This window comes from Bradyrhizobium sp. SZCCHNS3052 (assembly GCF_032484495.1).
Classification (GTDB): Bacteria; Pseudomonadota; Alphaproteobacteria; order Rhizobiales; family Xanthobacteraceae; genus Bradyrhizobium.
In genome coordinates this window covers 225,805-341,147 of the sequence record NZ_JAUETB010000004.1, presented here as the reverse complement: position 1 = coordinate 341,147, position 115,343 = coordinate 225,805, and the positions used below count along the sequence as shown (strand labels likewise).

The 115,343-nt window shown below is 66.6% G+C and carries 100 protein-coding genes (2 of these 100 only partly in view); 62 read left to right on the top strand and 38 right to left on the bottom strand.

Features of this window, described 5'->3' with window-relative positions; genetic code table 11:
- From rbbA to QX073_RS16475, 8 genes are all read right to left on the bottom strand, one after another.
- Positions 1-2,104, bottom strand: partial view of a ribosome-associated ATPase/putative transporter RbbA gene (gene rbbA / locus QX073_RS16510; RefSeq protein WP_316226116.1) — the 5' portion only. 644 nt of this gene lie to the left of the window's left edge; only the first 2,104 of its 2,748 coding nucleotides appear in the window; its start codon is at positions 2,102-2,104; the stop codon falls past the left edge of the window.
- An 8-nt stretch (positions 2,105-2,112) separates the two neighbouring features.
- The gene (locus QX073_RS16505) at positions 2,113-3,213 is read right to left on the bottom strand and encodes an HlyD family secretion protein (protein ID WP_315825621.1); all 1,101 of its coding nucleotides are present in this window, start codon (positions 3,211-3,213) and stop codon (positions 2,113-2,115) included.
- A 152-nt stretch (positions 3,214-3,365) separates the two neighbouring features.
- Positions 3,366-5,312 (bottom strand): tetratricopeptide repeat protein, encoded by a 1,947-nt coding sequence (locus QX073_RS16500; protein ID WP_316203472.1) that lies wholly within the window; start codon positions 5,310-5,312, stop codon positions 3,366-3,368.
- Positions 5,313-5,381: 69 nt separating this feature from the next.
- Positions 5,382-6,125, bottom strand: coding sequence for a di-trans,poly-cis-decaprenylcistransferase (locus tag QX073_RS16495; protein WP_316226036.1), 744 nt, complete (start codon positions 6,123-6,125; stop codon positions 5,382-5,384).
- A 35-nt stretch (positions 6,126-6,160) separates the two neighbouring features.
- Positions 6,161-6,541, bottom strand: coding sequence for a transcriptional regulator (locus QX073_RS16490; protein WP_315715043.1), 381 nt, complete (start codon positions 6,539-6,541; stop codon positions 6,161-6,163).
- Positions 6,528-7,145: a hypothetical protein gene (locus QX073_RS16485; protein ID WP_315715042.1), complete on the bottom strand. Its 618-nt coding sequence runs from the start codon at positions 7,143-7,145 to the stop codon at positions 6,528-6,530. The genes QX073_RS16490 and QX073_RS16485 overlap by 14 nt, the downstream gene beginning before the upstream one ends.
- Positions 7,146-7,289: 144 nt before the next feature.
- Positions 7,290-7,583 carry a DUF3551 domain-containing protein gene (locus QX073_RS16480; RefSeq protein WP_315825624.1) on the bottom strand — a complete coding sequence of 98 codons (294 nt, stop codon included), beginning with the start codon at positions 7,581-7,583 and terminating at the stop codon, positions 7,290-7,292.
- 208 nt (positions 7,584-7,791) lie between these two features.
- A complete protein-coding gene (locus tag QX073_RS16475; RefSeq protein WP_316166327.1) occupies positions 7,792-8,766 on the bottom strand; it encodes a tripartite tricarboxylate transporter substrate binding protein in 975 nt (324 codons plus the stop codon).
- A gap of 111 nt (positions 8,767-8,877) precedes the next feature.
- Here QX073_RS16475 and QX073_RS16470 point away from each other — a divergent pair, with 111 nt between their 5' ends.
- Positions 8,878-9,288 (top strand): VOC family protein, encoded by a 411-nt coding sequence (locus tag QX073_RS16470; RefSeq protein WP_316166328.1) that lies wholly within the window; start codon positions 8,878-8,880, stop codon positions 9,286-9,288.
- Between the two features lie 18 nt (positions 9,289-9,306).
- Here the strand turns inward: QX073_RS16470 and QX073_RS16465 are convergent, their stop codons facing one another.
- Complete coding sequence (locus QX073_RS16465; protein WP_315715038.1) at positions 9,307-10,635, bottom strand: DUF2330 domain-containing protein; 1,329 nt, start codon at positions 10,633-10,635, stop codon at positions 9,307-9,309.
- Entirely contained in the window at positions 10,632-11,456 is an 825-nt protein-coding gene (locus tag QX073_RS16460; RefSeq protein WP_316226035.1) for an RnfABCDGE type electron transport complex subunit D, read from the bottom strand. The genes QX073_RS16465 and QX073_RS16460 overlap by 4 nt, the downstream gene beginning before the upstream one ends.
- A 155-nt stretch (positions 11,457-11,611) precedes the next feature.
- On the opposite strand from QX073_RS16460, the gene QX073_RS16455 reads away from it, so the two are divergent.
- Entirely contained in the window at positions 11,612-13,186 is a 1,575-nt protein-coding gene (locus tag QX073_RS16455) for an AMP-binding protein (RefSeq protein WP_316166330.1), read from the top strand.
- A gap of 8 nt (positions 13,187-13,194) precedes the next feature.
- Here QX073_RS16455 and QX073_RS16450 read toward each other — a convergent pair whose 3' ends face one another.
- The 4 genes from QX073_RS16450 to QX073_RS16435 form a co-directional block, all read right to left on the bottom strand.
- Positions 13,195-14,496 (bottom strand): cytochrome P450, encoded by a 1,302-nt coding sequence (locus QX073_RS16450; RefSeq protein WP_316166331.1) that lies wholly within the window; start codon positions 14,494-14,496, stop codon positions 13,195-13,197.
- A gap of 112 nt (positions 14,497-14,608) precedes the next feature.
- Positions 14,609-15,718 (bottom strand): HD-GYP domain-containing protein, encoded by a 1,110-nt coding sequence (locus tag QX073_RS16445; RefSeq protein WP_315715034.1) that lies wholly within the window; start codon positions 15,716-15,718, stop codon positions 14,609-14,611.
- Positions 15,719-15,936: 218 nt separating this feature from the next.
- Positions 15,937-18,219, bottom strand: a complete 2,283-nt coding sequence (locus QX073_RS16440) for a xanthine dehydrogenase family protein molybdopterin-binding subunit (protein ID WP_316226034.1) — start codon at positions 18,217-18,219, stop codon at positions 15,937-15,939.
- Positions 18,216-18,704, bottom strand: a complete 489-nt coding sequence (locus tag QX073_RS16435) for a (2Fe-2S)-binding protein (RefSeq protein WP_315715032.1) — start codon at positions 18,702-18,704, stop codon at positions 18,216-18,218. Before QX073_RS16435 ends, QX073_RS16440 begins: the two co-directional genes overlap by 4 nt.
- A gap of 298 nt (positions 18,705-19,002) precedes the next feature.
- On the opposite strand from QX073_RS16435, the gene QX073_RS16430 reads away from it, so the two are divergent.
- Positions 19,003-19,317: a hypothetical protein gene (locus QX073_RS16430; RefSeq protein ID WP_409977940.1), complete on the top strand. Its 315-nt coding sequence runs from the start codon at positions 19,003-19,005 to the stop codon at positions 19,315-19,317.
- Between the two features lie 32 nt (positions 19,318-19,349).
- Positions 19,350-20,021, top strand: coding sequence for a dienelactone hydrolase family protein (locus QX073_RS16425; RefSeq protein ID WP_316226033.1), 672 nt, complete (start codon positions 19,350-19,352; stop codon positions 20,019-20,021).
- Between the two features lie 99 nt (positions 20,022-20,120).
- Here QX073_RS16425 and QX073_RS16420 read toward each other — a convergent pair whose 3' ends face one another.
- From QX073_RS16420 to QX073_RS16410, 3 genes are all read right to left on the bottom strand, one after another.
- Positions 20,121-20,837, bottom strand: coding sequence for a polysaccharide biosynthesis/export family protein (locus QX073_RS16420; protein ID WP_315715029.1), 717 nt, complete (start codon positions 20,835-20,837; stop codon positions 20,121-20,123).
- Positions 20,838-21,014: 177 nt separating this feature from the next.
- Positions 21,015-21,671 (bottom strand): peptide-methionine (S)-S-oxide reductase MsrA, encoded by a 657-nt coding sequence (msrA, locus tag QX073_RS16415; RefSeq protein ID WP_315751818.1) that lies wholly within the window; start codon positions 21,669-21,671, stop codon positions 21,015-21,017.
- A gap of 184 nt (positions 21,672-21,855) precedes the next feature.
- Positions 21,856-22,173, bottom strand: a complete 318-nt coding sequence (locus tag QX073_RS16410; protein WP_315715027.1) for a hypothetical protein — start codon at positions 22,171-22,173, stop codon at positions 21,856-21,858.
- Between the two features lie 358 nt (positions 22,174-22,531).
- Between QX073_RS16410 and rpsT the strand changes: the two genes are divergently transcribed.
- Positions 22,532-22,798, top strand: a complete 267-nt coding sequence (rpsT, locus tag QX073_RS16405; protein ID WP_315715026.1) for a 30S ribosomal protein S20 — start codon at positions 22,532-22,534, stop codon at positions 22,796-22,798.
- Between the two features lie 539 nt (positions 22,799-23,337).
- Here rpsT and QX073_RS16400 read toward each other — a convergent pair.
- Entirely contained in the window at positions 23,338-23,658 is a 321-nt protein-coding gene (locus tag QX073_RS16400) for a hypothetical protein (protein WP_315715025.1), read from the bottom strand.
- Positions 23,659-24,148: 490 nt separating this feature from the next.
- On the opposite strand from QX073_RS16400, the gene dnaA reads away from it, so the two are divergent.
- From dnaA to QX073_RS16345, 11 genes are all read left to right on the top strand, one after another.
- A complete protein-coding gene (dnaA, locus tag QX073_RS16395; RefSeq protein WP_315715023.1) occupies positions 24,149-25,588 on the top strand; it encodes a chromosomal replication initiator protein DnaA in 1,440 nt (479 codons plus the stop codon).
- A gap of 311 nt (positions 25,589-25,899) precedes the next feature.
- A complete protein-coding gene (gene dnaN / locus QX073_RS16390) occupies positions 25,900-27,018 on the top strand; it encodes a DNA polymerase III subunit beta (RefSeq protein WP_315715022.1) in 1,119 nt (372 codons plus the stop codon).
- A 35-nt stretch (positions 27,019-27,053) separates the two neighbouring features.
- Positions 27,054-27,281 carry a GIY-YIG nuclease family protein gene (locus QX073_RS16385; RefSeq protein ID WP_315715021.1) on the top strand — a complete coding sequence of 76 codons (228 nt, stop codon included), beginning with the start codon at positions 27,054-27,056 and terminating at the stop codon, positions 27,279-27,281.
- A gap of 63 nt (positions 27,282-27,344) precedes the next feature.
- Positions 27,345-28,481, top strand: a complete 1,137-nt coding sequence (recF, locus tag QX073_RS16380) for a DNA replication/repair protein RecF (protein WP_316226032.1) — start codon at positions 27,345-27,347, stop codon at positions 28,479-28,481.
- 131 nt (positions 28,482-28,612) lie between these two features.
- A complete protein-coding gene (locus tag QX073_RS16375; RefSeq protein ID WP_316226031.1) occupies positions 28,613-30,754 on the top strand; it encodes a hypothetical protein in 2,142 nt (713 codons plus the stop codon).
- A 282-nt stretch (positions 30,755-31,036) separates the two neighbouring features.
- Complete coding sequence (gyrB, locus tag QX073_RS16370; RefSeq protein WP_315751813.1) at positions 31,037-33,472, top strand: DNA topoisomerase (ATP-hydrolyzing) subunit B; 2,436 nt, start codon at positions 31,037-31,039, stop codon at positions 33,470-33,472.
- Between the two features lie 173 nt (positions 33,473-33,645).
- Positions 33,646-34,941, top strand: a complete 1,296-nt coding sequence (murA, locus tag QX073_RS16365; RefSeq protein ID WP_315715017.1) for a UDP-N-acetylglucosamine 1-carboxyvinyltransferase — start codon at positions 33,646-33,648, stop codon at positions 34,939-34,941.
- Positions 34,942-35,120: 179 nt separating this feature from the next.
- Positions 35,121-35,612 carry a DUF2867 domain-containing protein gene (locus tag QX073_RS16360; RefSeq protein WP_315715016.1) on the top strand — a complete coding sequence of 164 codons (492 nt, stop codon included), beginning with the start codon at positions 35,121-35,123 and terminating at the stop codon, positions 35,610-35,612.
- Positions 35,613-35,826: 214 nt separating this feature from the next.
- Entirely contained in the window at positions 35,827-36,222 is a 396-nt protein-coding gene (locus tag QX073_RS16355) for a DUF5071 domain-containing protein (protein ID WP_315715015.1), read from the top strand.
- Positions 36,223-36,263: 41 nt separating this feature from the next.
- Entirely contained in the window at positions 36,264-36,722 is a 459-nt protein-coding gene (locus tag QX073_RS16350; RefSeq protein ID WP_316226030.1) for a hypothetical protein, read from the top strand.
- 735 nt (positions 36,723-37,457) lie between these two features.
- On the top strand, positions 37,458-38,843 hold the full coding sequence (locus tag QX073_RS16345; RefSeq protein ID WP_316226029.1) for an MATE family efflux transporter: 1,386 nt from the start codon (positions 37,458-37,460) through the stop codon (positions 38,841-38,843).
- Between the two features lie 5 nt (positions 38,844-38,848).
- On the opposite strand, the gene QX073_RS16340 is transcribed toward QX073_RS16345, so the two are convergent.
- A complete protein-coding gene (locus tag QX073_RS16340; RefSeq protein ID WP_315751809.1) occupies positions 38,849-39,991 on the bottom strand; it encodes an FUSC family protein in 1,143 nt (380 codons plus the stop codon).
- Positions 39,992-40,112: 121 nt separating this feature from the next.
- Between QX073_RS16340 and QX073_RS16335 the strand changes: the two genes are divergently transcribed.
- The gene (locus QX073_RS16335) at positions 40,113-41,483 is read left to right on the top strand and encodes an MmgE/PrpD family protein (protein ID WP_316226028.1); all 1,371 of its coding nucleotides are present in this window, start codon (positions 40,113-40,115) and stop codon (positions 41,481-41,483) included.
- A gap of 8 nt (positions 41,484-41,491) precedes the next feature.
- On the opposite strand, the gene QX073_RS16330 is transcribed toward QX073_RS16335, so the two are convergent.
- On the bottom strand, positions 41,492-42,898 hold the full coding sequence (locus QX073_RS16330; protein WP_316226027.1) for a serine hydrolase: 1,407 nt from the start codon (positions 42,896-42,898) through the stop codon (positions 41,492-41,494).
- Positions 42,899-43,039: 141 nt separating this feature from the next.
- Complete coding sequence (locus QX073_RS16325) at positions 43,040-44,092, bottom strand: helix-turn-helix domain-containing protein (protein ID WP_316170047.1); 1,053 nt, start codon at positions 44,090-44,092, stop codon at positions 43,040-43,042.
- 140 nt (positions 44,093-44,232) lie between these two features.
- On the opposite strand from QX073_RS16325, the gene QX073_RS16320 reads away from it, so the two are divergent.
- Positions 44,233-45,150 (top strand): pirin family protein, encoded by a 918-nt coding sequence (locus QX073_RS16320; protein WP_316226026.1) that lies wholly within the window; start codon positions 44,233-44,235, stop codon positions 45,148-45,150.
- A 42-nt stretch (positions 45,151-45,192) separates the two neighbouring features.
- Positions 45,193-46,107, top strand: coding sequence for a phosphoribosylaminoimidazolesuccinocarboxamide synthase (locus tag QX073_RS16315; RefSeq protein ID WP_315715007.1), 915 nt, complete (start codon positions 45,193-45,195; stop codon positions 46,105-46,107).
- A gap of 1,177 nt (positions 46,108-47,284) precedes the next feature.
- Here QX073_RS16315 and QX073_RS16310 read toward each other — a convergent pair.
- The 4 genes from QX073_RS16310 to QX073_RS16295 form a co-directional block, all read right to left on the bottom strand.
- Positions 47,285-47,962, bottom strand: a complete 678-nt coding sequence (locus QX073_RS16310; RefSeq protein ID WP_315751798.1) for a nitroreductase — start codon at positions 47,960-47,962, stop codon at positions 47,285-47,287.
- A gap of 121 nt (positions 47,963-48,083) precedes the next feature.
- Positions 48,084-48,752 carry an HAD hydrolase-like protein gene (locus QX073_RS16305; protein WP_316226025.1) on the bottom strand — a complete coding sequence of 223 codons (669 nt, stop codon included), beginning with the start codon at positions 48,750-48,752 and terminating at the stop codon, positions 48,084-48,086.
- 4 nt (positions 48,753-48,756) lie between these two features.
- Positions 48,757-49,386 carry a glutathione S-transferase gene (locus QX073_RS16300; protein ID WP_316170046.1) on the bottom strand — a complete coding sequence of 210 codons (630 nt, stop codon included), beginning with the start codon at positions 49,384-49,386 and terminating at the stop codon, positions 48,757-48,759.
- Positions 49,387-49,444: 58 nt separating this feature from the next.
- Positions 49,445-50,128, bottom strand: a complete 684-nt coding sequence (locus QX073_RS16295; RefSeq protein ID WP_315825642.1) for a phytanoyl-CoA dioxygenase family protein — start codon at positions 50,126-50,128, stop codon at positions 49,445-49,447.
- Between the two features lie 299 nt (positions 50,129-50,427).
- Here QX073_RS16295 and QX073_RS16290 point away from each other — a divergent pair, with 299 nt between their 5' ends.
- Positions 50,428-51,030, top strand: a complete 603-nt coding sequence (locus QX073_RS16290; RefSeq protein WP_315825643.1) for a hypothetical protein — start codon at positions 50,428-50,430, stop codon at positions 51,028-51,030.
- Positions 51,031-51,058: 28 nt separating this feature from the next.
- On the opposite strand, the gene QX073_RS16285 is transcribed toward QX073_RS16290, so the two are convergent.
- Entirely contained in the window at positions 51,059-52,552 is a 1,494-nt protein-coding gene (locus QX073_RS16285; protein WP_315825644.1) for an NAD-dependent succinate-semialdehyde dehydrogenase, read from the bottom strand.
- A 152-nt stretch (positions 52,553-52,704) separates the two neighbouring features.
- The gene (locus QX073_RS16280) at positions 52,705-53,025 is read right to left on the bottom strand and encodes a hypothetical protein (RefSeq protein ID WP_011942561.1); all 321 of its coding nucleotides are present in this window, start codon (positions 53,023-53,025) and stop codon (positions 52,705-52,707) included.
- A gap of 342 nt (positions 53,026-53,367) precedes the next feature.
- Between QX073_RS16280 and QX073_RS16275 the strand changes: the two genes are divergently transcribed.
- Positions 53,368-54,561 (top strand): serine hydrolase domain-containing protein, encoded by a 1,194-nt coding sequence (locus QX073_RS16275; RefSeq protein WP_315716945.1) that lies wholly within the window; start codon positions 53,368-53,370, stop codon positions 54,559-54,561.
- Positions 54,562-54,747: 186 nt separating this feature from the next.
- On the opposite strand, the gene QX073_RS16270 is transcribed toward QX073_RS16275, so the two are convergent.
- Positions 54,748-55,749 carry an adenosine kinase gene (locus QX073_RS16270; RefSeq protein WP_315751792.1) on the bottom strand — a complete coding sequence of 334 codons (1,002 nt, stop codon included), beginning with the start codon at positions 55,747-55,749 and terminating at the stop codon, positions 54,748-54,750.
- Positions 55,750-55,819: 70 nt separating this feature from the next.
- Between QX073_RS16270 and murJ the strand changes: the two genes are divergently transcribed.
- The 16 genes from murJ to QX073_RS16190 all read left to right on the top strand — a co-directional run bounded on the left by murJ (position 55,820) and on the right by QX073_RS16190 (position 71,489).
- The gene (murJ, locus tag QX073_RS16265) at positions 55,820-57,379 is read left to right on the top strand and encodes a murein biosynthesis integral membrane protein MurJ (RefSeq protein ID WP_315716943.1); all 1,560 of its coding nucleotides are present in this window, start codon (positions 55,820-55,822) and stop codon (positions 57,377-57,379) included.
- Between the two features lie 48 nt (positions 57,380-57,427).
- Positions 57,428-58,480, top strand: a complete 1,053-nt coding sequence (gene trpS / locus QX073_RS16260; RefSeq protein WP_315716942.1) for a tryptophan--tRNA ligase — start codon at positions 57,428-57,430, stop codon at positions 58,478-58,480.
- Between the two features lie 190 nt (positions 58,481-58,670).
- A complete protein-coding gene (locus QX073_RS16255; RefSeq protein WP_315716941.1) occupies positions 58,671-59,165 on the top strand; it encodes a universal stress protein in 495 nt (164 codons plus the stop codon).
- Between the two features lie 108 nt (positions 59,166-59,273).
- A complete protein-coding gene (locus tag QX073_RS16250; RefSeq protein ID WP_315716940.1) occupies positions 59,274-59,843 on the top strand; it encodes a NifU family protein in 570 nt (189 codons plus the stop codon).
- Between the two features lie 575 nt (positions 59,844-60,418).
- Positions 60,419-61,120 carry a tRNA (adenosine(37)-N6)-threonylcarbamoyltransferase complex dimerization subunit type 1 TsaB gene (gene tsaB, locus QX073_RS16245; protein WP_315716939.1) on the top strand — a complete coding sequence of 234 codons (702 nt, stop codon included), beginning with the start codon at positions 60,419-60,421 and terminating at the stop codon, positions 61,118-61,120.
- Positions 61,117-61,599, top strand: coding sequence for a ribosomal protein S18-alanine N-acetyltransferase (gene rimI, locus QX073_RS16240; RefSeq protein WP_316166350.1), 483 nt, complete (start codon positions 61,117-61,119; stop codon positions 61,597-61,599). Before tsaB ends, rimI begins: the two co-directional genes overlap by 4 nt.
- A 43-nt stretch (positions 61,600-61,642) precedes the next feature.
- Positions 61,643-62,095 carry a Fur family transcriptional regulator gene (locus tag QX073_RS16235; RefSeq protein ID WP_315716937.1) on the top strand — a complete coding sequence of 151 codons (453 nt, stop codon included), beginning with the start codon at positions 61,643-61,645 and terminating at the stop codon, positions 62,093-62,095.
- Positions 62,088-62,807, top strand: a complete 720-nt coding sequence (locus tag QX073_RS16230; RefSeq protein WP_315716936.1) for an HAD family hydrolase — start codon at positions 62,088-62,090, stop codon at positions 62,805-62,807. Before QX073_RS16235 ends, QX073_RS16230 begins: the two co-directional genes overlap by 8 nt.
- Positions 62,808-62,863: 56 nt before the next feature.
- The gene (miaB, locus tag QX073_RS16225) at positions 62,864-64,261 is read left to right on the top strand and encodes a tRNA (N6-isopentenyl adenosine(37)-C2)-methylthiotransferase MiaB (protein ID WP_316226024.1); all 1,398 of its coding nucleotides are present in this window, start codon (positions 62,864-62,866) and stop codon (positions 64,259-64,261) included.
- A 64-nt stretch (positions 64,262-64,325) separates the two neighbouring features.
- Positions 64,326-65,303: a PhoH family protein gene (locus tag QX073_RS16220; protein WP_315716934.1), complete on the top strand. Its 978-nt coding sequence runs from the start codon at positions 64,326-64,328 to the stop codon at positions 65,301-65,303.
- A 63-nt stretch (positions 65,304-65,366) separates the two neighbouring features.
- Entirely contained in the window at positions 65,367-65,876 is a 510-nt protein-coding gene (gene ybeY, locus QX073_RS16215; RefSeq protein ID WP_315716933.1) for an rRNA maturation RNase YbeY, read from the top strand.
- Positions 65,877-65,878: 2 nt separating this feature from the next.
- Positions 65,879-67,048 (top strand): hemolysin family protein, encoded by a 1,170-nt coding sequence (locus tag QX073_RS16210; protein WP_315716932.1) that lies wholly within the window; start codon positions 65,879-65,881, stop codon positions 67,046-67,048.
- On the top strand, positions 67,045-68,655 hold the full coding sequence (gene lnt, locus QX073_RS16205; RefSeq protein ID WP_315751784.1) for an apolipoprotein N-acyltransferase: 1,611 nt from the start codon (positions 67,045-67,047) through the stop codon (positions 68,653-68,655). The genes QX073_RS16210 and lnt overlap by 4 nt, the downstream gene beginning before the upstream one ends.
- Before the next feature lie 232 nt (positions 68,656-68,887).
- Positions 68,888-69,304 carry a helix-turn-helix domain-containing protein gene (locus QX073_RS16200; RefSeq protein ID WP_006615449.1) on the top strand — a complete coding sequence of 139 codons (417 nt, stop codon included), beginning with the start codon at positions 68,888-68,890 and terminating at the stop codon, positions 69,302-69,304.
- Between the two features lie 323 nt (positions 69,305-69,627).
- Positions 69,628-70,758, top strand: coding sequence for a M20 family metallopeptidase (locus QX073_RS16195; RefSeq protein ID WP_315716930.1), 1,131 nt, complete (start codon positions 69,628-69,630; stop codon positions 70,756-70,758).
- On the top strand, positions 70,755-71,489 hold the full coding sequence (locus QX073_RS16190) for a tRNA (guanine(46)-N(7))-methyltransferase TrmB (RefSeq protein WP_315751783.1): 735 nt from the start codon (positions 70,755-70,757) through the stop codon (positions 71,487-71,489). The genes QX073_RS16195 and QX073_RS16190 overlap by 4 nt, the downstream gene beginning before the upstream one ends.
- Positions 71,490-71,510: 21 nt before the next feature.
- Here the strand turns inward: QX073_RS16190 and QX073_RS16185 are convergent, their stop codons facing one another.
- A complete protein-coding gene (locus QX073_RS16185; protein ID WP_316170041.1) occupies positions 71,511-72,587 on the bottom strand; it encodes a DUF2336 domain-containing protein in 1,077 nt (358 codons plus the stop codon).
- A 425-nt stretch (positions 72,588-73,012) separates the two neighbouring features.
- On the opposite strand from QX073_RS16185, the gene rimP reads away from it, so the two are divergent.
- The 11 genes from rimP to QX073_RS16130 all read left to right on the top strand — a co-directional run bounded on the left by rimP (position 73,013) and on the right by QX073_RS16130 (position 85,993).
- Positions 73,013-73,780: a ribosome maturation factor RimP gene (rimP, locus tag QX073_RS16180; RefSeq protein ID WP_315716927.1), complete on the top strand. Its 768-nt coding sequence runs from the start codon at positions 73,013-73,015 to the stop codon at positions 73,778-73,780.
- A 14-nt stretch (positions 73,781-73,794) separates the two neighbouring features.
- The gene (gene nusA, locus QX073_RS16175; protein ID WP_315716926.1) at positions 73,795-75,417 is read left to right on the top strand and encodes a transcription termination factor NusA; all 1,623 of its coding nucleotides are present in this window, start codon (positions 73,795-73,797) and stop codon (positions 75,415-75,417) included.
- 80 nt (positions 75,418-75,497) lie between these two features.
- Positions 75,498-76,211: an RNA-binding protein gene (locus QX073_RS16170; protein WP_316194645.1), complete on the top strand. Its 714-nt coding sequence runs from the start codon at positions 75,498-75,500 to the stop codon at positions 76,209-76,211.
- 94 nt (positions 76,212-76,305) lie between these two features.
- Positions 76,306-79,065 carry a translation initiation factor IF-2 gene (infB, locus tag QX073_RS16165; protein ID WP_315716924.1) on the top strand — a complete coding sequence of 920 codons (2,760 nt, stop codon included), beginning with the start codon at positions 76,306-76,308 and terminating at the stop codon, positions 79,063-79,065.
- 160 nt (positions 79,066-79,225) lie between these two features.
- Positions 79,226-79,642 (top strand): 30S ribosome-binding factor RbfA, encoded by a 417-nt coding sequence (gene rbfA / locus QX073_RS16160; RefSeq protein ID WP_315716923.1) that lies wholly within the window; start codon positions 79,226-79,228, stop codon positions 79,640-79,642.
- Positions 79,642-80,748: a tRNA pseudouridine(55) synthase TruB gene (truB, locus tag QX073_RS16155; protein WP_316226023.1), complete on the top strand. Its 1,107-nt coding sequence runs from the start codon at positions 79,642-79,644 to the stop codon at positions 80,746-80,748. Before rbfA ends, truB begins: the two co-directional genes overlap by 1 nt.
- A gap of 2 nt (positions 80,749-80,750) precedes the next feature.
- Entirely contained in the window at positions 80,751-81,020 is a 270-nt protein-coding gene (rpsO, locus tag QX073_RS16150; RefSeq protein ID WP_009025947.1) for a 30S ribosomal protein S15, read from the top strand.
- Positions 81,021-81,382: 362 nt separating this feature from the next.
- Entirely contained in the window at positions 81,383-83,539 is a 2,157-nt protein-coding gene (gene pnp / locus QX073_RS16145; protein WP_316226022.1) for a polyribonucleotide nucleotidyltransferase, read from the top strand.
- A gap of 140 nt (positions 83,540-83,679) precedes the next feature.
- Positions 83,680-84,150: a GNAT family N-acetyltransferase gene (locus QX073_RS16140; protein WP_316173531.1), complete on the top strand. Its 471-nt coding sequence runs from the start codon at positions 83,680-83,682 to the stop codon at positions 84,148-84,150.
- 114 nt (positions 84,151-84,264) lie between these two features.
- Positions 84,265-85,101 (top strand): hypothetical protein, encoded by an 837-nt coding sequence (locus QX073_RS16135; protein WP_316173529.1) that lies wholly within the window; start codon positions 84,265-84,267, stop codon positions 85,099-85,101.
- A gap of 109 nt (positions 85,102-85,210) precedes the next feature.
- Positions 85,211-85,993: a hypothetical protein gene (locus QX073_RS16130; protein ID WP_315751775.1), complete on the top strand. Its 783-nt coding sequence runs from the start codon at positions 85,211-85,213 to the stop codon at positions 85,991-85,993.
- An 18-nt stretch (positions 85,994-86,011) separates the two neighbouring features.
- Here the strand turns inward: QX073_RS16130 and QX073_RS16125 are convergent, their stop codons facing one another.
- The 4 genes from QX073_RS16125 to fabA all read right to left on the bottom strand — a co-directional run bounded on the left by QX073_RS16125 (position 86,012) and on the right by fabA (position 90,991).
- The gene (locus tag QX073_RS16125; protein WP_316226021.1) at positions 86,012-87,997 is read right to left on the bottom strand and encodes an autotransporter domain-containing protein; all 1,986 of its coding nucleotides are present in this window, start codon (positions 87,995-87,997) and stop codon (positions 86,012-86,014) included.
- A 224-nt stretch (positions 87,998-88,221) separates the two neighbouring features.
- On the bottom strand, positions 88,222-89,022 hold the full coding sequence (gene fabI / locus QX073_RS16120; RefSeq protein ID WP_316226020.1) for an enoyl-ACP reductase FabI: 801 nt from the start codon (positions 89,020-89,022) through the stop codon (positions 88,222-88,224).
- 147 nt (positions 89,023-89,169) lie between these two features.
- On the bottom strand, positions 89,170-90,393 hold the full coding sequence (gene fabB, locus QX073_RS16115; RefSeq protein WP_315716915.1) for a beta-ketoacyl-ACP synthase I: 1,224 nt from the start codon (positions 90,391-90,393) through the stop codon (positions 89,170-89,172).
- A gap of 76 nt (positions 90,394-90,469) precedes the next feature.
- Entirely contained in the window at positions 90,470-90,991 is a 522-nt protein-coding gene (gene fabA / locus QX073_RS16110; protein WP_315716914.1) for a 3-hydroxyacyl-[acyl-carrier-protein] dehydratase FabA, read from the bottom strand.
- Between the two features lie 456 nt (positions 90,992-91,447).
- Between fabA and irrA the strand changes: the two genes are divergently transcribed.
- Entirely contained in the window at positions 91,448-91,918 is a 471-nt protein-coding gene (gene irrA, locus QX073_RS16105; RefSeq protein ID WP_315716966.1) for an iron response transcriptional regulator IrrA, read from the top strand.
- A 107-nt stretch (positions 91,919-92,025) separates the two neighbouring features.
- Here irrA and QX073_RS16100 read toward each other — a convergent pair whose 3' ends face one another.
- Complete coding sequence (locus tag QX073_RS16100; protein WP_409977910.1) at positions 92,026-92,511, bottom strand: SH3 domain-containing protein; 486 nt, start codon at positions 92,509-92,511, stop codon at positions 92,026-92,028.
- Between the two features lie 413 nt (positions 92,512-92,924).
- Here QX073_RS16100 and QX073_RS16095 point away from each other — a divergent pair, with 413 nt between their 5' ends.
- On the top strand, positions 92,925-93,926 hold the full coding sequence (locus QX073_RS16095) for a D-glycerate dehydrogenase (protein ID WP_315716913.1): 1,002 nt from the start codon (positions 92,925-92,927) through the stop codon (positions 93,924-93,926).
- A 125-nt stretch (positions 93,927-94,051) separates the two neighbouring features.
- Here QX073_RS16095 and QX073_RS16090 read toward each other — a convergent pair whose 3' ends face one another.
- Positions 94,052-94,981, bottom strand: a complete 930-nt coding sequence (locus QX073_RS16090) for a LysR family transcriptional regulator (protein WP_316226019.1) — start codon at positions 94,979-94,981, stop codon at positions 94,052-94,054.
- 122 nt (positions 94,982-95,103) lie between these two features.
- Here QX073_RS16090 and QX073_RS16085 point away from each other — a divergent pair, with 122 nt between their 5' ends.
- Positions 95,104-96,108 carry an aldo/keto reductase gene (locus tag QX073_RS16085; protein ID WP_316226018.1) on the top strand — a complete coding sequence of 335 codons (1,005 nt, stop codon included), beginning with the start codon at positions 95,104-95,106 and terminating at the stop codon, positions 96,106-96,108.
- Positions 96,109-96,327: 219 nt separating this feature from the next.
- Here the strand turns inward: QX073_RS16085 and QX073_RS16080 are convergent, their stop codons facing one another.
- On the bottom strand, positions 96,328-97,131 hold the full coding sequence (locus QX073_RS16080; protein ID WP_315716910.1) for a molybdopterin-synthase adenylyltransferase MoeB: 804 nt from the start codon (positions 97,129-97,131) through the stop codon (positions 96,328-96,330).
- Positions 97,132-97,282: 151 nt separating this feature from the next.
- On the opposite strand from QX073_RS16080, the gene QX073_RS16075 reads away from it, so the two are divergent.
- Both QX073_RS16075 and QX073_RS16070 read left to right on the top strand, forming a co-directional pair.
- Complete coding sequence (locus tag QX073_RS16075; RefSeq protein ID WP_315751769.1) at positions 97,283-98,641, top strand: peptidoglycan-binding protein; 1,359 nt, start codon at positions 97,283-97,285, stop codon at positions 98,639-98,641.
- Positions 98,642-99,092: 451 nt separating this feature from the next.
- Positions 99,093-99,896 carry a ParA family protein gene (locus tag QX073_RS16070; protein ID WP_315751768.1) on the top strand — a complete coding sequence of 268 codons (804 nt, stop codon included), beginning with the start codon at positions 99,093-99,095 and terminating at the stop codon, positions 99,894-99,896.
- A 122-nt stretch (positions 99,897-100,018) separates the two neighbouring features.
- On the opposite strand, the gene QX073_RS16065 is transcribed toward QX073_RS16070, so the two are convergent.
- Together QX073_RS16065 and mutM are read right to left on the bottom strand one after the other, a co-directional pair.
- Entirely contained in the window at positions 100,019-100,501 is a 483-nt protein-coding gene (locus QX073_RS16065) for a cyclic nucleotide-binding domain-containing protein (RefSeq protein WP_315716907.1), read from the bottom strand.
- Positions 100,502-100,579: 78 nt separating this feature from the next.
- Positions 100,580-101,461 (bottom strand): bifunctional DNA-formamidopyrimidine glycosylase/DNA-(apurinic or apyrimidinic site) lyase, encoded by an 882-nt coding sequence (mutM, locus tag QX073_RS16060; protein ID WP_316170033.1) that lies wholly within the window; start codon positions 101,459-101,461, stop codon positions 100,580-100,582.
- Between the two features lie 105 nt (positions 101,462-101,566).
- Here mutM and ubiE point away from each other — a divergent pair, with 105 nt between their 5' ends.
- The 9 genes from ubiE to addB form a co-directional block, all read left to right on the top strand.
- Complete coding sequence (ubiE, locus tag QX073_RS16055) at positions 101,567-102,328, top strand: bifunctional demethylmenaquinone methyltransferase/2-methoxy-6-polyprenyl-1,4-benzoquinol methylase UbiE (protein WP_316203444.1); 762 nt, start codon at positions 101,567-101,569, stop codon at positions 102,326-102,328.
- Complete coding sequence (ubiB, locus tag QX073_RS16050; RefSeq protein WP_315716904.1) at positions 102,325-103,899, top strand: 2-polyprenylphenol 6-hydroxylase; 1,575 nt, start codon at positions 102,325-102,327, stop codon at positions 103,897-103,899. Before ubiE ends, ubiB begins: the two co-directional genes overlap by 4 nt.
- Before the next feature lie 168 nt (positions 103,900-104,067).
- Positions 104,068-105,495, top strand: a complete 1,428-nt coding sequence (gene coaBC, locus QX073_RS16045) for a bifunctional phosphopantothenoylcysteine decarboxylase/phosphopantothenate--cysteine ligase CoaBC (RefSeq protein ID WP_316226017.1) — start codon at positions 104,068-104,070, stop codon at positions 105,493-105,495.
- A complete protein-coding gene (gene dut / locus QX073_RS16040) occupies positions 105,492-105,950 on the top strand; it encodes a dUTP diphosphatase (protein ID WP_315751765.1) in 459 nt (152 codons plus the stop codon). Before coaBC ends, dut begins: the two co-directional genes overlap by 4 nt.
- Before the next feature lie 186 nt (positions 105,951-106,136).
- Complete coding sequence (locus QX073_RS16035) at positions 106,137-108,644, top strand: sensor histidine kinase (protein WP_315751764.1); 2,508 nt, start codon at positions 106,137-106,139, stop codon at positions 108,642-108,644.
- Positions 108,641-110,194 (top strand): tRNA (adenosine(37)-N6)-threonylcarbamoyltransferase complex ATPase subunit type 1 TsaE, encoded by a 1,554-nt coding sequence (gene tsaE / locus QX073_RS16030; protein WP_315751763.1) that lies wholly within the window; start codon positions 108,641-108,643, stop codon positions 110,192-110,194. The genes QX073_RS16035 and tsaE overlap by 4 nt, the downstream gene beginning before the upstream one ends.
- Before the next feature lie 184 nt (positions 110,195-110,378).
- Positions 110,379-110,684: a PilZ domain-containing protein gene (locus QX073_RS16025; protein WP_315751762.1), complete on the top strand. Its 306-nt coding sequence runs from the start codon at positions 110,379-110,381 to the stop codon at positions 110,682-110,684.
- 150 nt (positions 110,685-110,834) lie between these two features.
- Positions 110,835-111,557 carry a nucleotidyltransferase family protein gene (locus tag QX073_RS16020; protein ID WP_315751761.1) on the top strand — a complete coding sequence of 241 codons (723 nt, stop codon included), beginning with the start codon at positions 110,835-110,837 and terminating at the stop codon, positions 111,555-111,557.
- A gap of 898 nt (positions 111,558-112,455) precedes the next feature.
- Positions 112,456-115,343: the 5' portion of a double-strand break repair protein AddB gene (gene addB / locus QX073_RS16015; protein WP_316226016.1), read on the top strand. The gene runs 259 nt beyond the window's last position; only the first 2,888 of its 3,147 coding nucleotides appear in the window; its start codon is at positions 112,456-112,458; the stop codon falls past the right edge of the window.

The following is a 115,343-nucleotide window of genomic DNA, read 5'->3' as shown; positions in this document are numbered from 1 at the left end:
GCGAGGCCGGCAACGGCTGCGTCGTCTTGACGGCGGGATCGGAGAGATAGAGCTGATGCGTGCCTTCGAGGTAGCCTCGGATGGTCTCGGCGCGGAACGGCATCGCGCCGTCGATCCAGGCCGACACGAAGGCCGGCCGGCCGCGCTTGATGTCGACACCGAAGTTCGGCGGGATCTCGATCGAGGCCTTGATGTCGCCGCTCTTCATCCGCCGTTCGAGCTCGGCATAGTTGGCGAGCGGTGGCCTTTCGACGAAATAGCGCGAGCCTCTGAGCTCCGACAGATAGGCGCGACTCTCCGGCGACTGATCGCGGTCGAGCGCGGCGAAGGTCAGGTTGTTGACGTCCGTGGAGATGCCGAAGCCGATCACGATCATCAGGAACGCCGTTCCGAACAGCGCGAACATCAGCCGGATCGGGTCACGGATCAGCTCGAGACCTTCGCGGATCGTATAGGCGAGCAGCCGCCGCAGGCTGACGGCGGCCTGCCGTTGCTCGTCCCGCGGCCGATCGGCGGGGCGTGGATCGGGTCTCGCCTGAGTCAGCGTGACCGGCGGATCGGCGACGCCGGCATCCTGCTCGAGGAAGGCGATGAAGGCCTGCTCCAGCGTCTGCGCGCCCTTGGCGCGGATCAGGCCGTCCGGCGTGTCGGTCGCCAGCACCCGCCCCTCATGCATCAGCGACAGCCGGTCGCAGCGCGCCGCCTCGTTCATGAAATGCGTGGAAACGAAGATCGTCATCTCATCCTGACGCGAAAGTTCGATCAGCAGGCGCCAGAACTGATTGCGCGCGACCGGATCGACGCCCGACGTCGGCTCGTCCAGGATCAGCAGATCGGGTCCGTGGACGATCGCCACCGCGAGCGACAGGCGCTGGCGGATGCCGAGGGGAAGATCGGCCGCGAGGCTGTCGATATGGTCGGTGAGGTCGCAGCGCTCGACCAGTTCGGCAATCCGCTTCCCGGCAGCGGCCAGCGGCAGATGGAACAGCCGCGCATGCAGCACCAGGTTCTGCCGCACGGTGAGCTCGCCATACAGCGAGAACGCCTGCGACATGTAGCCGACGCGGCTGCGCGATTCATGATTGCCGGCCTCCATGGAGCGGCCGAAGATCAGCGCCTCGCCGGCGCTGGGAGGCAGCAGCCCCGTCAGCATCTTCATCGTCGTGGTCTTGCCGCAGCCGTTGGAGCCGACGAAGCCAAAGATCTCGCCCTTGCGGATCTGGAAGTTCACGCCGTCGACCGCGGTGAAATCGCCGAAGCGGCAGGTCAGGTCGCGCGCGACGATCACGGTCTCGTGGCTGCCGTCGAGCTCGGACTTGGCCGGCATCTCGGCGCGGTCGCGCGCCGGCCGGTCGGGCAGCAGCGCGACGAACGCGTCCTCGATCGACGCCGCGTGGGTCTGCGCCTTGAGCTCCGTCGGCGTGCCGGTCGCGAGGATGCGCCCGTCGTTCATCGCGATCAGCCAGTCGAAACGCTCCGCCTCCTCCATATAGGCGGTGGCGACGATGACGCTCATGCCCGCCGCGCTGCGCGCGCGCAGACGGTCGATCAGGTCCCAGAACTGCCGGCGCGACAGCGGATCGACGCCGGTGGTCGGCTCGTCGAGGATGAGCAGATCGGGATCATGGATCAGCGAGCAGCACAGGCCGAGCTTCTGCTTCATGCCGCCGGACAGCTTTTTTGCCGGCCGGTCGGCGAAATCGGACAGCGCCGTCGCCTCCATCAGCTCGGCGATGCGCCAGTCGCGCTCGGACCTCGACTGGCCGAACAGCCGGGCAAAGAACGCGATGTTCTCGCGCACGCTGAGATCGGGATAGAGATTCTTGCCGAGACCCTGCGGCATGTAGGCGATCCGCGGACACACCTGCGTGCGGGCGCGCCGGTCCGCCATGTCGGCCCCGAGCACGCGCGCCTGCCCGTCCTGGATCGCGCGCGCGCCGGCCAGGATCGACAGCAGCGACGACTTGCCGACGCCATCGGGACCGATGAGCCCGACCACGCGGCCGGCGGGAATGTCGATCGAGACGTTGTCGAGCGCGATCACGCCGCGATAGCGCTGCGAGACGTTCCTGACCATCGCGACCGGAGACGCATCGCCGATCATGTCGGCCATCATGGCGAGACTTGCAGACGCGCCGGCCATGCGACGTCGGGATTCCACCTGACATACGCCACGCCCGGCAATCCGCTCCTGACGGCATCGGCATGCGCAGCCAGTCTGTCCGGATCGACGCGTACACGGATGCGAAACATCAGCTTGTCACGCTCGCTGCGGGTCTCGACCGTCTTCGGCGTGAACTGCGCCTGGCTCGCCACGAACGCAACTTTCGCCGGGATCGGACGATCCGGATAGGCATCGAGCACGATCCGCGCTTCGGTGCCGATCTTGACCTTGCCGACCTCCTCGGTCGGCAGGAACACGTCCATGTAGACATAGCCGATGTCCAGCATGGTGAAGACCTTGCCGCCGGCGGCGAGAACTTCGCCGACATTGGCGAGACGATATTGAATGCGGCCGGGCTTCGGCGCGATCAAGGAATTGTCGGCGATCTGAACGGTGTAGAGCGCGACGTCGTGACGAACCGCTTCGAGCCCGCGTTCGGCTTCGAAAATCCGCGCCTGCGCGCCGGCAAGGCCGGCGGTCGCATTGTCGAGCGCCTGCTGGCGCTGATCGGCGAGCTCGCGTGTGGTCCAGCCGCTCTGCAGCAGGCTGCGGGTGCGCTCCATCTCCTGCTCGGCGAGCGTCTTCTGCGCCTGCAGTTGCGCGAGATTGGCACGGGCCTGGTCGACGACGTGCTGCGCCTGCTCGGCCTGGGCTTGCGCCTTCGACAGCGATTGCTGCAGCTCCTTCGTGTCCATCCGCGCCACGATCTGCCCGGCCTCGACGCGATCGCCGATATCGGCGCGCAGCTCGGCAACGCGCCCGGCATATTTGGTCGCGATGTCGATCTCGTCAGCCTCGATGCGGCCGTTGCTGACGCTGATGCCCACCGGCAGCGGCGGATGCAGGCGCTGCCACCAGACGTAGCCGCCACCACCGGCAGCCCCGACGGCGAGCACGAGCAGCAGAAACGGCCACAACGCCCACCTGCGCCGCGGCTGATGGGACACGGGAACAGACACCGCCGACGAGGGAACGACAGCGCCGGGCGCAGCATGCGTATCCCGAACAGGCCGGATGTCACTGACAAGCTCGGATTCCTGCTGATTCATTCCAAAAACGCCTTCGTCGCTGAAGCAGGCGTACCGTGTGCCATACGCACGCAGAAATCCGTTGACGCAGCTCAATCGCCATCGGGCGGCACGTGCCGGCGGCTCAGCCAGCCGATCACGTTTCAGTTATGGCGTCGTTGGTGCTCAAACGTTCAGCACACGCTGACCGTCGCGAGCTGTGCGGCGAGCGCCTCGCGCACGCGCGCGACGACGTCGGCATAGTCACGTCGCGTGTCCTGGCGGAACAGCCGCACGCTCGGATACCAGGGACTGTCGTCACGGCCGAGCAGCCAGCGATAGTCCGGCGTGAAGGGCAGCATGATCCAGGTCGGCTTGCCCAGCGCGCCGGCCAGATGCGCCACGCTGGTATCGACGGTGATGACCAGGTCGAGATTGTCGATCAGCGCCGCCGTATCGACGAAGTCACGGATGTCGGCGGTGAGATCGAGAATGTCGTCGCGCGCGGCGAGCGCGGCCTTGTCGGACGGCCGAGGCTCCTTCTGCAGACTAACGAACCGCGCGCCGGTCTCAAGCAGCGGCGCGAGCGTCGGCAACGAAATCGAACGGTTGTGATCATTGAGATGCGCGGGGTTGCCCGACCAGACCAGGCCCACCCGCAAGCGGTCATGCGGACCGAGTCGCTGTTCCCAGATCGCCCGGCGCGCCTCGGGAGGGCGCGGCAGATAGCACGGCGCAGCAGGGATGGTGTCGAGCCGGGTGGCGAAGGCGAGCGGCAGGCTCGACAGCGGGCAGTGATAGTCGATGGCAGGCAGCGCATCGATGCCGCGGGCAAGGCACTGCGCCACGCCATCCAGGCCGGACAGAAGCGGCTGCAGCGGCGCGTCCACCTCGAGCACGACGCGCGCGCCCTGCGCGGCCACCAGGGTGGCGTAGCGCGAAAACTGGATCGTGTCGCCGAGCCCCTCGTCGCTATGGAGCAGGATCGTCTTGCCGGCGAGGGGCGCGTCCGCAAGCCACAGCGGCGCCTCGAAGCTGCGCTCGACGAAGCCGACGGCGCGACATTTTCGTCCCCATTCGCGCGCCGCCCAGCCGCGGGCGAAGTCGCCGGTCAGCAGCCGGAACAGCGCCGCGTTCCAATGCGCATCGGCCAGATCAGGCTTCAGCGCGACGGCGCGATCGAAGCTTTCGAACGCCTCTGCAAAGCGATGCAGCTCGGCCAGCGACGTGCCGCGATGATTGTGGAAATCCGCGGTCTGCGGCCGGAGCGCGATCGCCTTGTCGAACATGGCGACGGCGTCATCGTGACGGCCGAGATTCTGCAGGATGCATCCATAGCCATTGGCGAAGTCGGGATTGTCAGGCGCCAGCACCTGCGCGCGATGGCCGAGAGTCTCGGCTTCCTGGTAGCGGCGCAGCCGCCGCAGCGCGATGCCGTTCAGGTACAGCACACCCGCCTGATCCGGCATCACTGCCAGCGACTGCCCGAAGCGCGAGATGGCCTGCTCGTAATGGCCAGCATCGAAATGAAGCGCTCCGGCCTTGTTGGCCGCCTCGAGGTGATCGGGCCTGAGCTGCGCCACCTGATCGAAGGCCAGCGCCGCCTCGTCGCGCCGGCCCTGGGCTTCCAGCACCTCGCCGAGACGAAACCAGGTCGCAGCACGATCGGGCGCGAGCTGCAGCAGCCGGTCACAGGCCAGCGCCGCCTCGGCGTGTCGCTGCCTTAGTTGCAGCAGTTCGCCAAGCGCATCCCAGCTCTCGATCGCGTCCGGCTGCAGCTGCAGCGCGCGATCATAGGCCTTGATCGCTTCATCGGTGCGGCCAGCGAGCCGCAGCGCCTGCGCCAGGCCGACGAAGGACTCCGCTGCGGACATGTCCTGCCGAACGGCGCGGGCAAACCACTCGATCGCATCATCGGCGCGCTTGAGCGCCAGGCAGACCTGCCCCATCGCACGCAGCGCGTCGAGCGAGGCCCCGTCCAGCGTCAACGCGCGGCGGCACGCATCCTCGGCCTGCGCGAGCTGGCCGGCGCGCAGCAGCCGCAGGGCGGCGGCGCACAGCGCATCGGGCGTATCGGTGTGGCCCATCGATCCGGATCTGACCGGAGGCTTGCCGGCAGGCCGGCGCTGCTTGTGCTTCATCAGGGGATCTCTGCGCTCGTGCTGCAAGCGGTAGATGATTCCCCGATGTGCGGAAAGATTGGGCCGTCGTCAGGCGACCGGTGCCGGCGCCAGCGGCACCGCCTCGAGTCCTCCGAAGCGGCGCTCGCGGCCGCGGAACGAGGCGAGCGCCTGCGCCAGATCTGCGGCATCGAAATCGGGCCACATCCGCTGGGTGAAATGCAGCTCGGCATAGGCGCCCTCCCAGAGCAGGAAATCGGACAGGCGCTGCTCGCCGGAGGTGCGGATGATCAGATCGACGTCGCGCAAGCCGGCTTCGCCCGTCACGAGGTCGGAGAACGCCGAACGCGTCAGGCCGTCGATTTCGCGGGCCTTCGCCGCGGCCTCGAGGATCGCGTCGCGCGCCGAGTAGTCGACGGCGATGCGCAGGTGCAAGGTGCTGCCGTCGCGGGTTGCCGCTTCGGCCCGGCCGATCGCGTCGGCGATGCCGCCGGGCAACCGGTCGCGACGGCCGATCACGGTGAGGCGGACGCCGTTGCGTACCAGCGACTCCACCTCGCTGGCGAGATAGACCCGCAACAGCGCCATCAAGGCGGCGACCTCGGCACGCGGGCGTCGCCAATTGTCGCTGGAGAACGCATACAGCGTCAGCGTCCCAATGCCCTGGTCGGGCGCGGCTTCGACGACGCGCCGGATCGCCTCGACGCCCGCCTCGTGCCCGCGCAGCCGCGACAGGCCCTTGCGCGTCGCCCAGCGGCCGTTCCCGTCCATGATGATGCCGACATGCAGGCCATCCACCACAGCAGGCGATTTAGGTTGCAGACTACTTTGCATTGCAAAGCTCCAGGTCAAAAAGTGCGATGCGCGATTCAGATGCGGCCCGGGATCAGGCCGACCGACGATGGCGTATGTTCCTTGCCGGCAGCCGCCGCGGCGTCGCGGACGAGGCGCTCGAGCACGGCGAGGTAATCGAGGAAGCGGCGGCGTCCCGCCTTGGTCAGCCGGCAGGTGGTATGTGGGCGATTGCCCTCATAGCCCTTGGTGACCTCGACGAGACCGGCTTCCTGCAACACCTGCAGATGGCGCGACAGATTGCCGTCCGTCAGCCCGCAGAGCTGCTTGAGGTCAGCAAAAGCCAGACCCTTCGGGTGCGCCATCAGCGAGGTGAGCAGGCCGAGCCGTGCCTTCTCGTGGATGACGCGATCGAGGCCGTCATAGGAGAACGGCGCGCTGCCGTCAGTCTTCGACATCGGACTCTCCGGTCGCAAAATACAGAATGCCCGCCATCAGCCCCTGTCCGATCGCGAACGGAAGCCCCATCGTCCAGGGCGACAGCGCATGCGTGGCGCTGCCGACCAGCAGCACGGCGAAGCCGGCCATGAAATAGAACGCCCCGGCAAGCGCCACCGTGCGTGGCAGCGAGCGCACCGACGCGAACACGCCGAGCGACATCAGGATCTGCCACAGGCCCGGCAGCATCCACAGCGCCTCCGGCGCGAACTTCCACAGCAGCACCGCGAGCAGCACGCCGGCGATGCCCGCTGGCAGGAACTGCTCGACCGCCTGATGAATCATCGCGTCCGCAAGGCCGGAATGATGCCGGCGCGACCGCGCCCGCATCTCGAACCAGATCATCGTCAGCGACACGCAGGCTGCCGCCGCCCATCCGAGCAGGAACGTCCACGCGTCGGCCGTCGGGTCGCGCAGAAACAGCTGCTGAAGCAGCGCAGTGACCAGCGCGACGGCCGAGGTCGCGGCCATCGTCGCCGGCCCGTAGCCGCGAAATGCCGTGCCCGCCGCAAGCTGGCTGCGGATCGCGATGATGTCCGCCAGCGCCTTATCGAGGTCGCGCATGTCTCACCTGAGGCCCGGAACGGCTCGTTTAACTTTGCAATACAAAGTATATACGAACGCAAAGTCGATGCAAGCCCGCGCGATTCCGGAAGCGCGCCTGCGTCAGCCGCTTGGCCGCGCGTGCCGACCCGCTCCGTAGAGGCGTCAGTAATACTGATAGCGGTGCACGCGGCGCGGCGGCGGCATGTCGACATAGACCGAGGGGCCGCGGCGGCCAGGATCGAACGCGACGCGCGGATTGATGCCGCAGCCTGCATTGCGCCCGGAGGCACTCGCCCGGCATTGCTCGAAGGTCTGATAGGAGCAGTCGCCGGGGTAACCGACGCCTCGGCCCTGCACACACCAGGGATAGTCGTAACCGCCTGCGGAGGCCGGCGCGATACCGCCACCAAGTGCAACGCCGACGAGGCCGGCTGCCATCATCATAACCTTGCGCATGATCTGTTCCTCTTTTGGCCGGAGGGTTGCACCACACCGGCATGGTCAAAAAACGACAAATCGGCGGAACGGATCACCAACCAAGGCCGTGACGTGTCGCATGCGCGGCACGTCACCTTCAGCCCTCGACGCCCGTCTGGCGGGCCGGCGCCTCATCGAAGACCCGTCGCGGCACGCGGTCCAGCGATTGCGGCGTCGCCTGGTCGTCTCATTCGACCTTCAGGCCGGCGAACTCGACGACCTTCTTCCACTTCTCGGTCTCGGCGGCGATCTGGGCGCCGAACTGCTCCGGCGACTGGATCAGCGGCTCGCCGCCGAGATCGACCAGACGGGCCTTGATCTCGGGCTCGGCCAGGATGGTGTTGACCTGCTTGTTGAGCTTCTCGACGATCTCCTTTGGCGTGTTCTTCGGCGCGCCGATGCCGAACAGCGCGCTCGCCTCGTAACCGGGTACGGTCTCGGCGACGGCCTGGACGTCCGGCAATTGCGGCGAACGCTGCTGCGTGGTGACGCCGAGCGCTCGCAACGAGCCGGAGCGGATGTGCTGGATGATGGAGGGCATGTTGTCGAAGATGACCTGCACCTGGCCGCCGAGCATGTCGGTGATCGCGGGCGCCGCGCCGCGATAGGGCACGTGTTGCATCTTGGTTCCGGTCATCGCCATGAACATCTCACCCGACAGATGCACCGAGGTGCCGTTGCCGGACGAGGCCATGTTCACCTTGCCGGGGTTTGCCTTGAGATAGGCGATGAACTCGGCGACGTTCTTGGCCTCGATGTCCTTGTTGACGGTCATCACGTTGGGGACGCGGTTGAACGAGGCCACCGGCGCGATGTCGCGGACGAAGTTGAACTTGAGATTGGTGTAGAGGCTCGCATTGATGTAGTTGGCCGGATTGACCAGCAGCACGGTGTAGCCGTCGGCCGCCGCGTTCACGACGGCATCGGTGCCGATATTGTTGCCGGCCCCCGGCTTGTTCTCGACGATGAACTGCTGACCGAGCGTCTCGGACAGCCGCTGGCCGATCAGCCGCGCTAGGATGTCGGTCGCGCCGCCCGGAGGATAACCCACCACGAAGCGGACGGGACGGGTGGGATAGTCGGCCGCGGACGCCTTGCGAACGCCAGCGATGGACGGGACGGCGGAGGCGATCAGACCAAGCGCGGTACGACGTGAAATCATGCGTTTCCTCAGGCATTATCGTTGAGCGGCGGTTAACGAGCCGCCGGGATCGATTGTAGCAGAGTGCCGCGATTGCGGCGAGATCGATGCCCCATCAGGAGGGAAGAGCCCATGCCGGTCAAGGTCGATGCGCTCGATCATCTGGTCATCAATGTCGCCGACGTGGACCGCACGACGGCGTGGTACCAACAGGTGCTGGGCATGACGGTCCAGGTGTTCGATCCCGGACAAGGCAAGGCGAGGCGCACGTCGCTGCTATTCGGGAACCAGAAGATCAACGTGCGACCGAAGGACGCGGACAAGGTCGATTGGTTCACGGCCGACCATGTCGCGGCCGGCAGCGACGACCTCTGCTTCCTCACCACCAGCACCCCCGACGAGGTGGTGGCGCATCTCAGTGCGCTCGGGATCGCCATCGAGGAAGGCCCGGTCGCCAAGCAGGGCGCGCGCGGCACGCTGCGGTCGGTGTATTGCCGCGACCCCGACGGCAGCCTGATCGAGATCTCGTCGTATCAGGATTGAGCCGAGGCCGCCCTTAGGTCATTTCGTCACGGTCTCGCCGCTCTTGTCCATTTTCGCGATGATCTCGCTGCGCGACCATCCGGTCAGTTGCGCGAGATCCGTCGCCTGCGTGGCGAAACGCGCGGCGAGACTGTCCCGGTAGGTCTTCGCCGCGGCACAGGACGCCTCGCCGCGCCAGGGATGGTGCTGGACATAGCGACCCTGGAAATTGCTGCGGTCCTTGGTCTCGGCGAAGACGATGTCCTCGGGGAAGGACTTCGCATCGTAGCGCACGTGCAGCCGGGTCACGAAGGCGCTGGCTCCGGCCGTGCCCCGGCGGAGACTGAAGGCGGTGTCATCGTCGCTGCCGATCCAGCGCGCGCCGAGCTCGACCAGTTCCTTGTTGCTCATGGGATCGGCGGCGCAGGGGTCGCACCATCCCATGTCCCAGGCATATTCCACGAACACCGCCTGCATGTTCTCGCGCGCGACCGCCCGCTCGAACAGCGCCTTGTAGAACGGCCCGAACTCGTCCTTCACATAGAGCGGAACATCGATATCGGATGGGATCTTCACCGTTCGATAGTTGGCCGCCTCGATGCGGCCGCTCCTGGTGAGCGCATAGATGATCAGGTCCTGCGGTCCCCTGGCGTTGACCGTGCCGAGCCGCAGCGGCACCATGAACTTGGCGCTCCGGTAGCGCACCTGCAGGGGCCGCAGGGAGCCGTTGCCGATCCCCTTCATCCGCTCGACATTGACCTTCGCGACGAAGAACCGCATGCCCTGCCTGATGTAGCTGCCGAGCACGGCCTCGGCGCCTTGCGGGATGCGATAGTCGTTGTCGGTCAGCCAGCGCGTCAGTCCGTCGCTCTCCTGCGCCGACAGGATCAGCACGTCGTATTCGGCGACGTCGTAGCTGGCCTCGACGGTGACGCCGTAGTTCCGCCGGGTCATTTCGTAGACAGCGCCTGCCATCATCGGCGCCGCCGGCATCGCCCGCGCCGCAACGACGACCGGCGCGCATGGATCGGCATCATGATATTCGACCAGCCGCGGCGCGGTGTATTTGTCGAGATGGTCGATGGTCTTCGGCTCGACCACGCCGATCTGCTTGCGCTCGATGAAGGTCGGCACGGGGACGACCACCGCGAACTCCTTCACGTCGCCCTCGAAGTCGCTGGCCATCGTGATCGCCGTCTGCTCGCCGTCGCGGGCCAGCACGACCTTCGATGACTGGTTGAACAGCTTCGCGTCGGCCTGGGCGACATAGAAGCCGCAAAAGGCATTCGCGGGCGCCATCGCTGCGTTCGCCAGGATCGCGGCGGCCGCGACGCCGGTGCGGAAGAGCTTGCTGTAACGCAGGGTCATGTCGACACTCCTTCGGGAACGGGCGAACGCCAGGAAAAGCGGGTCTCAGGGACGAGCCGGTCGAGCAGCAGCGTGAGCGGCGACAGCGCGATCAGCGACACGTAGAGCGCCGGCCGCATCTGCATGGCGAAGGTGAGGTAGTGCGCCGCGACCGCAACGCTCAGCGCGAACAGCAGCCGGCCGACGCGCGAGTCCGGCGAGGTGCGCGGGTCGGAGATCATGAAGAAGGTGAAGATCAGCAGCGAGCCGCTCTGCAACTGATGCAGCGGAATCGCCAGGGGATCGCCGAGCCAGGCGGCGCGCAGCAGCAGCAGTGCGGCATGGCTGGCGAAAAAATAGAATGCGATGTCCGCGCGTCGAGAGGCGCCGAGCACCAGGATCGCGAAGAAGCCGGCGAGGCTCGCGAACCAGATCTCCGTCCCCCATTGGCCGGGCGAGATCCACACGCCCTTGGAGCTGAACAGCAGCACCACGATCGCCAGCCCCGCCGGGTTGAACACGTGCTTGCCGTCGACGCGCAGCACGAATTTCGAGCCGATGGCGATCACGGCTGCCGCCGCATGCAGCCACAGCGCGTCGGCGCGCAGCAGCAGGCTGAGCGACAGGCCGGTGATCAGCGGTGACTTGAGATCGAGCGGCGCGCCGGAGATGCGGCAGCAGACCACTTGCGTGAGCAGCGCCATGGCGACCGCGACGACGCTCGCTGCGGGACGCGCGCCGAAATCGATCATGGCGAAATTGATCGCCAGCAGCGTCGCCAATGCCGCGATCTGGAAATAGCGGGCATCGGGCAGCCGCCATGGTCGTGGCTCGGCCTGCATGCAAACCTCCGGGCGTGTCTTGCCGCGCCATTGGTCGCCCGCGAACGGAGACGGGTTCAATCCCGATTTGATCGCGGCGACGCAAGGTGGCAGAAGATGACGACGAGAACGAAGCGGCCGGAGACAGGCCGTACTCAAGAACGACGGGAGCGAAGATGAAGGGAACGACGATGGCAGCGGGCACGGTGACGCCGTTCGACGGCATGGACGTGCCGTGGCTGTTGAAGCTGCGCAGCGAGACCCGGCGCGATCATCCGTTCCTGATCTCGGCGCCGTTCGATGCACCGGCGCGCCGCTGGACCTATGGCGCGTTTCACGAGCGTGTCGGCGCATTGGCGGCCGGGCTGGCTAAGCGCGGCGTGCAGCCCGGCGATGCCGTGCTGATCCATCTCGACAATTGCGTCGAGGCGATGCTTGCCTGGTTTGCCTGCGTCGAGCTGGGCGCGCTCGCCGTCACGACCAACACGCGCTCGGCAGCCGCCGAAATGAGCTACTTCGCGGAGCACTGTCGCGCGGTGGCTGCGATCACGCAGCCGGCCTATGCCGAGATGATCGCAGCGCATTGCCGCGGCCTCAAATGGATGGCCGTGATCTCGCACGATCCGGGTCAGGCGGAGGCGTCGGCCGTCGAACGAGGCGAGCGCTTCGAAGCGCTGTTTGCCGACAGCGCCGATCGGCCGCGGCGGCCGGCCGATCCGCTGGCGCCGTGCAGCGTGCAATACACCTCGGGCACGACATCGCGGCCGAAGGCGGTGCTGTGGACGCATGCCAACGCGCTGTGGGGCGCCAAGGTCAACGCCGTCCATGAGGACCTGCATCAGGGTGACGTGCACCAGACCTATCTGCCGCTGTTCCACACCAACGCGCTGGCCTATTCGATGCTTGCCACACTCTGGGTCGGCGCGACCTGCGTGATCCAGCCGCGGTTCTCCGCGAGCCGGTTCTGGAGCGCGGCGCTCGAGCATGGCAGCACCTGGACCTCGACCATCCCGTTCTGCATGAAGGCGCTGCTCGACCAGGACGTGCCGAAGCATCACAAGTTCCGGCTGTGGGGCACGGCGGTGTCCGAGCCGGCCGCCTTCGCCAAGTTCGGCATCAAGATCATCGGCTGGTGGGGCATGACCGAGACCATCACCCACGGCATCGTCGGAGAGGTCGATCAGCCGAACGCGCCGATGTCGATCGGCCGCGCGGCGCCGGAATACACCATCCGCATCACCGACGATGACGGCCGGCCGACCGAGGTCGGCGCCACCGGCAATCTCGCCATCAAGGGCGTGCCCGGCCTGTCGCTGTTCGCCGAATATCTCTACAACGACGAAGCGACGCGCACGAGCTTCGATGCCGACGGCTTCTTCCTGACCGGCGACCGCGTCACGCGCCTGGCCGACGGCTTCATCAAGTTCGGCGATCGCACCAAGGACATGCTCAAGGTCGGCGGCGAGAACGTCGCGGCGTCCGAGATCGAGCAGGTGATCATCACCGTGCCCGGCGTACGCGAGACCGCCGTCGTCGCCAGGAAGCATCCGATGCTGGACGAGGTGCCGGTCGCGTTCGTGATCCCGCAGCCCGGGATCGCGCGCGACGAACTGCCCGAGAAGGTGCTGGCCGCCTGCCGCGCCGGGCTCGCCGACTTCAAGGTGCCGCGCGAGGTCAAGCTGGTCGACGAGATGCCGCGCTCGACCCTGGAGAAGGTCGCAAAGGCCGAGCTGCGCAAGCTGCTGGATTGAGCGCCGCGTCAGCCCATCGTGACGCGGATCGGCAGCTTCTTCGGTCCGTTCACGAACGTTGCCCGCGTCATCAGCACCGGCCCCGCCGGCGACAGCGACGTGAGCCGCGGCAGCAGTTCCTCGAACAGGATGCGCATCTCGAGCTTGGCGAGATGCTGGCCGAGGCAGAGATGCGTGCCATAGCCGAACGCGACGTGGCGGTTCGGCTTGCGGTCACAGCGGAACGTGTCGGGCTGCTCGAACACCGCCTCGTCGCGATTGCCTGACGCGTAGCACAGCATCAGCCAGTCGCCCTTGGCGATCCTGCGGCCGCCAAACTCGGTGTCGGCGGTGGCGCTGCGCATGAAATGCTTGACCGGCGTCATCCAGCGGATCGCCTCGTCGACGAGACCCGGGATCAGCTCGGGATTGGCTTTGACGCGCGCGAACTGCTCGGGATCTTCCGCCAGCGCCCAGATCGCGCCTGCCGTGGACGACGACGTCGTGTCGTGACCCGCGGTCGCCACGATCATGTAGTAGCTGGTGCGGTCGTGCAGCGGCATGTCCTCGCCATTGATCCTGGCGTTGGCAATGACGGTGGCGAGATCGTCGCGCGGATGAGCCTTGCGGTCTTCGGTGATGCGCTGGAAGTAGGCGGCGAAATCGGCCACCACCGCCTGCAGCATCGCCGCGAACACCTCGGCCGACAGCGCCTCCCGCACCCGCGCCGTGTCCGGATCCTGCGGGCCGAACAGCTCCTGCGTCAGCTTGAGCATGCGCGGCTCGTCCTCCTCCGGCACGCCGAGAATCTCCATGATCACGTGCAGCGGATAATGGAGCGCGACGTCGGCGACGAAATCGCAGACGCCGCCATTCGCCGCGGCCTTCGCCGCCATGCGGCCGACGGTCGCCCGCGCGATCTCGCGAATGCGCGGCTCGAACTTGGCGATGTTGGCCGGCATGAACCAGCCCTGCGTCAGCGCGCGATATTTCGGATGGTCCGGCGCATCCATCTGCACCAGCGAACGCACGAGATTGGGCTGGCCGGTAATCTTGTGAACGCGCTCCAGCACCGCCTTGTTGGTCAGCGTAGTCGCACGGTCGGCATTGTGGAACAGATCGTTCTGACGGCTGATGGCGAGAATGTCAGCGTGCCGCGTCACCACCCAGAACGGATCGAACGCATCGAGCTCGGCCCGCCCGAGCGGATTGTTGGCGCGCAGCCAGCGATAGGCATCATGGATGCGGTGGTCGGCATAACAGGCCGGATCGACCAGCGCGGCGGCGATGTGCCCGGGAATGACCTCGCCGGCCTGTTCGGCTGCGCCCATGCTGCTCCTCCCGCCTTTCACCGATTGGCGGGTAGGATAGTGCGCCTCGGCCGAGATGCACTTGCGTCGAGCGGCTACCCTCGGGCGATGGATGCGCTCTCAGGCGATCGCGTCAATGCGCGCCCATCGCGACCGGGCGGAACGCCTGTAGCAGCTGCTGGTCGAGCTTCGGGCCCATGTTCTCCATGATCTGGAACGCGCGCGCATGGGTGAAGGCCGGCCGATAGGCGCGGTGCTCGATCAGCGCGGCGTAGATGTCCACGATCGTGGTGAGGCGCACGATGTCGCTGATCTGCTCGTTGTGCAGCGCGTCGGGATAGCCGGAGCCGTCGAGGAATTCGTGGTGATGCAGGATGACGTCGAGCATCTCCGGCGGGAAGCCGCCCTGCCGCCACAGCGCCTCGTAGCCGCGGCGCGGATGCTGGCGAAGCAGCGCGATCTCTTCCGCCGTCAGCTTGCCCTGCTTGTCGAGGATCGCGACCGGGATGAACGCCTTGCCGACGTCGTGCAGCAGCGCCGCGCGGACCAGCCGGCGCTGGTCGTCGTCGCGCATGCCCAGATGAATCGAGAAGCCGACCGCAAGGCCGGTCACGAACAGGCAATGCCGATAGGTGTCGTTGTGATGACAGCCGACCACGGTCATCCATTCGCGCAGCGAGGAGTGCTTGATCGCCTTCAGGATCTTGTTCTCGGCCGCGACGATGTCCTCCATCGTCAGATGCGCGCCAGTGGGCAGCTTCTCGAAGATCTTGACCATGATGGCCTGCGCGGCCTCGACGCCGCGATTGAGCAGCTTGCCGCGATCGGTCTCGTCATAGCCGTCGTCGGCGGGAAGCGCCGAGCGGATGCGCTGCAGCACGTCGGCGGGGCTGAACGGCCGCGCGATGGTATCGGTGGCGCCGAGCGCCCATGCCTGCATGGTGGCGTGGTGCAGCGCCTCCGCGAGCACGAACAGCCGCGGCACGTCGCTATAGGCGCGTGACGACAGCTTCTTGCGCACCCGCTGCACGCTCTCGGGCGAACGCAGGTTGATGTCGACGATGACGCCGGAGAAGCGGTTGCCGGGGTTCTCGGGGATTTCGGTGGTCGGCATCATGTCGACGTCGCCGACCGAGCGCAGGATGCGCGCCAGCTCGCTGCTCTGGTCACCGCGATCCGACGCGAGCAGGAGATGGCGCCTGTTCGCGGTCTGGGTCACGGTCTGCTTGGCTGTCGCGCTCATACGTGCTCGCCCCCTGCGGTTTGCTGCCCATGCAAGTTACCGGGATACGGGTTCGTCGCGGCTTAAGCCGATCATTCAAGCTGTATCGTTTCAGGTGAGCGAGACGTTAAGAGGATCATTCAAATCGTGCCGCGCGGGAACCTGACCGCAGCGCAAAAAAGAACCGCCGGAGACGAGCTCCGGCGGTTCCCAGATACAGGAATGGTCTCGCGACGACGCTAGGCCTTCATCGCCGCCTTGACCGCTGCGGCGGTGATCGGCAGCGAGCGCAACCGCGCGCCACAGGCGTTGTAGATGGCGTTGCCGAGCGCTGGCGCGACCACGGTCACCGCGGGCTCGCCGACGCCGGTCGCCTTCTCGCCATTGGCGATCACGGCGATCGCGACCTCCGGCACCTGGCTCATCCGCAGCGGCGTGTAGCTGTCGAAGTTGGTCTGCTCGATGCCGCCGTCCTTCAGCGTCGCCTTCTCGTACATCGCCAGCGACAGCCCCCACAGCGCCGCGCCCTCGACCTGGGCGCGGATGTTGTCGGGATGCACCTGGGTGCCGACATCGGTCGCCACGGTGAGCTTCTTCACCGTGACCGCGCCCGTGGGCGCAACCGCGACATGGGCGACGCACGCCGTCCAGCTCGCCGTGGCACGCTCCTGCGATGAAACGCAGGAGACGCCCATGCCTTCGCCTTGCGGGAGCTCCCTGGCGCCGTAGCCGGACAGGCCCATCGCTGCCAGCAGCGTGTTGCGCAATCGCTGCGCGCCGCCGTCGTTCTTGCCCTTGCCGTCGAGCAGCGCAATGCGGAACTGCGCCGGGTCCTGCCCCGAGGCCACCGCGATCTCGTCGATCATGCTCTCGACCGCCCAGAACGTCCAACCCGGCGCCACCGAGCGGAGTTGTCCCGATGGCGTCGCATTATGCGCGAGTTCGTTCTTGATCGCGCGCACGTGATGGTTGGGCACGGTGTAGAAGAAGTCGGCGCCATTGACCGTGAACGAGTCGAGCGGGCCCTTCTTGTCGACCGAGGGCGACAGGAAGTCCGGGATGCCCCAGCGCGCCGTCGGCCAGGCCGAGACGACGTCATGGCTGAGCGCGATCAGCTTGCCGTTGCTGTCGAGCCCGGCCTTGACCTTCTGGTAGGTGAGCGGCCGCGAGTAGTCCATCGTCATGTCGTTTTCGCGGGAGTAGATCACCTTGACCGGCTTGCCGACCGCCTTGGCCGCCTGCACCGCCGGCACCATCATGTCGGCATCGAGCCTGCGGCCGAAGCCACCGCCGAGCCAGGCCTGGTGCATCACGACGTATTTCGGATCGATCCCGGCCGCAGCCGCCGCGATCGCGCCGGAACGGGTCGCGAACTGATTGCCGGTGTAGATGTGCAGGATGTCGCCCTTGAACTCGGCGGTCGCGTTCATCGGCTCCAGCGGCGCATGGATGTTGATGCTGGTGGTGTACTCCGCCTCCAGCACCTTGGCCGCGCCCGACATCGCTGCAACTGGATCGCCGTCCTTGACGAAGAACTGCCCGGCATCGTCCTGCGCCTGCAGCCGCATCGCCTCGGTGATGATGGTGTCGGTGCTGACATTGGCATAGGGGCCTCTGTCATAGCTGATCTTGAGCGCGTCCGCCGCCTTCCTGGCGTTGGCATAGGTGTTGGCGACCGCCACCACCCAGCCCGAGGTCGAGCCGGTCTTGTCGTCGAGCGTCACCGCCTTGATGAAGCCCGGCACCTTCTTGGCCTCGGAGTCGTCGACCGCCGTGACCGTCGCGCCGAAGCGCACCGGCGGCGTGACGACCTTGCCGTAGACCATGCCCGGCAGCATCGTATCGATGCCATATTTCGCCGTGCCGTTGGTCTTGGAGGGAATGTCGAGCTGCGGCACCGAGACGCCGATCATCGTGTACTGATCGGGCGTCTTCAGCGTCAGCGCCTTCAATTCGTCAGGCGTGAAGCTCTTGGTGATCTTGCCGCTCCTGACGATCTCGGCGTAGCTCATCTGCTTCTTGGACTTCGGATGCATCACGACGCCGTCGCGCACCACGAGTTCGTTGGCCGGCACGCCCATCGCGGTCGCAGCGGCTTCGGTGAGCGCGATGCGGCCCGCGGCGCCGGCGCGGCTCATGGCATCGAAGTTCATCATCGTGCTCCAGCTGCCGCCGGTGATCTGGGCGCCGAGCACGGGATCGTTGAACTTCGGATCGTTGGAGGCGAGCTGGACCCGCATGTCCTTCCAGGCCGCGCCGAGCTCCTCGCAGACGATCTGCGCCATGGTGGACGCAATGTGCTGGCCCATGTCGGCCTTGCCGCAGGTCACGGTGACCAGGCCATCCGGCGCGATCGCATACCAGACGCTGGGTTCGAAACTGGCCGGCGCCGCGGCCGCCAGTGCGCTGTCGGCGAGGCCGGCATAGCCGAGCACGAGGCCGGTGGCGGCGGTGCCGACCAGGAAGGAGCGGCGGCTGAGATCGGTCGCGACCGAGGAATTGGTTTGGACGTGCTGGTTCATGTCGCTCTCCGGTCGCTCGAGTTGGACGCGGTGCGCATTTCGGACGCGGCGCGCTGGATCGCCTTCTGAATCCGCGAATAGGTCATGCAGCGGCAGAGATTGCCGTCCATATGCGCGACGATCTCCTCCTTGGTCGGGCTCGTGGTCTTGGCGAGCAGCGTGGCCGCCTGCATGATCTGGCCGGACTGGCAGTAGCCGCATTGCGGCACCTGCTCGGCGATCCACGCCTTCTGCAAGGGATGATCGCCCTTCTGCGACAGCCCCTCGATGGTCGTGATCTTCTTGTTCGCGACGTCGCCGACCATGGTCTGGCACGAGCGCACGGCCTCGCCGTTGACATGCACGGTGCAGGCGCCGCACAGCCCGGCGCCGCAGCCGAACTTGGTGCCGGTCATCTGCAACTGCTCGCGGATGACCCATAGCAGCGGCGTGTCGTGCGCCGCGTCGACGGACATGGTCCGCCCGTTGATGGTGAGATTGGGCATTTGGTTTCTTCCCCGCCCGGCGTGCGACTTCGCTTACGGCGAAGTTCGGTTTTATCGATTCGCTGGGACCCACCGGATAGATGCCAGCCATCATAAGAATGATCGCGTTGCGACGGCGACGCAACGGGATTTGAACGCCGGCCTGCCACATGAAACGGCATTTGTGTTGTGCAGCGCGAACGATGCTGGGCTGGTGACGCCGGGCACGCTAAGAAGAGATGCAGCCAACGCCGACAGCGAAAGGAGATTTCGGCCCATGAGACCATCCGTACGCATGACGCTGTGCCTGGCTGCGGCCATGCTGCCGAGCCTGTCGGCCGTAAGCCCTGCTGCGGCGGGGCAGACGCTCGGCGTCGCCGACGCGCCTTTCACAGCGACGTTATCCAACGTCACGCCGCTTGCCTTCGGCATGGATGTCGGTGAGACATCGCGCGTGCTGGAGCAGCCGTTGATCTATCTGAACGGCGCGCCCGGCAACGAGACCTTTCTGGCACTGCGTAATCTCGGCGGCAGCGGACTGGTCCCGCACCATCACCGCCTCTACCTGAAGTTCCGCAGGGGACGGCTGACCGGCTGGAAAGAGGACTACGGCACCAACTGGATGTGGCGCTGACACGCGCTTGACGACCGCAAAGAGGACAGAACGTGGGACAAGATATCAAGCTGACGGCATCCGACGGCTTCCAGCTCGGCGCCTATCGCGCCGATCCGACGGGAACTGCAAAGGGCGCGCTGGTCGTCATCCAGGAGATCTTCGGTGTCAACCATCACATCCGCAACGTCTGCGACCGCCTCGCCGCCGCGGGTTACGTTGCCATCGCGCCGGCGATCTTCGACCGCGTCGAGCCCGGCTTCACCTCAGGCTATTCGCCCGACGAGATCGCGGTCGCGCGCAAGTTCGTCGCCAATCCGGATTGGGCGGCCTTTTTGCGCGACACCCAGGCCGCAATCGACGGCGTGAAGAATGTCGGGCCGGTCGGCATCATCGGCTTCTGCCTCGGCGGCAGCATCGCCTATGCGGCTGCGACCAAGCTGTCGGGCCTCCGCGCTGCCGTCGGCTATTACGGCGGCGCTGTCGCGCGGTTCGCCGACGACAAGCCGACGGTGCCGACCCAGCTACATTTCGGCGAGAAGGACGCGGGCATCCCCTTGCGCGACGTCGAGGCCATCAAGGCCAAGCGGCCGGACGTCGAGATCTTCGTCTATCCCGGCGCACAGCACGGCTTCGGTTGCGACGAGCGCGCCAGCTACGACCAGCCGAGCGCCGATCTTGCCTGGACGCGCAGGCTGGCGTTCTTTGCGCAGCACCTGCACTGAACGTCCAACCACCGTCATTGCGAGGAGCCTCGCGTCACTCAGCGTCGGGTCGACGCAGGTGCTCAGGTAGGCGTTGAGCCGCAATCACTCGTGCGGAGATCAGAACCAGCGCTCGCCGACCTGGATGGTGTCGCCCGGCTTGAGCGAGGTGCCGAGCGGCACCTCGTAGCGCGCGGCTCCGGAAGCATCGGTGTGGGTCAGGGTGACGACGTCGCGCCGCGCCCGAGGCGAGAAGCCGCCGGCGATCGCGATCGCGCTCTCCACCGTCATGTTGGGCACGTAGGGGTATTGGCCGGGCGCCTGCACCTCGCCGAGGATGAAGAACGGGCGATAGGCTTCGATCTCGACGGCCACCGAGGGCTCGCGGATGTAGCCGTTGCGCAGCTTGGCGGTGATCTCGGCAGCGAGGCCGGCGGTGGTGCGGCCGCGCGCCGGCACGCTGCCGATCAGCGGCATCGTGATCGATCCGGACGCATCGATCGCATAGGTGTTGGTCAGGCCCTCCTGGCCGTAGACGACGACGCGCAGCTTGTCGCCGGCGTCGAGATGATAGGCGGAGTCGCGGCGCGCTGGCGCATAGCCGGCGGGAACGACATAGGCGCCTGCGCCGGTGGCGGCAGCGAACGAGTTGCGCAGCGCCGGGATCGCCCCGCCCTGCCCGGTGGCGGCAACCGGGCCGGTGGAAGGCGTTCCATAGGCCATCGCGTCGAGATCGCTCTGCGGCTGGACGGCAGCGACGGGGGAGATCGTCTGCATGCAGCCCGACAACAGGATCGCGGACAGGACGGCAATGACCGGAACAAACAACGCGCGCACTCGAACAATCCTTGAATGAGGATGTGCGCTAGTCATGCGCGGTTAAGGTTAACAAACCGTTGGCGCGTGTAGTCCCCGTCGCAAGCGGGCGACGGTCAAAGCCGCCCGAAAAAATCCCCCTCCCACGGCGTGGGAGAGGGATCCGATGTTCACCGTGATCGGGCGCGCTCAGCCTGCCTATGCGCTCACGCCGACTCCGATCGGGCACGCGACGCCCGTTCCGCCCAGGCCGCAATATCCGGCCGGATTCTTGGCCAGGTACTGCTGATGATAATCCTCGGCGAAATAGAACGGCCCTGCCGGGACGATCTCCGTCGTAATCGCTCCGAGCCCCTTGGCGCGCAGCGCCGACTCGTAGGCCGTCTTCGACGCCTCGGCCGCCTCGCGCTGCGCGTCGCTGAACGTGTAGATCGCCGAGCGATATTGCGTGCCGACGTCGTTGCCCTGACGCATGCCCTGGGTCGGGTCGTGGCTCTCCCAGAACGTCTTCAGGAGGCGCTCGTAGGACATGATCTTGGGATCGAACACCACCAGCACGACCTCCGTGTGCGCCGTCTGCCCCGAGCACACCTCCTCGTAGGTCGGGTTCGGCGTATGGCCTCCGGCATAGCCGACGGCGGTGACGTGGATGCCGTCACCGAGCTGCCAGAACTTACGCTCCGCGCCCCAGAAGCAGCCGAGCCCGAACACGGCCTGCTCGAGGCCGTCCGGATAGGGCGGCAACAGGCGGCGACCGTTGACGAAATGCGTCGCGGCGGTGGGGATCGGCTGGGCGCGGCCGGGCAGCGCCTCGGCGGCAGACGGCATGACAGGGGCTTTGCGCATGAAGAACATGGGATGTCTCCGCTCATGGCCAGCGCCCGCGGGACGGCCCACGGCGCGATGACCTCTTGTCAGGGGAATATATAGGGCTCTACGGGTCCGGCAGTAGCGCTGTTACGCCGCGCCAGCGGTTCCCGCGCCGCGCTGCCAGCGGAATCCAAGACAGCTGCCGGCGCGGCGAGACGAACAGCCGCGCTCAGTCGCGCCCGTAGCCGATGAGCGGCTTGCGCGGCCGGAACAGCAGCATCAGCAGGATTCCGAGCAGGCCAAGCACCGCAAACACTGGCTGGTCCAAAAATACCTTGACGATCCACTCCCACAGGAACGGGGCCTTGGCCTCGATCCAGGCCTTGAAGGCGGCCTGGCTCGCCTGGTGGACGTCGTTCCAGAGCTGGCCGAAACGGGTGAACTGCAGGGTCTGGTCGGCCACCCAGCGCGCGCCGTCATAGACCAGGAAGATGAAGCTTCCGGCCAGCAGCAACAGCCCTACCAGACGGAAAAAACCGCGGATCATGCCTCACCTGCCCTCTCTCGCTCGCCCTTGCGGGCAGCAAGGCCATAGCGGGGGCCCCGCAGAAATTCAACCTCGTCAGGGGCTTAGAACCGGGTTTTGGTCGATTCCGGCCGCCGCGGGCCGCTCCGAGACCGTTGACGCTCGGCAGGGCTGCCCCTATAAGGTCGCCATTGGCGGTGGGCGCAATCCCGCCGCCGCTGTTCTTTGAGCAGCGCCGATCCGCCGAGCACCCGCTCCGGTCATGGCATTCTCAGAGAGGCGTCCGAACAACCCACCGCGTCGATGGGGCCGCGTCAAGCGGGCCGCGCGCGTACCCGCAAGAGCGGCGACTGCTCGCCGCCGAAGGATATTTGAGAGCATGGCCAACACGACTTCCGCGAAGAAGGCGACGCGCAAGATTGCCCGCCGCACCATCATCAACAAGTCGCGCCGCACCCAGATGCGCGGCGCGGTTCGCTCCGTCGAGGACGCGATCAAGAAGGGCGATCGTGACGCCGCGCTGAAGGCGATGGCCAATGCCGAGCCGCAGCTGATGCGCGCCGCGCAGCGCAACATCATTCACAAGAACAACGCGAGCCGCAAAGTGTCGCGCCTCACGCATCAGATCGCCAAGCTCGCGAAGTGACGCGACCGCGCGGCTGACGAACTATCAAGATGCAAACAGCCCGGCTCGCGCCGGGCTTTTCTTTTGTGCCATCTTCAATTGCGCGTTCCGCTGTCGCGCATCCCTCCATCGCTCGCCGCGCCTTCTCCATTTGATGGTCACATCTTGATGGTGATATCGCATCGCGAATACGATCTTCGCGCGTGGTGGAACCCGCGCGATGTCGTGCGCGCCTGACACATGTTCCGTCGGAACTACACGAAGTTCCGTATTTTTACGCAGTGACAATATTGTCTCATCTGAAACAGCTGCGAATCTGCGCGCCGCGCTTGCGCATCGATGTCAAGAGCGCGCGATGCGCCGCTCACTTTGCGCACCGCGCATCGCGGGAGTTACCCGCTTCGAGCAATCGCGAAAAACATCGTTTCGAAAATGACTTAAGTGCATAGCGCGACCAAGTGATTGGAAAAGCGGGTGAGGCCGGTCGAAACATAAAAAAATTATGAAGAAATTTTGGGCAGACGATGTTGTTTGTCACATCCGAGATTCCTCGCGATGATTCAAAACGTTGCTTTCTTAACGCGCAACACCGCGTCGCAACCGCTGCGAAGACTCGTAACGCGTGCTCCGATCTTATGGATTGCGAGTCCTGACGCATCGTGTATTTCTTTAATCACTCGCGGCGCCCACGATCTTGAGACCAGCGCGGTTTTAGAAACGGGGCGGACGTGCAAATCGGCGGCGGTGTGCGCGTTGGCGACGCTTTCCAAAGCGATGGCCGGATCTGTACCCATAGCAATATGGGGAACGATCGAACTTTGTCGAAATTTCTCGGGCGCAGCATCATCGTTGCGCCGCTTTGAACAAGAGAAATACGACATCGGTCGACCCGGCTGGAGCTCGTGGCGGCTTCGCTCACCGAGTGGACAAGTTGGACGGGGATGTACGGCGGTGCGGCTGAATCTTGGGGTTCGGGCGCGGCGGCATTGGGATGACAACTTGCCGTGAGCAATCACGGCAGGGCGGGGAGGTTGCATGTTTTACGGACACATTGCGGGCACACACTATAGGCTGGTTCCGGACAACGCACCCTTGGCGGTCAACACTGAAGTGATCGACATCTCCAGCCCGGCCATTGCCAGCACGGCGATCGGCCCTCCCGCGTCCATCGCGCATCTGAGTATGCGCTGACCTCGCGGAGAAGCTTCTTCCACCAGCATTGATGGCCCGACGGCGTCCACGCCGAACGGCGAGCCATGTCTGGAGTTGAGCCTCCGCTCGAGGTCTCGCTGCGGCACACGTGTCCTTTCACGGGACGTCTGCCCGGCGATCACACGACACCACCACTCAATTCGAAAAGTTGCGACTGCCATGACAAATTCGGAACAGGAACGCTGGTCTCGCGTGAAGGGTCGGCTGCGCTCGACCGTCGGCGAGGACGTCTATACGAGCTGGTTCGCGCGGATGGACCTCGAAGCCGTCCAGGACGAAAGCGTTCATCTGTCGGTGCCGACGCGTTTCCTGAAGAGCTGGATCCAGGCGCATTATGCCGAGCGCGTGCTGTCGTGCTGGCAGGCCGAGATGCCGGAGGTGCACCGTATCGATCTGTCCGTTCGCACCGCGATGCGCTGCGCGGCGCCGGTCAAGGAAGCTCCCGTCGCCGTCGAAGCCCGCCGCGCCGAACGCAACGACGCCAGGCCGGCGACCAGCGCCGACGCGCGAACGGCGTCGGCTGCCGCTTCGCTCGCCACGAGCCATGATGCGCTCGGCGGCTCGCCGCTCGATCCGCGGCTGACCTTCGCCAGCTTCGTCGTCGGCCGCGCCAACACGCTGGCCCATGCGGCGGCGCGCCAGGTCGCCGACGGTCGCCGCGGCGATCCCGTGATGTTCAACCCGCTCTACATCCATGCCGGTGTCGGGCTGGGCAAGACGCATCTGCTGCAGGCCGTGACCTGGGCCGGCAACGCCGGCGGCGAACGCAAGGTGCTGTACCTCACCGCCGAGAAATTCATGTACGGCTTCGTCGCAGCGCTGAAATCGCAGACCGCGCTGGCCTTCAAGGAGGCGCTGCGCGGCATCGACGTGCTGGTGATCGACGACCTGCAGTTCCTGCAGGGCAAATCCACCCAGGCGGAGTTCTGCCATACGCTGAATGCGCTGATCGACGCGGGGCGTCAGGTTGTGATCGCAGCCGACCGGCCGCCGTCCGACCTCGAAAGTCTCGATGATCGCGTCCGCTCGCGGCTTGCCGGCGGCCTCGTCGTCGAGATGGCAACTTTGGGCGAGGATCTCCGCCTCGGCATTCTCAAGTCGCGCGTCGCGGCGGCCCGCGCGCATCATGCGAGCTTCGACGTGCCGGAGCCGGTGCTCGACTATCTCGCCCGCTCCATCACCCATAACGGCCGCGATCTCGAGGGAGCGATCAACCGCCTGCTGGCGCATTCCAAGCTCAACAACCAGCCGGTCACGCTCGACATGGCCGAGCGCGAGGTGCGCGACCTGGTGCGGCCGCAGGAACCGAAGCGCATCAAGATCGAGGACATCCAGCGCGTCGTGGCGCGGCAGTACAACGTCAGCCGCTCCGACCTCCTGTCGTCGCGCCGCACCGCCAACGTGGTGCGCCCCCGCCAGGTCGCGATGTACCTCGCCAAGACGCTGACCCTGCGCTCGCTGCCCGAGATCGGCCGCCGCTTCGGCGGGCGCGACCACACCACCGTGCTGCATGCGGTGCGCAAGATCGAGGCGCTGGTCGGCAAGGACGTCGCGCTGAACGACGAAGTCGAGTCGCTGAAGCGCCAGTTGCAGGATTAGAGGGCACGCACGGCCAGGGGAGCGGACAGAAGGTTCGCCCCCAGCCGGGCCGTTGTCCCGGCCGTTCGACGCTGTCCTCGGACGTCATGCTCGGCCCCTGCCTCCGGGTCACGGAAGAGCCTGCCGAAACATGGGAAATCGGCTCCGCATCCCTTGCGCTTGAGCCTCATCCGCGCCACTTTACGCCTCCCCCTCACGCTCCTGGACGCTGGCCAAGCGCCGTTCGGGCGCGAGGTGCCATCGGCCGCGGCGCTGCTATAGCCCGCCGGCATTCCAGGACAAGCTCAGTTGGAACGGGCGGGTATAATACGATGAAGGTGACCGTCGAACGCGCACAGCTCCTGAAGTCGCTGGGCCACGTCCATCGTGTGGTCGAGCGCCGCAACACCATCCCGATCCTGGGCAATGTGCTGGTGCGCGCCGAGAATGCCCGGCTGTCGCTGCGCGCGACCGATCTCGATCTCGAAGTGACGGAAACCCTGGCGGCCGAGACCGCCACCGCGGGCTCGACCACAGTTCCGGCGCATATGTTCTACGACATCGTCCGCAAGCTGCCGGACGGCTCGCAGATCGTGCTGGAGAGCGACGGCGAGCGCGCGGTGCTCGCGATCCGCGCCGGCCGCTCCAAGTTCACCTTGCAGACGCTGCCGGAGAGCGACTTCCCGGATCTCGCCGCAGGCGACATGACGCACGCCTTCGCGGTTCCCGCCAAGGACATCAAGAGCCTGATCGACCGCACCCAGTTCGCGATCTCCACCGAGGAGACGCGCTATTACCTCAACGGCATCTATCTGCACGCCGGCGGCACCGCCAAGCAGCCGACCTTGCGCGCCGTCGCCACCGACGGCCACCGCCTCGCCCAGGTCGACCTGCCGCAGCCGGCCGGCGCCGCCGAGATGCCAGGCGTGATCGTGCCGCGCAAGACCGTCGGCGAGGTGCAGCGGCTGATCGAGGACAATGACAGCGAGATCAGGATCGAGCTGTCGCAGGGCAAGATCCGCTTCACCTTGGGGCAGGTGGTGCTGACTTCGAAGCTGATCGACGGCACCTTCCCGGATTACGGCCGCGTCATTCCGCAGAACAACGACAAGGAGCTGGTCGTCGACAAGGCCGATTTCGCCGCCGCCGTCGACCGCGTCTCCACCATTTCCTCCGAGCGCGGCCGCGCCGTGAAGCTGGCGCTGGCGCCCGGCAAGCTGGTGCTGTCGGTGACCAATCCGGATTCCGGCAGCGCGACCGAAGAGCTCGAGGTTGAATACGCCGCCGACGCGCTCGATATCGGCTTCAACTCGCGCTATCTGCTCGACATCGCTGCCCAGATCGAGGGCGAGGTCGCCGTGCTCCGGCTCGCCGATCCAGGCTCGCCGACGCTGATCCAGGACCGCGACAACAGGAATGCGCTGTACGTGCTGATGCCGATGCGCGTGTGACAAGTGATCCGCTGCGAGCTTTAAGTTAACTCGTCATGGCCGGGCGTGACCCGGCCATCCATCTCGATCGCGAAGGACTCGCCGAGAGCTTCACCCGACGCTACGGCATCAAGCGCCTGGTGTATTTCGAAGCGCATGAGACGATCGCCGCGGCATTGCAGCGTGAGAAGAACATCAAGCACTGGTCACGCGAATGGAAGGTCGACTTGATCGTCGCAAACAATCCGGACTGGCGCGATCTCTATGATGAAATCGTCCGCTGACGCGGACGATGGATTGCCGGGTCAAGCCCGGCAATGACAGAACTGGGCTTGCAACTCCTCCCCATGACCCCCTCCCGCATCCACCGTCTCGCGCTGACGCATTTTCGCAGCTATCGCGCTGCCAGCGTCAGCGTGCAGGCGGACATGGTCGCGCTGGTCGGGGCCAACGGCGCCGGCAAGACCAATTGCCTGGAGGCGATCTCGTTCTTCGCGCCGGGCCGCGGCCTGCGCCGTGCCACCCTGGAGGACGTCGCCGACAACCAGGGCGACGGGTCGTGGGCGGTCTCGGCGGAGGTCGAGGGCGCGCTGGGGCTGACGACCTTCGGCACCGGCATCGAGCCGCCGCGCAGCGATGCGAGCACAACACGCCGCTGCCGCATCGACCGCGAACCGGTCGGCTCGGCCGCCGCCTTCGGCGATCACATCCGCATGGTGTGGCTGACGCCTTCGATGGACGGGCTGTTCATGGGCGCGGCCTCGGAGCGGCGGCGCTTCTTCGACCGCCTGGTTCTCGCGATCGACAGCGAACATTCGAGCCGGGTGTCGGCGCTGGAGCGCTCGCTGCGCTCGCGCAACCGGCTGCTCGAGGTCCGCAATTTCGACGATCATTGGTGTGACGCGATCGAGCGCGAGACCGCGGAGCTCGCGGTCGCCGTCGCCGCGAGCCGCGGCCAGACCGCGGTGAAGCTCGCCGCGATGCTGCGGCAGCGCGGACAAGCCTCGGCGTTCCCGTCCGCCGAGATTGCGCTCGACGGCTGGATGGAGAATGCGCTGCTGAGCGAGCCGGCCATCGCCGTCGAGGACCGCTATCGCGCTGTCCTGCGCGACAATCGCGCGCGCGATGCCGCCGCCGGCCGCACGCTCGACGGTCCGCATCTCACCGATCTCCATGTCGTCTATGCGCCGAAGAACATGCCGGCGCGCGACGCGTCGACCGGCGAGCAGAAGGCGCTGCTGATCGGCCTCATCCTCGCGCATGCGACCTTGGTCGCCGAAACCACCGGCATCGTGCCGATGCTGTTGCTCGACGAGATCGTCGCCCATCTCGATCCCGGCCGCCGCACCGCTTTGTTCGCCGAGCTCGGCACGCTCGGTGCCCAGGTATGGCTGACCGGCGCCGATCCGGCGGCGTTTGCCGAACTACGCGAGCTCGGCGAGATCTTCGACGTCGAGGCGGGGCGGATCAGCGCGCGGCGGTAACTCATTCCGCCGTTGAACCTATCAGTTCGCCGGTTCGACTAGTTGTCGTTGGATGGCACGCCGGCGCCAACCGCTCTCCTCCAGCGCCCGAGGGCCCAAGCGCCCCGAACTCGAAATCCCGGAGATCGATGATGTCAGAGCTTTGGCAGCAGGCCATCGCCGCGCCGCGGCTGCGTCGGTTCGCGTGTGGGCTGTTGCTGCTCGCGAGCTGTGCCGGACCTGCGCGCGCCGACGACGCCATCGTCGACGTCCACGCGCTGCCACGGCTCGAGGGTGCGGTGGAAGACACGTCGCATCCCGACCGCTACCGCGCCATCTATCGTCTGCCGGCGCCTGTCGCAGCGGCCAATGCCGCCACGCAGCAGTTGCTCGGCGCCGACGGCTGGGTGCGCTATGTCAGGCCGCTCGAAGAGCGCAATCCGACGCTCACCTACAAGAAGGGCAAGCAGGGGCTCCTGGTCTTCTTCACGGGCAGCGCCGGCCGCGCCGGGCAGTCGGAGGTGACCTACTCGCCGCAGCGGATCTACGCCAATTTGCCGTTCCCCGATGGCGCCGCTGACATCGTGTTCGACGAGACGCGGCCTTATCTGTCATGCATCGCGCCGATGACGCTGGATGCGGCGCGGACCTTGTTCCGCAAGGAGATGTCCGCCCTCGGCTGGGAGCCGCTGACGGCCGGGGCCGCCGCGCGCTGGCCCAATGCCGATCTGAGCGAGACCGCGCCGGGCGGCGTGCGCGCCTTCTACGGCCATGACGACGGCGACGGTTATCGCCGGCAGAATCCGGTGATGCTGACGCTGACCCGGCGCGACGACGGCCGGACCCATGTCGAGATCCGGATCGCGCCGTTCGCGCTGCCCTCCACCCTCGAAGCCGGCGACGACCACGCCGGCCTGCCGATGCCGAAGCCGACCAAGTGGTCGCAAAGCCTCGGCAGCGCGGCCTCGCCGAGCCGCCAGGCCAATGGCGCCGTCATCGCCGAGCTGCCGGCCGTGCTCGCCTTCTACACGCGGGAGATCCCCGCGCGCGGCTGGCGGATCGAGACGGCCGGTCCGGGAACGCCGGACGAGGTCACGCTCAAGGTCGTCGCGCCCGAGGACAACGGGACCTTGAAGCTGTCCCGCAAGTACGATCTCACCATGGTCGAGCTGTCGATGCGCACCACCGAAGCCGCCTTGGCCGCCCGCGCCAAGGCGAAGAAGGACGCCGACGACAGGTTCATGGCGGATGCCGCCGCGATGGCCAAGCAGGTGATCGCCGCCGACGCGGCGCGCCGCGCCGTGCAGGCCGGCGCCATGTCGGATGCGCCCGTGAAGCCGCTGGCCGACAATCCGGCGCCGATCGCGCTGCCCGAGACCGCCGAGGCCGTGAGCTTCGATGGCGACCGGGGACAGCTCGCGTTCAAGTCGGCTTCGTCAGTGAAGACACTCGCCGGCTTCTTCCGTTCCACGTTGAAGACGGCCGGCTGGAAGGAGTCGCCGACCGTGATCGACAATCCGACCATGGCGCGCCTGGAGTTCTCGGCGAAGGGCAAGTCGGTGGCGTTCACGATCATGCAGATGGGCCCCAAGGTGAACGTCACGGCCGACGGCACCGGCCTGCTCGCCGCCGCCAGGCCTTCGGCCGAGGCCCGACCGGCCAAGGACGCGACGCCGCTCGAGGCTGATCCCGACTCGGCGCTGCCGGTGCCGAAGCAGCACAGCGCGACCGCGCTGTCGCGGTCCAGGGCGCCGGGAACGGACACGCCGCTGCGGCTGGAGCTGGAGGCCAGCGTCCCGGCCGAGTTCGGTGCCGTCACGGCCTTCTACCGCGCCGAGCTGACCAGGCTCGGCTGGCGGGAGAAGCCCGAGGACGCGCAGGCCAGCCCCGATCGGGTTCGGCTCACCTTTACCTCGTCGCAGGGACCCGCCGTGCTCACGCTCGGGCGCGCCAAGGGCGAGACCTCGGTCAACCTGGTGCAAAGGAACGCAGAAGCGGCGGCCAGGGCCGGCATCCTGCCGAAGCCTGGCCAGGCCAAGCTGATGCTCGGCAATATCGGCGACACCGACGCCGTGCTGACCATCAACGGGCAGACGATCAGGATCGCGGCCGGCACCGGCAGCCCGCAATCGCCCAACGGCCCGCTGCTCGACCTGCCGCCAGGCAAGCACCGCTACGAGCTGAAGATCGCCCGCCGGCCCGCCGTGATCGACACGCTGGAGCTCGCCGCCGGCGATGCCTGGGGCCTCATGGTTGGCCCGGGTGGCACCGCCCTGCCGCTCCCGCTCTACTGAGGCGGCACCTGCCGCGTCACGCGTGACTCGTGCCCTGAATCGCACGCGAAAGCGCCCCGCCGCGCGCCTCAAAACCAGCCGCGGGAATGGCCTGAATCCAGCTTTCGGAGGGGACGAAAACGACCCTCGCCAGGCCTTGAAAAACCGTTAAAAAGCGCTATCTCTTCAATGTCTTACGACGGGCCACTTTGCGCTAGGCGCGTGGCTCCTTTCGTGAGAGAAAGAGCGCTCTCGGCATGCGATCTGCAATGCCGATTCGACCACCCCTTCCGAAGGCCCCACATGACCGAACCCGCCCGGCAAACCATCGCCGACAACGAGCCTGCAACCGCGAACGAATACGGCGCAGAATCGATCCGGGTGTTGAAGGGCCTGGATGCCGTGCGCAAGCGCCCGGGCATGTATATCGGCGATACCGATGACGGCTCCGGCCTGCATCACATGGTCTACGAAGTCGTCGACAACGCGATCGACGAGGCGCTGGCTGGTCACGCCACTGCGGTCGAGGTGGTGCTCAATCCGGACAATTCGGTCACCGTGCGCGACGACGGCCGCGGCATTCCCGTGGACATTCACAAGGGCGAAGGTGTGTCCGCCGCCGAGGTCATCATGACCCAGCTGCACGCCGGCGGAAAGTTCGACCAGAACTCCTACAAGGTGTCCGGCGGACTGCACGGCGTCGGCGTCTCGGTCGTCAACGCGCTGTCGAGCAAGCTGCAGCTTCGGGTCTGGCGCGACGACAAGGAGCATCTCATCGAGTTCGCCCATGGCGACGCGATTGCGCCGCTGAAAGTGGTTGGCGAGGCCAAGGGCAAGCGCGGCACCGAGGTGACGTTCCTGGCCTCGACGGAGACCTTCAAGAACGTCGAATACGACTACGCGACGCTCGAGCATCGCCTGCGCGAGCTCGCCTTCCTCAATTCCGGCGTCAACATCGTGCTCTCCGACATGCGCCACGCGGTCGAGAAGCGCGAGGAGATGCATTACGACGGCGGCGTCGAGGAGTTCGTCAAATATCTCGACCGCAACAAGAAGGCGATCGTTCCGGCGCCGATCATGGTGCGCTCGGAGGTCAACGGCATCACGGTGGAAGCTGCGCTGTGGTGGAACGACAGCTATCATGAGAACGTGCTGTGCTTCACCAACAACATCCCGCAGCGTGACGGCGGCACCCATCTCGCCGGCTTCCGCGGCGCGCTGACGCGCCAGGTCAACGGTTACGCCGAGGCCAATGCGAAGAAGGAGAAGATCGCGCTGACCGGCGACGACTGTCGCGAGGGTCTCACCGCCGTTCTTTCCGTGAAGGTGCCGGATCCGAAATTCTCGTCGCAGACCAAGGACAAGCTGGTGTCCTCGGAAGTGCGTCCCGTGGTCGAGAACGTTCTGAACGAGGCGCTCGCGGCCTGGTTCGAGGAGCATCCGGGCGAGGCCAAGACCATCGTCGGCAAGGTGATCCAGGCCGCGGCGGCACGCGAGGCCGCGCGCAAGGCGCGCGAGCTGACCCGCAAGAGCCCGCTCAGCGTCTCCTCGCTGCCCGGCAAGCTCGCCGACTGCCAGGAGAAGGATCCGGCCAAGTCCGAGCTCTTCATCGTCGAGGGTGACTCGGCCGGCGGCAGCGCCAAGCAGGGCCGCAACCGCGAGTTCCAGGCGGTGCTGCCGCTGCGCGGCAAGATCCTCAATGTCGAGCGCGTGCGCCCCGACAAGATGCTGTCGAGCGAGCAGATCGGCACCCTGATCACCGCGCTCGGCACCGGCATCAGCGACGAGTTCTCGATCGACAAGCTGCGCTATCACAAGATCATCGTGATGACGGACGCCGACGTCGACGGCGCCCACATCCGCACGCTGCTGCTGACCTTCTTCTACCGGCAGATGCGCGAGATCATCGATCGCGGCCACCTCTACATCGCCCAGCCGCCGCTCTACAAAGTCACGCGCGGCAAGTCCGAGCAGTATTTGAAGGACGAGCGCGCGCTCGAAGACTATTTGATCGGCACCGGCCTCGACGATTGCGTGTTCAAGACGGCGGAAGGCGAGGAGCGCAAGGGGCGTGACCTCCTGGCGCTGGTCGAGGAAGCGCGTCTCGTCCGCAACATCCTGCGCAACCTGCACACGCGCTACGACCGCAAGGTCGTCGAGCAGGCCGCGATCGCCGGCGTGCTGCGCCCGGACATCACCCGCGACATCCCGACGGCGGACGCCGCGGCCGCCTACATCGCAAAACGGCTCGACGTGCTGGCCGACGAGGTCGAGCGCGGCTGGATCGGCCACTTCGTCGAGGGCCAGGGCTTCACCTTCGAGCGCACCGTGCGGGGCGTCAAGGACGTTGCCGTCATCGACGACGCATTGCTCGCGTCCGTCGATGCCCGCAAGCTGGACGAATATGCGGCCCGCCTGCAGGAGGCCTATGCGAAGCCCGGCGCCTTGCGCCGTGGCGACGTCCAGACCGTGATCCATGGCCCGGTCGATTTGTTCGAGGCGGTCACCGATGCCGGCCGCAAGGGCATCAACATGCAGCGTTACAAAGGCCTCGGCGAGATGAACCCGCAACAGCTCTGGGAGACCACGCTCGACACCGAGGCCCGTACGCTGCTCCAGGTGAAGGTCAAGGAGGTCGACGAGGCCGACGACATCTTCACCAAGCTGATGGGTGACGTGGTCGAGCCGCGCCGCGAGTTCATCCAGGACAACTCGCTGTCGGCCAACGTGGACGTGTAGTCGCGACGTCCAGCCCGAGGATACTCCGCACTGGCGCGACAGACGACCAGGCGCACCCTGAGTCTGCGGAGCAGTGGCCTGCCCGTCCCTTCCGTGTTAATTCCGTTGAAGATCGATGTTCCGCTTTCGCCGGTCCCCGGGCGAATCACCATCTCAGAACGGACTTTTCGCGCATGGCGCCCATTCAATACATCGTCGAGGGCGGTCACCGGCTCAAGGGCGCGATCGAGCCGTCCGGCAACAAGAACGCCGCGCTGCCGATCATCGCCGCCGCGCTGCTGACCGAGCATCCGGTCACGCTCGACAACGTGCCGCGCATCCGCGACACCGAGACGCTGGTCGAGCTGGTGCGCTCGGTCGGCGCCTCCGCCGAATGGCGCGGCCGGAACAGGCTCACGATCCATGCCAAGGAGATCCGCGCCGCGGACCTCGATCCGGACCTCTGCGCGCGCATCCGCGCGTCGATCCTGCTGGCAGGGCCCCTGCTCGCCCGCTGCGGCGAAGTGGCGCTGCCGCCGCCAGGCGGCGACGTCATCGGCCGCCGCCGCCTCGACACCCATTTCCTCGCCTTCGAGCAGCTCGGCGCCACCGTCACCGCAACCGACAAGATCGAGCTGCGCGCCTCCGGCCTCAAGGGCGCCGACGTCTTCCTGGACGAGCCCAGTGTCACCGCGACCGAGAACGCGCTGGTGGCCGCGGTGGCCGCCCACGGCACGACTTACTTGCGCAACGCCGCCTCGGAGCCGCATGTCCAGGACCTCGCGCATTTCCTGGTGGCGCTCGGGGCCAACATCGAGGGCATCGGCACCAACACGATGGTGATCCATGGCGCCAGCACGCTGGGCCAGGCGAGCTACTCGATCCAGCCCGATCACATCGAGGTCGGCTCGCTGATCGGCCTTGCCGCCGTGACTCGCTCTCCCTTACGCATCGTGCGCGCCGGCACCGAGCATCTCCGCTCGATCCGCATGGGCTTCGAGCGGCTCGGCATCGTCTGCGAGGTTGCCGGCGACGATCTCATCGTGCCCTCGGAGCAGACGCTGCGGATCAAGGACGATTTCGGCGGCCACGTGCCGAAGCTGGAGGACCAGCCCTGGCCGGCCTTTCCCGCCGACCTGATGTCGATCGCGCTCGTCACCGCCACGCAATGCGAGGGCGTGATCCTGATGTTCGAGAAGATGTTCGAGTCGCGGATGTTCTTCGTCGACAAGCTGATCTCGATGGGCGCGCGCATCGTGCTGTGCGACCCGCACCGCGCCATCGTCGCCGGCCCGAGCCGCCTGCGCGGCGCCCGCGTCGTGTCGCCCGACATCCGCGCCGGCATGGCCATGCTGCTCGCCGCGCTGTGCGCCGAGGGGACCTCGTATATCGACAACGCCGACCAGATCGAGCGCGGCTACGAACGCATCGACGAGCGGCTGAATGCGCTGGGCGCCAAGATCACGCGCGTGCCGGAACGCGGACGGTAGCGCCATTCACGCAGCATTTCTCCGACGTCGTTGCGAGCGAAGCGCGAAGCGAAGCAATGACGAATGACCGGCCGTAACGCTATTCCATTCGCGCGCTGGCTTCGCGAACATGAGCGTGCGATGATGCTCCGCATCGCGCACAGCGCGGGCACAACCGTGACATGTGAGGCTCATTGCACATGGCCGTCAGCCAGATCCCTCCCAACGTCGACCGTACCAGATGGCTCGCCGGCGCGGAGTTCGCTGATGCCTTTCGCATCGCGATTGACGAGCCGGCCATCAATGCCCGCACGGCGGCCGAGCGCATGCTCGGTCACGCGCCCTGGTGGATGACGGCGCTCCTGAAGCTCCGCAACCTGCTGGTCAGGCCGTTCGGTCTGAAGACCTCGGGCGCGGATCCAGGCAACCCACGTCCTCTGATCGGGATGTTTCCCGTCGTGGACGAAACGCCGCAACGAATCGTGCTCGGCTTCGACGACAAGCATCTGGATTTTCGTGTCGTGGTCGACGTCAGGTCCGACGTCAGCCCAATTGGCAAGGCCTCGCAGGTGACCGCGACCACGTTGGTGCACACGCACAACACGCTCGGCCGCTCCTATCTCGCCGCCATCATGCCGTTTCACCGGCTGGTGGTGAAGACAATGCTCCGGCAGGTCGCAGCGCCCGCCTGACCCCGCGGCCTCCTGGCGCAAATCGATCCCGAGAGCCAAGACCTGCTCGGCCGCCAGCAGCACATGTAGCACGGGTGCGATCTGGTTCAGCGAGGCCTGCACATACTCCAACTCGCCGCCCGTGACTCTCGCGAAACGCGTGCCAGCATAGCGCGATCATCTTCGCCAGAACGGCCCGCAGAAGTTCATCAATCTGTCTTTACCGAGACCCATCATGGACGATATCCATCAGCTCATCCCAAAGGGAAAGGCCGACCTCGATCGTGCGCGGGCAGCCGTGCAGGCCGGCTACCCGGCCGTCGCGCCAATCCTTCCCGAGCTGACGGCGTGGCTAAAGGACTACAATTGGCCGGTGGCGCACATTCTCGCCCCCTTCCTCGCTTCGATCGGCGCGCCGATGGCACCGCACATCTGGCATGTCTTGAATTCCGACGATGCCGTTTGGAAGTATTGGATACTCCAGCTGCTCATCCCGTTCCTTCCCGAGGACGTTGCTCTCCAGTTTCTCCCTGAGCTCAGGCGGCTTTGCAGCACGCCGAGCGAGGACGAAAGACAGGAAGGACTGGATCAGCAGGCGCGCGATGCTCTTGCGCAATTCGGCTTGCTTTGAAAAATGAAGGCACGGCGCATTGTGCGTCAGGGGGCGATCAGATGGGCCTGATACGCAGGCTGTTCAGCGAACTGATCATGAGGCGGGTTGAAATTGACGACGCGTTCTTTGGACATCTCGTCTCGATGGGATCCTACTGGGAAGCAAAGCGGCAGTTCTCACCAACGCAGACCGAGATCGAGCTCTTCATTGATGCGCCTGGCGACCGGCTGGCGCCCGACCAACGACAGCGCGAGTTCTTCGCCTGGGTTGAACGCGACTACACCGACATCATCCGCAACATCGATCATGGCGCGCGCGCGACTTACGAGCATTGGTTCGGCAAACCGCTCGAAGCTTCGTTCGACACGGAATTCGTACTCAACAGCTTTTCGGTTCCGCTGCTGAACGCGGGACCTGCTGATTGGGATATGTCGTTCGCTTCGCGAACCGACCAGGAGCACATCTTGGTCGTGGAGCTCCGCGGCTCCAAAGCGCTCCGCGCCCACATGGACGGCTGACGTGTGCGCTACACTCGGCTCGTCAGCAGAGAGCAGGCCGCGTGCAAACATTGATTTCGATAGCCACCTCAGACACATGGTCCGATCGAGATCATCTGGCCTAAACTTTCCGCTTGCTTTACTTCCGAAAATCGGAAATACTGCACCCGTCCCGTCCTCATGAGAGGGGCGCTTCGCGATCGTCACGGACCGTTGAGGGTGGGATGCGATGGATGCGGCGGCTCACAACGCGCACTCAGGTTCTCTTGAGGCTGGCGCGTGGACGAAGGGGCTGTCGCATACGGCGAAATCGTATGGTCCTGGCCTCCCGATGCTGAGGTCAAGCCGGCGAGCGATCTGCAGGTGACGGGGGCAAACAAGCCCGGTCCCCGGGGAGAGTACGTATAAGCCGTTCCAACCATGGCGCAGGGAAGGCCGGATGTGCGGCCCACCTGTGGTGACTGCCGCCTGCTACTTCTTTTGCAGGCGGGCCATGGGTGTGGTCAAGCACCCGGCCTTCCCTGCCCCTCTTCCTGTTCGAGGGGAGCAAATCGAGCATCACCCGGGCACGCCGTGTCGCGGGAACGCGTGTGGCCGTCCGATCCGATCTGGTTCGGCACGAGAGCAGTCCGCGATGGCCGACGTCGCGAACCCAAGCTCCAACGATGATGTTGCCGCGACGCTCGCATCTCGCACGGCCCATGACGACGACGGCGTGATGTGCACGACACTGCGGGGACTGCTATAGCCTCGATCATGACCTCCACAGCCGGAACCGACCACGCGCCGCCGCCGGCGGCGCCGACACCTTCTCTCGCGCTCGACCTCTGGGAGACGGTCCGCCTCGCCGCGCCGATGGCGCTGACGCAGCTGTCGCAGATCGCGATGATGTCGACCGATCTCGCCTTCATCGGCCGTCTCGGCGGCGATGCCGTTGCAGCGGCCGCGTTAGCGGGCACCGTCTACTTCGTCGGCTCGACCTTCGGCATGGGTCTGATGTCCGCGGTGGCGCCGCTCGCCGCGCAGGCGTTCGGCGCGGCCGATGCCGGGCTGGTCCGGCGCGCGCTGCGTGTCGGGCTGTGGGCCGGGCTGTTCATCGCGTTGCCGATCATGCTGATCGCGCTGAACGGCGAGATCATCCTGCTCGCACTCGGACAGGCGCCGGACGTGGCGCATCTCGCGCAGGACTATCTCGCCGGTCTCGCCTGGGGGATCGCGCCGATGCTGTGGTTCCTGGCGCTGCGCAGCTTCATGGGCGCCGTCAACCGCCCCGAGCCGGTGCTTTGGATCACCCTGGCCGCGATCCCGCTCAACGCGCTGCTGGTCTATCCGCTGCTCTACGGCCACTGGGGTTTTCCGCAGCTCGGCCTGACCGGCGTCGGCCTCGCCACCTCGACCGTCAACCTCGGAACGTTTCTCGCCGGCCTGTGGTTCGCCGCGTTGCGCCCGCCGTTCCGCGACTATCATGTCCTGGCCCGGCTCGGGCGCATCGACTGGCGGCTGATGCGGCAGCTCCTCGTCATCGGCGCTCCGATCTCGCTGTCGTTCCTGCTCGAATATGGCCTGTTCTCGGCGGCGGCGATCCTGATGGGGCTGATCAGCACGGCCGCGCTCGCCGCGCATCAGATCGCGCTGCAGATCACGGCGATCCTGTTCATGGTGCCGTTCGGCATCAGCATGGCTGCGACCGTGCGCGTCGGCCACGCCGCTGGACGTAACGATGCGGCCGGTGTCCGTCGCGCCGGACTGATGGCAATGTCGCTCGGCCTAGGTCTCGCAATGCTGTTCACGCTCGGCATCGTCATTGCCCGCCATGACATCGTGCAGCTGTTCCTCGGCGCCGGCCTCGCCGATGCGGAAGCGACGGCGGCGCTCGCCGCCATGCTGCTTCTCATCGGCACGACCTTCTTCATCACCGATGCGCTGCAAACGATCGCGGTCGGCGCGCTGCGCGGCATCAAGGACACGCGCATCCCGCTGCTGCTCGCCGTGCTCGGCTACTGGCTGATCGGCTTTCCCGCCTCCTATGCACTCGCCTTCCACACCGCGCTCGGCGCGACCGGGATCTGGATCGGCCTGTCGATCGGCACCGCCATCTATGCAGCCCTGCTGGTGCTGCGCTTCCTGCGGTTGTCGCGATGAGGAGATCAGGCGCCCGCTGTATCCGGCGTCTCGTCGCGCTCCGGTCGATGCGGTTTCCCGGTCGAAGCGCCCGCCCATTCGGCAACGACGCGCTCGAGGTCGATCAGGTTCTGCCGCATCTGCTCCAGCGAGAAGCCGAGCGCGAAGAAGCGTTCGGCGGCGTCACCCGGCAGCCCCCGCGTGAGACCGTCGCTGCGGACGGCGGCGACCTCTTCCGCATAGGCCTTCACCGCGACGTGGATCGGCCAGATCGCCGGCGGGCCGGAACCGTTGCGGATGGCCGCGGCACAGCCGCGCAGATAGCTCGCGATGGCATCGCTGACGCGCGCCACCGGTCCCGACAAGCGCGCCTGCAGCTCGGATGGCAGCGGCACCACGCTGGCACGGCCGATCATCACGACGTCGTGGCGCAGGCGCAGGATCGTCCGCAGCAGTGGGCCGGTATCGGCGCCGGAGGACAGCCGCGCCGAGCGCTCCCGCTCGGCCTCCGCTCCTGTCGCATTCAATTCGGTGAGCGCGGTACCGATGCCGTCCTGGATCCGATGCAACGCGTCGTTGTCGCGGCCGCGCGACAGGCCGGCCAGCAGCTCGGTGAAGGCGGCTGCGATCAGCTCGAGCAGACGGCCCGCCGCGCTACGCATCTGCACGTGCGCGCGCGACGGCAGCACGATGAACGAAACGGCGAGGCCGGTCAGCGCGCCGACCGCGACCTCGAACACACGGTCGATCGCCGATCCCAGCGGATCGAGATGGCCCATCGTGGGCACCAGCAGCACGATCACGGCCGTCACCGTCGCCGCGTTGAGACTTGGATTGATCGCGGCGATGAAGGCGAGCGGCGTCACCGCCAGGATCAGCATGCCGAGCAGTTGCAGCTCGCCCGAATGCGGGATGAAGACCGTGATGGCGCCGCCATAGATCGCACCGCCGATGGTACCGAACATGTAGTCGCGCGTTGCCTTCAGCGAGCGCCCGACGCTGCCTTGCGTCACAATCAGCGAGGTCAGCACCGCCCACAGCGGCAGCTTCAGGTGGAAGGCCGTGGCGATCGCGAAGGCAAGCGTCGCCGCCACCGTGCCGCGGACCGCCAGCGACATCGGCGCCTTGCGGGCGCGCAACCGGCCGAACAGCCGTTTCAAGGACACCATCAGTCGCTCACCTCGAAAAGCACCAGCGCGATCGCGGCATGGCAGCTCCCCACCGGGCCGAACCGGCTTGAAAGGCGGAATCGGCTTGCCTACGGTCATTGCAACGATGCGAGGAAACACGATGGCCCAGGAAACCGCAACGCTCGCCGCCTATGTCGCGGAGCTGAAATATGACGATATCCCGCCCGAGGTGCTCGACCGCGCCAAGGTGCTGACGCTCGACTTCCTCGGCAGCGCCATCCGGGCCCGGCGCGAGGCGGAATCGACGCCGTCGGTGGTGAAGATGCTGGCGGCGCTGAAGCTCGATGCAGCGGGCGAGGCGACCGTATTCGGCGACGACAGAACCTGGACGCCGGCGGTGGCGGCGCTGCTCAACGGCACGATGGGCCATTCGCTCGACTTCGACGATACCCACGCCGATTCCTCGCTGCATCCGAGCGGGCCGGTGGTGCCGGCCGCCTTCGCCGTCGGCGAGATGGTCGGCGCCTCGGGCCGCGAGGTCCTGACCGCGATCGTCGCCGGTTACGAGGTGTGCTGCCGGCTCGGCAACGCGCTCGATCCGACCTCGCATTATGCCCGCGGCTTCCACCCGACCGCGACCGCAGGCACCTATGGCGCGGCGGCCGCCGCCGGCAAGCTGTTCGGCCTGTCGGAGCAGCAATTGATCTACGCTTTCGGCGTGTCCGGCAGCCAGGCCGCGGGCTCGCTGCAGTTTCTCGTCAACGGCGCCTGGAACAAGCGCTATCAGGTCGGGGCGTCGGCGATGAACGGCGTGATCGCGGCGACGCTCGCCAAGAACGACTTCGTCGGCGCGATCGAATCCGTCGAGGGCAAGCACGGCCTCCTCGTCGGCTACACCGACACGCCGCATCACGACAAGGCGGTCGCGGGGCTCGGCTCCACCTACGAGACGATGAAGATCGGCGTGAAGCCGTATCCGAGCTGCCGCTATACCCATGCAGCGATCGACGCCATCATCGCCCTGCGCCGCGAGCACAATCTGACGCCGGACCAGGTCAAGCGCGTCGAGATCGGCCTGCATCGCAACGGCATCACCCTGACGGGCGATGCCGCCACCAAGCGCCATCCGACCTCGATCGTCGGCGGCCAGTTCTCGATGTTCTTCACCGGCGCGCTCGCGCTCGACCAGGGCCGCTTCGGCTGGGACGACTACACGCGCCTTGGTGACGCCGCGATCAATGCGCTGGCCGACAAGTTCGACGTCGTGCAGGACGACAAATTGGAGATCGGCCGCAGCCATCCGTTCGGCGCGCGCGTCACCATCACCACCGCGGATGGCGTGCACGAGCGGCTGCACGACGATCCCTCCGGCGAGCCGACCTCGTTCCCGACAGCACAGGCGATGAGCGACAAGTTTCTGACGCTGGCACGGCCAGTGCTGAGCAGCCGGGCACAGAGCTTCGCCGACGCGATCCTGTCGCTGGAGCGATTCGAACGTGTCGAGCAGGCCACCGCTTTGGGAAGAGCGTAACGCATGCGTCATTCTCCCTGCGTCGCCGCGATCACGTCGCTCACGAGCTGCGCCACGCCATCGGCCTCGGGCGGCCAGTTCACGGTGCGGCCGAAACGCGTGATGACGAGACGCTCCGACGGGACGACGATGACATATTGGCCGAGCGTGCCCTTGGCGAAGAACGCGTCGCGCGGCCAGCCATGGGAGGTGCGGTAGTTGGCGCCAAAGCTGTCGCCACTGTTGGTCCAGAAGCCGGCGCCGAGGCCGACGAACGCGCCGGGCGTCGGCGCGCTGACATACGCGACCCAGCCCGCGGGCATGATGCGCCGGCCGGCGACGACGCCGTCGTCGAGATAGAGCTGGCCGAGCCGCGCCCAGTCGCGCGCCGAGGCCAGCATCTGGCTCGATCCCTCCGGTGTGCCGGCGGCATCGAATTCGAGGGTGACGCTGGTCATGCCGAGCGGATCGAACAGCTCGCGATGCGCAAAGCGCAGCACATCCGCAGCGCTGCCGCCGACGGCGTCGCGGATGAGATGAGAGAGGATGACGGTGTTGCCGTCGTGATAATTGCTGACCGCGCCCGGCGTGGTTTCGAGCGGCATGGTTTCGGCGAAGGCGGCGCGGTCCGTTTCGACGAATTTCATGCGGTTGACAGGCTCGAGCACAGAGAACAGCGAGGCCTGCAGCGAGCTGCCGAGCGCGAGGCCTGCGGTGTGGCGCAAGAGGTGATCGACGGTGATGGCGTGGCGCGGATCTTTGTCGTCCCGCCACGCCGCGATGGGCGCGGGCGTATGCAGCGCGAGCTTGCCCTGGCGGACGAGAATGCCGATCAAGGTCGCGGTCATCGACTTGGTCGCAGAGAAGCCGAGCAGCGGCGTGTCGAGCGTGAAGCCCTGGGCGTAGCGCTCGGCGATCACCTTGCCGTCCTTCATCACCAGGACAGCATGGGTATGCCGGAACGGCGGCGAGTCCGGCTCGGCAAAGGCGCGATCCAGCGCTGCCGCGAGGGCCGGAGTGACCGGCGCGACGACGCGTGGCGGAGCGATGTCGGGCAGCAAGGCGGGGGTTGGCGCAGCGGGCCGGATGGCCGGCCAATCCGCCGCTTCGCCATGGTCCATGTGGCAGCCGAGCCCGTCGCGATACACGGCCCGGCTCTGCCCGATCCCGAGCAGCGTCACGGTGACGTCCTTGGCGGCGCGATCGACGCGGACGTCCATCGCCCAGCTCAGCAGGCCGGCGCCGGGCATCGCGGCCCGGGTCTCGGAGAGCGTGCGGTCCGGGTCGAGACCGGAGACGAAGGTCTCCGAGCACAGGAGGCTGGCGATGAAGCCGGTTGCCACCTTCGGCACATCGCGGGCGCGGGCGCCGCCGACCGCCAGGGCGGTCAGCGCGGTGGTGGCAACGAGGGCAAGCAGCAGGCGGCGTCTGGTCATGAGGAGCTCCGGCAGTTGGATCTGCCGGACCAGACTGCGGCTGCGGCCCGGACGCTCGCCGATTTCGGAAATCATCGCAGCCGAGAATCGCCGGGATCTCGCCGATTCTGGAATTCCTCTGCAGTTTCAAGGCTGAACAGATCACGCCGCCGACAGCCTCATGCGCCGGTATTCGGTCGGCGTCACCCCGGTCACCGCCTTGAAGGCGCGGTTGAAGGGCCCAAGCGACTGGAACCCAGCGTCCATCGCGATGGTGATCACGGGCACCTCGGCCTGGGCGGGATCGGCGAGCGCGGCCTTGGCCTCCTCGATGCGGTGGGCGTTGAGGAAGGTGTTGAAGTTGCGGTAGCCGAGCTCGCCATTGATCAGCCGCCGCAGCCGGTATTCAGGAATGGAGAGCTTCGTCGCCAGCATGCCGATCGTGACGTTCTCCTGACGATAAACCCGCTCGTCCGCCATCAGCCGCATCAGCGCGTCCACCAACCTGCGGTCGGCGGCTTTCGGAGCCACCGCTTCGAGCGCCGCGGCCGGTGGCGCCTCCGGCGCGAGCACATCGCCGGCACCGACCTTGAGCAGCATCAGCGCAACGGCGCCGACCACGGCCAAGAACATCGCCGCGTTGACCACATTGGCGAGCTCCGACGGGCCCCGGCCGGCGGACGCCATCTGCAGCAGCGCATTGACGCCACCGTAGGACAGCGCCGCGATCACGACGAAGGCGCGGATGCGCCGCCGTCCCTCGACGAGATCCGCCGCCCAGGAACGGATGGTCTGCGCCAAGGTCAGGCCGAGGAAGCCGAGAGCCAGCACATTATTGGCGACGATCACGAGCCGTCCATGTCCGGCAGGCCCCAGCACGAGACAGCTCAGCAGGCTGAAGCCGAACACCGCGAGCCAGATCAGGCCGTGCAGCCAACGCAACGCAAAGCCGTCGTCGAACAGCGCGCGGCAGAACAGCCAGAGCACGACGATATCGGCGGTCGCCACCGCAATCAGCGGCGCGGAAGCGAGCGATGGCGCGGCCGTGCCGCCGATGTTGAAGGTCGCGGCATGCGCGGCCGAGCCCAGCGCCAGCGCGATCGCGAGCCGGCCGCGCCATTGCCTGCCGAGATCGCGTCCCAGCGCGACGGCGAGCACGGCCAGCAGCGCGATGGCGGCGGCGCGAAGCGCGAGATCGAGGCTTTCGAGCGTCATCGTCACGGGTCCGTTGTCAGCGCCAGAACTCTAGGCCGGAGCTTCGCTTCGTTCAAATCGCGCGGATGCCGCGACCTCGTGCCCTGCCCTCGCCTTCGTGAAGCTGCTAAGCTCGCGCGACCACATTGCAGGAGCGCCCCATGAGCTGGCAGCCATCGATCGATCCCGAGTTCGGCGATCCCACCTCGTGCGATGCGCTGGAGCACGTCATCGTGCCGCGCACCCGCGATCTCGGCGACGGTTTTGCGGTGCGCCGCGCGCTGCCGCACGGCCGACGCCAGATGGTCGGCCCGTTCATCTTCTTCGATCATTTCGGCCCGGTGCAGTTCATGTCCGGCAAGGGCATGGACGTGCGGCCGCATCCGCATATCGGGCTTGCCACCGTCACCTATCTGTTCGACGGCGCCATCATGCATCGCGACAGCGAGGGCAACGTGCGGGAGATCCAGCCCGGCGCGATGAACCTGATGACGGCGGGCCGCGGCATCGCCCATTCCGAGCGCACGCCCGACCTGCAGCGGCAGAACGGGCAGAAGATGCTGGGCCTGCAGAGCTGGATCGCGCTGCCGGTCGAATCGGAAGAGATCGCGCCGAGCTTCCAGCACTACGCGGCGGACGCGCTGCCGACGGTCAGCGACACCGGCTTCTCCGCGCGCGTCATTGCCGGCAAGGCGTTCGGCGCGGCCTCGCCGGTCACGATGGTCTCGCCCTGGTTCTATGTCGAGGTCGCGGCGCAGGCCGGCACGGTGGTGCCGCTCGATCCCGATCACGAGGAGCGCGCCATCTACATCGTCGATGGCGAGGTCGAGATCGCGCGCGAGCGCCACGAGGGCCCGCGGCTCCTGATCTTCCGCCCGGGCGACGCCATCAGCGTGCGCACGGTGAAGCCGACCCGGATGATGTTCCTTGGCGGCGACGCCCTGGAAGGGCCGCGGCACGTGTGGTGGAATTTCGTCTCCTCCAGCAAGGAGCGCATCGAGCAGGCCAAGCAGGACTGGAAAACCGGCCGCTTCGCCGCCGTTCCGCAGGAGCACGAGTTCATTCCGCTGCCGGAATAGGCTATTGCGGTCGCAACGCTCCCGTTTCGAAGGCTCTGCACGATGACCACGCTTCTCGCCAGCAATCTGCCGCTCCCGAAGATCGGCCGCGGCAAGGTCCGCGACATCTATGCCGTCGGCGACGACCGCGTGCTGCTGCTGACCACCGACCGGATCTCGGCCTTCGACGTCGTGATGAACGAAACCATCCCGATGAAGGGCGCGGTGCTGACGCAGATCTCGGCCTACTGGTTCAACGCGCTCGAAGGCGTGGTGCATCACCACATGATCTCGGCCGACACCGACACGATCATCGCGGAGGTGCCAGCGCTGGCGCCGCATCGCGACGAGATTCTCGGGCGCGCGATGCTGTGCAAGCGCACCACCGTGTTCCCGATCGAATGCGTGATCCGCGGCTATCTCTCCGGCTCGGCCTGGAAGGAATATGCGGCCCATGGCACGCTGGCCGGCGAGCAGCTTCCCGCCGGCCTCGTCGAGAGCCAGAAGCTCGACCCCGCGATCTTCAGCCCCGCGACCAAGGCCGAGACCGGCCATGACGAGAACATCACCATTGCGCGAATGCGCGAGGTGGTCGGCGACGACACCGCGTATACGCTGGAGAGCATGACGCGCGCGGTCTACACGCTGGGTGAAAAGCTGGCGCGCGAGCAGGGCATCATCATCGCCGACACCAAGTTCGAGTTCGGCCGCGACAAGGACGGTCACATCATCCTGATCGACGAGGTGATGACGCCCGACTCGTCGCGCTTCTGGGCCGTCGATGCCTATCAGCCGGGCCAGCCGCAGCCGAGCTTCGATAAGCAGCCGCTGCGCGACTATCTCGATGCCGAGCGCCGTGCCGGCCGCTGGAACGGCGACGCCCCCCCGCCGCCCTTGCCGCAGAGCGTGGTGGATGCGACCAGCCAGCGCTATCTGGAGGCGTTCCGGCGGGTGACGGGCAGCGAGCTGAAGATCTGAGCACTGCACGTCTCTCGCCGCGATGACGGAGCCGAAGGCAGTATTTTCTTCGGAGTGGGAGTCGAACTGGTACCGTATCGGCGGTGCGCTCCCCCGCCCCGCTTGCGGGGAGAGGGCTGGGGTGAGGGGGGCTCTCCATGCACACCAGACTCGCGGAGAGCCCCCGTCACCCGGATTGCATCTTCGATGCAATCCGACCTCTCCCCGCAAGCGGGACGAGGTGAGAACTGATCGTTCTGCGAGGCGCGTGCTCACATCAGCCAAGGCATCGTTGATCATCGGAGAGTTGCTAACGAGACGCGCTGCGTCGATCTCGCGGCCATGCTTGCCCGAGCTATGCTGATCGATCTCGCCCTCTGAAAATGCGAGGGCGCAGGGAAGGCCGGGAGCTGGCCGCCCCCATGGCCCGCGTGCGAAAGAAAATGCACGCGGCGGTCACCACAGGTTCAGCCGAGACATCCCGGCCCTCCCTGCGCGATGGGTTTAACGGCTGCTCCGTACTCTCCCCGGGGACCGGCTTGTTTGCCCCCGTCGCCCGCCACGACGCACGAACGTCATCGCGAGATTGGCGCCAGCATCGGGGCGCCAGGACCACACGGCTTGACCGTCCGCGCGCTGCCGTTCGTCAGCGCAAGAGCGCCTGACAGGCACGCGGCCACCGCTCCCCGCCTCTACGTATCGTGACGACGCGTACGCCCCTCTGCATGAGGACGGGATGCGCGGACAAGAACACGACTTCGGAAAAATAGCAACAACAAAATCATGCAAGAGGAATTCGACGTCAAATTTTTCGATAGCTGACGCAAAACGTGTGCTCCTCGCCCCGATCGGCAGCGCCGAATGACGCCCTGACCAGGCTCGTTTTTTGGCCGGAGTTTCTTCTGCTAGATCTCTTTGACGCGGAGCGGCACGACCATATCGGCCGAATGACCTCGTCCGGGCCAGTTTCCCCAGACGACTTCCGCGCGGAATGTCCGCCCGCGACAGTGCACGGTCAGAACCTCTCCGACGACCGGCGAGATACCTTCGCAATAATTTTCATCGCGACGGAGCTCCTTCTCGGTAACGAGCTCTCCAGACTTGAGAAGTATCCGTCTGATCCAATAAGGCATCTGTGATTTTTCGAGCTATCGAAGCCACGACGTCTGTCGTTCCCTGCGGTCCCCGAGATGCCCGTCTAGTCCTCGAACCCCACGAACACCGTCGCTTCCTTCACCGGCTTCCGCTCCGACACCACGGCATTGGCGGGGAAATCGTGATCGGGCCAGCCCAGCGCGATGCTCTTCATGATGACCTGGTCGTCGGCGATGCCGGCGTGCTCGCGGACCACGGGCGATTGCATGATGCCCTGGCTGTTGATGACGGCGCCGAGGCCGCGCGACCAGGCGGCGTTGACCAGCGCATTGGTGACGGCGCCGCAGTCGAACGGCGTGTCGTCGCTGCCATCAAGCGCACGATCATAGGTCACGATGATGCAGACCGGTGCGTCGAACTGGCGGAAGCCGCGCAGCACCCAGTCCTGTCGCTTGTCCTTGTCGTCGCGCGCGATGCCCATGGCGGAGAACAACTGCTTGGCGACCTGCACCTGGCGCTCGCGATGCGCGCCCGCGAAGGGCTGGCCGATACGGAATTCACGCGACTGCGGGACGCCGGCGACCATCCGCTCGGTATTGCCGGCGCGGATGCGGTTCAGCGGCTCGCCGGTGATGACGTAGAAATTCCAGGGCTGGCTGTTCATCGACGACGGCGCGCGCATCGCAAGCCCGATGATCTCCTCGATCAGCGCCCGCGGCACCGGATCGGGCTTGTAGCCGCGGATGCTGCGGCGGCCGAGGATGACGTCGTCGAACTGCATGTGTGTGATAGTCCCGTGATGACAACTGACCTGCCGCGAATATTCGCGGCTTTCCGGTTCCGGTGCAAGGTTGACGCGCGAACCGATCGGGGTGTCGCGAACACAGGAGGTTGTGATCGAGCTAGACCTTCAGCATCGACAGCACGGCGCGCGCGAGATCGGCCGGACATTCCACGAGGCGGTCGGCGCCGGCCATCTCGAGCTCGTCGCGGCTGCCATAGCCCCAGAGCACGCCGAGGCTGCGCATCCTGACCGCGTGGGCGCCGGCAATGTCGTGGCGGCGGTCACCAACCATGATCGCGTCGGAGGGTGCGATATTCCGCTCGGTGAGAATATGCGCGAGCAGCTCCGGCTTGTGGTCCAGCAGACCTGACGGCACCGAGCCGTGGATGGCGTCGAACAGCGACGCGAGATCGAGATGCTCGAGGATGCGGCGCGCAAACACCTCCCGTTTGGATGTCGCGAGATAGAGCCGCACCCCCGCGCCATGCATCTCGTGCAGCGCGTCCCGGATGCCGGCATAGAGTTCACTGCCGAACAGTCCGCTCTCGCCGTAATGCTGGCGATAGGCGGTCACCGCTTCGTCGACCCGATCGTCGTCATACGCCTGCAGCAGCGCCCGCAACATGTCCTGCAGCGGCGGCCCGATGACACTGCGGATATCGAGCGTGTCGTCCGGTGCATGCCCGAGCGCGCGCAACGCCACTAGGGCGCTCGCGGCGATGCCGGGCTGGGAGTCGATGAGAGTGCCGTCGAGGTCGAGCAGGACGGAGTGACGACCGAGGCTCATCATATCAAGCCTTCGCACTGGGACGGCTCGAAACTACACCATACCACCGCGCGAGATGGTGGAGGTGATCCGGTGGATCGAGCTTGGCGCGGACCGCGAAATCCACCGTCACCATGGCGCTGATGTCGGCAATGGTGAAGTCGGGTCCGCCGACGAAGGCATGATCGGCCAGCCGCGCATCGAGCCACGCGAAGTAGTGCGCGGCGCGGAGACGCCCCCGCTCGGCAAGCGCCGGAATCTGCTCGAGCGGCAACGGGCCGGGCAGAGCGCGGCTCTCCAACCCTGGCGCACTGTTCCGGAACGCTTCCTGGATGGCGTAGATGCCATCCCATTCGATCCGCCGCATCCAGCATTCGATCAGCGCGCGTTCCTCCGCACTGCGCCCCATCAGGGCCGGCTCAGGATGCAGCTCCTCGAGGTAGCGGCAGATCGCGATGATGTCGGTGATCGCAGCGCCGCTGTCGAGCTGCAGGACCGGCACCGTGCATTGCGGGTTCAGCGCGCGAAATTCCGGCCGGAACTGCTCGCCGGCGCGCAGGTCGAGCTGAACGGTGGGAATCGTGAGGCCCTTCTCCGCAAGGAAGATACGTACGCGGCGCGGGCTTGGTGCCGTCGCGGAATCGTACAGCCTCATGAGCGTCCTCCTCTGCAGGATTTGGGCTGGAAGGTTGAAAGCTGCGCGGATGGCGCGGCTACTCCGCGCCGAAGATTTCGTCCTGGTCCATGCGCACCGCACGCAAGGCGCGGGTCCGTCGCCACGCGTCGAGCTGCACCGAGGTGGCGTAGGTGATCAGCAGCGAGCGGCGGCGGGCGCCGCTGCGGTTGCGGGTCGCGCCGTGCAGCAGGTTGACGTCGAACAGCAGGATGTCGCCGGCTTCGCCTGTCGTGACCAACGGGGCAGCCTGCGCATCATCCGTGTCGCGGCGATGCGTGCCCGGCGCCACCCGCGTCGCGCCGTTGTCGGGGCCGAACGGATCGAGAAAGGCGAGCGCCGAGACGGCGTCGGTACGGAACCGGTCGACGCCGTCGCGATGCAACGGCTGCTGGCCGCCATCGGCGAGCGGCTCGCGGCCCTCGACTTGGCCGAGGAAGAACGGCGCCTTGAGAATGTGAGACACGGCCGCGAGCATCACCGGCAGCCGGCAGGCGCGCTGCACCGTGGCATCGAGATCGACCATCGCGTGGCGCCAGTCGCGGCCGCGCGGCACCGGCCATTGCTCGGATGGCAGCGTGCCCGCCTCGAACGCATCGCGCAGCGGCGGGAGCCAGTCCGCCGGAATCGCGCCGCGCAGCAGCAGATAACCGTCCGCATCGAGGCGGCGCGCATCCGCGTCCGGAAGCTGGCCGACACCGACGCGCGTGAAGGCTGCGGTCATGGTGAGCTCGCACATTGAGAGGTCGTGGTTCGCCGCGTCATGGTCGACGATCCGGCGCGTCTGGGCAAGCGGCTCGCTTACGCCCGTGCAGCCCGGTGGCGATTCGCGCCGTCGCATTCATCCGGTGGTGATGTCCATCGCCGCAGAAGACGCTGAGACGATGGGCCGCACTGCGGAACGGGCGGCTCGTAGCCGCAGTTCACCGTTCGTTAACCCTCTCGACCTACGCCTCGTTAGCAACACTCTGCAACGATCCGACATACGGGGTAAACGAGCAGTCGAGCTCCTTGGAAGCACACATGGTCGCCATCCAAAGCACCAACCAGATCTCGCCCGCCAACGAGCGGGTCTATCGCCAGAGCAACCTGCTGGGCGAGTGGAAGGGCAGTTGGACGGCCAACGGCCAGGCCGTGAGCTTCAAGGTCGTCAACATCAGAGGCGCCGCCGCGACGGTGGAATACACCCATAACGGCCGCACCGAACGCGGCATCGGCCAGGTCAACGGCTCGACCATCGACTTCGGCTCGGTCACGCTCGGCACCAAGAACGGCAAGAACGCCGTGCTGCTGTTTTCGGCCGGCGGCGGCAAGGCCACCGCGATGCTGGAGAAACAGGCGCCTCCCGCCGACGAGAGCAATCTGGTCGGCAGCTGGGCCGGCTACTCCGGCGAAAACGGCCAGAGCGCGAGCTTTCGCGTGCTGTCCGTCAGCGGCAAGGAGGCCCAGGTCAGCGTCACGACCAACGGCGTCACGCGCCAGGGCACGGGGATCGTCTACAACAACGTCATCATGTTCGGTCAGTCGCAGATCTCGACGACCGACGGCAAGAGCGGCAAGGTCATCTTCCAGGTCGGCAACAAGTCCTATCTTGTGCCAGTGGACAAGCTGCCCAAGACTGCTTGAGCTCGGCCTGAGCCCAGGCGTCCAGAGCTCAGACGCCCGCCATCATCACGTATTTGATCTCGAGGTATTCCTCGATGCCGTGATGCGAGCCTTCGCGCCCGAGGCCGCTCTCCTTCACGCCGCCGAACGGCGCGACCTCGGTGGTGATCAGACCGGTGTTGACGCCGACCATGCCTGATTCCAGCGCCTCCGCGACGCGCCAGACCCGGCCGAGATCGCGGGCATAGAAGTAGGACGCGAGGCCGAACGGCGAGGCGTTGCACATCGCGATGACATCGGCCTCGTCCTTGAAGCGAATGACGGGCGCGAGCGGGCCGAACGTCTCCTCATGCGCGACCAGCGCGTCGGCCTTGACGTCCCGAAGTACGGTCGGCTCGAAGAAGGTGCGGCCGAGCGCATGGCGCTTGCCGCCGGTGACGACCTTCGCCCCGCCTTTGACCGCGTCGGCGATGTGGCGTTCGACCTTCTCAACCGCCTCTTCGTTGATCAGCGGCCCCTGGGTCACGCCGGCCTCGGTGCCCTCGCCGATCTTCATCGCCGCGACCTTGGCGGCGAGCTTCGCGACGAAGGCGTCGTAGATGCCGTCCTGCGCATAGAGGCGATTGGCGCAGACGCAGGTCTGGCCCATGTTGCGATATTTCGAGACCATGGCGCCTTCGACAGCCGCATCGACATCGGCATCGTCGAACACCACGAACGGCGCGTTGCCGCCGAGCTCGAGCCCGAGCTTCTTCACCGTGCCGGCCGACTGGCGATAGAGAATCTTGCCGACCTCGGTCGAGCCGGTGAAGCCTATGAAGCGCACCGACGGATGCTCGCACAGCACTTTGCCGATCGGCGGCGCGTCGCCGGTGACGATGTTGAGCGCGCCCGCCGGAATCCCGGCGCGTTCGGCCAGCACGGCGAGCGCCAGCGCCGACAGCGGCGTCTCGTTGGCCGGCTTCAGCACCACGGTGCAGCCGGCGGCGAGCGCAGGCGACACCTTGCGGGTGATCATCGAGTTCGGGAAATTCCATGGCGTGATGGCGCCGCAGACGCCGATCGGCTGCTTCAGCGCCAGCAGGCGCGCATCCGGCTTCTGGGTCGGGATGGTCTCGCCATAGACGCGACGCGCCTCCTCGGCGAAGAACTCGATATAGGCGGCGCCGATATCGACCTCGCCGAGCGCCTCCGCCAGCGGCTTGCCCTGCTCGGAGGTGAGGATCAGCGCGAGGTCCTCGCGGTTGGCCGTGATCAGCTCGAACCATTTGCGCAAGGTATTGGAGCGCTGCTTGGCGGTCAGCCGGGCCCAGGACGGGAACGCGCGCGCGGCGGCCTCGACGGCTTGCGTGGTCTCCGCCGCACCGAGCTGCGCGACCTTGGCGAGCTCGGCGCCGGTGGCCGGATTGTTGACCGGAAGCACCGGCGTACCGACCCACGCACCATCGATGTAGCACTGCTCGCGCAGCAGCGACGGATCCTTCAGGCGGTCACGCAGGCTCGGGGCGGCAGTGGAGGCACGGGCGGCGGCGGGCGGTGTCATCGGGCTACTCCTCGAAAGCGAGCGATCGTCCCCGAATATAGCCACGCCCCGGTGGCAGCGCACGGCGCGTGCGCCTCCTCAACGGTACATTCGATCCGGCGATCCGTGCCTGTACGGCACCAAATGCTGAATGCTGACGAGCCGACCCGGGATCAGGCCGCGCCGCTCATATAGGTCTCGCGCCGGCCGATCATGCGCTCCGCCGCCGCCTTGGCGTCGGCCTTGGTCGAGGTCGCGCAGGTGCGGTATTCCAGGTCCGGCAAGGCGGCGGGATCACGGCGGCCGAACCATGATTTCTGCCCCACGGGCAGCAGCGCCAGGGCCTGCGCCACATTGTCGACCGCGCCGAACGCATACAGCGCCCCGGTCGCCGCGATGCGCACTTCGTAGATGCCGGGCGTGATCGGCGCCTCGATATTGTCGCCGCGCCCCGGGCGGGGATACCGCTTCCACTCGCTCCACGTTGAAATCATATCGCCCCCAACGGCGGACATTGCCGCCAAAGCCATGCCATCGGCTCGAAAAAGCCGGTTCTTGAACCCTTTAATGCAAAAATGGTTGCAACTCACAACAGTCGCAAGGCCGTGGTGGGAACATGGCCCCCATGTGTCGGACTCGCGACTGAGTGGAACTAATCATGATTCTGGCGAGAAATTGAAGCGCTGTGGCCTCCGCAGCGCTGTTGTCCCCCGCCTGCTTCGTTCGCGCCGCATCATCACGAGATCGCGACCGGCCGTAAGACCGGCGGTCCTTGCTGCCCAGGCCGGCCCGAGAAACAATCGCCTACCGTCATCAAGAACGGAACGGAGGAGACCATGCAGAACAAGACCGACATCGACGGCGTGCTGCGGCAGAAGGCGGAGGCGGGAGAGATTCCCGGCGTCGTCGCTATCGCCGCTGACAGCAACGGCATCATCTACGAAGGCGCCTTCGGCAAGCGCGACCTCGGCCGCGACGACCCGATGACCACCGACAGCGTGTTCTGGATCGCCTCGATGACCAAGGCCATCACCTGCGCGGCCGGGATGCAGCTGGTCGAGCAGGGCCGGCTGTCACTGGATGCGCCGATCGGCACGGTGCTGCCGGACCTCGCCGCGCCCAAGGTGCTCGACGGTTTCGACGCCAATGGCGAGCCGATCCTGCGGCCGGCGAAGACCGCGATCACGCTGCGCCATCTGATGACCCACACCGCCGGCTTCTGCTACGACATGTGGAACGGCGATATGGCCACCTATGTGCAGAAGGCCGGAACGCCCGGCATCATCACCTGCAAGAACGACGCTCTCAAATTGCCGCTCGCCTCCGATCCCGGCACGCGCTGGGAATACGGCATCAACATCGATTTCGTCGGCAAGGCGGTCGAGGCCGCCAGCGGCCAGAAGCTCGACGCGTACTTGCGCGACCATCTGTTCGCACCGCTCGGCATGGACGATACCGGCTTCAAGCTCGGCCCGTCGCAGCGAGCGCGTCTGGTCGGCATGCATGCCCGCGGCGAGGACGGCAGCCTGGCGCCGATCCCGTTCGAGCTCGAGCAGGAGCCGGAATTCCACATGGGCGGCGGCGGGCTCTACGGCACGGCCGGCGACTACATCCGCTTCACCCGGATGATCCTCAACAATGGCCGCGGCAACGGCAACCAGGTGCTCAAGCCCGAGACGGTCGCGGCGATGCGCGACAACCATATCGGCGAGCTCGAGATGACGAAGATGGCCGCGGCGGTGCCCGGCGTGACCAACGACGTCGATCTCTATCCCGACATTGTCAAGAAATGGGGCTTGAGCTTCATGATCACGACGGCGCAGACCCCGGAGGGCCGCAGTGCCGGCAGCCTCGCCTGGGCCGGCCTCGCCAACACCTACTACTGGATTGATCCTGCGCGCGACGTCACCGGCGTGATCCTGATGCAGCTCCTGCCGTTCGCCGACCGGCTGTGCCTGGAGACCTTTGCCGGCTTCGAACGCGGGGTCTATGCCGGGCTCGATGCCGCGGGCGGACAGAAGGCGGCGTGATCAGATTGCCAACTGACCGGAGTGAGCTCGGAATGAGTTAGTTGGCATCATGCCCGGGCTTGGCCCGGGCATCCACGTCTTCGGTCCCGCAGCTCGATAAAACGTGGATGGCCGGGTCAAGCCCGGCCATGACGGTGGAGAGAGTTGTGTCTCCGGTGAAAAAGAACGCGTGACCTCAGCTTCGACCTACACCTTCAGTCCGTTCTGAGCCGCCAATTCCTTCAGCGACACCTGCGGCCTTGCACCAATGTGCTGGATCACTTCGGCGGCGGCGAGGCCGCCGAGGCGGCCGGCCATCTCATAGCCGGTCTTGCGCACCAGCCCGAACAGGAAGCCGGCGGCGAACAGATCGCCCGCGCCGGTGGTATCGACCAGGCTCTCGATCGGATGCGCCGGCACCGAGATCACGCCGTCATTCGACACCACGACGCAGCCTTGTTCGCTGCGGGTGACGATGCCGAGCGTGGCGTCCTCACGCAGCTGCTTCAGCGCGCCGTCGAAATCCGAGGTCTGGTACAGCGAATGCAGCTCGGCCTCGTTGGCGAAGACGAGATCGACGGTGCCGCCGCGCATCAGGTCGAGAAACTCCTCGCGATAGCGATCGACGCAGAACGAATCCGACAAGGTCAGCGCGACCTCGCGTCCGGCGTCATGCGCGATCGCCGCCGCCTTCACGAACGCATCCTTGGCGTCCTTCGGGTCCCACAGATAACCTTCGAGATAGATGATGCGCGCCGCCGCAATCTGCGCGGGATCGATGTCCGCGGCGGTGAGATTTTGCGCGGCGCCGAGATAGGTGTTCATGGTGCGCTCGCCGTCCGGCGTCACCAGGATGTAACAGCAGCCGGTCGCCGGGCCGTCGGCAGCGGGCACGGTATCGAAGGTGACGCCGGCGGCGCGGATATCATGCCGGTACATCCGGCCGATCTGGTCGTCCTTGACCTTGCCCACGTAAGCGGCACGCGCGCCCAGGCTGGCGAGGCCAGCGATGGTGTTGGCCCCCGAACCGCCGGACATCTCGGTGGCCGGACCCATATCGGCATAGATCGCGGCCGCGCGGGCCTCGTCGATCAGCGCCATGCTGCCCTTGGTCATGCCGTGCCGGGTGAGAAAGGCTTCATCGGCATGCACCAGCACGTCGAAGATCGCGTTGCCGATCCCGAGAACATCGTATTTCGCGTCAGTCATCCACTGGCCCCGTTTACGGCGTTTTGCAAACGCTGCGGCCTATCACAAGCGGCGCTGCTATAGAAGCCTGATGATCCGCTCATTCGTGACTGTGTTGTCAGGAACACTGGCCTCGCGCCTGCTCGGCTTCGTCCGGGATGCGCTGATGGCCGCGCTGCTCGGCGCCGGTCCGGTCGCGGACGCATTTCTCGCGGCGTTTCAGCTCGTCAACGTCGTCAGGCGATTGCTGACGGAGGGCGCGCTCAATGCAGCCCTGGTGCCGGCCTGGCTGCGAATATACCAGCAGTCTGGTAGGACACATGCGGCAGCTTTTGCCGGCCGCGTGCTCGGCACCGTCAGCGCCGGCCTGCTCGCCGCCACCTTGGTGCTGGCGCTGCTGATGCCGTTCGTGATGACCGTGCTCGCGCCGGGCTTCGCCGGTGAAGAGACGCTCACCCTGGCCGTCAACGATGCCAGGCTGATGCTGCCCTATCTCGCCTTTGCCGGCCCCTCGACGGTGCTGCTCGCACTGTCCAGCGCGCAACGACGCTTTGCGCTCGCGGCCTTCGCCCCGCTGCTGTTCAACGTGGCATTGATCAGCGTGACCATCGTGCTGCTGATGCAACATCCGGACCCTGGAAGCGCCGCGCTGCTGCTCGCCGCCACGATCGGTGTCGCCGGGCTGCTGCAGCTCGCGATGCTCGCGCGGCGAGGCCGCGACGGCCCCCTCGCCTCGCCGGTGCGCGTCACCTTCCATGGCGAAATGCGCGGCTTCTTCGCCAAGGCGCTGCCCGGCATGGTCGCCAGCGCCGGCCCGCAATTGCTCGCGGTCGGCGGCGCGGTCATCGCCTCCACCTCGCCTTCCGCGGTGTCGTGGCTGTATTTCGCCAACCGCCTGATCGAGCTGCCGCTCGGGCTCGTCGGCGTTGCCATGGGCACGGTGCTGGTGCCGGAGCTGACGCGCGCGCTGCACGAGGGCAACGAGGAGGCTCTGGCGGAGGTGCAATCGCGCGGCCTCGAGCTGACGATCGGGCTCGCGCTGCCTGCGACGCTCGGACTCATGATCCTGAACGAGCCGATCATTCGTTTGCTGTTCGAACATGGCGCATTCAGTTCGGACGATGCCGCCGCGACGGCGCAGGTGCTGACCTGGCTCGCGGCAGCGTTGCCGGCGCAGGTGCTGACCAAGGCGCTGCAGCCCGCCTTCTTCGCGCGCGAGGACACGCGGACGCCGCTGCGCGCGACGTTGATCGGATGCGGTGTCGCGATCGCGCTGGCGTTCCTGCTCGCACAATTGTTTGCGGCAAGTGGCATCGCGGCAGGGCTCGCGCTCGGTGCCTGGGCCAATGCGGCGGTCCTGATCCGGCGTGGCGCCACGCGCTTCGGTTTCGCGCTTCCCCCTGCCTCGCGGCGCCGGCTGCCGCGCATCACGTTGGCTGCGATGGTCATGGGCGCGGTCCTCTGGACCGTCGCCGGACGCTTCGCCGGCACGTGGAGCAGCAGCCATCTCGGCGCGGCCGCCCTGCTCGCCGCCCTGATCAGCGGCGCCATCATCCTCTACGGCGTGCTTCTGTTGTCCCTGGGCGCCGTAAGCTGGCGCGAAACCGTCCGGGCGATCCGGCAAAAGCCCGCCGGCGACTTGCACCTTTGAGGCGCACGTGCCAAACGACCCCAAATCCATTCATCCGGAACAGTGACCATGGCCTTCGTGGAACGGGTTTTCTCGGGCGTCCAGCCGACCGGCAACCTGCATCTCGGCAACTATCTCGGCGCGATCGTCAACTTCGTGAAGATGCAGCAGACCCACAACTGCATCTATTGCGTCGTCGACATGCACGCGATCACCATGCCGATCGATGTCTGGGGCGGCCCCGCCGAACTCGCGCGCAACACCCGCGAGGTCACCGCCGCCTTCATCGCCGCCGGCATCGATCCGAAGAAGCACATCGTTTTCAACCAGAGCCAGGTCTCAGGGCACGCGGAGCTCGCCTGGATCTTCAACTGCGTTGCGCGCATCGGCTGGCTGAACCGCATGACGCAGTTCAAGGAGAAGGCCGGCAAGGACCGTGAGAACGCATCGGTCGGTCTGTACGACTATCCGGTGCTGATGGCCGCCGACATCCTGCTGTACCGCGCCACCCATGTTCCGGTCGGCGAGGACCAGAAGCAGCATCTCGAGCTCTCCCGCGACATCGCGCAGAAGTTCAACAATGACTACGGCGACTCGATCCGCAGCCACGGCTTCGGCGACGGCCTGTTCTTCCCGCTTCCGGAACCCTTCATCACCGGTCCCGCGACGCGCGTGATGTCGCTGCGCGACGGTACCAAGAAGATGTCGAAGTCCGATGCCTCGGACTATTCGCGCATCAACCTGACCGACGATGCCGATACGATCGCGCAGAAGGTCCGCAAGGCCAAGACCGATCCGGAGCCGCTGCCGACCGAGGAAAAGGGGCTGGACGCGCGTCCCGAGGCCGACAACCTCGTCGGCATCTACGCGGCGCTGTCGGACCGCAGCAAGGCCGATGTGCTCAGGGATTTCGGCGGCGGCCAGTTCTCCAGCTTCAAGAACGCGCTGGTCGAGCTGTGCGTCACCAAGCTCGGGCCGATCGCCGCGGAGATGAAGCGCCTGACCGCCGATCCCGGCTACGTCGAGTCCGTGCTGGTCGACGGCGCCGACCGCGCCCAGGCCATCGCCGCGGAGACCATGAAGACGGCCAAGGACATCGTCGGCTTCATCCGCAAGCCCTAAGCAGCACGGCGCGCGCTCCGGAGTCGGCCTTGCGGCCGTAGCCAGGATGAGCGAAGCGACATCCTCGCTACTAGAAGCCGCACCACCGCTGTCGTTGCGGGCGCGATGGAACCCGCAGCCCTCTCCCCAACGGAGATGGGCTGTGGCAGCATCGCGGCCGGATCGACTCGCAGCAGCAGGCGGGAACGCGATGGCGGCGCAGCGGCAGAGCTACCAGACCGGCCATGCGCCGAAATGCCTGGTCGTGGTCGACGACAGCGAGGAGTGGGACCGCGCGGTCCGCTATGCCGGCCGCTGGGCGGTCCGTTCCGGCGGCCGTATCGTCATGCTGCACGTCATCGAAACGGAGGACCAGAACCAGCAATGGCTGGGGGTCGCCGATCTGATGCGGGCCGAGGCGCAGGAGCAGGCGCATGCCGAGCTCGACCAGGCCGCGGCGCTGCTGTCGGCGATCGGCGTGACCGCGCCGGAACGGGTGATCCGCGAGGGTGAGCCGACGGCGCAGATCCTGGAGACGATCGAGCACGACAGCGACATCGCGCTGCTGGTGCTCGCCGCCCATTCCGGCCCCGAGGGCCCCGGCCCGCTGGTCACCCATGTCACCAAGACGAGCGGTGCCTTCCCGATCCCGCTGGTGATCGTGCCGGGCGATCTCGGTGACGCCGATCTCGACGCTCTTTCATAGGCTTAGATCGGAAACGCCGGCCATGCCCCCTTGATCGTGCGCGCGTTCGCGCCATCTGCTATGAGGACACCACAGGCCGGCCTTGAACCGGCGCTGCCGGAGAAAACCATGTTCATCCAGACCGAAGCCACCCCCAATCCCGCCACCTTGAAGTTCATCCCGGGCCGCGTCGTGTTGCCCGCGGGCACGATGGAGTTCGGCAGCCGCGACGCCGCCGCACGCTCCCCGCTGGCCGAGCGCCTGTTCGCCGTCGACGGCGTCAGCGGCGTGTTCTACGGCGCCGATTTCATCACCGTCACCAAGAGCGACGGTGAGTGGCAGCACCTCAAGCCGGCGATCCTCGGCGCGATCATGGAGCACTACATGTCGGGCGCGCCGCTGCTCGCCGACGGCAGCGCCGCCAATGACGAATCCGCCGACGAGGACGACGAGTTCTACGACGAGGCCGACACCGAGACGGTCGGCATGATCAAGGACCTGATCGAGAGCCGCGTCCGTCCGGCCGTAGCCAATGACGGCGGCGACATCACCTTCCGCGGCTTCAAGGACGGCATCGTCTATCTCAACATGAAGGGCGCCTGCTCGGGCTGCCCGTCATCGACCGCGACCCTGCAGCACGGCATCCAGAACCTGCTGAAGCACTTCGTGCCCGAGGTGGTTGAAGTCCGGCCGATGTAGGAAGGCAATGGCGAATGGGGTTGGCGAACAGATCTGCGCGCTAATCAGCATTTGCCTCTGCTCACGCTGCGCCGCCGAGGGTGGCGGCCACGGCCGCCCCCACCGCATGCTCGACGGTATCTCGCTCGTCACCGCGCTCGGCGCGCCGACCGGCTTCGCCGGCGCCGCCCAGACTTGCGCCAATCGGTACTTTCGCCGGACCTGTTCGTCGCCCCCCACTGCGCTCGAACTTGACCGAGCGGAATTGGGCGTTTGAGGCTGGTCCGGATGAGGCGGCGACCCCCATGCCATCGGTGCCGAACCCGAGCACCGGCTTGCGAGCGATTGATCGCCTCGACCCGGCCCCCTCGCGCCGGGCATCGCCTTTGCCACCGGGATGGCGCGGCGGCCTGAACGTCGAACCGGACGATCAATCCAACAGCCCGGAAAGATTTGCTTGAATGAGCGCCAATTCAGTAGTTTGCGGTCGTGCGCCGTGATGCGTTTTTCCCGATCAGGATGTAAGAAAGCGGCAACCGACTTTATCGAAGCCCCAAAAAGGTATTCGGCGCTCCTTTCAATGTGAATCTGACCGGATGTTGATCCTCGCCATCGATACTGCCCTCGACCATTGCGCGGCTGCCGTTCTGGACACTGATTCGGCCGCGATGCGCGCCGAGGAAACGCTGCCGATGAAGCGCGGCCACGCCGAGGCGCTGATGCCGCTGATCGCGCGCGTGATGCGCCAGTCGGGCGTCGGCTTCCACGAGCTCGACCGCATCGCGGTGACGACGGGTCCTGGTAGTTTCACCGGGCTGCGCGTCGGCCTCTCCGCCGCGCGCGGCATTGCCTTGGCGGCGCACAAGCCGGTCGTCGGCGTGACCACGCTGTCGGCCTACGCGGCGCCGATCGTCAGCGAGGACCGCGCCAACCCGGTGATCTCGGCGATCGATGCCCGGCACGACCATGTCTACTACCAAGTCGTGAGCGGCAGCGGCGAGGAACTGGTCGCGCCCCAGGTCGCTGCGACAGACGACGTCCTGGCGGCCGCGCGGCTCGGCGCCCCGCACCTCGTCGGCAACGCCGCGGCGCTGCTGGCCGAGCGGTGGCCCAAGGACGCAGCCGCGCCAGTTGCGGTCGACTCGCAAGACGGGCCCGACATCGGCTGGGTCGCCTGGCTCGGCGCGGCCGCCGACCCGGCGCACGCGCCGGCGCGGCCGTTCTATCTGCGCGCGCCCGACGTCAAGCCGCCCGCCGGTGCGGCGCGTCAACCGGCGCAGACGGCCGTCTCGTCATGAACATGTTCTTCCGCTGGCTCGGCAGCCCCAAACCGTTGATCGAAGCGGCCGCGCCGCGCGACGCCGCCAGGCTCGCCCAGATCCACGCCGCCTCGTTTCACCGCGGCTGGGGCGAAGGCGAGTTCGAGGCGATGCTGGCCGAGCGCAACACCATGATCCATCGGCTGCGGCTCGGGCGGAAGCTCATCGGCTTCATCGTCTCGCGAATCGGCGCGGACGAAGCGGAAATATTGTCAGTTGCACTTGACCCAAATCAGCGCGGCCGCGGATTTTCTCGTGATCTGTTGCTGCAGCATCTCGGGCACCTCGCGGGGCGCGGGGTCCGGACGGTCTTTCTCGAAGTGGAGGAAAACAACCAGCCGGCCCGCCGACTCTATGAACGCGCCGGATTTGCGACCGTGGGCCGTCGGGAACGCTATTACCTTCAGCCCGGCGGGGAACAGTTGAATGCGCTTCTGATGCGCCGGGACTTGTCGTAACCTGCGCTTGGTGGCAGAAAGCGCATCCTTGAGGCGAGACACGATGACCTCCTTGAAAACCACGCCAGCGCTCAATTCCACCGGAATCGAGGCCCGCTGTGCCGCCACCGGCATGCGCATGACCGAGCAGCGCCGGGTCATTGCCCGCGTGCTCGCGGAAGCCTGCGACCATCCCGACGTCGAGGAGTTGTACCGGCGCTGCGTCGCCGTCGACGACAAGATCTCGATCTCCACGGTCTATCGCACCGTGAAGCTGTTCGAGGATGCCGGCATCATCGAACGCCATGATTTCCGCGAGGGCCGCGCCCGCTACGAGCAGATGCGCGACAGCCATCATGATCATCTGATCAATCTGCGCGACGGCAAGGTGATCGAGTTCACCTCCGAGGAGATCGAGAAGCTGCAGGCCGAGATCGCCCGCAAGCTCGGCTACAAGCTGGTCGATCACCGGCTGGAGCTGTATTGCGTGCCGCTCGACGAAGAGACGAATGGCTGACGCGGCGCCGGCTTCGAACCTCGATCTCGTCATTTTCGATTGCGATGGCGTGCTGGTCGACAGCGAGGTGATCTCCTGTCAGACGCACGCCGACGTGCTCAGCCTGTGCGGCTATCCGATCACGACCGAGCAGGTGTTCGCGCGGTTCCTGGGCCGCTCCCTGAAACAGGCGAAGCTCGAGGTCGAGGCCGAGCTCGGTCGTTCCCTGCCCGACGATTTCAACCCGAAACTGCAGGATCGCCTGTTCCGCGCCTTCGAGCAGGACCTCGCGGCCATCGACGGGATCGCGGAGGCGCTCGACACCATCGACGTGCCGGTGTGCGTCGCCTCCTCCGGCTCGCACCAGCGCATGCGCGTCAGCCTTGGCGCCACCCGGCTCTACGATCGCCTCGCCCCGCACATCTTCTCATCCTCCCAAGTCGAGAACGGCAAGCCCGCGCCCGATCTGTTCCTGTTCGCGGCAGCGCAGATGAAGGCGCGTCCCGCGGCCTGCGTGGTGGTCGAGGACAGCACGGCCGGTATCCGGGGCGGTGTCGCGGCCGGCATGACAGTGCTCGGGTTTCACGGCGGCAGCCACTGCCGGCCCGGGCACGCCGACGACCTGCGAGCGGCCGGCGCCACCGTGGTTTTCGACGACATGCGGCAGTTGCCGGCGATTCTGAGCCGGCTGGCCGAGAAAAAGCCCGCGATCGCTGGATTTTCGGCCCCCTAGCCTATATCTGAGCGCGGCGCCGAATTGGGCGCGCCTCCGACTGCATGCAAGGGTTCATGACGCCGCCGCGCAAGCTGCACATCAAGTCCTATGGCTGCCAGATGAATGTCTACGATGCCCAGCGCATGGTGGACACGCTGGGGCCTGAGGGCTTCGTCGAGACCGCCGAGGCCGGCGACGCCGATCTCGTGATCCTCAACACCTGCCACATCCGCGAGAAGGCCTCCGAGAAGGTCTATTCGGAGCTCGGGCGGCTGCGGGTCGCGAAGGAGGACGCCGCGCGGGCCGGCCGGACGATGCAGATCGCCGTGGCCGGCTGCGTGGCGCAAGCGGAAGGCGAGGAGATCATCGCCCGCGCCCCCACCGTCGACGTCGTGGTCGGCCCGCAGAGCTACCACCATCTGCCGCAGCTCCTGGCCCAGGCTCGCCGCGGCGAGCGGGCGATCGAGACCGAATTCCCGGCCCAGGACAAGTTCGACTTCCTGGCGAAACCCAGCCGCGCGGCGATCCGCGCCCGCGGCGTCTCGGCCTTCGTGACCGTGCAGGAAGGCTGCGACAAGTTCTGCACCTTCTGCGTGGTGCCGTATACGCGCGGCAGCGAGATGTCGCGTGCGGTGACACGCATCGTCGACGACGTGACGCAGCTCGTCGACAATGGCGTTCGCGAGATCACCCTGATCGGCCAGAACGTCAACGCCTATCACGGCGAAGGCCCTGACGGCCGGCCCTGGACGCTGGGGCGGCTGCTCCATGGGATCGCCGAGATTCCGGGCGTGGCGCGGATCCGCTACTCGACCAGCCATCCCAACGACGTCGACGACAGCCTGATCGCGGCGCATCGCGATCTCGAAGCGGTGATGCCGTTCGTGCATCTGCCGGTTCAGTCGGGATCTGACCGCATCCTGAACGCCATGAACCGCAAACACACGGCGACTGACTATCGCAAAGTCGTCGACCGTTTTCGCGCCGTCCGTCACGACATTGCATTCTCTTCGGATTTCATCGTCGGGTTCCCGGGCGAGACCGAGGAAGATTTTCGCGCCACCCTCGCCCTGATCGACCAAATCGGCTACGCTGCGGCGTATTCGTTCAAGTATTCGCCGCGCCCGGGAACTCCGGCAGCGGACATGCCGGAGATGGTGTCAGCGACCGAGATGGACGAGCGATTGGAGCGCCTCCAGAGCTTGATCGACAGCCAGCAAGCAGCCTTCAACAAGGCCGCGATCGGCCAGGTCGTCGACGTGTTGTTCGAGCGGCCAGCGCGCAAGCCCGGGCAACTGGTCGGACGGACCGCGTATCTGCAACCGGCCCACGTCATGGCGTCCGACGACATCATCGGCCAGGTTCTGCCGGTGCGGATCGACAGTCTCGAACGCTACAGCCTGCTCGGCGAGCTCGTCACGGCCGCGCCGGCAGTGATCTCCCCCACGCCCCTCGTGTCCATCGGAGGCTGAGCACTTGCCCAAGAGCGCATCGGATCCGTCTTCCCTCGCTCCCAGCCGCAAGTACGACCGCGACATGTCCATGCCCCCCGAGACCCAGGTCGTCATCGATTTCGACGACAACCGTGCCGCCTCCGCCCTGGTTGGGCCTTACGGCCAGAATCTGGCCCTGGTCGAACGACGGCTCGGCGTCGTCGTCGATTCCCGCGGCAACCACATCACCATCGGCGGAACACGCGACGGCTGCGATGCCGCGCGGCGCGTGCTCGAATCGCTCTATGCGCAGGCCGTGAAGGGCCACGATCTGGCGCAGGGCGACGTCGAGGGCGCGATCCGCGCCGTGGTGGCGCAGGGCTCGCTGTTCGAGTTCGACGCCAAGAACGCCAAGAACGCGTTCGAGAGCATCAACCTGCGCAAGCGCCCGGTGCGCGCCCGCACCGCCGCGCAGGATTCCTACATCCGCGCGCTGAAGCGGCACGAGCTCGTGTTCGGCATCGGCCCGGCCGGCACCGGCAAGACCTGGCTTGCGGTCGCGCATGCCGCGCAGCTGTTCGAGCGGAAGGAGGTCGACCGCATCATCCTCTCACGCCCGGCGGTCGAAGCCGGCGAGCGGCTCGGCTTCCTGCCTGGTGACCTCCGCGAGAAGGTCGATCCCTATCTGCGCCCGATCTACGACGCGCTGTACGATCTGATGGACGCGCGCATCGTCGAGCGCGCGCTGCAGGCCGGCGAGATCGAGATCGCGCCGCTCGCCTTCATGCGCGGGCGCACCTTGACCAACGCCGCGATCATCCTCGACGAGGCGCAGAACACCACATCGATGCAGATGAAGATGTTCCTCACGCGTCTCGGCGAGAACAGCCGCATGATCATCACCGGCGATCCCTCGCAGGTCGATCTGCCGAACGGCCAGACCTCCGGACTCGCCGAAGCCGCGCGCCTGCTCGACGGTGTCGAGGGGATCGCACAGGTCCGGTTCACCGGCGAGGATGTCATCCGCCACGAATTGGTGGCGCGCATCGTCGCCGCCTATGAGGGGCCGAAAGCCCGCTGACGCGAGAGCAAGCACGCCGATGGTCGCGTCGTTCCAGCGCCATCCGCACAGATATCGACCAGGATGCCACAAAGTCCCATTCCAACGACCGAGGTGATCGTCGCAGCCGATTGCTGGCAGGACCAGCCTGACGCCGAGGACGTCATACAACGCGCCATTCTCGCCGCGGCCGAGATGGTCGACGCCGACGTCGGCGACGCCGAGATCGCCGTCATGCTGACGGACGACCAGGGCATCCGCACCCTGAACAGCAATTGGCGCGGCATCGACAAGCCCACCAACGTGCTGTCGTTTCCGGCGCTGCAGCCGACCGGACCGCGCGGCGAGGATGATGCCCCGCGCATGCTCGGCGACATCGCCATCGCCTATGAGACGATGCGGCGCGAGGCCGACGACGAACAGAAGCCGTTCGAGCATCATCTCAGCCATCTCACCGTGCACGGCTTCCTGCATCTGATCGGCTACGATCACGAGACCGATGACGAGGCCGAGGAGATGGAGGCGCTGGAGACCGAGATCCTGGCCCATCTCGGCATCCCCGATCCCTATGCCGATCGGGAACGGATGAACTGACCATGGCCGATTCCGAGCCCATCCATGACAATCCGCGCCAGACGCGCAATCTGCCGGCCGTGGTGCCGCCGGCCGAGCTCGGCCGCTCGCCGGGCGAGAACTGGCTGTTTCGCGCGCTGCGCAACCTGTTCGGCTGGAAAGGCGGCGGCTCGGTTCGCGACGACCTGCAGGTCGTGCTCGATGCCTCGACGCCCGATGACATCGGCTTCTCCGCGGTCGAGCGCACGCTCCTGCGCAACATCCTCGATTTGCACGAGCGGCGCATCGCCGACGTGATGGTGCATCGTGCCGACATCGTCGCCGTCCGGCGCGACATCACGCTCGGCGAACTGATGAGCCTGTTCGAGAGCGCATCGCATTCGCGCCTCGTCGTCTACAACGACACGCTCGACGACCCCGAAGGCATGGTGCACATCCGCGACCTGCTTGCCTTCACCACGGCGCAGGCCCGGGTCTCCGACGAGGTGAAGGCGCGGCGCAAGAAGCCGCTGCCCGCCGGCCTCGATCTCAAGGCCGTCGATCTGTCGATGCCGCTGTTCGAGGCCAATATCATCCGCAAGCTGCTCTACGTGCCGCCGTCGATGCGCGCGATCGACCTGCTGGCGCAAATGCAGGCCTCGCGCATCCACCTGGCGCTGGTCGTCGACGAATATGGCGGCACCGACGGGCTGGTCTCCATCGAGGACATCGTCGAGCAGATTGTCGGCGAGATCGACGACGAGCACGACAGCGACGAGCCGCCGGCGATCGTGCGGCAGGCCGACAACGCCTTCATCGCGGACGCCCGCGCCAGCCTCGACGACGTACGCCGGGTGATCGGCGAGGAGTTCGTGACGGGAGAGGCGGGCGAAGGGGTGGAGACGCTCGGCGGCTATCTCGTCAACCATGTCGGCCGGCTGCCGGTGCGCGGCGAGCTGATCTCCGGCCCCGGCAATTTCGAGGTCGAGGTGCTCGATGCCGATCCGCGCCGGGTCAAGCGCCTGCGCATCGCGCCGCGCAAGGAACGCCCGACGCCCCGCCCGCAGCGCGAAAGCCGGCGTCGAGACGTTGCGCCGGAAGTGACCCCGGCGGACACGGACGTCCCGGCCGAGCCGCCGCCGACAGAGGCCGGCCCTGCGCCGGTCCACGACGATAGCAGCCCGCCACGGGGCGATGGAGCCAGCTCACAGTGATCCGCCCATCGACGATTCGCGGCCTCGCCATTGGCGTTGTCCTGGCCTGGGGCTGGAAGCGTGCGGCGATCGCGCTCGCCGCCGGCGCGCTCTCCTCGCTCGCGATGGCCCCGTTCAACGCCTGGCCGGTGCTTGCGATCACCTTCCCGGTTCTGGTCTGGCTGATCGATGGCGCCGCGGCGGGACGGCGGCGCGGCATCCCGGCTGCCGCCTTCACCGGCTTCTGCTTCGGCATGGGCTATTTCGTGCCCGGCCTTTACTGGATCGGCAACGCGTTCCTGGTCGATGCCGACACCTTCGCCTGGCTGATGCCGTTCGCCGTGCTGGGCCTGCCGGCCTATCTCGCGCTGTTTCCGGCCCTAGGCTTCGCCTTGGCCCGGTTGATCTGGACGCGTGATGCAACCCGCATCCTGGCGCTCGCCGTCTGCCTGACCGCGAGCGAATGGCTGCGCGGCCACGCGCTCACCGGCTTCCCCTGGGACACGTTCGGCTATGCCCTGTCGCAGCCGCTCGCGCTGGCGCAGACGGCCTCGCTGATCGGGATCTGGGGCATGACGTTCCTGGCGATCGCGATCTTTGCCAGCCCCGCGGTGCTGATCGACGGCAAGACATGGCGTGAGCGCTGGCGGGCGCCGGCCGCGGCCGCCGCCCTGCTCGTGATGATGGGCGTGTTCGGCGCCATCCGGCTCGGCCTGCATCCGACGGCCTTCGTCGCCGACCTCAAGCTGCGGATCATGCAGCCGAACCTGCAGCAGGACGTGAAGTTCAACTATGGCGCCAAGGCCGATGTCATGCGCCGCTATCTGGCGCTGTCGGACCGCGCCTCCGGCCCGAACGCCACCGGCGTCCGGGACACCAACGTCCTGATCTGGCCGGAATCGGCGTTCCCGTTCTTCCTGACCCGCGAGGCGGACGCGATGGGCCAGATCGCCGACCTGCTGTCGCCGGGCACGGTGCTGATCACCGGTTCGGTCCGCGCCCCCGACGCGCCTCGCAACACCCCCATCACCCGGGCCTACAATTCGATCTACGTGATCGATCACGACGGCACCGTGCTGTCGGTCTACGACAAGCTGCATCTGGTCCCGTTCGGCGAGTTCCTGCCGTTCCAGAATCTGCTGGAGCGGATCGGGCTCGAGCAACTCACGCGGGTGCAGGGCGGCTTCATCCCCGGCACGGCGCGACGCAACCTGGACGTGCCACACGCTCCGCGTGTTCTTCCCTTGATCTGCTACGAGGCGATCTTTCCGAGTGACAGCGTGCCGACCGAAGAACGACCGGGCTGGATCGTCAACTTGACGAACGATGGCTGGTTCGGCATTTCGACTGGGCCTCATCAGCATCTACAGCAAGCGCAGTGGCGCGCGATCGAGCAAGGACTTCCATTAGTTCGATCTGCGAACACCGGCATCTCCGCAGTGATCGATCCCGTCGGCCGTATCGTTAAGCAATTGCCTCTCGGCGCAGAGGGCGTGCTGGATTCCGCGCTGCCTGTTGCGTTGCAGCCGACAGCCTATGCAAGGCTCGGCGACATTCCGGTTGCGATCCTGTTAGTGATCGCCCTGAGCACCGTCGTTCGCAGACGTGTTGCTCAAAAGCTTCCCTGACGACAGCAAGATCTCGATTCTTTCCGGGTCCGTAAGATTTTTTTTGACAAGCAAAACCCCAAGTGTTGACAGATAGCTGCTGCAATTCGCATTCTCGCGCGGCAGCATGAGCCGTCCAGTTCGTTGCTCGGCCGTCTTCGTTAGTACGACATGCGAACATAAATTGACGGTGTGAGCGCCTGAGGCATACTGCGACCGCCTCGTTCCGAGGCCCATTCTAAGGAGTTGAGAGATGTCGACGAAAGCGCCCAACCCTGTTGACAAGCATGTCGGCAGCCGGGTGCGGATGCGCCGTATCATGTTGGGCATGAGCCAGGAAAAACTTGGCGAGGCTCTCGGACTCACGTTCCAGCAGATACAGAAGTACGAAAAAGGCACCAATCGAGTCGGCGCCAGCCGGATTCAGCAGATCTCGGAGGTTCTGCAGGTCCCGGTCTCCTTCCTGTTCGAAGGGGTCCCGAGTGGCGGGACCAACGGTGAAGCTTTCGGCGAAGGCGCTTCGCCCGCCTATGTGTCTGATTTCCTGGCAACCTCCGAAGGACTGGCGTTGACCCGCGCATTCACGCGGATCCACGATTCGAAGCTTCGTCGCAGCATCGTCGACCTGGTCGAGCAGATCGCTGATCGTGAAGCTCCGGAAGAAGGCTAGCTGATGCGCCGGCGCTGACATTCCTATCGTGATCACTCTCATAGGAATGTCAGCGCCCTCGGGGGGCCATCAGCGGGGCACGTTTGCGGACGACGCGCTGGGCACGCTGCGTTCCGCCAGACGAATGAGCCGATAGACAGGTTGGATCACGACCAATAGAGCGCGATGGCTCCCCTTCGGGAAAGGCTATCGCGCTCTAAATCTTTTTATGCACATGTGGCCTGGAACTCCGGCGTCCCAGCCGCCAACCCGCCCAGCGACGCGCCAAGCGCGTCCACCGCCTGCTACCACTTCGTAACCATCGAGAACGATTTACAAAGCTCATGACCGCCAGCAGCAGCCCGTTCGATAGTCGCACAATTCTCGAAGGCATCCGCCAATGGGTCGAGATCGAGACCCCGACCGAGGCGCCTGATCAGGTCAACAAGCTGGCTTCCCTTGTCGCGGATGGCTATCGCGGGCTCGATGCCACGATCGAACGGATCGCCGGACGCGACGGCTGCGGCGACCACCTCGTCGCACGGTCGTCGTGGGGACAGGACGAGCCGGGCATCCTGGTCCTGAGCCATCTCGACACGGTACATCCGATCGGGTTCATCGCGCGGCTGCCGTTCGCAGTCGACGGCGACGTTGCGTACGGTCCCGGGATCTACGACATGAAGGGCGGCGCCTATCTCGCCTTTCACGCCTTTCGTCAGCTCTGCGCAGAGGGTCAAAAATCGCCCCTCGGCATTACTCATTTGTTCGTCTCGGATGAAGAGATCGGCAGCCCGACCTCGCGCGCGCTGATCGAGGAGGAAGGCCGCAAGGCCAAATACGTCCTCGTCACCGAGCCGGCGCGCGACGGCGGCAAGATCGTGACCGGACGCAAGGGCGTGGCGCGGTTCGACGTGGCAATCCGCGGCGTGCCCGCGCACGCCGGCGCGCGTCCACAGGATGGACGCAGTGCGATCCGCGAACTCGCCAACGTCATCCATGCGCTCGAAGCGCTCAACGACCCCGCCCGCGGCATCACCGTGAATGTCGGCGTCGTGCGTGGGGGCACCCGTCCCAACGTGATCGCTGAGGAAGCTTATGCCGAGGTCGATGCACGGCTGCCGACGCCTGCCGATGCCGAGGAAATCCTGCCCAAGATCCTGGGGCTGACCTCGCGCAGCGATGGCGTCACGGTCGAAGTGAGCGGCGAGGTGAACCGGCCGCCTTACGTCAAGGGCAACGCCGGCGCCGCCCTGTTCGAGCATGCGAAATCCCTGGCCGACGAGATCGGCTTCGAGCTGGTCGACACCTATACCGGGGGCGGTTCGGACGGCAATTTCACCGCACCGTTCACGGCGACGCTCGATGGGCTCGGCGTCGATGGCAAGGGCGCGCATACGCATTACGAGCAGATGTACATCTCCTCGATCGAGCCGCGGACAAGGCTGCTCTACCGTCTCTATCAAACCCTGCGATGAGCCCCGCGATCAACATGCCCGTCGACGACGATCACACCGGCACCGAGGCCCTGCACGGTCAGGGCTCGTTCTTCGGCCGGCGCAAGGGCCACAAGCTGCGGGCGCATCAGGCCGGCCTGGTCGACAACCTGCTGCCGCACCTCGCACTCGATCTCGCCGCGCCCGCGGAAGCCGTGCTGCCCACGCTGTACGATCCGCCGGTCGACGCGCTGCGGCTGGAGATCGGGTTTGGCGGCGGCGAGCATCTTGCCGCCGAAGCGAAGGCGTGTCCGACCACCGGCTTCATCGGCTGCGAGCCCTATGTCAACGGCATGGCCAAGATCCTGTCGGCCATCGAGGCCGACAACATCGGCAATATCAGGCTGGTGGCGGGCGACGCCGCCGAGCTGTTGGCCTGGCTGCCGCCGCAGTCGCTGCAGCGGATCGACCTGATCCATCCCGATCCCTGGCCGAAGCGGCGGCACTGGAAGCGGCGTTTCGTGCAGGATGCGACGATCGCAGCGATGGCGCGCGTCCTAAAGCCCGGCGGCGAGTTCCGCTTCGTCAGCGACATCGCCGACTATTGCGCCTGGACGCTGTGGCATCTGCTGCGTTCGCCGGAGTTCGCCTGGACGGCCGAGCGCGCCGACGACTGGCGTCTGCCCTGGCCGGGCTACACCATGACGCGCTACGGGCGGAAGGCCACGCGCGAAGGCCGCGTCGCCAACTATCTGATCTTCAGCCGGCGCTGACCGCTGCGCCGGCGAGGTCACTCAGTGTCGTGTCTTCCAGAACGCGACGACGCGTTCGGCGGTCGATGGCAGCAGGCGCGCGTAGTTGACCCTGATCGCATCGATATCGCGCTGCGCCGGCATGCGTTTCGGTCCGAGGCGCAGCAGGATCAGTGCGTGCACGGTGCGCCAATCGAGCCCGATCATGCGCCCCAGGATCAGCAGCGGATCGTGACGATCGCCCGACACCAGCCGGTCGAGCGTCGCGATCTTCAATCCCGTCATCGCGGCGAGCGCCGCGATGACCTCCTCGTATTTGTGCTCGGATGCGAAGCCGAACAACGCCGACTGGTCCAAGGCACCGGCTTCATACAGCGACAGGATGGTCCGCTGCGCCGGCACGAAATCGCGCGTGCTATGCGCTGTACGCGCCGCATCGGCGAGTTCGGCGAGAGCCTGCCTGATCCTCGCCTGCTTGTCCGGCGGCACGACATCGAACAGCCGCCGCCTGATGACATCGAGCGAGCCGGCCAGCAGTTGTTTCAGATGATCGTCGGAAACATCTGCGCGCCGGCCGACCGTGAGCGTCAGCACGCCGTCTGAACTCGCGCGGTGGATCAGCGCGGCATAGCCGCGCGGGGAAAACGCTGCGCCGTCATTGGCAGCGGTCCGCCGCACCACGTCGCGATCCCCTCGGCGCACCAGCACATCGGTCGTATCGGCCGATAGGCGCGTCCGCTCTGCCATCGCGAGCAAATGACCCTGGCTCTTGTCGCGCGCAATAGCGATGAGCACGGGATCGTCGAGCACGAGCGAACGGCGCAACAGCGGACCCGCCACCGCAACCTCGTCGTCGCGCGCCAGCCGGCTGACGACGGCACGGGGCGCCTTGAGGAGCCGCGACAACCGCTCCGCCAGATCGATCCGCGTCGGCAGATCCGCGAACGGGACCAGATCGATCAGGAGACCGTCGAACAGATTGATGTGCTCGGGACGCAGCTTCGTCGCATCCTCGAAGAACAGGTCGGCGATGCGGCGCGTGGCCTCGAGGCCGCGTTCAGCATTGCCCTGCCTGACGATCCCGCCGAGGCCGGGGATCAGCGCGGTTGCCGGGGTCATGGACGTCTACTCGATACGCAACACGCCACGTTTCCGTGCGCTCCACTCCGTGCGGCACGACGACGGGGGCGAAAAGCACGAACTCAGCTCATTTTTAAGCGATCTTGGTGAATGAAGGGTTAGACCCTGCGGCATTCGGCCGTTCCCGGTCAGGGAAAACGATCCGATCCGCAGTCCGGGCGCGGAGCAAATTCCCAGTTCCAGGCGCCGTTTGAGGCGACACGACCCTTGCCGTCAGGCGGCAAAGCGGCTATATGAGCGCCATCAAACATCATCTCATATACGATCGCGTAGTGAGGGTGGGCCCTTCCGGACCCGCTCTTTTTTGTTACCTGGATCGCTCCGCCACGGGCGGGCTCGGTCCGGTGAGCGCGATCGAACAGGCCCGACGGCCCAACCAAGCAAGACACGCGATCGACGCCTCGATGACGGAACCTACGTTCGCAACCGCTGACACCGACCTCCTGACCGAGCCCCGTCTCGTCGTCGAGCCGGGCGTCGCGGCGCGCGTGGCGGCGGTGGCCGACCCGGTGCTGCAGGGAATGGGGTACCGCCTGGTGCGGATCCGCATTTCGGGCGAAGGTGGTTGCACGGTCCAGGTGATGGCCGAGCGTCCCGACGGCACGATGCAGATCGAGGATTGCGAGGCGGTGTCGCGGGCGCTGTCGCCGGTGCTGGACATCGCCGATCCGATCGACCGCGCCTACCGCCTCGAGATCTCCTCGCCGGGCATCGACCGGCCGCTGGTCCGCCGCTCCGATTTCGAACGTCACATCGGTCATCTCGTCAAGATCGAGATGGCGGTGGCACATCAGAACCGCAAACGCTTCCGCGGCATCATCGCCGGCGTCGAAGGCGACGGCGTGCGCATCACCCGCGATGACGTGGCCAAGGACCAGGAGCCGGATGTCGTGCTGCCGATGGCCGACATCGGCGACGCCAAGATGGTGCTGACCGACGAGCTGATCGCCGAATCCATGCGCCGCGGCAAGGCGGCCGAGCGCGAGAAGAAGCGCGAGCTTGGAATCGTCCCACCGCTGGCGCCGCACGCCAAGCCGGCGGCCCAGGCGAAACCCAAGCCGAAGCCGAAAGCAAAAGACGACAAGCCGGCCAAGAAGCCGCTGCCGACCAATACCAAGAAACATCGCCTCGCCGCCGATCGCGCGCGCAGAGGCGAGATCGATCCTGATTAGAGGAGACTTGAGCCATGGCCGTCAGCGCCAACCGGTTGGAACTGCTGCAGATCGCCGACGCCGTCGCGCGCGAGAAGTCGATCGACCGCGGCATCGTGATCGCCGCGATGGAAGACGCGATCGCCAAGGCCGCCCGCGCCCGCTACGGCAGCGAGACCGACGTTCATGCCGAGATCGATCCGAAGAAGGGTGAGCTGCGGCTGTCGCGCCACATGCTGGTGGTTGAGAAGGTCGAGAACCCCTCCAACCAGATCTCGCTGGATGATGCGCGCCGCGCCAACCCGGGCGCGCAGATCGGCGACACCATCGCCGACACCCTGCCGCCGCTGGAATATGGCCGCATCGCCGCGCAGTCGGCCAAGCAGGTCATCGTGCAGAAGGTGCGCGAGGCCGAGCGCGACCGGCAGTACCAGGAGTTCAAGGACCGCATCGGCGACATCGTCAATGGCGTCGTCAAGCGCGTCGAATATGGCAGCGTGATCCTCGACCTCGGGCGCGGCGAGGCGATCATCCGCCGCGACGAGATGCTGCCGCGCGAGGTGTTCCGCAACGGCGACCGCGTCCGCGCCTACGTCTTCGACGTCCGCCGCGAGACCCGCGGCCCGCAGATCTTCCTGTCGCGCACCCATCCGCAGTTCATGGCCAAGCTGTTCGCGCAGGAGGTGCCGGAGATTTATGACGGCATCGTCGAGATCAAGGCGGTCGCTCGCGACCCCGGCTCGCGCGCCAAGATCGGCGTTGTCTCCCGCGACTCCTCGGTCGACCCCGTCGGCGCCTGCGTCGGCATGCGCGGCTCGCGCGTGCAGGCGGTGGTGAACGAGCTGCAGGGCGAGAAGATCGACATCATTCCGTGGTCGCCCGACATCGCGACCTTCGTGGTCAACGCGCTGGCGCCGGCCGAAGTCGCCAAGGTGGTCATCGACGAGGACCGCGAGCGCATCGAGGTCGTGGTGCCCGACACCAACAACCAGCTCTCGCTGGCGATCGGCCGCCGCGGCCAGAACGTCCGCCTCGCCTCGCAGCTGACCGGCTGGGACATCGACATCCTGACCGAGCAGGAGGAATCGGAGCGCCGCCAGGCCGACTTCGAGAATTCCACCCGCGTGTTCATGGAATCGCTGAACGTCGACGAGGTCGTCGGCCAGCTGCTGGCGTCCGAAGGCTTCACCTCGGTCGAGGAGCTCGCCTTGGTCGACCTCAAGGATCTCGCCGGCATCGAAGGCTTCGACGAGGAGACCGCGACCGAGCTGCAGACCCGCGCCCGCGAATTCCTCGAGCAGCAGGAAGCCGAGCTCGAGGCCAGGCGCAAGGAGCTCGGCGTCGAGGACGCGGTGAAGGACGTGCCCGGCGTCACCACCAAGATGCTGGTCAAGTTCGGCGAGAACGACATCAAGACGGTCGAGGACCTCGCGGGCTGCGCGACCGACGATCTGGTCGGCTGGACCGAGCGCAAGGAGGGTGGCGAAGCCACCAAATTCCCCGGCATTCTCGACGGTCTCGATATCTCCCGCGACGATGCCGAGGCCATGGTCATGCAGGCCCGCGTCAAGGCCGGCTGGGTCAGTGAGGCTGACCTCGCCAAGGCCGAAGCCGAACCCGAGAATGAGGACGAAACGACCGAAGGACAGCCCGCCTGACCCGCTTGGCTCGCCCCATGGACACCACGATGACCCCCACCCTGACCCAGCTCGCTTGAGATGAGGAGCCGCATCACCGCATGCTCGCTTTGGCCGACCCCGAGCTCGACAATGGACCGCGGACCGAGAAGTCCGCGACCATGCGCATGTGCGCGGTCAGCCGCGAAGTGCGGCCGATCGGCGAGCTGATCCGCTTCGTCGTCGGCCCGTCGGGCGAGGTCGTGCCCGACATCAAGCGCAAGCTGCCCGGACGGGGCTTGTGGATCACCGCCTCGCGCCAGGCGGTTGCGGAGGCGGTGCGGCGTCACCATTTCAGCCGGGGCTTCAAGACCAACGTCCGCGTCCCGCCAACCCTTGCCGAAGACCTGGAAGCCTTGCTGGCCCGCAGCGCGATCGAAGCGCTGGGGATTGCCGCCAAGGCCGGTCAGGTCGTCTCCGGTTTCTCCAAGGTGGAAGCGGCGCTGTCGCAGCGGCCATCACGGCCGACATTGGCAGCCCTCGTCCATGCCGCGGACGGCGCAGCCGACGGGATCCGCAAGCTCGACGCGCTGGTGCGGCCGAACGACGGGGGTCAGGACCAAGCCCCGACAATTCCGATCATCTGCTGTCTCACTTCGGCAGAATTGGATTTGGCACTTGGGCGCTCAAATGTGATACATGCTGCCGTGCTCGCAGGCCCGGCGAGCAGGACATTCCTGTCGCGCAGCCAGACACTGGTCCGATACCGGTCGGCCGACGCTGACAAGATTGCCGGAACCGCGGCCACGAAATCTGCTTCGACTTCGAAGACATAGCACTTTGAAGCCATAGCTACGAAGACATCGCGACGATTGCACGAATGAGACGGTGCGGTAGCCCGCACGCTGGTAACGAGATTAGGACGACTGAATGGCCGACAACAACACTCCGGGCGACAAGAAACTGAGTGTCCCGAGCAAGACCTTGACGCTGAAGCCGCGCGTCGAGACCGGCACGGTACGCCAGAGCTTCCCACATGGCCGGAGCAAGCAGGTGGTGGTCGAGAAGCGCGGCAAGCGCCGCGTCGGCGATGGGGGGCCCGATGCTCCGCATGCACCGGAGCCGACCGTCGCCAAGGCGCCGCCGCCCCCGCCATCGCCGCGCTCATCCGGACCGCGCCCATCCGGCTCGTCGCAGCGCGGCGGGTCCGGCGTCGTGCTCCGCACCCTGACCGAGGACGAGCGCTCGGCGCGCGCCAGCGCGCTGGCCGATGCCCGCGTGCGCGACATCGAGGAACGCCGCCAGGCCGAAGAGGAAGCCCGCCGCCGCGCCGAGCGCGAAGCCGCCGAACGCGCCGAGCGCGAGGCTGCCGAGGCGCGCCGCAAGGCCGAGGAAGAGCGGCACCGTCACGAAGAGGAAGCCAAGCGCAAGGCCGAGCTCGAAGCCAAGAAGCGGTTCGGTGAAGGCGAGGCGCCCCGTCCGGCGACATCCGCGCCCCAGCCCGCCGCAGCCGCACCGGCCCGCTCGACGCCCGCCCCCGGCAGGCCCGTCGGCGCACCGGGCAGCCGGCCGCAGCAGATTGGTGGTCCGAGCTCGCGGCCCGGTGGCGCTCAGCCGGCGGGCGCACGCCCGGCCGGCGCCCGTCCTGCCGCCGGCGGTCCGCTCGGCCGCGCGCCGGCGGCGGTTGCCGCCGGTCCGGACGAGGATGAGGGTCCGCGCCAGATCCGCAGGGGTCCCGGCGGAGCCGCACGTCCCGCGCCGCCGCCGAAGACCACGCACAAGCCGGGCCCGCAGAAGCAGCGCGGCCGCCTGACGGTGGTCACGGCGCTCACGGCCGACGATGTGCGCGAGCGCTCGATCGCGTCGTTCCGCCGCCGCACGCAGCGCCTGAAGGGCCATGCCGCCAACGAGCAGAAGGAGAAGCTCGTCCGCGAGGTGACGATTCCGGAAGCCATCACCATCCAGGAGCTGGCGAACCGCATGTCGGAGCGCGCGGTCGACGTGATCCGTCTGCTGATGCGCCAGGGCGCGATGCACAAGATCACCGACGTGATCGATGCCGACACCGCGCAGCTGATCGCGGAAGAACTCGGCCACACCGTCAAGCGCGTCGCCGCCTCGGACGTGGAGGAGGGCCTGTTCGACGTCGTCGACGATTCGACCGACACCGAGCCGCGTTCGCCGGTCGTCACCGTCATGGGCCACGTCGACCACGGCAAGACCTCGCTGCTCGACGCGCTGCGCCACGCCAATGTGGTCTCGGGTGAAGCCGGCGGCATCACCCAGCACATCGGCGCCTATCAGGTGACCGCGCCGGATTCCGGCAAGAAGATCACCTTCATCGACACGCCCGGCCACGCCGCGTTCACCGCGATGCGCGCCCGCGGAGCCAAGGTCACCGACATCGTCGTGCTGGTGGTCGCGGCCGATGACGGCGTCATGCCGCAGACGATCGAGGCGATCAACCACGCCAAGGCGGCGAAGGTGCCGATGATCGTGGCGATCAACAAGATCGACAAGCCCGACGCCCGTCCCGAGCGCGTCCGCACCGAGCTGCTCCAGCACGAGGTGCAGGTCGAATCGCTGGGCGGCGAGGTCGTCGACGTCGAGGTGTCCGCCAAGAACAAGACCAATCTCGATCGTCTGCTCGAGATGATCGCGTTGCAGGCCGACATCCTCGACCTCAAGACCAATTCGGATCGCCCGGCCGAAGGCACCGTGATCGAAGCCAAGCTCGATCGCGGCCGCGGCCCGGTCGCCACCGTGCTGGTTCAGCGCGGCACCTTGCGGGTCGGCGATATCATCGTCGCCGGCGCCGAGATGGGCCGCGTCCGCGCGCTGATCTCGGACCAGGGCGAGACGTTGCAGGAGGCAGGCCCGTCGGTGCCGGTCGAGGTGCTCGGCTTCAACGGTCCGCCGGAAGCTGGCGATCGCCTCGCCGTCGTCGAGAACGAAGCCCGTGCCCGCCAGGTCACCAGCTACCGCGCGCATCAGAAGCGCGAGAACGCGGCAGCCTCGATCTCCGGCATGCGCGGTTCGCTCGAACAGATGATGTCGCAATTGAAGACTGTGGGCCGCAAGGAATTCCCGCTGATCATCAAGGCCGACGTGCAGGGCTCGCTGGAAGCCATTCTCGGCTCGCTGGAGAAGCTCGGCACCGAGGAGGTCGCCGCCCGCATCCTGCATGCCGGCGTCGGCGGCATCAGCGAGTCCGACGTCACGCTGGCCGAAGGCTTCAACGCCGCGATCATCGGCTTCTCGGTGCGAGCCAACAAGGAAGCGGCCGCACTCGCCAAGCGCAACGGCATCGAGATCCGCTACTACAACATCATCTACGACCTCGTGGATGACGTGAAGAAGGCGATGAGCGGCCTCCTGGCCCCCACGCTTCGGGAAACCATGCTCGGCAATGCGCAGATCCTGGAGGTGTTCAACATCTCCAAGGTCGGCAAGGTCGCTGGCTGCCGCGTCACCGACGGCACTGTCGAACGCGGCGCCAATGTCCGCCTGATCCGCGACAACGTCGTGGTTCACGAGGGCAAGCTGTCGACCCTGAAGCGCTTCAAGGACGAAGTGAAGGAAGTGCAGGCCGGCCAGGAATGCGGCATGGCCTTCGAGAGCTACGGCGACATGCGTGTCGGCGACGTCATCGAGTGTTATCGCGTGGAGACCATCCAGCGCTCGCTGTAAGTCCGAATCCTACAGAGCGCTGCAATTCGAGCGAGCAGCGATTCCGTGAACATGCGGAATCGCCGCGCCTCTTGAACTTAACGAAGCGTCGTTGAACTCAATCAGAATGATCCTCTCGCCCGTGCTCACGCCGGGCGACGATCCATTGGATTTTTGAAAAATGCCTCGCCATCACCAGAGGGGAAGCGCCGCTTCCGGCGGCTCGCAGCGTCAGTTGCGCGTGGCCGAAACTGTGCGTCACGCTGTCGCCGACATTCTCAGCCACGGTGACGTGCACGACCCGGACCTGGAGGGACACATCATCACGGTGCCCGAAGTCCGCATGTCGCCCGACCTGAAGCTCGCCACGATCTACATCATGCCGCTCGGCGGACAGGATACGGACGTCGTGCTCACCGCGCTGGAGCGCAACAAGAAGTTCCTGCGCGGCGACATCGCGCGGCGCGTTAACCTGAAATTTGCACCTGACATCCGCTTCCGCGTCGACGAGCGATTCGACGAAGCGGAACGGATCGAGAAATTACTGCGAACACCCGCGGTGCAGAGAGACCTCAATTCGGATTCGGAAGAGAGCTGATGACCATTCCCCCCGAAACCGGCACTGTCGACGCGCCGAGCGCCGAAGCGACCGCGGCCAAGACGATCCATTCTGCCGACGGACGCCCGCCGCGCGACAACAACGATCCGCGCAACAAGCCGCGCCAAGGGAACGGTCAGGGCAACCAGCCGCGCCGCGATCGTCGCGACGTCCATGGCTGGGTCGTGCTCGACAAGCCGATCGGCATGACCTCGACCCAGGCCGTGGCGGTGGTGAAGCGCCTGTTCCAGGCCAAGCGCGCCGGCCATGCCGGCACGCTCGATCCGCTCGCCTCCGGTGGCCTGCCGATCGCGCTGGGCGAAGCCACCAAGACGGTTCCCTTCGTGATGGACGGCCGCAAGCGCTACCGCTTCACCGTGACCTGGGGCGAGGAGCGCGATACCGACGACACCGAAGGACGGGTCGTCGAGACCAGCGACAGCCGGCCGGATGCCGCGGCGATCCGGGCGCTGCTGCCGCAATTTACCGGCCGGATCGAGCAGACGCCGCCGCGCTATTCCGCGATCAAGATCCAGGGCGAGCGCGCCTATGATCTCGCCCGCGACGGCGAGGTCGTCGAGCTCCAGCCGCGCCCGGTCGAGATCCATGAACTGACCCTCGTCGACCAGCCCGACCCCGACCATTCGGTATTCGAGGCGGAATGCGGCAAGGGAACCTATGTCCGGGCGCTGGCCCGCGACATGGGCCGCCTCCTCGGCTGTTACGGCCATATCAGCGCGCTCCGGCGGACCCTGGTGGGTCCGTTTACCGAGAACGACATGATTCCGCTGGAACAGTTGGAGGCTTTGTGCAATAGAGCCGCGTCCGGTGAGGGAAGCCTCGCCGACGCACTCCTGCCCGTTGAGACCGCGCTGGACGACATCCCGGCACTGGCCGTCACTCGGGCTGATGCGGCAAGGCTCCACAGGGGCCAGGCCGTTTTGTTGCGCGGACGGGATGCGCCCAATAGTAGCGGCACAGTCTATGTCACGGTCGCAGGCCGCCTTCTGGCGCTTGCCGAAATTGGCAATGGCGAACTCATCCCCAAGCGCGTGTTCAACCTGACCGGACTGACTGCCAGCTCCGGTCGCAACGAAAGAGACTGACGATGTCGGTGACCGCAGAGCGCAAGGCGGAAATCATCAAGGCGAACGCCACCAAGGCCGGTGATACCGGTTCTCCCGAGGTGCAGGTTGCGATCCTGTCGGAACGCATCAACAACCTGACCAGCCATTTCAAGACCCACGGCAAGGACAACCACTCCCGCCGCGGCCTCCTGAAGCTGGTGTCGACCCGCCGTTCGCTGCTGGACTATCTGAAGAAGAACGACGAGGCGCGCTACAAGGCGCTGCTCGAGAAGCACAACATCCGTCGTTGAGCTTCGCGTTGGAATGAGCGCGCGCAGTCCAGCGCGCGTTGATGGCATGATGCCGAGGACGCCGCTTCGATCGCGGCGTTCGCGAGTCCGGGATCGTGCGGTCCGGCTGGGTCTGGAAAGAGGCAGATACGCTCTTCGCCTGATCCTGCCCGGACCATGCAGTACGCCTCAGCAGCAATCCGGCCGCTGGGCGTAACGGGCAAGGTGCCCGTTATTTACGAGAAGGATGGACGCCATCCGAAATAAGAAAACCATGGCAGGATCGCAGGGCGCTGATCGTTTTCCAGCGCCCTGCAATCTTGCGCATGGTTTTTTTGTTTCCGGGGGGTCTGCCTTCGATCATCTCATGAAAGAAGATACCCATGTTTACCAAGCATTCCGTCGAGATCGACTGGGGTGGGCGTCCGCTCAGGCTGGAAACCGGCAAGATCGCCCGTCAGGCTGACGGCGCCGTCGTCGCCACCTATGGCGAGACCGTCGTGCTCGCGACCGTCGTCGCCGCCAAGGCGCCGCGCGAGGGCGTCGACTTCCTGCCCCTGACCGTCGACTATCAGGAAAAGACCTACGCCGCGGGCCGCATTCCCGGCGGCTATTTCAAGCGCGAGGGCCGTCCGACCGAGAAGGAGACGCTGGTCTCCCGCCTGATCGACCGCCCGATCCGCCCGCTGTTCGTCGATGCCTGGCGCAACGAGACCCAGGTGATCGTGACCGTGCTGTCGCACGACATGGAGAACGATCCGGACATCGTGGCGCTGGTCGGCGCGTCGGCCGCCCTGACCTTGTCGGGCGTTCCGTTCAAGGGTCCGATCGGCGCGGCCCGCGTCGGCTTCGCCAATGACGAATACATCCTCAATCCGACCCTCGACGAGATGGCCGACACCCAGCTCGACCTGGTCGTCGCCGGCACCTCGGACGCCGTGCTGATGGTGGAATCGGAGGCCAAGGAGCTCAACGAGGACATCATGCTCGGCGCGGTGATGTTCGGTCACCGTCACTTCCAGCCGGTGATCAACGCGATCATCGAGCTCGCCGAGAAGGCCGCCAAGGAGCCGCGCGACGTCGCGATCATCGACAACGGCGCGATCGAGAAGGAGATGCTCGGGATCGCCGAGCAGGACCTGCGCAACGCCTACGCGATTCCGATCAAGCAGCAGCGCTATGCTGCCGTCGGCGCCGTCAAGGAAAAGGTGATGGCCTACTTCTTCCCCGAGGGGCAGGAGCCGAAATACGACAAGCTCCGGATCGCCGCCGTGTTCAAGGAGCTCGAGGCCAAGATCGTCCGCTGGAACATCCTGGACACCGGCAAGCGCATCGACGGCCGTGACGCCAAGACGGTGCGCAACATCGTCTGCGAGGTCGGCGTGCTGCCCCGCGCCCACGGTTCGGCGCTGTTCACCCGCGGCGAAACCCAGGCGCTGGTCGTAACCACGCTCGGCACCGGCGAGGACGAGCAGTACATCGACGCGCTGTCGGGGACGTACAAGGAGACGTTCCTGCTGCACTACAACTTCCCGCCCTACTCCGTCGGTGAGAGCGGCCGTCTCGGCGGCACCAAGCGCCGTGAGATTGGCCACGGCAAGCTCGCCTGGCGCGCCATCCACCCGGTGCTGCCGCCGCATCACGAGTTCCCCTACACCACGCGCGTGGTGTCGGAGGTGACCGAGTCCAACGGTTCGTCGTCGATGGCCACCGTCTGCGGCTCCTCGCTGGCGCTGATGGATGCAGGCGTGCCGCTGAAGCGGCCGACCGCGGGCATCGCGATGGGTCTGATCCTGGAAGGCAGCCGCTTCGCCGTGCTGTCCGACATTCTCGGCGACGAGGACCATCTCGGCGACATGGACTTCAAGGTTGCGGGCACCGAGAGCGGCATCACCTCGCTGCAGATGGACATCAAGATCGAGGGCATCACCGAGGAGATCATGCGGGTTGCGCTGGGCCAGGCCCGCGAAGGCCGCATCCACATCCTGGGTGAGATGTCCAAGGCGCTGACCGCCGCGCGCGCCGAGCTCGGCGAATACGCGCCGCGCATCGAGACCTTCAAGATCCCGACCGACAAGATCCGCGAAGTGATCGGCACCGGCGGCAAGGTGATCCGCGAGATCGTCGAGAAGACCGGCGCCAAGGTCAACATCGAGGACGACGGCACCGTGAAGGTCGCCTCCAACGACGGCGAGGCGATGAAGGCCGCCATCAAGTGGATCAAGTCGATCGCCTCCGATCCGGAGGTCGGCCAGATCTATGACGGCACCGTCGTCAAGGTGATGGAGTTCGGCGCTTTCGTGAACTTCTTCGGCACCCGCGACGGCCTCGTGCACATCTCGCAGCTCGCCGACAAGCGCGTGCAGAAGACCACCGACGTCGTCAAGGAAGGCGACAAGGTCAAGGTCAAGCTGCTCGGCTTCGACGACCGCGGCAAGACCCGGCTGTCGATGAAGGCGGTCGACCAGACCACCGGCGAGGATCTCGAGGCCAAGCAGAAGGACGCGCCCGCCGAGGCGCGCGAAGCCGCCGGCGAGTAAAGCCGGGGCACCATTCGAGTGAAACACAAAGGGCGGCTTTCGAGCCGCCCTTTTTTGTTGTCCTATTGGTCGCGCACCCTCGCACGTCCCGGGTCACGGCTGCGGATGCAGAGGCCGTCACCCCGCTTAAGGTCACCCACATGCACCATCCTATCATCCGCCCTGCCCGCCCGGACGAATACGACGCCGTCGCCAGGCTCTGGATGGAGAGCTGGTGTTCGACGGGCCTGGAAACGCAGAGCGAGAGGCTGCTCGCGGTCCTCAGGGAGCGCGTGCCGCGCGAAGTCGCTGGCGGTTGGAGCCTGTATGTCGCCGACGACCGCGGCGGCCTCGCGGCGATGCTCGCGATCAACGTCCCCACGCTCTATCTCGACCAGCTGATGATCGCCCCGTCCCATCAGGGCCGCTCGCTCGGCCGCCGGCTGCTCGCCTTCACCCGCGAGCTGCTCCCCGACGAAGTGTGGCTGCGCTGCGCGAAGGGCAACGACAAGGCGTGGCGCTGGTACGAGCGCGAGGGCTTCGTGCTGGAAAAGGAGGAAGCTGACCCGCTGCACGGCCGGATCATGAAATATTATCGCTGGAAGCGTGACGGTCAGGCGGCGGCCTCCTGATCGCAGAGCGTGCAAGCGCAAATCTTGCGCGTGGCGACCGGAAACCGTTGCGTGCGCCTTCGCAGGCGAACTAAGTTCGAGTTCCCGACGACCTTGCATTCTCGAACCGTCCCCATGTCCGTGCCGCTCCTGCCGATCCGCCGCCTTGCGCTCGTCGTCCTCGCCGCTGCCTTCGCAACCGGGGCTTGGGCCCAGGCTCCGTCAGCAACGGCGCCCAAGGCCGCCCCCGCGGCCAAGAAACCCTCCGGAAAGACAAAGGCGATGGCGAAACCAGGCGCCATCGAAAGCGGTCCGTGCCGTCTTGGCGTCATTGCCGCACTCGGCGACCAGCTCGCCGTCAGCAAGTTCGGCCTCACCGTGTTTGAAATCGAAGAGGACGAAGTCACGTTGCCGGGATGGGGACTGGACGACCTCGCCATGGCGCGCGTGCGCGCGGCCACCGGCGGCGACCCGGCCGTGCACAGGATCGGCTATCCGAAAGGCGCGTTCGAGCCGTACTACCATCCGACGTCGCGCTTCCTGCCCGATCCGAAGGAGAGCCTGGCCTCGATCGTGCGCAACGTCACCACGAATGCCAACTGCGCACGCTACCTCGTCGTCACCAGGTTCGAGACGACCATTCCCAACACCACCCTGAGGCTCAGAGGCATCGGCGCCTACAATCAGGGGGTCGGATCGATCCTCAGGCACTCGCATCTGTTTGCGAACGTCAACATCACGCTCATCGACGGCCAATCCTACGAGAAGATCAGCTCGTTCTCGGCGGATACCGGCGCCAGGCTGGCCGAGACCATGAGGCTCACCGAGGATCCTCTCAATAAGCTCAACAATGCCGACTTCCCCGAGCCTCTCGCGGCTGCGGCCTCCAGCACCGTCCTGCGCGAGCGGCTGCGTACTCTGGTCGCGGCGAAGCTCGATCGCGACCTGCCGAGCTATCTGAAGATCGAATGATGCCGTCGCCCGCGTTCACACGGTTCGAACGAGCTTCATTGGCCCAATCCTCTCCCTTATGCGACGAGCTCTCCCAGTGACCATCTCTCGCCGACTGGCGCCGCTGTTCATGGCCGTGATCTGGTCATGCACCAATGCCCTGGCGCAATCGGCGCCGGCGCCGCTGAATGCCAAAACAGCGCCAAAGACCGCGGGCACCGCTGCCAAGGCAGCCAAGCCGACGACGGCCCTTCGCGAGGGCGGACCGTGCGAGGTCGGGGTGATCGCCGCGCTCGGCGATGCCTTCACGGTGCAGAAGAACGGCATGACCCGCCTGGGCAACGAGTACGCCGAAGTGCCGGTGTCCTGGGGTTTCGACGACATCGTCTACGCGCGTGTGAAGGCAGCCGCGGGTGATAGCGGGATCCGCCGCATCAGCGTCCCCAAGGGCGCATTCGATCCGTTCTATCAGTCGCCACCGGTCAAGGCCGAGAACGGGAAGCTCACGCCCATCGTCAGGAAGGTGGCCGGCACGGCAGGGTGCGCTCGCTACCTCGTGATCACCCGCCGGACCGACAGCGAACCCTCGACAAACGACGAGGTTACCGGCGTCGGTGTCATCAACCGGGGCGAGGGATTCGGCCGGATCAGCCACGTCTTCACCATGATCGATATCCAGCTCTATGACGGCGCGACGTTCGAGACGCGCGAGCCTGCCACGAGCTCCAGATCGCTGCTCTCACGGCTGACGTCCGGCGTCGGACCGCCGTCTCACGCCGGGGACGTCGACAACTCCGCATTCCCCGCTTCGCCGCCGGAGGCTGCGAACAACAATGTGCTGCGCGACATGGCGCGTTCGATGCTTAAATTCCGGCTCGACCAGCGCTTGCCGGCCTATTTCGGGCGCGAATAGAACGACGAGCTCGGCGCGTCACAGCCTGATCTTCAGCACCGCGTGGCCCGACTGCTGGACGAGACCGGACGATGTCGCGTTGATGCCATAGCGGATGCTGAGGTCGAGCCGGTCGTTGCCGGCGGCCACAAGACCAAGGCCCGCCGAATAGATCCATGGCGACAGGCCGAGGCCATGGGTGACAAAGCTCTCGCCGCCGCCCGAGAACGCCGCGCTGATCTGCAGCGGCTGATTCAGCGCGTTGTAGCCGACGCCGATATCGCTGGTCAGACGAATCTGCCTGGTGGGCGCGTAGACCGCTTTCAGCTGCGCCGTCGTCACGAGCTCCTGATAGATCTGAGGATCGACGTTGAGGCTGAAACCGCCGGCACCGTTCTCGCCGTAGGAATTGCTGCGAACCGTGCCGTAGTCCAGGCGCAGTGCTGGAACGAGCGCGAATCCGTCCTGCAGCGGAATGCGCGTCTTGATGCCTGCGCCGGCATGGCCGCTGTAGGAGCGATAGCTGCCGCCGGCGGATGCGCCCATGAAGCTCAGCGACCGGTTTTCGCCGTTATCGGTCGATCCGCCATCGAGCTGATAGTCGAAGAGGACATCACGGGTGATGGCGTAGGCTCCATAGAGCCCGAGCTGATAGGAGGCGAGACCGAGACGGTTCGGCACGGCGGCGTCGCTTCCCGTGATCGTGTGATGAGAATAACCGAGAACGCCGCCAATGATGGCGCGGGACGAGACTGCGACGTCGGCGCCGAACGCCAGACCGCCGCCGGAGGCGTCATAGCCGGGAACGCCATCGCGCCCCGTCTGCTGCGCGGTGCCGCCGAGAGGCTGCATCCAGACATTGCGACCAGCGGCCCAGCCGATGCTGCCGACATCGTCGAGCCTGTTGGTCATCGTCTGCCGGAACGCCTGCTGGCTGACATGGGTCGCCTGCGAGGCCGCCCCGGTCAACACCGGCAACGTCTGCTTCACGGCGGCGCTGAGAGATGGACCGCTGAGATTATCAAGCGCGGCAAAGCCCGAGACCATCGATCCGGTCCAGCCGGCCGACGTCATCGACAGCCGGTACAGCACGTCAGCCGCCTCCAGTCCGACGCGGCCGCCCGCAGACCGCAGCGTATCCGCATAAGGCTGGATCAGCGACATCGTCGCCAGTCCTCCAGTCAAATTCCCGGTAAGGTCGTAGGTCGACACCAGCATCTGCGCGCCCGCGGCGTTGCCGCTCGCCGTGCCATAGAGGCTGGTCAGGGTGCCGCGCGAGAGGGTGTTGAACAGCAGGCTGCCCTCGGGAGTCACCGAGCCGAGCAGCGTGAAGCCCGCCGCGGCGCTGCCGGGCGGTGCGACGCCCGCACCCCAGAAATAGCCGTTCTGATAGTTGGTGATGACGAAACGGCCCGGCGCCTGCGTGCCGAACAACGTCGGACTGACGATCCGCCAAGGCGTGCCGGCGGTCCACGCCCATTGCGGCACGGAGTTGGCCGGCACCGGTGCTGACGGCGGCGGCGTGAAGGTCGCGGGATCATAGGGCAGCATGTAGGCCCAATGCGTCACCAGCAGGCTGTCGCCGGTGATCATCTGCATTTCCATGCTGGTCACGCCGTTGACGTTGCGCATATAGCCGAGTCCGACGGTCGCAGTGCCGCCGCCGGTCGGCGTGAACAGCATGGTGATCTGGCCGCTGGTGGTGACGAAGCCCTGGATGGTCGAGGTGTCCGTCAGCAGCGCCAGCCCGATCCTGAGCTGCGCGACGCTGGTGCCGGTGAAGGCGCCGTTGCTCGCGGTGCCCAAGGTCCACAACGTCTGGTCACCGATCGGGACCGGATTGGAGAAGCCCGTCTTCGGCGACATGTAGGCGAGCAGCTGCGCCGTCGGCACATACCAGCTGGTGTTGGAGATCGTGGAGTCCCAGACGCTCGATTGCGCCTGCGCCGGCCCGACGCCCCCTGCTACAAGCGCAATGCCGGTCATCGCGCAGAGAGCGATGACACGGGCCTTCGAACGCAGCATCAATCGCCCCCACGACTTGTCTTGCTGCCGGCGCGAGCGGCTGGCTGACGGCCGCGGCCGATGCACCGGTCATGATGCATCGCAGCGTCGTCGCAACAACCAACACGAGTTGCGCCAATGCTTCCTGATTAGCCGTTCAGGAACATTGTCTTCAACTGGGAAAATTTGGGTCGATCGGGGGACGGAGTCCCGCGTTCCCCTGATACCGCCGATGCGCGCGGAGGTCAGTCCGCCTTGAGATCCTCGGGGCGCGGCATCGAGATCACGTTGTAGCCGGAATCGACGTAGTGGATCTCGCCGGTGACGCCGCCGGACAGCTCCGACAGCAGATAGAGCGCCGAGCCGCCAAGCTCCTCCAGGGTCACGCCGCGACCGAGCGGCGAGTGCTTCTGCTGGAAGGCGAACATGAAGCGGGCATCGCCGATGCCCGAGCCCGCCAGCGTGCGCACCGGGCCGGCCGAGATCGCGTTGACACGGATGCTGCGGCGGCCGTAGTCGGCGGCGAGATAGCGCACCGAGGCTTCCAACGCGGCCTTGGCGACACCCATCACGTTGTAGTTCGGCATCACGCGGTTGGAGCCGTCGAAGGTCAAGGTGATCATGCTGCCGCCGCTTTCCGGCATCAGCTCGGCGGCGCGCTTGGCGATCTCGGTGAAGGAGAAGCAGGAGATCAGCATCGTGCGCGCAAAATTCTCGCGCGAGGTCTCGGCGTAGCGGCCCTTGAGCTCGTTCTTGTCGGAGAAGGCGACCGCATGGACGACGAAGTCGAGCCCGCCCCAGGCCTCGCGCAATGTGGTGAACACGCCGTCGACGCTGGCGATGTCCTCGACGTCGCAAGGCAACACGTGCTTGACGCCGAGCTCATCGGCGAGCGGACGGACGCGCTTGCCGAGCGCGTCACCCTGATAGGTGAAGGCCATCTCGGCACCGTGCGCCGCCAGCGTCTTGGCGATGCCCCAGGCGATCGAATGGTCGTTGGCGATGCCCATGACCAGGCCGCGCTTGCCTGCCATCAGTCCCTGCATGATGTCTCTCCTTCGTCATGCCGGGATCGACCCAGCCAGGATGATCGTTCCGCCTTCGAGACGCCAATAGCCGGACATCGGTGCGAAGAATGAGCTTCGCGCTGCTGCCCGGCCATGATGCCGACGAAACCAGTGCTGTTGGAAATCTTAGGCGTCGAGCTGCTTGAACACCAGCGTCGCGTTGGTGCCGCCGAAGCCGAACGAGTTCGACAGTACGGTGCCGAGCTTGGCGTTGTCGATGCGCTTGCGCACGATCGGCATGTCGGCGAAGGCGGGATCGAGCTCGGTGATGTTGGCGCTCTCGCAGATGAAGCCGTTCTTCATCATCAGCAGCGAATAGATCGCTTCCTGGACGCCGGTGGCGCCGAGCGAGTGGCCGGTCAGCGCCTTGGTCGCCGAGATTGGCGGACATTTCTCGCCGCGGCCGAACACCTTGCGGATCGCCTCGATCTCCGGCGGATCGCCGGCGGGTGTCGAGGTCGCATGCGGATTGATGTAGTCGATCTTGGTCTTCACGGTCGACAGCGCGAGCTGCATGCAGCGCTCAGCGCCCTCGCCCGACGGCGCCACCATGTCGTAGCCGTCGGACGTCGCGCCGTAGCCCACGATCTCGCCGTAGATCTTGGCGCCGCGCGCCTTGGCGTGCTCGAGCTCTTCCAGCACGAGGACGCCGGCGCCGCCGGCGATCACGAAGCCGTCGCGCGTGACGTCATAGGGCCGCGACGCGGTGGCGGGCGTGTCGTTGTGCTTCGACGACATCGCACCCATCGCGTCGAACAGCACCGACAGCGTCCAGTCGAGCTCTTCGCAGCCGCCGGCGAACATCACGTCCTGCTTGCCGTACTGGATCATCTCGTAGGAATTGCCGATGCAATGATTGGACGTCGCACAGGCCGAGGAGATCGAGTAGTTGACGCCCTTGATCTTGAACCAGGTCGCCAACGTCGCCGAGGCCGTCGACGACATTGCCTTCGGCACGGCGAACGGACCGACGCGCTTCGGGCCCTTGGTGCGGGTGATGTCGGCCGCTTCCACCAGCGTGCGCGTCGATGGCCCGCCTGAGCCCATGATGATGCCGGTTCTGACGTTGGAGACGTCGGTCGGCTCCAGCCCGGAATCGAGGATGGCCTGCTCCATGGCGACATGATTCCACGCCGCCCCCTCGCCGAGGAAGCGCATGGCGCGGCGGTCGACCACGTCGGCGGGATTCAGCGTCGGCGCACCTTGCACCTGCGAACGAAAACCAAGCTCGGCATATTTCTCGGCGCGGGAGATACCGGACTTCGCCTCGTACAGGCTGGCGAGCACCTCCTGGGTGTTGTTGCCGATCGATGAGACGATGCCCATGCCCGTGATGACAACCCGCCTCATGATGTCCGCCTCACCTTGCTCGTGTGTTGTGTTGCAGCCGTGCCTGCTGCACTGTCTGTGGTCGCAGCCTGCCGGTTCAAGTCGGCGCGGCGCCCTGCTTGAACAGGCCGACCTTCAGGTCCTTGGCGCGATAGATAATCTCGCCATCCATCGAAAGCCACCCGTCGGCAATACCGAGCACCAGCTTTGAGCGCATCACGCGCTTGATGTCGACGTTGTACACAACCTTGCGGGCGGTCGGCAGCACCTGGCCGGAAAACTTGAGATCGCCGAGGCCCAGCGCACGGCCGCGCCCCGCGCCGCCGGTCCAGCCGAGGTAGAAGCCGACCATCTGCCACATCGCATCGAGGCCGAGACAGCCCGGCATCACCGGATCATTCTTGAAATGGCAGCCGAAGAACCAGAGATCCGGCTTCACGTCGAGCTCGGCGCGGACGACGCCCTTGCCGAACTCGCCGCCGGTCTCGGAGATCTCGACGATCCGATCGAACATCAGCATCGGCGGCAGCGGCAGTTGTGCATTGCCAGGGCCGAACAGCTCCCCGCGGCCGCAGGCCAGCAGGTCCTCGTATTCATATGCGCTGCGCCGATCCAGCATGCTTGGTGGCCTTTCTCAACGATCCCCGGTGGAATTTGTGCCGCGCGACATGGACCCTTCCCGCGCGCCGCCCCCTTCCGCGCCGCGCTGGCCGGTCATCGCGTCGGCACGAAGGCTGGGCCATCGCACTTGGCGAACATGACCGCTGTCAGCGGCGGGCCTAACGACGCCTGGATTCGCGCACATGGCCATCACGGCCGGCGGCGCTCACCATGGCAGGGCAAATCGGGTCCGGGCGCTCTCTAACATAGAGGATTGCGGCGTCAATGCGCGTATCCAGGTAAATCGACGCAGCACCAGGGCCGGCGCCCGAACCGCGCGGCAAATGCAGTTTAGGAGCGTTCTAGATACGTTAGTTGCGATAAGCTTGCATCTGAATGGGTTTCTTCCTATATCGGTTGTGGATGAGAGCGAGATTGTGCGGTGCTTGAAGTGGATGTCAGCAACAACGCCTCGATGAGTGGTCATGACCGCGGCAACCCGGATCTCGGGAACGGCCGGCAGCCAGCACTCAATGGCTGCCCATGGCACGACGTCAACGAGATGCTGCAGGCGGCCGGGCTGCGCCCGACCCGCCAGCGCATGGCCCTCGGCTGGCTGCTGTTCGGCAAGGGCGCGCGGCATCTGACCGCCGAAATGCTCTATGAGGAAGCGACGCTGGCCAAGGTTCCGGTCTCGCTCGCCACGGTGTATAATACGCTGAACCAGCTGACCGACGCCGGCCTGCTGCGCCAGGTCAGCGTTGACGGCACGAAGACGTATTTTGACACCAACGTCACCGCCCACCATCACTTCTATCTCGAGAACAACCACGAGCTGGTCGACATCCCGGACCAGCATCTGGCGCTGTCGAAGCTGCCGGAGGCGCCCGAAGGTTACGAGATCGCCCGGATCGACATGGTCGTCCGGCTGCGCAAGAAGCGCTGAGCCTCCGGAAGGTCTTCATCGAAGCACCATGCCCGCACCCGCTGCGGGCATTTTTGTGTCGGGAGCGCGTCAGGATGGAGGTCAGCGCATTGCGCTGACCTGGGCCTTCAATTGACCTGCTCGTCGGCGTAGACGCCCCACAGCCGCTGCTGCTGGATCCAGCCTTCGAAACCATTGCCGAGCACGCGGCACCAGCCATTGCCGCATTTCTTCACCTGCGCGACAACGCCGGCCTGCAGCCGCGCTGTGACCGCGCTGGTCGCGTCGGCGCTCTCGTAGATCGGGGCGAGATCGTCCTTGTTCTTCATCGTGACCACCGCCGTGCGGCGCCCCGACAGCAACGAGTGATAGACCCACCCCTCCGAGCCTTCGGAATCGCGCACGCGGCGCCAGTTCTCATATTCCGCGGTGATCTCGACCGGCAGGCCGGAGCGCGTATAGACCCAGGCCACGTCGTTGTCCTTGGTCGGACCGGCGCGAACGTTCACATGATCCGACTTCAGGCTGACATAGCGCGGCACCGGCAGGCCGCTGGTGGTGAGAACGGAGTCCTTCGCCGCAACGCCGCCCCTGCCGACGGCAACGTCGAACAGACAGACCAGCAGCACCACGACAGCACCGAAACGCCACAACGTCAATTTACTCAACTCACTCTCCCTCGAAAGGATCGACCCGCGCTCCGATCAAAGCGGATTGCGTTGCGATCCTTCGCCCGATCCCCATCGAACCGCCCGGCTGCCCCCCTTCGTGCTCGGAGAGGGCTTGCCGAAAGCGCCAGTCCCGACCTGCCGTTGGCTTCTTGTCTTGGCCGGGCCTTCTGCTAGACAGGACCGAACACAAGCGGCCAGGAAGCGCCTGAGAATCGCTCGCGAAGCCCTGTCAGGGACGGATCGGCCCACCTGCGAGATCCGACACGACCAGTCCAGGGAAGCGCCGCTCTCAGGCGACGACGGTAGTTTCGGCGAACCCGGTTAATGAGGTCTGAAGGATCTCATGAGAGCAGCACATGTCAGGTAGGAAAAAGCCCCTCGTCGTGGTGACACGCAAGCTGCCGGACTCGGTCGAGACGCGCATGCGCGAGCTGTTCGACGCCAGGCTCAATCTCGACGACGAGCCGTTGAGCCAGGAACAGCTCGCCGACGCCGTGCGCACCGCCGAGGTGCTGGTTCCGACCGTCACCGACCACATCAGCGCCGACATTCTCAATCAGCCCGATTGCAAGCTGCGCATGATCGCCAACTTCGGCAACGGCGTCGACAACATCGACGTCGCGGCGGCGGTAGCGCGCGGCATCACCGTCACCAACACGCCGAAGGTCCTCACCGAGGACACCGCCGACATGACCATGGCGCTGATCCTCGCCGTGCCGCGGCGGCTGATCGAGGGCGCCTCGATCCTCACCGAGGGCAAGAACTGGGCGGGCTGGTCGCCGACCTGGATGCTCGGCCACCGCATCGGCGGCAAGCGTCTCGGTATCATCGGCATGGGGCGCATCGGCCAGGCCGTGGCGCGGCGCGCCCGCGCCTTCGGCCTGCAGATCCACTATCACAACCGCCGCCCGGTCGCTCCCGTGATCGCCGACGAGCTCGGCGCTACCTACTGGGAGAGCCTCGACCAGATGCTGGCGCGGATGGACATCATCTCGGTCAACTGCCCGCACACGCCGGCGACGTTCCATCTGCTGTCGGCACGGCGGCTGAAGCTGATCCGCAAGGACGCCTACATCGTCAATACCGCGCGCGGCGAGGTGATCGACGAGGAGACGCTGACGCGGCTGATCGAGGCCGGCGATATCGCCGGCGCCGGTCTCGACGTGTTCGAGCACGAGCCCGCGGTCAATCCGCGCCTGGTCCGGCTCGCCAAGGCCGGCAAGGTGACGCTGCTGCCGCACATGGGCTCGGCCACCATCGAAGGCCGCGTCGAGATGGGCGAGAAGGTCATCATCAACATCAAGACCTTCCTCGACAACCACCGCCCGCCGGACCGCGTGCTGCCGAGCATGTTGTAGGCCGGTCACTCGACCCCATAATCAGCGTCGTCGCTGCGAACGCAGGGACCCGTACCGCGTAATGTCCGCGTGGGACATCGCTGGTCGTCATCGTCTCGTTCACGCTGGTGGTTATGGGTCTCGGCTCAAGGCCGGGACGGCAGCTGGTGCGGGGCGCCCGCGCGCTTCCGCCACTCCCCGACGAACGCGACGAACGCCGCCAGCGCCGGCGGCGGTTGCCGGCGGCTCGGATAATACAGATATGGTCCGGGGAACGGCGGGCACCAGTCGTCCAGCACGCTGACGAGGCGGCCAGCCGCCAACGCATCGCGCACATGTCCCTCGAATGTCGCCCAATAGCCGACCCCGTCGCAGGCGGCACGGAAGGCCAGACCGAGCTGGACCGCGATCAGCCGAGCCGGCGGCGCGATCCTGATCACCTGCCCGTCCTTCTCGAACTCCCAATCCAGCATCGCACCGGACGAGAAGCGCGTGCGAATGCAGCCATGCTGCAGCAGGTCGCGCGGATGCGCGGGACGGCCATGCTGCGCAACATATTGCGGTGAGGCGACGATGGCGTAGCGCTGCGTTTCGCCGAGCGGCACGGCGATCATGTCCTGCGCCAGGTGCTCGCCATAGCGCACGCCGGCATCGAACCCGGCCTGCACGATGTCGACGAAACCGCTGTCGGCGACGATCTCGAGCTCGATCAGCGGATAGGCCTGAAGGAACGGCGCGACCATCGGCGCCAGCACCAGATCGACCGCGGGCGGCGGCGCATTGATGCGCAGGCGCCCCGCCGCGACCTGCTGCTGGCCGCGCACCTGATGGATCGCCGCTTCGATCTCGGCCATCGCAGGCTCGAGCCGTGCCAGCAGCGCCTCGCCGGCCTGCGTCAGGCCGACGCTCCGCGTGGTCCGGTTGAGCAGCCGGACGCCGAGCCGCTGCTCCAGCTCCTTGAGCCGCTGGCTGAGGCTGGATGCCGCGAGTCCCTGCTCGCGCGCAGCGCGGCGGAAATTGCCGCTGCGAGCCACGGCAGCGAAGGCTTGAAGATCGCGGAGGTCCGGCTCGCTCATTGTTCGATATGCTGAACAGTCCATTCGGAATTGTCCAGCTTTTCGAGCCGCGAAAATGCGCCGATATCCGCGTTGTCCGGGCGGGCCACCAAGCCGCCTGCGCCAGCAAGAGGAGATTGATCATGCAAACCCGCCAACTCGGCTCGACCGGCCCCGACGTTTCGGTCATCGGACTAGGCTGCATGGGCATGTCGGACTTCTACGGCCCCACCGACCGGTCCGAGAGCATCGCCACCATCCACGCCGCGCTCGACGCCGGCATCACGCTGCTCGACACCGGCGACTTCTACGGGATGGGCCACAACGAGATGCTGATCCGCGAGGCGCTGGCCTCGGCCGGTCCGCGCAACGTGCAGATCTCCGTGAAGTTCGGCGCCCTGCGCGGCCCCGACAAGAGCTGGCTCGGCTATGACAGCCGGCCCGAAGCTGTCAGAACCTTCCTGTCCTATTCGCTGCAGCGGCTCGGCGTCGACGCCATCGACATCTACCGCCCGGCGCGGCTCGATCCCAAGGTGCCGATCGAGGACACGATCGGCGCGATGGCCGAGCTGAAACAGGCCGGCTACATCAGGCATATCGGGTTGTCGGAGGTCGGTTCAGAGACGATTCGCCGGGCGCACAAGGTGCACCCGATCTCGGATCTGCAAATCGAATATTCGCTGATCTCGCGCGGCATCGAGAGCGACATTCTGCAAACCTGCCGCGAACTCGGCATCGGCATCACCGCCTATGGCGTGCTGTCGCGCGGGCTGATCAGCGGGCACTGGTCGAAGGACCGCGCCAACGCCGCTGATTTCCGTGGCCATTCGCCGCGCTTCAGTGGCGACAATCTCGATCGCAATCTCAGCCTGGTCGACACGCTGCGCAGCCTGGCAGGCGAGGTCGGCGCCACGCCGGCGCAAGTCGCGATCGCCTGGGTGGCCGCGCAGGGCAACGACATCGTCCCGCTGGTCGGCGCCCGCCGCCGCGACCGTCTCGACGAGGCGCTCGGCGCGCTCTGCGTCAAGCTCACCGAGGTCCAACTCGCCGCGCTGGACAAGGCCTTCCCGATTGGTGTCGCCGCCGGAGAGCGCTATCCGGAGGCGCAGTTGGTGCATATGGACAGCGAGCGCGGTCAGCCGGGCTGAGCGTCATGCGAGTCCAGGTCGCGCAACAAACTCGGTGTCGTCCCCGCGAACGCGGGGACCCATACCGCGTGATGTCTGGAACAGGCAGATGACCCGTTCCGTGCGCCTCATTGCATACACGGAGTATGGTCCCGGATCGGCGCCCGACGACGCGTTGCGTCGCCGGGCTTGTCCGGGACGACAGTGAATTTGTGGCGCGCCTCTCGACTCAAGCGGCCGTCACTTCCGATGCGCGCTCAAGTCCGCAATGACAGGTCCATCACCATTCAGCGGATTGGCGGGATCGCGCCCATAGCGCAGGGTCTCGAAGCGCATCGTGCGCGCGTCCAGCATCAAGAGCCGTCCCACCAGCCCCTCGCCGAAGCCGACGATCTCGCGGATCGCCTCCAGCGCCATCATCGAGCCGAGCATGCCGGCGAGCGCACCCATGACGCCGGCTTCGGCGCAGGCGGGCACCGTGCCGGGCGGCGGCGGCTCGGGGAACAGGCAGCGATAGGTCGGATTAAACTGGCCCTTCTCATTCCGCTCATGCGCCCGGATCGTCGTCAGCGACGCATCGAAGGTGCCGAGCGCGCCGGTGATCAGCGGCCGCGCGGCCAGAAAGCAGGCATCGGAGACGAGATAGCGGGTGTCGAAATTGTCGGAGCCGTCGAGCACGAGATCATAAGCGCCGATCAGATCGAGCGCGTTGTCGGCATTGAGCCAGGTCCGATGCGCCATGACGCTCACATGCGGATTGAGCGCGTTGATGCGCTCGGCGGCGCTCTCGACTTTGGGTCTGCCGATGTCGGGGGTCGCATGGATGACCTGGCGCTGCAGATTCGACAGCGACACGACGTCGTCGTCGACCACGCCGATCGTGCCGACGCCAGCCGCGGCGAGATACATCAGCGCCGGTGCGCCGAGGCCGCCTGCGCCGACCACCAGCACCGACGCCCGCTTCAGCGCCGCCTGGCCGGGACCGCCGACGTCGCGCAGCACGATGTGACGGGCATAGCGCTCCAGTTCTTCGTCGCTCAGCATCGTTACACCGTCCTTCCGCTGCCGCACCGCTGTCAGCCCATTGTCGGCCCGTAGCGAAGACGCCGGCTCTCCGCACTGAACCCTCGCCGGATTGTGACCGACCAAGCAGATGTGCTTATTTAGCGGCGCGGCAAGAGCATCGGGATTTGTCATGAGACGGCTGGCCACGGCAACCTTCATCTGCGGGATCGCCGCATGCGCGTCGGCGCAGGCACAGACGCCGCAGGGCGCGTCGCCGGGCGCCAAGCCCAAGCCCGTCGCGACCCAGCCGGCGCGCCCGGGCGTGCAGGCTCCCGCCGACACCGCCAATGCGATGAGCCAGGCCGAGCGGCTCGCGCTGCAATCCGATCTCGCCTGGGTCGGCCAGTACAATGGCGCGATCACCGGCGACGTCAGCGAGCGCATGGTCAACGCGATCAAGGAATACCAGAAGCTCGTCGGCGGCAAGCCGACCGGCGTGCTGAACCCGCAGGAGCGCGCCGTGCTCGCCGACACCGCGCGCCGCAAGCAGGAGGGCGTCGGCTGGAAGCTCGTGACCGAGCCGGTCAGCGGCGCACGGCTCGGCATTCCCGCAAAGCTGGTGCCGCAACAGACCAGCGACGGCACCGGCTCGAAATGGACCTCGCCCACCGGCACCGTGCAGGTCGTGCTGTCACGCCGCAAGGAGGCGAACCCGACCACCGCGGCGCTCGCCGACCGCGAGAAGAAGGAGCCCGGCCGCACCGTCGACTACAGCGTGGTGAAGCCCGACTTCTTCGTGCTCTCGGGCCTGCAGAACCTGAAGAAGTTCTACATCCGCGGCACCTTTCGGGGCGACGAGGTGCGTATCCTGACCATCCTCTACGATCAGGCCACCGAGAACACGGTCGAGCCGGTCGTGATCGCGATGTCGAGCGCTTTCACCGCGTTTCCGTCGACATTGGCCGCGCAGCCCGCGCCACGGCGCCGCGTCGATTACGGCACCGGCATCATCGCTACCCAGGACGGCGCCATCATCGCCGATCGCGAGGTGACCGATGCCTGCGTGGCGATCACCATTCCCGGTTTCGGCCATGCCGAGCGCGTGGCCGAGGACAAGGAGCGCGGCCTGGCGCTGCTGCGCATCTACGGCGCGCGCGGCCTGAAGCCGCTGGCGCTGTCGGGCGGCAGTGCGAAATCGTCGGTCGACATCGTCGGCATCGCCGATCCGCAGAGCCAGGGCGGCGGTGCCGCGATCAGCACCGTCAAGGCGCAGCTCGCCGGCAATGGCGCCGGCGACGCCTCGCTGGCGCCGGCGCCCGGGCTCGGCTTTTCCGGAGCGGCGGCGCTCGACGGCGACGGCAAGTTCGCCGGCGTCACCTTGCTCAAGCCCGGCGTCCTCGCCGGCACGGCGCTGATCCCATCGACGCAGGTCGTGATGGTCAGCGCCGATGCGACGCGCGCCTTTCTCGCCACGCATGGCGTCAAGCCCGACGGAACCTCGCTCGACGCCAAGGCGGCGACGGTGCGCGTGATCTGCGTGCGGAAGTAGCGCCTGCGCCAAACCGGTCCGGCATCGCGATCATGCCGCCGCGCCCTGCGGCGCGGCGGCGTTTACGCAATGTTAAGCATGTCGTTTTAGAAAAAATTAAGGGCCCAACGGCGGCCGGCGGGGATCGGACGTGCAGCATCGCGACTGCATGGGATGATGCTCGGCGATGCCGATCGCTCGCCCGCGGCTCGCTGCCACTCAACTTCCTAGCACCTTGCTATCAACTCGGAACGGCTCCCGCCGTAGTCAACCGGTCTGTGCAGGCACAGGCCGAGCGTGAAATAGTTCGAACAGTTTTGTCGGCGTGCTGATTCGGACCACCGCGATCGCTCTTCATGAGTTGGATCGGGCCGGGACTGTCCTGAGCGAGAATAGCTCTGCACCGCGATCGCGATGCGCTCAGCTTTGGCGTTCTCATAAGTTCCGTCAACATCCGAAGGACTGTCTCCCGATGTACACGATCGTTTTGGCCACGCAGAAGGGCGGCAGCGGCAAGAGCACGCTGGCGATTGGTCTGGCCGTGGCGGCCCAGCAGGCCGGCCACAAGGTGCGCGTGATCGAGACCGACCGTCAGGGCACGCTGACCAAATGGCAGGCGCGCCGCGCCGCGAGCGAGCCGATCGTCGAAGCCGTCTACGATGCCAAGACGATCGAGCCTCGCCTCGAAGCGCTGGCCCGCGACGGCGTCACCCTCTGCGTGATCGACACCGGGGCCGGCATCACGGCATCCACGACGGCCGCGATCCGCCACTGCGATCTGTGCCTCATTCCGGCGCGTCCGAGCGTCGCCGACATCGAAGCGACGGCACCGACCTTGAGCGTCGTGCGCGCCTGGCGCAAGCCGTTTGCCTTCGTGCTCAACCAGGCCCCGATCCGCGGCGGCCATCGCGTCACCGATGCGACGACTGCACTCGACGCCGACGCGCCGCGCGACATCGCAGAAGTGCTGGCGCAGCCCTTCATCATGATGCGCAACGACCACCAGGACGCGCTCGCCGCCGGTCTCGGCGTCAGCGAATTCGATGCGGCCGGCAAGTCGGCGCAGGAGATTCGCAGCCTGTGGCGCTGGACCGCGGGCAAGCTCGCCGGCGACCACGTCATGCATGACGCTGGCGAGCTGAAGGACGCGAGCGAGCACGCCGAGGTCGAATTCCCGATCATGCTGACGCCGCCCGCCGAGGAAGCGAAGCTGCCGGTGACGCGGGCCTACCCGACCTGGGCCGACAATGGCATCAACTGGAAGGCGGGGCTGTAAAGGCGGGCTGTGGTCGTCATCGGATACGAGCTACCGCAAATGCGGTGCGCTCCCTCGCCCCGCAAGCGGAGCGAGGGAAACATCACCGACCGCGGGATCGAGTCCACCGAATCCAACCGGGCCTAGCGCTCTCCAGCCTCGCGCATCTCCAGCTGCTTGATCCGCGCATCGGCGCGACGCAGGCGGCGGCATAGCTCGCGATTGATGTTCTGCAGCACGATCACATAGGCGTGGATGTCAGCCTTGTAGAAGGCATACAGCTTTTGCGCCGTCAGCTCGTACAATACGGTCGGCGCTTCCGCGACGACGGTGGCCGATCTGTTCTGCATGTCGAGCAGGGTCATCTCGCCGAAGAAATCGCCGGGCTCGAGACGCGACATATGGATCGCAACGCCCGTCTCCAGGCGCTCGCTCACCTCCAGCGTGCCGCTGTGCACGACGAACATCGAACGACCCGCCTCGCCTTCGGCGACGACCACGGCGCCGCTCTCGAACTCACGCGCGACCAGCATCGAGACCAGCAGATCGAGGCTCGCATCGGGCAGGCCGCCGAAGAACGGCGTCGCGAGCAGGAATGCTTTCAGATCGGGCGAGCTGACAGCCATGGCGGCAGTATACCCCCACCCCCGTCCGTCACAAGCAGACTGGGGCAAGCCGGCCATGCCGGCTCGTCGGCCGCTGCATCACTTCTGGCACTTCGGGCACCAGAACGTCGACCGCCCGTTCTGCACGAAACGCTTCACCACACCCTCGCAGCCATCCGTCCGGCACGGCTCGCCCTCGCGGTCATAGACCTGGAACGAATGCTGGAAATAGCCGAGTTCGCCTGATGTCTGGCGGTGATCGCGCAGCGACGAGCCGCCGGCGCGGATGGCCTCGTTGAGCACGGTGTGGATCGCTTCCACCAGACGCCTGGCGTGATCCGTGGGCTCGCCCTTCTTCGTTGCCAACGTCGCCGCCAGCCGTCGCGGCGACAGATGGGCGCGGAACAGCGCCTCGCAGACATAGATGTTGCCGAGCCCGGCGACGACGCGCTGGTCGAGCAGCGCCGCCTTGAGGCTGGTCTTCTTGCCGGCACAGGCGCGCGCCAGCATGGCGGCATCGAATTCGTTGCCGAGCGGCTCTGGCCCGAGATCCTTCAGATGCGGCTCGGTCTCGATCTCGCCGCGGCCGATGATCTTCATGAAGCCGAAGCGGCGCGGATCGTTGAACACGATGTCGGCGCCAGACGACATGTGAAACACGACATGGTCGTGCACGCTGTCCTTGCCGCGCGGATAGTGAAACTCGCCCGGCGTCTCCTCGTGCTCCGGCTTGATCACCCGGAACGAGCCGGACATGCCCAGATGCATCAGCAGCACGTCGCCGGAGCCGAGGTCGGCCAGCAGATATTTGGCGCGCCGGCCGAGTCCCCTGACGGTCTGGCCCTGCAGGCGCTTCGCAAAATCGGGCTGGAACGGAAACCTGAGATCGCCGCGCCGGGCCTCGGCCTTGACGATGACGGCGCCTTCCATGACGGGCTGCAGCCCGCGCCGGACGGTCTCGACTTCGGGCAGCTCAGGCATGCCGGCTCATTTCACCTTTTGCATCCGCGACCATTCACCTTGTCCGGCTGACGTGATAGCGCCTTGGCCGCATCAGCGCTATGGTGCCGTATCGGAGTAAGGGTGATGGATCAGCCGGACCAAACCACTCATTTCGGCTTCAGGGACGTGCCTCTGGGCGAGAAGCAGACGCTGGTGAACGACGTGTTTCACAGCGTGGCACAGCGCTACGACCTGATGAACGACCTGATGTCGGGCGGACTGCACCGCGTCTGGAAGGACATCATGATCAACACGCTGAACCCGCCGAAGAGCGATGCGCCGTTCGCGCTGCTCGACGTGGCCGGCGGCACCGGCGACATCTCCTTCCGCGCCGCCCGGAAGGCCGGCTCAGGCTTCCATGCCACCGTGTGCGACATCAATGGCGACATGCTCGAGGTCGGCCGGCAGCGCGCGCTGAAGCAATATCTCGACGACAAGGTCTCGTTCGTCGAGGGTAATGCCGAAAAGCTCGCTTTTCCCGACCGCTCCTTCGACGCCTATACGATCGCCTTCGGCATCCGCAACGTGCCGCAGATCGAGCTCGCGCTCGCCGAGGCCTTCCGCGTGCTCAAGCATGGCGGGCGCTTCCTGTGCCTGGAATTCTCCACCGTCGAGATGCCCGGGCTCGACAAGCTCTACGACCTGTTCTCCTTCAACGTGATCCCGCAGCTCGGCCGCGCCGTCACCGGCGATGCCGAGTCCTACCGCTACCTCGTCGAATCGATCCGCCAGTTTCCGCGCCCCAGCGCCTTCGCCGAGATGATCTCGGCGGCCGGCTTCTCCCGCGTGTCCTGGCAGACTCTCTCCGGCGGCATCGTCGCGCTTCATTCCGGCTGGCGTTTGTGATCTCCGCACTCACCCACATTACGCGGCTCGCCCGGGCCGCCTTCGTGTTCGCGCGCGAGGGCGTGTTCGGCGCCGTCGATCCGAGCCTGGCGCCGCCGCCGGGCCAGCTCGCGCTGAAGCTGGCGCGCCTCGTCGAGCGCCCCGGCGCCAAGTCCGGGCCAAGATTGTCGCGGGCGCTGGAGCGCATGGGCCCGGCCTATCTCAAGCTCGGCCAGTTCCTGGCGACGCGGCCCGACGTCGTCGGCGTCATCATGGCGCGCGACCTCGAATCGCTGCAGGACCGGCTGCCGCCATTCCCGCAGGCCGAGGCCGAGGCGGTCATCGCCACCGCGCTCGAGCGCCCGATCAGCCAGCTGTTCACGCATCTCGGTCCTCCGGTCGCCGCCGCCTCGATCGCGCAGGTGCATCGCGGCGAGGTCGAGCGCGACGGCATTCGTCGTCCGGTCGCGGTGAAGGTGCTTCGGCCGAACGTCGCCTCGCGCTTCCGCCGCGACCTCTCCGATTTCTTCTTCGTCGCCGAAAAGGCCGAGGCGCATTCGTCGGAGGCGCGGCGGCTGCGGCTGGTCGAGGTCATCAACACGATGTCGCGCTCGGTCGCGATGGAGATGGACCTTCGCCTGGAGGCCGCTGCGCTCTCCGAGATGGCGGAAAACATCAAGGACGATCCGGACTTCCGCGTACCCACGGTCGACTGGGATCGCACCGCCAACACCGTGCTGACGATGGAGTGGATCGACGGCATCGCGCTGAACGATCACGCCCGGCTCGCAGAGGCCAATGTCGATCTGCCCGACGTCGGCCGCAAGGTGATCCAGAGCTTTCTCCGCCACGCGCTGCGCGACGGCTTCTTCCACGCCGACATGCACCCGGGCAACCTGTTCCTGGACCAGCAGGGACGGCTGGTCGCGGTGGATTTCGGCATCATGGGCCGGCTCGGCATGAAGGAGCGGCGCTTCCTCGCCGAGATCCTGCTCGGCTTCATCACCCGCGACTATCGCCGCGTCGCCGAAGTGCATTTCGAGGCCGGCTACGTGCCGCCGCATCATTCGGTGGAGAATTTCGCACAGGCCATCCGCGCCATCGGCGAGCCGATCCACAACCGCACGGCCGAAGAAATCTCGATGGCCAAGCTGCTGACCCTGCTGCTCGAGGTCACCGGCCTGTTCGACATGCGCACCCGGCCGGAGCTGATCCTGCTGCAGAAGACCATGGTGGTGGTCGAGGGCGTCGCGCGCGGCTTCGATCCCAAGCTCGACATCTGGAAGGTCGCCGATCCCGTGGTGCGCGAATGGATCGAGCGTAATCTCGGCCCGCTCGGCCGCATCGAAGGCGCCGTGTCCGGCGTCGGCGACCTGGTCCGGCTCAGCGCGACCCTGCCCGTGCTCGCCGCCCGCGCCGCCGCCGTGCTGGAGCACATGGAGACCATGACCCGCGACGGCTTGCGCCTGTCGCCGGAAACCATCGCCGCCATGGGCCGCACCGAAGGCAAGAAGAGCCGCTGGCGCGCCATCGCGCTGTGGGTCATCGCGCTGACTTTCATCGGCATTCTGTTCGCGGTGCTCAGGCTGTGACCTGAGAGCCCCGCTCTCTCCACTCGTCATTCCGGGGCGCGCGAAGCGCGAGCCCGGAATGACGGCGGCAAATAGCTAGGCTCACCAATCGGCATTATGTCTACTGATTGCACTGCTATCATTTTCTGCTAGCATTGCCTTCACAAGGGCAATGCTGGGGAGGCGGTCATGGCGAGCCTGACCATCCGCAAGCTGGACGAATCTCTCAAGACCTATCTGCGACTGCGCTCGGCGCAGAACGGGCGCTCCGTCGAGGAGGAAGTCCGGGTCATCCTGCGCGCGCTGATCGAGCCTGCCGATCCATCCGAGCCGCCTATGGCGCCGCCAGCTCCAGCCAACCTCTCCGCCCCGCTCGTCCCCCAGCCCGGCCAGACGCGCGAGGCCCGCGTCACCCTGATCATCGGCGGCGGCATCGCCGCCTACAAATCGCTCGACCTGATCCGGCGGCTCAAGGAGCGCCACATCCAGGTCCGCTGCGTGCTGACCAAGGCGGCGACGCAATTCGTGACCGAGCTCGCCGCATCGGCGCTGTCGGGAGATCGTGTCTTCACCGATCTGTTCGACGCGCGCAGCGAGTTCGACGTCGGCCACATCCGGCTCGCACGCGACTGCGATCTCATCGTGGTGGCACCGGCGACCGCCGACCTGATGTCGAAGATGGCGCACGGCGCCGCCGACGACCTCGCCAGCGCCATCCTGCTCGCGGCGAGCCGGCCGATCCTGCTGGCGCCGGCGATGAACCCGATGATGTGGAGCAATCCGGCGACGCGCCGCAACGCCGCGACCCTGCAGCGCGACGGCGTCCAGATGATCGGGCCGAACGCCGGCGAGATGGCGGAGAAGGGCGAGGCCGGTGTCGGCCGCATGGCCGAGCCGACCGAGATTGCGGACGCCGTCGTCGCCATGCTCAAGCCGCCTGTGCCGCGCCCGCTCGCCGGCCGCCGCGTGCTGATCACCGCGGGCCCGACCCACGAGCCGATCGACCCGGTGCGCTACATCGCCAACCGCTCCTCCGGCAAGCAGGGCTTTGCGATCGCCGCCGCCGCGCAGGCCGCCGGCGCCGACGTGCGGCTGATCGCAGGACCGGTGGAGCTCGCCGACCCCAAGGGCGTCAGCGTCACCCACGTCGAATCGGCGCGGCAGATGCTCGACGCCGTCGAGGCCGAGCTGCCCGCCGACGTCGCGATCTTCGCCGCGGCGGTGGCCGACTGGCGCGTCGCCAATGAGGGCGGCCAGAAGCTGAAGAAGACGGACAAGGCGATCCCGCCGCTGACGCTGGTCGAGAACCCCGACATCCTCGCCACGATCTCGAAGCTGAAGGAGAAGCGGCCTGGTCTCGTCATCGGCTTCGCCGCCGAGACCGAGCACCTGATCGACAACGCGAAGGCAAAGTTCGCCCGCAAGGGCTGCGACTGGATCGTCGCCAACGACGTCTCGGCCGCGACCGGTGTGATGGGCGGCGACCGCAACACCGTACATCTCTTGACGAAGGACGCCGATGGCGTCCATGTCGCGTCCTGGCCGATCATGACCAAGGACGAGGTCGCGACTGCGCTCGTCGCCGAGATCGCCAGAACCATGGGACCCGTTGCGTGACACAGACGATCGCGATCGACGTGCAGATCCTGCCGCATGGCGAGGGCCTGCCGCTGCCGGCCTATCAGACCGCACATGCCGCGGGGCTCGATCTGCTCGCCGCGGTTCCGCCCGATGCGCCGCTCGTCCTTGCGTCAGGCAGCCATGCGATGGTGCCAACGGGACTGTCGATCGCGCTGCCCGACGGCTACGAGGCCCAGGTGCGGCCGCGTTCGGGGCTCGCTGCGCGGCACGGCGTCACAGTGCTGAACTCACCGGGCACGGTGGACGCGGACTACCGCGGCGAGATCTGCGTGCTGCTGATCAACCACGGCAAGGAACCGTTTACGATCCGCCGCGGCGAGCGCATCGCGCAGATGGTGATCGCCGCCGTCGCGCGCGCCGAGCTCAGCCTCGCGACAACCTTGACGACGACCGCGCGCGGCAGCGGCGGCTTCGGGTCGACGGGCCGTTGAACTACGGGCTTGCCACTGTTCCGACTCGAAAGAGTCGATCGGCGGACGCATTTTCCTCAGGCGCAACCATCGTTCACGGTCTGGACTCTTACCGCTGGAGTCCCGAAGCGGTTATGGTTGATTGATTCGTGAGACGGCGCGGTCGACGCGATCGGCGCCCGGAACTTCGTGCGGTTTGGGGCAAATATGTCGGGCGTGATCGTGGTGATGCGTCAGACGCTGCTGTCATGCACGTCACTTGCGCGCAAGGGCCTGATGGGTCTCGCTGCGACTGCGCTTGCGCCGGCGACACCGGGCTTCGCAGGCGATGGCGTGCCGCCGGATGCGATCACGACGCTGTTCGAGCTGAGCCGTCCTGATATCGCCGAGGTCACGGCGATGCTGGCGCTGCTCGGCTTCTCCGTCGTCGCCGCGGTCGCGCTGGTGCGCACGCGTCTGGCGGCCGGCCGGAAGGAAGCGCGGCTGCGCGCCGACGTCGCCGGGCTGCAATTGCAGGCCGATCGCTACCGTGCGCTGCTGTTCGCCGAGCCGCAGATCCTGATCGCCTGGCCGGCCGGCGGCCACCGTCCGCAGATCTCCGGCGACACCTCGATGCTGGTGCCGCAGGATCAGCCGCAGCGCATTCTCGCCTTTGGAACCTGGCTGCCGCCGGAGCCCGCGCTGCAGCTCGACCGCGCCGTCGACGCGCTGCGCGAGGCGGGCGAAGGCTTCATGCTCAATCTCACCACCTCGCACGGCCATGCGATCGAGGCGATGGGCCGCGCCATCGGCGGCCAGGCCATCGTGCGCATCCGCGAATTGTCCGGCCTGCGCCGCGAGCTCGCCGAGACGCAGCTCCGCTTCAAGGCGCTCGGCGAGGAGACGGAGTCGCTGCGCGCGCTGGCAGCGGCGCTGCCGTGGCCGATCTGGGCACGGCAGGCCAATGGCGCTCTCGCTTACGTCAACGCCGCCTATGCCCGTGCCGCCGATGCCCGCGACGTGCCGGACGCGATCGGCCGCAACATCGAGCTGCTCGACTCGGCCGACCGTATCGACCTGCAGCGCGCGCTCGCCACCAACGGCCGTTTCGAGGGCCGGCTGCCGATCGTGACCGGCGGCGAGCGCCGCATGTACGACGTGCGCGCCTTCATGCTGGGAAACGGCAGCGCTGGCGTCGCCATCGACGCCAGCGAGGCGGCGGCCCTGGACGCGGCCGTGGTGCGGATGCGGGAAGCACACCGGCGCACGCTCGATCAGTTGTCCTCGGGCGTAGCCGTGTTCGACGGCCAGCGCCGGCTCGCCTTCTACAACGACTCCTATCGCCGGCTGTGGCGTCTCGATCCCGCCTTCCTGGACAGCCAGCCGGATGACTCGTCGGTGCTCGACCGTCTTCGCGCCGCGCGCAAGTTGCCCGAGCAGGCCGACTTCCGGGCCTGGAAGGCCAAGCTTCACGAGGCCTATCGCGCCGTCGAGGCCGCCAAGGACACCTGGTTCCTGCCCGACGGCCGCGCGCTGTCGGTCGTCACCACGCCGAACCCGGAAGGCGGCGTCACCTATCTGTTCGACGACGTCACCGAGAGCTTCGCGCTTGCCCGCCGCTTCGACGGCTTGATCCGGGTCCAGCGCGAGACCCTCGACAGCCTTGCCGAGGGCGTCGCGGTGTTCGGCTCGAACGGCCGGGTCGAGCTGTTCAATCCGGCCTTCGCCAAGATGTGGCGGCTGTCGCCGGATCAGTTGCGCGAGCATCCGCACATCGACACCGTGGAATCCTGGTGCCATCAGCTCTATGACGATGCGGTCGCCTGGCGCACCATCCGCGAGGCGATCACGTCGATCGAGAACCGGCTCGACGTTGCGCTGAAGCTCGAGCGCAAGGACGGCAGCGTGCTCGACTGCATGAGCCGCCCGCTGCCCGACGGCGCGACCATGCTGACCTTCCAGGACATCACCGACACCGAGAATGTCGAGCGAGCCCTGCGCGAGAGCAACGAGGCGCTCGAAGCCGCCGGCCAGATGAAGATCGACTTCGTCCACCACGTGTCCTACGAGCTGCGCGCGCCGCTGACGACGATCATCGGCTTCGCGCATTTCCTGTCCGATCCGTCGACCGGGCCGCTGACCCCGAAGCAGGCCGAGTATCTCGACTACGTCACCAAATCCACCAACGCGCTGCTGGCGCTGACCAACAACATTCTCGACCTCGCCACCATCGATGCCGGCGCCATGAAGCTTGAGCTCGGGCCTGTCGACGCCGCCAAGGCGATCGAGGCCGCCGCCGAGGGCGTGCAGGACCGGCTTGCCACGGATCGCATCCGATTGACGATCGCGGTGGACCCTGATGTCGGCTCTTTCGTCGGCGACGAGCGCCGCGTCGTGCAGGTGCTCTACAATCTGCTCGCCAACGCCGTCGGCTTCTCGCCGCCGGATTCGAGCGTCGTCGTCAGCGCCCGCCGCACCGACCACAGCGTCATCTTCGCTGTCACCGATTCCGGCCCCGGCATTCCGCCCGAGGTGAAGGACAAGGTGTTCGAATGGTTCGAGAGCCATTCGCAGGGCTCGCGCCATCGCGGCGCCGGCCTCGGCCTGTCGCTGGTGCGCTCCTTCGTCGAGCTGCACGGCGGCAGGGTGCGGATGGATTCGGTGGTCGGCAAGGGCACCACGGTCACCTGTGACTTCCCGACCGACCACGTCGCGCAACGCAACGCCGCGGAATGACGGACCAGCTGACATTCACCACCACGCTGGCGGACGAGACCGCCACCGCCGCCCTGATGGCCGATCTCGCGCTGCTGATCGGCCCGGGTGCACTGATCACGCTCACGGGCGATCTCGGCGCCGGCAAGACGGCGGCGGCGCGGGCGATGATCCGCTATCTCGCCGGCGACGACGAGCTGGAGGTGCCGAGTCCGACCTTCACTCTGGCGCAGAGCTACGACCTGCCGAGCTTCCCGCTGGTGCATACCGATCTCTATCGCATCAGCGATGCATCGGAGCTCGAGGAGATCGGCCTGTCGCCGCTGCCGGAGGCGACCGTCGTGCTGATCGAATGGCCGGAGCGCGCCGGCGGCACTCTCCCGCCGGATCGCGTCGACATCGCGCTGCGCCACGATCCATCGCAGGGCGACACCGCCCGCAGCGCCGAGATCACCGGCAGCGGCAAAGCGGCCGCGGTGGTTGCACGGCTGAAAGCCTTGCGCGAATTCCTCGCCGAGGCCGGGCACGCCAAATCGCGCCGCGAGCGCATGGCCGGCGATGCCTCGACCCGCTCCTATGCGCGGCTCCACAAGGGCGAGCGCGTCTCCATCCTGATGAACTCGCCGAAGCGGCCCGACGGCCCGGCGATCTACAACGGCAAGCCCTATAGCGGCGCCGTGCATCTCGCCGAGGACGTCCGCCCGTTCGTCGCGATCGCCGCCGCCTTGCGCGGGCGCGGCATCTCGGCGCCGAAGATCAACGACGCCGATCTCGGCCACGGCTTTCTCATCACCGAGGATCTCGGACGCGAGGGCGTGATCGAGGGCGACCCGCCACGGCCGGTCGTGGAGCGCTACGAGGCCGCGACCGATCTATTGGCCGCGCTGCACGCGCAGGACGTCCCCGCGGTGCTGCCGCTGGCGCCGCAGGTGACCTACGAGGTCCCGACCTTCGACGCCGAAGCCATGCTGATCGAGATCGGCCTGATGCTCGAATGGTACCTGCCCGACCGTGGCGTGGAGCTGTCGCAGGTGCTGCGCGCCGAATTCCTGGAAATATGGCGCGAGTTGCTGGAGGCGCCGCTCGCGGCCAAGCCCATATCTAAGCCGACATCTAAGCCGACCTGGGTGATCCGCGACTACCATTCGCCCAACCTGCTCTGGCTGCCCGCGCGCGAAGGCATCGCCCGCGTGGGCGTGATCGACTTCCAGGACGCGGTGATGGGACCGCCGGCCTACGACGTGGTCTCCCTGGCGCAGGACGCCCGGATCGACGTGTCGGCAGAACTCGAGCGGGCGCTCCGAGAGCGCTACATCGCCGCACGCCAAGCGGCGTCGACGGACTTCGACGCCGACGAATTCGGCGCGCACTACGCGATCATGTCCGTCCAGCGCAACACCCGCCTGCTCGGTACCTTCGCCCGCCTCAACCGCCGCGACGGCAAGCCGCACTACCTCAAGCACCAGCCTCGCATCTGGGACTATCTCCACCGGTCGCTGGCGCACGCGGCGCTCGACCCAGTCCGCGACTGGTACGCGGCCAACGTGCCGCCACCGGCAGGGGTGGCTTAAGGCAGCGTCTCGCAGCACCACCGGTGCGCTCCCCCTCCCCCTTGCGGGGAGGGGAGCCGATCGCCGCCGTGGAGAGAGAACGCACCAAAACCGCGCACCTCCGTGGCTTTACCGGTTCTTAGCCATCCCCCTTTACCTTGCGCCCGTGGCGCCGGTTGCGCGCCGCGCGTGAATGGAGGTTGCGATGGCAGAGCGGATGAAGGGCGAACGCGTCGTCTTCGAGCGCGGCATCCCGGCTTTCATGATGGGCATCGACGGCACCTGGCGGCGCAACTGCACCATCGAGGACGTCTCGGAGACCGGGGCGAAGCTGACGGTCGAAGGCTCGGTCGAAGGCCTTCACCTGAAGGAGTTCTTCCTGCTGTTGTCGTCGACCGGCCTGGCCTACCGGCGCTGCGAGCTGGCCTGGGTCAATGGCGACCAGATCGGCGTCACCTTCCTGAAGCAAGGCAAGAAGAAGACCAACAAGCGCGCCTCGGCCGAAGCCTGACCGAGCCACGACTGCGGCATCTTGCATCACGACGGCCGGGCAGCCGTCGCATATTCGTCATCGGCCCGGGCTATCGCAACCGGCCGAGACGATAGATGTTTTTGCGTGGTATGATTCGCACATGCCACCGTTGATCGAGATGCCCTGAAGATGCCCGTCAAGCCGCACAAAGCCATGGTCCTCGCCGCCGGTCTCGGATTGCGCATGCGCCCACTGACGGAGACGATGCCCAAACCGCTGGTGCGCGTCGCCGGTCGCCCGCTGCTCGACCATGTGCTCGACCGCCTCGCCGAAGCCGGCGTCACCGAAGCCGTCGTCAATGTCCACTATCTCGCCGACCAGATCATCGCGCACACGGCCGCGCGCAGCACGCCCCGCGTGATCATCTCCGACGAGCGCGACCAGGTGCTCGGCACCGGCGGCGGCGTCGTCAAGGCGCTGCCGCTGCTCGGCCACGAGCCGTTCTTCCACGTCAACTCCGACACGATGTGGATCGAGGGCGTGCGCCAGAACCTGTCCCGGCTCGCCGACGCGTTCGATCCCGAACGCATGGACATCATGCTGCTGATGGCGCCGACCGCGACCTCGATCGGCTACGCGGGTCAAGGCGACTACGCGATGCTCGCCGACGGTACCTTGCGCAAGCGGCGGGAGCATCAGGTGGTGCCGTTCGTCTACGCGGGCGCCGCGATCATCTCGCCGTCGATCTTCGACGGCGCGCCGAAGGGCGAGTTCTCGCTGACGAAGATGTTCGACAAGGCGAACGAGCAGGACCGCCTGTTCGGCCTCCGCCTCGAAGGCGTCTGGATGCATGTCGGCACGCCGGCCGCGGTGGCGGAAGCGGAAGAGGCTCTGATGGAGAGTGCGGCGTAGCGGACTGCCCGACGGGCGAATCAGGTCGGCGCGTTGCGCGATCTGCTCCACCTCGTCGGCGCCGACCCTGCGCTGGGATCACTCAAATCATCTGCGTCGAGAAACGATTTTCGTCCGCACATTCAACCCGATCCCGCTCGTCGCGTCCGACGCGCACAAAATTCTTCTTTCGCTTTTACAGAATTCATGTTCTCTCATGCGCATCCCGCCTCGTTGCGAGGGGCGTATCGCGGTCGTCACGAACGTTGAGCGCGGGATGCGATGGCCTGTCAGGATTGCAGCGTGCTTTCGGGTGCGCGGACGAACGGTTCGGGCAGGACGGCGAAATCGTAAGGTCCCGGCATCCCGATGCTGATGCCAAGCTCGCGCCGCTGCTGACGCCGCGCGCGGGCGACGGTGGCTACAAGCCGGCACACCGAGGAGAGGACGTATAAGCCGTCAACCCATCGCGCAGGGAAGGCCGGGTCGTTCCGGCTGAACCTGTGGTTCCTGCCCCGTGCACTCTTTCACGCACGGGGGCCACGGGCCTCAGCCGAGGCCCGGCCTTCCCTGCGCCCTTGCTTCGGATGAGGGCGAGAGCTTCGCATGACTCGGGCGCGATGGCGTCGCGAGGGCATAGGGGTTTGTCTCCGGCGCGAGATCTGTACCCACAATGGAGGACGATGCTGCGTGTCCCCGTCATTGCGAGCGGGTGGGCAGCTTGGCTTTCCAGACTCAGTCGTCCCGCGAAAGCGGGCGATGACGGCGGGGGTGAATGGGTCCAGCTGGGCTCATCCGCGCGGCGCGCTCTGAGCCCGCGACAATGGTCACGCACCTATCAACACCCGTCCACACCCCGGATATGACCTCCGCCCGATCGCTCCCTATATAGACAGCACAGCAACCCGAATCGCAGGCCATGCGCGTCTTCACCGTTCCCATCTCGGCGCCGTTCCTGCGCAGCGTGATCGCCGCGCTGGTCGGCGGCCGGCTGGTCGACGGCTTCGAGGCACGCAGCGATCCCGCCCGGCTCGCGACCGCGACGCTGTATCTGCCGACGCGGCGCTCCCTGCGGGTGGCGCGCGAGATGTTCCTCGACGAGCTGAAGACCGATGCCGCGGTGCTGCCGCGCCTGGTCGCGCTCGGCGACATCGACGAGGACGAGCTCGCCTTCGCGGAGGACCGCGACGCGTTCCTCGGGCCGGCGCCGCTGGAGATTCCGGAACGGCTCGACGACCTGCAGCGCCGGCTCACGCTGGCGCGGCTGGTCGCGGCCTGGGCCAAGACGCCGGTGTCGGCGCCGCTCGTGATCGGCGGGCCCGCCTCGACGCTTGCGCTGGCCGGCGACCTCGCGCGGCTGATCGACGACATGGTGACGCGCGGCGTGTCGTGGGATGCGCTCGATGCGCTGGTGCCGGATCAGCTCGACAAATACTGGCAGTATTCGCTCGAGTTCCTGCGCATCGCGCGGACCGCGTGGCCGGCCTATCTGCAGGAGATCGAGCGCATCGAGCCGGCGGCGCGGCGCGATCTGCTGATCGCGGCCGAAGCGGCGCGGCTGTCGGCGCATCCCGATGGTCCCGTCATTGCCGCAGGCTCCACCGGCTCGATGCCGGCGACGGCAAAATTCCTGCTCGCCGTCGCCAAGCTGCCGCATGGCGCGGTGGTGCTGCCTGGGCTCGACACCGATCTCGACGAAGCCGCGTGGAATTCGATCGGCGGTGCCAAGGACCGCGCCGGCCGCGTGTTGACGCCGCCCGCGGTCAATCATCCGCAATATGCCATGCACCTGCTGCTCAAGCGCTTCGGCCTGGAGCGGCGCGACGTGATCCGCCTCGCACCACCCGGCCGTGGCGGCCGCGAGGTGCTGATCTCAGAAGCGATGCGGCCGTCGGAAGCCACCGCCGTCTGGCACGAGCGCCTGCGCCAGTTCGACATCGCCGCCAACATTGCCGAAGCGATGGACAATCTCGCCGTCGTGGCCGCGCCCAATCCGGAAATGGAGGCGCTGGCGATTGCCATCGCGATGCGCGAGGCGCGCCATCTCGGCAAGTCCGCTGCGCTGGTGACGCCGGACCGCGCGCTGGCGCGCCGCGTGATGGCGGCGCTGACGCGCTGGCACCTGACGTTCGACGATTCCGGCGGTGACGCGCTGTTGGAGACGCCGGCCGGCATCTTCGCGCGCCTCGCCGCCGAAGCAGCCGCGCGCGGACTGGAGCCGCCGACTTTGCTGGCGCTGCTCAAGCATCCGCTGTGCCGGCTCGGGCGCGCCGCGAATGGCTGGAAGAGTGCCATCGAGACGCTGGAGCTCGCGGTGCTGCGCGGCACGCGGCCACAAGCCGGAAGCAGCGGGCTTGCGCGCGACTTCGCGCGCTTCCGCGACGAGCACACCAAGCTGCACCAGGGCGAAGCATCATCGCTGCACAAGGCCGAGCCGCGCGCGCGTCTCAGTCCCGAGCAGCTCGACCGCGCCGGCGCACTGATCGCGCAATTGCAGACGGCCCTGGCGCCGCTGGAAAACCTCGCCTCGCCGCGCCCGCAGGATTTCGCCGAGCTCGCCGCGCGGCATCGTGAGGTGTTGATCGCGCTCTCGACAGACGATGTCGGTGTCAGCACCGCGTTCACCGATCGCGACGGCGCGGCGCTGGCGCGCTGCTTCGACGACCTGCTCGCGTCCGGCGAGCGCTGCGGCCTGATGGCGCCGCTGTCGGACTATCCGGATCTGTTCCATACCGCCTTCTCCGATCGCGCGGTGCGCCGGCCCGAGCGCCACGGCGCGCAGCTGCAGATCTACGGTCCGCTCGAAGCGCGACTGATGCAGGCCGACCGCATGATCGTCGGCGGCCTGATCGAGGGCATATGGCCGCCGGCGCCGCGCATCGATCCCTGGCTCAGCCGCCCGATGCGGCATCAGCTCGGCCTCGACCTGCCCGAGCGCCGCATCGGACTATCAGCACACGATTTCGCACAACTGCTCGGCGCGCCCGAGGTGATCCTGACGCACGCCGCAAAATCGGGCGGCGCGCCGGCCGTGGCCTCGCGCTTCCTGCACCGTCTCGAAGCCGTCGCTGGCGCCGAGCGCTGGAAGGCGGCGACCGCGCGCGGCGAGACTTACGTCCGCTATGCCGAGGTGCTCGACCAGCCCGCCGCGGTGAAGCCGGTCGAACAGCCGGCGCCGAAGCCGCCGCTGGCAGCACGGCCGCTGCGCATGTCGGTGACCGCCATCGAGGACTGGCTGCGCGATCCCTACACCATCTTCGCGCGCTACATCCTGCGGCTCGATCCGCTCGATCCCGTCGACATGCCGCTGTCGGCCGCCGATCGCGGCTCGGCGATTCACGAAGCGATCGGCGAATTCACGCAGACCTATGCCGATGCCCTGCCGCTGCATCCGGCGCATGCGCTGCGCGTGATCGGCGAGAAGCACTTTGCGCCGCTGATGGAGCGGCCCGAGGCGCGGGCGCTGTGGTGGCCGCGCTTCCAGCGCATCGCCGGCTGGTTCGCGGCGTGGGAGACCGCGCGACGCGAGCAGATCGGCGCCATCACCGCGGAGATCCGCGGCGAGATCGGCATTCCCTTGGATCAGGGCCGCACCTTCATGCTGTCGGCGCGCGCCGACCGCATCGAACAGCGTGCCGAGGGCACCTACGCCATTCTCGACTACAAGACTGGCCAGCCGCCGACGGCCAAGCAGGTGCGCATGGGGCTGTCGCCGCAGCTTACGCTCGAGGCCGCGATCCTGCGCGAAGGCGGCTTCGACGGCATCCCCGCCGGCAGCCTGATCAGCCAGCTCGTCTATGTCCGCTT

What these genes read in the sequence shown, in the direction of transcription:
- QX073_RS16505 (WP_315825621.1), bottom strand. Translation starts at nt 3,213, where the DNA reads ATGAATCAGCAGGAATCCGAGCTTGTCAGTGACATCCGGCCTGTTCGG.
- QX073_RS16500 (WP_316203472.1), bottom strand. Translation starts at nt 5,312, where the DNA reads ATGAAGCACAAGCAGCGCCGGCCTGCCGGCAAGCCTCCGGTCAGATCC.
- QX073_RS16495 (WP_316226036.1), bottom strand. Translation starts at nt 6,125, where the DNA reads ATGCAAAGTAGTCTGCAACCTAAATCGCCTGCTGTGGTGGATGGCCTG.
- QX073_RS16490 (WP_315715043.1), bottom strand. Translation starts at nt 6,541, where the DNA reads ATGTCGAAGACTGACGGCAGCGCGCCGTTCTCCTATGACGGCCTCGAT.
- QX073_RS16485 (WP_315715042.1), bottom strand. Translation starts at nt 7,145, where the DNA reads ATGCGCGACCTCGATAAGGCGCTGGCGGACATCATCGCGATCCGCAGC.
- QX073_RS16480 (WP_315825624.1), bottom strand. Translation starts at nt 7,583, where the DNA reads ATGCGCAAGGTTATGATGATGGCAGCCGGCCTCGTCGGCGTTGCACTT.
- QX073_RS16475 (WP_316166327.1), bottom strand. Translation starts at nt 8,766, where the DNA reads ATGATTTCACGTCGTACCGCGCTTGGTCTGATCGCCTCCGCCGTCCCG.
- QX073_RS16470 (WP_316166328.1), top strand. Translation starts at nt 8,878, where the DNA reads ATGCCGGTCAAGGTCGATGCGCTCGATCATCTGGTCATCAATGTCGCC.
- QX073_RS16465 (WP_315715038.1), bottom strand. Translation starts at nt 10,635, where the DNA reads ATGACCCTGCGTTACAGCAAGCTCTTCCGCACCGGCGTCGCGGCCGCC.
- QX073_RS16460 (WP_316226035.1), bottom strand. Translation starts at nt 11,456, where the DNA reads ATGCAGGCCGAGCCACGACCATGGCGGCTGCCCGATGCCCGCTATTTC.
- QX073_RS16455 (WP_316166330.1), top strand. Translation starts at nt 11,612, where the DNA reads ATGAAGGGAACGACGATGGCAGCGGGCACGGTGACGCCGTTCGACGGC.
- QX073_RS16450 (WP_316166331.1), bottom strand. Translation starts at nt 14,496, where the DNA reads ATGGGCGCAGCCGAACAGGCCGGCGAGGTCATTCCCGGGCACATCGCC.
- QX073_RS16445 (WP_315715034.1), bottom strand. Translation starts at nt 15,718, where the DNA reads ATGAGCGCGACAGCCAAGCAGACCGTGACCCAGACCGCGAACAGGCGC.
- QX073_RS16440 (WP_316226034.1), bottom strand. Translation starts at nt 18,219, where the DNA reads ATGAACCAGCACGTCCAAACCAATTCCTCGGTCGCGACCGATCTCAGC.
- QX073_RS16435 (WP_315715032.1), bottom strand. Translation starts at nt 18,704, where the DNA reads ATGCCCAATCTCACCATCAACGGGCGGACCATGTCCGTCGACGCGGCG.
- QX073_RS16430 (WP_409977940.1), top strand. Translation starts at nt 19,003, where the DNA reads ATGCTGCCGAGCCTGTCGGCCGTAAGCCCTGCTGCGGCGGGGCAGACG.
- msrA (WP_315751818.1), bottom strand. Translation starts at nt 21,671, where the DNA reads ATGTTCTTCATGCGCAAAGCCCCTGTCATGCCGTCTGCCGCCGAGGCG.
- QX073_RS16410 (WP_315715027.1), bottom strand. Translation starts at nt 22,173, where the DNA reads ATGATCCGCGGTTTTTTCCGTCTGGTAGGGCTGTTGCTGCTGGCCGGA.
- rpsT (WP_315715026.1), top strand. Translation starts at nt 22,532, where the DNA reads ATGGCCAACACGACTTCCGCGAAGAAGGCGACGCGCAAGATTGCCCGC.
- QX073_RS16400 (WP_315715025.1), bottom strand. Translation starts at nt 23,658, where the DNA reads ATGTCGTATTTCTCTTGTTCAAAGCGGCGCAACGATGATGCTGCGCCC.
- dnaA (WP_315715023.1), top strand. Translation starts at nt 24,149, where the DNA reads ATGACAAATTCGGAACAGGAACGCTGGTCTCGCGTGAAGGGTCGGCTG.
- dnaN (WP_315715022.1), top strand. Translation starts at nt 25,900, where the DNA reads ATGAAGGTGACCGTCGAACGCGCACAGCTCCTGAAGTCGCTGGGCCAC.
- QX073_RS16385 (WP_315715021.1), top strand. Translation starts at nt 27,054, where the DNA reads ATGGCCGGGCGTGACCCGGCCATCCATCTCGATCGCGAAGGACTCGCC.
- recF (WP_316226032.1), top strand. Translation starts at nt 27,345, where the DNA reads ATGACCCCCTCCCGCATCCACCGTCTCGCGCTGACGCATTTTCGCAGC.
- QX073_RS16375 (WP_316226031.1), top strand. Translation starts at nt 28,613, where the DNA reads ATGTCAGAGCTTTGGCAGCAGGCCATCGCCGCGCCGCGGCTGCGTCGG.
- gyrB (WP_315751813.1), top strand. Translation starts at nt 31,037, where the DNA reads ATGACCGAACCCGCCCGGCAAACCATCGCCGACAACGAGCCTGCAACC.
- murA (WP_315715017.1), top strand. Translation starts at nt 33,646, where the DNA reads ATGGCGCCCATTCAATACATCGTCGAGGGCGGTCACCGGCTCAAGGGC.
- QX073_RS16360 (WP_315715016.1), top strand. Translation starts at nt 35,121, where the DNA reads ATGGCCGTCAGCCAGATCCCTCCCAACGTCGACCGTACCAGATGGCTC.
- QX073_RS16355 (WP_315715015.1), top strand. Translation starts at nt 35,827, where the DNA reads ATGGACGATATCCATCAGCTCATCCCAAAGGGAAAGGCCGACCTCGAT.
- QX073_RS16350 (WP_316226030.1), top strand. Translation starts at nt 36,264, where the DNA reads ATGGGCCTGATACGCAGGCTGTTCAGCGAACTGATCATGAGGCGGGTT.
- QX073_RS16345 (WP_316226029.1), top strand. Translation starts at nt 37,458, where the DNA reads ATGACCTCCACAGCCGGAACCGACCACGCGCCGCCGCCGGCGGCGCCG.
- QX073_RS16340 (WP_315751809.1), bottom strand. Translation starts at nt 39,991, where the DNA reads ATGGTGTCCTTGAAACGGCTGTTCGGCCGGTTGCGCGCCCGCAAGGCG.
- QX073_RS16335 (WP_316226028.1), top strand. Translation starts at nt 40,113, where the DNA reads ATGGCCCAGGAAACCGCAACGCTCGCCGCCTATGTCGCGGAGCTGAAA.
- QX073_RS16330 (WP_316226027.1), bottom strand. Translation starts at nt 42,898, where the DNA reads ATGACCAGACGCCGCCTGCTGCTTGCCCTCGTTGCCACCACCGCGCTG.
- QX073_RS16325 (WP_316170047.1), bottom strand. Translation starts at nt 44,092, where the DNA reads ATGACGCTCGAAAGCCTCGATCTCGCGCTTCGCGCCGCCGCCATCGCG.
- QX073_RS16320 (WP_316226026.1), top strand. Translation starts at nt 44,233, where the DNA reads ATGAGCTGGCAGCCATCGATCGATCCCGAGTTCGGCGATCCCACCTCG.
- QX073_RS16315 (WP_315715007.1), top strand. Translation starts at nt 45,193, where the DNA reads ATGACCACGCTTCTCGCCAGCAATCTGCCGCTCCCGAAGATCGGCCGC.
- QX073_RS16310 (WP_315751798.1), bottom strand. Translation starts at nt 47,962, where the DNA reads ATGCAGTTCGACGACGTCATCCTCGGCCGCCGCAGCATCCGCGGCTAC.
- QX073_RS16305 (WP_316226025.1), bottom strand. Translation starts at nt 48,752, where the DNA reads ATGAGCCTCGGTCGTCACTCCGTCCTGCTCGACCTCGACGGCACTCTC.
- QX073_RS16300 (WP_316170046.1), bottom strand. Translation starts at nt 49,386, where the DNA reads ATGAGGCTGTACGATTCCGCGACGGCACCAAGCCCGCGCCGCGTACGT.
- QX073_RS16295 (WP_315825642.1), bottom strand. Translation starts at nt 50,128, where the DNA reads ATGACCGCAGCCTTCACGCGCGTCGGTGTCGGCCAGCTTCCGGACGCG.
- QX073_RS16290 (WP_315825643.1), top strand. Translation starts at nt 50,428, where the DNA reads ATGGTCGCCATCCAAAGCACCAACCAGATCTCGCCCGCCAACGAGCGG.
- QX073_RS16285 (WP_315825644.1), bottom strand. Translation starts at nt 52,552, where the DNA reads ATGACACCGCCCGCCGCCGCCCGTGCCTCCACTGCCGCCCCGAGCCTG.
- QX073_RS16280 (WP_011942561.1), bottom strand. Translation starts at nt 53,025, where the DNA reads ATGATTTCAACGTGGAGCGAGTGGAAGCGGTATCCCCGCCCGGGGCGC.
- QX073_RS16275 (WP_315716945.1), top strand. Translation starts at nt 53,368, where the DNA reads ATGCAGAACAAGACCGACATCGACGGCGTGCTGCGGCAGAAGGCGGAG.
- QX073_RS16270 (WP_315751792.1), bottom strand. Translation starts at nt 55,749, where the DNA reads ATGACTGACGCGAAATACGATGTTCTCGGGATCGGCAACGCGATCTTC.
- murJ (WP_315716943.1), top strand. Translation starts at nt 55,820, where the DNA reads ATGATCCGCTCATTCGTGACTGTGTTGTCAGGAACACTGGCCTCGCGC.
- trpS (WP_315716942.1), top strand. Translation starts at nt 57,428, where the DNA reads ATGGCCTTCGTGGAACGGGTTTTCTCGGGCGTCCAGCCGACCGGCAAC.
- QX073_RS16255 (WP_315716941.1), top strand. Translation starts at nt 58,671, where the DNA reads ATGGCGGCGCAGCGGCAGAGCTACCAGACCGGCCATGCGCCGAAATGC.
- QX073_RS16250 (WP_315716940.1), top strand. Translation starts at nt 59,274, where the DNA reads ATGTTCATCCAGACCGAAGCCACCCCCAATCCCGCCACCTTGAAGTTC.
- tsaB (WP_315716939.1), top strand. Translation starts at nt 60,419, where the DNA reads ATGTTGATCCTCGCCATCGATACTGCCCTCGACCATTGCGCGGCTGCC.
- rimI (WP_316166350.1), top strand. Translation starts at nt 61,117, where the DNA reads ATGAACATGTTCTTCCGCTGGCTCGGCAGCCCCAAACCGTTGATCGAA.
- QX073_RS16235 (WP_315716937.1), top strand. Translation starts at nt 61,643, where the DNA reads ATGACCTCCTTGAAAACCACGCCAGCGCTCAATTCCACCGGAATCGAG.
- QX073_RS16230 (WP_315716936.1), top strand. Translation starts at nt 62,088, where the DNA reads ATGGCTGACGCGGCGCCGGCTTCGAACCTCGATCTCGTCATTTTCGAT.
- miaB (WP_316226024.1), top strand. Translation starts at nt 62,864, where the DNA reads ATGACGCCGCCGCGCAAGCTGCACATCAAGTCCTATGGCTGCCAGATG.
- QX073_RS16220 (WP_315716934.1), top strand. Translation starts at nt 64,326, where the DNA reads ATGTCCATGCCCCCCGAGACCCAGGTCGTCATCGATTTCGACGACAAC.
- ybeY (WP_315716933.1), top strand. Translation starts at nt 65,367, where the DNA reads ATGCCACAAAGTCCCATTCCAACGACCGAGGTGATCGTCGCAGCCGAT.
- QX073_RS16210 (WP_315716932.1), top strand. Translation starts at nt 65,879, where the DNA reads ATGGCCGATTCCGAGCCCATCCATGACAATCCGCGCCAGACGCGCAAT.
- QX073_RS16200 (WP_006615449.1), top strand. Translation starts at nt 68,888, where the DNA reads ATGTCGACGAAAGCGCCCAACCCTGTTGACAAGCATGTCGGCAGCCGG.
- QX073_RS16195 (WP_315716930.1), top strand. Translation starts at nt 69,628, where the DNA reads ATGACCGCCAGCAGCAGCCCGTTCGATAGTCGCACAATTCTCGAAGGC.
- QX073_RS16190 (WP_315751783.1), top strand. Translation starts at nt 70,755, where the DNA reads ATGAGCCCCGCGATCAACATGCCCGTCGACGACGATCACACCGGCACC.
- QX073_RS16185 (WP_316170041.1), bottom strand. Translation starts at nt 72,587, where the DNA reads ATGACCCCGGCAACCGCGCTGATCCCCGGCCTCGGCGGGATCGTCAGG.
- rimP (WP_315716927.1), top strand. Translation starts at nt 73,013, where the DNA reads ATGACGGAACCTACGTTCGCAACCGCTGACACCGACCTCCTGACCGAG.
- nusA (WP_315716926.1), top strand. Translation starts at nt 73,795, where the DNA reads ATGGCCGTCAGCGCCAACCGGTTGGAACTGCTGCAGATCGCCGACGCC.
- QX073_RS16170 (WP_316194645.1), top strand. Translation starts at nt 75,498, where the DNA reads ATGCTCGCTTTGGCCGACCCCGAGCTCGACAATGGACCGCGGACCGAG.
- infB (WP_315716924.1), top strand. Translation starts at nt 76,306, where the DNA reads ATGGCCGACAACAACACTCCGGGCGACAAGAAACTGAGTGTCCCGAGC.
- rbfA (WP_315716923.1), top strand. Translation starts at nt 79,226, where the DNA reads ATGCCTCGCCATCACCAGAGGGGAAGCGCCGCTTCCGGCGGCTCGCAG.
- truB (WP_316226023.1), top strand. Translation starts at nt 79,642, where the DNA reads ATGACCATTCCCCCCGAAACCGGCACTGTCGACGCGCCGAGCGCCGAA.
- rpsO (WP_009025947.1), top strand. Translation starts at nt 80,751, where the DNA reads ATGTCGGTGACCGCAGAGCGCAAGGCGGAAATCATCAAGGCGAACGCC.
- pnp (WP_316226022.1), top strand. Translation starts at nt 81,383, where the DNA reads ATGTTTACCAAGCATTCCGTCGAGATCGACTGGGGTGGGCGTCCGCTC.
- QX073_RS16140 (WP_316173531.1), top strand. Translation starts at nt 83,680, where the DNA reads ATGCACCATCCTATCATCCGCCCTGCCCGCCCGGACGAATACGACGCC.
- QX073_RS16135 (WP_316173529.1), top strand. Translation starts at nt 84,265, where the DNA reads ATGTCCGTGCCGCTCCTGCCGATCCGCCGCCTTGCGCTCGTCGTCCTC.
- QX073_RS16130 (WP_315751775.1), top strand. Translation starts at nt 85,211, where the DNA reads ATGGCCGTGATCTGGTCATGCACCAATGCCCTGGCGCAATCGGCGCCG.
- QX073_RS16125 (WP_316226021.1), bottom strand. Translation starts at nt 87,997, where the DNA reads ATGCTGCGTTCGAAGGCCCGTGTCATCGCTCTCTGCGCGATGACCGGC.
- fabI (WP_316226020.1), bottom strand. Translation starts at nt 89,022, where the DNA reads ATGCAGGGACTGATGGCAGGCAAGCGCGGCCTGGTCATGGGCATCGCC.
- fabB (WP_315716915.1), bottom strand. Translation starts at nt 90,393, where the DNA reads ATGAGGCGGGTTGTCATCACGGGCATGGGCATCGTCTCATCGATCGGC.
- fabA (WP_315716914.1), bottom strand. Translation starts at nt 90,991, where the DNA reads ATGCTGGATCGGCGCAGCGCATATGAATACGAGGACCTGCTGGCCTGC.
- irrA (WP_315716966.1), top strand. Translation starts at nt 91,448, where the DNA reads ATGAGTGGTCATGACCGCGGCAACCCGGATCTCGGGAACGGCCGGCAG.
- QX073_RS16095 (WP_315716913.1), top strand. Translation starts at nt 92,925, where the DNA reads ATGTCAGGTAGGAAAAAGCCCCTCGTCGTGGTGACACGCAAGCTGCCG.
- QX073_RS16090 (WP_316226019.1), bottom strand. Translation starts at nt 94,981, where the DNA reads ATGAGCGAGCCGGACCTCCGCGATCTTCAAGCCTTCGCTGCCGTGGCT.
- QX073_RS16085 (WP_316226018.1), top strand. Translation starts at nt 95,104, where the DNA reads ATGCAAACCCGCCAACTCGGCTCGACCGGCCCCGACGTTTCGGTCATC.
- QX073_RS16080 (WP_315716910.1), bottom strand. Translation starts at nt 97,131, where the DNA reads ATGCTGAGCGACGAAGAACTGGAGCGCTATGCCCGTCACATCGTGCTG.
- QX073_RS16075 (WP_315751769.1), top strand. Translation starts at nt 97,283, where the DNA reads ATGAGACGGCTGGCCACGGCAACCTTCATCTGCGGGATCGCCGCATGC.
- QX073_RS16070 (WP_315751768.1), top strand. Translation starts at nt 99,093, where the DNA reads ATGTACACGATCGTTTTGGCCACGCAGAAGGGCGGCAGCGGCAAGAGC.
- QX073_RS16065 (WP_315716907.1), bottom strand. Translation starts at nt 100,501, where the DNA reads ATGGCTGTCAGCTCGCCCGATCTGAAAGCATTCCTGCTCGCGACGCCG.
- mutM (WP_316170033.1), bottom strand. Translation starts at nt 101,461, where the DNA reads ATGCCTGAGCTGCCCGAAGTCGAGACCGTCCGGCGCGGGCTGCAGCCC.
- ubiE (WP_316203444.1), top strand. Translation starts at nt 101,567, where the DNA reads ATGGATCAGCCGGACCAAACCACTCATTTCGGCTTCAGGGACGTGCCT.
- coaBC (WP_316226017.1), top strand. Translation starts at nt 104,068, where the DNA reads ATGGCGAGCCTGACCATCCGCAAGCTGGACGAATCTCTCAAGACCTAT.
- QX073_RS16035 (WP_315751764.1), top strand. Translation starts at nt 106,137, where the DNA reads ATGTCGGGCGTGATCGTGGTGATGCGTCAGACGCTGCTGTCATGCACG.
- tsaE (WP_315751763.1), top strand. Translation starts at nt 108,641, where the DNA reads ATGACGGACCAGCTGACATTCACCACCACGCTGGCGGACGAGACCGCC.
- QX073_RS16025 (WP_315751762.1), top strand. Translation starts at nt 110,379, where the DNA reads ATGGCAGAGCGGATGAAGGGCGAACGCGTCGTCTTCGAGCGCGGCATC.
- QX073_RS16020 (WP_315751761.1), top strand. Translation starts at nt 110,835, where the DNA reads ATGCCCGTCAAGCCGCACAAAGCCATGGTCCTCGCCGCCGGTCTCGGA.